This window comes from Sanguibacter gelidistatuariae, assembly GCF_900096585.1.
GTDB lineage: Bacteria > Actinomycetota > Actinomycetes > Actinomycetales > Cellulomonadaceae > Sanguibacter > Sanguibacter gelidistatuariae.
On the sequence record NZ_FMYH01000011.1, the window covers coordinates 1 to 90,662 of the forward strand.

83 protein-coding genes, 1 pseudogene and 1 riboswitch are annotated in these 90,662 nt (G+C 67.9%); of the genes and pseudogenes, 49 read left to right on the forward strand and 35 right to left on the reverse strand.

Annotated features, from left to right (window positions below; translation table 11 throughout):
* Window positions 1–272: transposase (locus BLQ50_RS17370; protein WP_175559183.1), on the reverse strand; the 272-nt coding region annotated here is incomplete at its 3' end.
* Window positions 273–328: 56 nt separating this feature from the next.
* Between BLQ50_RS17370 and BLQ50_RS17375 the strand changes: the two genes are divergently transcribed.
* The 12 genes from BLQ50_RS17375 (at window position 329) to BLQ50_RS18730 (ending at window position 14,059) form a co-directional block, all read left to right on the forward strand.
* On the forward strand, window positions 329–1,828 hold the full coding sequence (locus tag BLQ50_RS17375) for a Na+/H+ antiporter NhaA (RefSeq protein ID WP_281181338.1): 1,500 nt from the start codon (window positions 329–331) through the stop codon (window positions 1,826–1,828).
* A gap of 1,135 nt (window positions 1,829–2,963) precedes the next feature.
* Window positions 2,964–4,694 (forward strand): FAD-binding protein, encoded by a 1,731-nt coding sequence (locus BLQ50_RS17380; protein ID WP_093186541.1) that lies wholly within the window; start codon window positions 2,964–2,966, stop codon window positions 4,692–4,694.
* Window positions 4,695–5,037: 343 nt separating this feature from the next.
* A complete protein-coding gene (locus BLQ50_RS17390) occupies window positions 5,038–6,819 on the forward strand; it encodes a molybdopterin-dependent oxidoreductase (RefSeq protein WP_093186543.1) in 1,782 nt (593 codons plus the stop codon).
* A gap of 523 nt (window positions 6,820–7,342) precedes the next feature.
* Window positions 7,343–7,978 carry a CDP-alcohol phosphatidyltransferase family protein gene (locus BLQ50_RS17400; RefSeq protein ID WP_093186549.1) on the forward strand — a complete coding sequence of 212 codons (636 nt, stop codon included), beginning with the start codon at window positions 7,343–7,345 and terminating at the stop codon, window positions 7,976–7,978.
* Window positions 7,975–8,898, forward strand: a complete 924-nt coding sequence (locus BLQ50_RS17405; RefSeq protein WP_093186552.1) for a phosphatidate cytidylyltransferase — start codon at window positions 7,975–7,977, stop codon at window positions 8,896–8,898. The genes BLQ50_RS17400 and BLQ50_RS17405 overlap by 4 nt, the downstream gene beginning before the upstream one ends.
* On the forward strand, window positions 8,895–10,100 hold the full coding sequence (locus BLQ50_RS17410; protein ID WP_093186554.1) for a lysophospholipid acyltransferase family protein: 1,206 nt from the start codon (window positions 8,895–8,897) through the stop codon (window positions 10,098–10,100). The genes BLQ50_RS17405 and BLQ50_RS17410 overlap by 4 nt, the downstream gene beginning before the upstream one ends.
* A gap of 51 nt (window positions 10,101–10,151) precedes the next feature.
* Complete coding sequence (locus BLQ50_RS19245) at window positions 10,152–10,286, forward strand: hypothetical protein (protein WP_281181336.1); 135 nt, start codon at window positions 10,152–10,154, stop codon at window positions 10,284–10,286.
* Window positions 10,287–10,465: 179 nt separating this feature from the next.
* Window positions 10,466–11,323: a BUD32 family EKC/KEOPS complex subunit gene (locus tag BLQ50_RS17415; protein WP_245701346.1), complete on the forward strand. Its 858-nt coding sequence runs from the start codon at window positions 10,466–10,468 to the stop codon at window positions 11,321–11,323.
* A gap of 248 nt (window positions 11,324–11,571) precedes the next feature.
* Window positions 11,572–12,147: a type IV toxin-antitoxin system AbiEi family antitoxin domain-containing protein gene (locus BLQ50_RS17420; protein ID WP_093186559.1), complete on the forward strand. Its 576-nt coding sequence runs from the start codon at window positions 11,572–11,574 to the stop codon at window positions 12,145–12,147.
* Window positions 12,144–13,097, forward strand: coding sequence for a nucleotidyl transferase AbiEii/AbiGii toxin family protein (locus tag BLQ50_RS17425; protein ID WP_217629204.1), 954 nt, complete (start codon window positions 12,144–12,146; stop codon window positions 13,095–13,097). The genes BLQ50_RS17420 and BLQ50_RS17425 overlap by 4 nt, the downstream gene beginning before the upstream one ends.
* Before the next feature lie 316 nt (window positions 13,098–13,413).
* Window positions 13,414–13,782 carry a hypothetical protein gene (locus BLQ50_RS17430; RefSeq protein ID WP_245701347.1) on the forward strand — a complete coding sequence of 123 codons (369 nt, stop codon included), beginning with the start codon at window positions 13,414–13,416 and terminating at the stop codon, window positions 13,780–13,782.
* 133 nt (window positions 13,783–13,915) lie between these two features.
* Entirely contained in the window at window positions 13,916–14,059 is a 144-nt protein-coding gene (locus BLQ50_RS18730) for a hypothetical protein (RefSeq protein ID WP_175559182.1), read from the forward strand.
* Between the two features lie 468 nt (window positions 14,060–14,527).
* Here the strand turns inward: BLQ50_RS18730 and BLQ50_RS17435 are convergent, their stop codons facing one another.
* Window positions 14,528–15,541 (reverse strand): LacI family DNA-binding transcriptional regulator, encoded by a 1,014-nt coding sequence (locus tag BLQ50_RS17435; protein ID WP_093186565.1) that lies wholly within the window; start codon window positions 15,539–15,541, stop codon window positions 14,528–14,530.
* A gap of 196 nt (window positions 15,542–15,737) precedes the next feature.
* Here BLQ50_RS17435 and BLQ50_RS17440 point away from each other — a divergent pair, with 196 nt between their 5' ends.
* The 8 genes from BLQ50_RS17440 (at window position 15,738) to BLQ50_RS17475 (ending at window position 26,820) form a co-directional block, all read left to right on the forward strand.
* Window positions 15,738–18,857: a glycoside hydrolase family 2 TIM barrel-domain containing protein gene (locus tag BLQ50_RS17440; RefSeq protein ID WP_093186568.1), complete on the forward strand. Its 3,120-nt coding sequence runs from the start codon at window positions 15,738–15,740 to the stop codon at window positions 18,855–18,857.
* A gap of 2 nt (window positions 18,858–18,859) precedes the next feature.
* Window positions 18,860–19,324, forward strand: a complete 465-nt coding sequence (locus BLQ50_RS17445) for a NanQ anomerase/TabA/YiaL family protein (RefSeq protein ID WP_093186570.1) — start codon at window positions 18,860–18,862, stop codon at window positions 19,322–19,324.
* Window positions 19,325–19,378: 54 nt separating this feature from the next.
* The gene (locus BLQ50_RS17450) at window positions 19,379–20,893 is read left to right on the forward strand and encodes an amino acid permease (RefSeq protein ID WP_093186573.1); all 1,515 of its coding nucleotides are present in this window, start codon (window positions 19,379–19,381) and stop codon (window positions 20,891–20,893) included.
* Window positions 20,890–21,231: a tRNA-binding protein gene (locus BLQ50_RS17455; protein WP_093186575.1), complete on the forward strand. Its 342-nt coding sequence runs from the start codon at window positions 20,890–20,892 to the stop codon at window positions 21,229–21,231. Before BLQ50_RS17450 ends, BLQ50_RS17455 begins: the two co-directional genes overlap by 4 nt.
* Window positions 21,232–21,902: 671 nt before the next feature.
* A complete protein-coding gene (locus tag BLQ50_RS17460) occupies window positions 21,903–23,180 on the forward strand; it encodes an MFS transporter (protein ID WP_245701348.1) in 1,278 nt (425 codons plus the stop codon).
* Between the two features lie 62 nt (window positions 23,181–23,242).
* Window positions 23,243–24,397 (forward strand): LacI family DNA-binding transcriptional regulator, encoded by a 1,155-nt coding sequence (locus BLQ50_RS17465; protein ID WP_093186720.1) that lies wholly within the window; start codon window positions 23,243–23,245, stop codon window positions 24,395–24,397.
* Window positions 24,398–24,407: 10 nt separating this feature from the next.
* Window positions 24,408–25,394: a phosphotransferase family protein gene (locus tag BLQ50_RS17470; RefSeq protein ID WP_093186580.1), complete on the forward strand. Its 987-nt coding sequence runs from the start codon at window positions 24,408–24,410 to the stop codon at window positions 25,392–25,394.
* Between the two features lie 4 nt (window positions 25,395–25,398).
* Window positions 25,399–26,820: an MATE family efflux transporter gene (locus BLQ50_RS17475; RefSeq protein ID WP_093186584.1), complete on the forward strand. Its 1,422-nt coding sequence runs from the start codon at window positions 25,399–25,401 to the stop codon at window positions 26,818–26,820.
* 69 nt (window positions 26,821–26,889) lie between these two features.
* Here BLQ50_RS17475 and BLQ50_RS17480 read toward each other — a convergent pair whose 3' ends face one another.
* Window positions 26,890–27,633, reverse strand: a complete 744-nt coding sequence (locus tag BLQ50_RS17480; protein ID WP_342672074.1) for a C40 family peptidase — start codon at window positions 27,631–27,633, stop codon at window positions 26,890–26,892.
* Window positions 27,634–27,689: 56 nt separating this feature from the next.
* Window positions 27,690–27,851: riboswitch (cyclic di-AMP (ydaO/yuaA leader) on the reverse strand.
* A gap of 241 nt (window positions 27,852–28,092) precedes the next feature.
* Between BLQ50_RS17480 and BLQ50_RS17485 the strand changes: the two genes are divergently transcribed.
* Entirely contained in the window at window positions 28,093–28,815 is a 723-nt protein-coding gene (locus BLQ50_RS17485) for an MBL fold metallo-hydrolase (RefSeq protein ID WP_093186726.1), read from the forward strand.
* 207 nt (window positions 28,816–29,022) lie between these two features.
* On the forward strand, window positions 29,023–29,856 hold the full coding sequence (locus tag BLQ50_RS17490) for an LLM class F420-dependent oxidoreductase (protein ID WP_093186586.1): 834 nt from the start codon (window positions 29,023–29,025) through the stop codon (window positions 29,854–29,856).
* A 39-nt stretch (window positions 29,857–29,895) separates the two neighbouring features.
* Here BLQ50_RS17490 and BLQ50_RS19250 read toward each other — a convergent pair.
* Window positions 29,896–29,991 (reverse strand): annotated as a pseudogene (locus BLQ50_RS19250) (hexameric tyrosine-coordinated heme protein); the annotation flags it as partial.
* 356 nt (window positions 29,992–30,347) lie between these two features.
* On the opposite strand from BLQ50_RS19250, the gene BLQ50_RS17500 reads away from it, so the two are divergent.
* Window positions 30,348–32,831, forward strand: a complete 2,484-nt coding sequence (locus tag BLQ50_RS17500) for a glycoside hydrolase family 3 protein (protein WP_093186589.1) — start codon at window positions 30,348–30,350, stop codon at window positions 32,829–32,831.
* Window positions 32,832–32,926: 95 nt separating this feature from the next.
* Here the strand turns inward: BLQ50_RS17500 and BLQ50_RS17505 are convergent, their stop codons facing one another.
* From BLQ50_RS17505 to BLQ50_RS17545, 10 genes are all read right to left on the reverse strand, one after another.
* Window positions 32,927–34,549: a GMC family oxidoreductase gene (locus BLQ50_RS17505; protein WP_093186592.1), complete on the reverse strand. Its 1,623-nt coding sequence runs from the start codon at window positions 34,547–34,549 to the stop codon at window positions 32,927–32,929.
* Window positions 34,546–35,142: a gluconate 2-dehydrogenase subunit 3 family protein gene (locus tag BLQ50_RS17510; protein WP_245701349.1), complete on the reverse strand. Its 597-nt coding sequence runs from the start codon at window positions 35,140–35,142 to the stop codon at window positions 34,546–34,548. Before BLQ50_RS17510 ends, BLQ50_RS17505 begins: the two co-directional genes overlap by 4 nt.
* Window positions 35,143–35,189: 47 nt before the next feature.
* Window positions 35,190–35,669, reverse strand: a complete 480-nt coding sequence (locus BLQ50_RS17515) for a hypothetical protein (RefSeq protein WP_093186597.1) — start codon at window positions 35,667–35,669, stop codon at window positions 35,190–35,192.
* Entirely contained in the window at window positions 35,666–35,938 is a 273-nt protein-coding gene (locus tag BLQ50_RS18445; protein WP_139185869.1) for a hypothetical protein, read from the reverse strand. The genes BLQ50_RS17515 and BLQ50_RS18445 overlap by 4 nt, the downstream gene beginning before the upstream one ends.
* Window positions 35,939–35,979: 41 nt before the next feature.
* Window positions 35,980–37,002, reverse strand: coding sequence for an SDR family oxidoreductase (locus tag BLQ50_RS17520; protein WP_093186600.1), 1,023 nt, complete (start codon window positions 37,000–37,002; stop codon window positions 35,980–35,982).
* 15 nt (window positions 37,003–37,017) lie between these two features.
* Entirely contained in the window at window positions 37,018–38,745 is a 1,728-nt protein-coding gene (locus BLQ50_RS17525) for a glycoside hydrolase family 15 protein (protein WP_217629205.1), read from the reverse strand.
* 230 nt (window positions 38,746–38,975) lie between these two features.
* Window positions 38,976–39,455, reverse strand: a complete 480-nt coding sequence (locus BLQ50_RS17530) for a GtrA family protein (RefSeq protein ID WP_093186605.1) — start codon at window positions 39,453–39,455, stop codon at window positions 38,976–38,978.
* A gap of 3 nt (window positions 39,456–39,458) precedes the next feature.
* Entirely contained in the window at window positions 39,459–40,412 is a 954-nt protein-coding gene (locus BLQ50_RS17535) for a decaprenyl-phosphate phosphoribosyltransferase (RefSeq protein WP_093186608.1), read from the reverse strand.
* Window positions 40,413–40,442: 30 nt separating this feature from the next.
* A complete protein-coding gene (locus tag BLQ50_RS17540; protein WP_093186610.1) occupies window positions 40,443–41,660 on the reverse strand; it encodes a hypothetical protein in 1,218 nt (405 codons plus the stop codon).
* Window positions 41,657–42,364: an HAD-IB family hydrolase gene (locus BLQ50_RS17545; RefSeq protein ID WP_175559184.1), complete on the reverse strand. Its 708-nt coding sequence runs from the start codon at window positions 42,362–42,364 to the stop codon at window positions 41,657–41,659. Before BLQ50_RS17545 ends, BLQ50_RS17540 begins: the two co-directional genes overlap by 4 nt.
* A gap of 163 nt (window positions 42,365–42,527) precedes the next feature.
* Here BLQ50_RS17545 and BLQ50_RS17550 point away from each other — a divergent pair, with 163 nt between their 5' ends.
* Entirely contained in the window at window positions 42,528–43,202 is a 675-nt protein-coding gene (locus BLQ50_RS17550; RefSeq protein WP_093186615.1) for a response regulator transcription factor, read from the forward strand.
* A 14-nt stretch (window positions 43,203–43,216) separates the two neighbouring features.
* On the opposite strand, the gene dprE2 is transcribed toward BLQ50_RS17550, so the two are convergent.
* Together dprE2 and dprE1 are read right to left on the reverse strand one after the other, a co-directional pair.
* Window positions 43,217–43,978, reverse strand: a complete 762-nt coding sequence (dprE2, locus tag BLQ50_RS17555) for a decaprenylphospho-beta-D-erythro-pentofuranosid-2-ulose 2-reductase (RefSeq protein ID WP_093186617.1) — start codon at window positions 43,976–43,978, stop codon at window positions 43,217–43,219.
* On the reverse strand, window positions 43,975–45,333 hold the full coding sequence (gene dprE1 / locus BLQ50_RS17560; RefSeq protein WP_093186619.1) for a decaprenylphosphoryl-beta-D-ribose oxidase: 1,359 nt from the start codon (window positions 45,331–45,333) through the stop codon (window positions 43,975–43,977). The genes dprE2 and dprE1 overlap by 4 nt, the downstream gene beginning before the upstream one ends.
* A 129-nt stretch (window positions 45,334–45,462) precedes the next feature.
* Between dprE1 and BLQ50_RS17565 the strand changes: the two genes are divergently transcribed.
* The 5 genes from BLQ50_RS17565 to BLQ50_RS17585 are packed head-to-tail and all read left to right on the forward strand — an operon-like array spanning window position 45,463 to window position 50,737.
* The gene (locus BLQ50_RS17565) at window positions 45,463–46,890 is read left to right on the forward strand and encodes a sensor histidine kinase (protein ID WP_217629206.1); all 1,428 of its coding nucleotides are present in this window, start codon (window positions 45,463–45,465) and stop codon (window positions 46,888–46,890) included.
* A 37-nt stretch (window positions 46,891–46,927) separates the two neighbouring features.
* A complete protein-coding gene (locus BLQ50_RS17570; protein ID WP_175559185.1) occupies window positions 46,928–48,031 on the forward strand; it encodes a glycosyltransferase in 1,104 nt (367 codons plus the stop codon).
* 49 nt (window positions 48,032–48,080) lie between these two features.
* Window positions 48,081–49,469 carry a ferredoxin reductase family protein gene (locus tag BLQ50_RS17575; protein ID WP_093186623.1) on the forward strand — a complete coding sequence of 463 codons (1,389 nt, stop codon included), beginning with the start codon at window positions 48,081–48,083 and terminating at the stop codon, window positions 49,467–49,469.
* Window positions 49,466–49,984, forward strand: coding sequence for an FMN-binding protein (locus tag BLQ50_RS17580; RefSeq protein WP_093186626.1), 519 nt, complete (start codon window positions 49,466–49,468; stop codon window positions 49,982–49,984). Before BLQ50_RS17575 ends, BLQ50_RS17580 begins: the two co-directional genes overlap by 4 nt.
* A 24-nt stretch (window positions 49,985–50,008) precedes the next feature.
* On the forward strand, window positions 50,009–50,737 hold the full coding sequence (locus BLQ50_RS17585; RefSeq protein ID WP_093186735.1) for an FAD:protein FMN transferase: 729 nt from the start codon (window positions 50,009–50,011) through the stop codon (window positions 50,735–50,737).
* On the opposite strand, the gene BLQ50_RS17590 is transcribed toward BLQ50_RS17585, so the two are convergent.
* The 6 genes from BLQ50_RS17590 to BLQ50_RS17615 all read right to left on the reverse strand — a co-directional run bounded on the left by BLQ50_RS17590 (window position 50,694) and on the right by BLQ50_RS17615 (window position 56,293).
* Window positions 50,694–51,944 (reverse strand): sensor histidine kinase, encoded by a 1,251-nt coding sequence (locus BLQ50_RS17590; protein ID WP_093186628.1) that lies wholly within the window; start codon window positions 51,942–51,944, stop codon window positions 50,694–50,696. The two genes, BLQ50_RS17585 and BLQ50_RS17590, sit on opposite strands and share 44 nt — an antisense overlap.
* On the reverse strand, window positions 51,941–52,618 hold the full coding sequence (locus BLQ50_RS17595) for a response regulator transcription factor (protein ID WP_093186631.1): 678 nt from the start codon (window positions 52,616–52,618) through the stop codon (window positions 51,941–51,943). Before BLQ50_RS17595 ends, BLQ50_RS17590 begins: the two co-directional genes overlap by 4 nt.
* A 100-nt stretch (window positions 52,619–52,718) precedes the next feature.
* Window positions 52,719–53,456, reverse strand: coding sequence for a DUF4386 domain-containing protein (locus BLQ50_RS17600; RefSeq protein ID WP_245701350.1), 738 nt, complete (start codon window positions 53,454–53,456; stop codon window positions 52,719–52,721).
* Window positions 53,453–54,334: an SDR family oxidoreductase gene (locus BLQ50_RS17605; RefSeq protein WP_245701351.1), complete on the reverse strand. Its 882-nt coding sequence runs from the start codon at window positions 54,332–54,334 to the stop codon at window positions 53,453–53,455. Before BLQ50_RS17605 ends, BLQ50_RS17600 begins: the two co-directional genes overlap by 4 nt.
* Window position 54,335: 1 nt before the next feature.
* A complete protein-coding gene (locus BLQ50_RS17610; protein ID WP_093186636.1) occupies window positions 54,336–55,196 on the reverse strand; it encodes a DUF4389 domain-containing protein in 861 nt (286 codons plus the stop codon).
* A gap of 65 nt (window positions 55,197–55,261) precedes the next feature.
* Complete coding sequence (locus BLQ50_RS17615; RefSeq protein WP_245701352.1) at window positions 55,262–56,293, reverse strand: NAD(P)-dependent alcohol dehydrogenase; 1,032 nt, start codon at window positions 56,291–56,293, stop codon at window positions 55,262–55,264.
* 151 nt (window positions 56,294–56,444) lie between these two features.
* Between BLQ50_RS17615 and BLQ50_RS17620 the strand changes: the two genes are divergently transcribed.
* Window positions 56,445–57,077 (forward strand): TetR/AcrR family transcriptional regulator C-terminal domain-containing protein, encoded by a 633-nt coding sequence (locus BLQ50_RS17620; RefSeq protein ID WP_245701353.1) that lies wholly within the window; start codon window positions 56,445–56,447, stop codon window positions 57,075–57,077.
* On the opposite strand, the gene BLQ50_RS17625 is transcribed toward BLQ50_RS17620, so the two are convergent.
* From BLQ50_RS17625 to BLQ50_RS17645, 5 genes are all read right to left on the reverse strand, one after another.
* Window positions 57,078–57,905, reverse strand: coding sequence for an endo alpha-1,4 polygalactosaminidase (locus BLQ50_RS17625; RefSeq protein WP_093186642.1), 828 nt, complete (start codon window positions 57,903–57,905; stop codon window positions 57,078–57,080). It abuts the gene before it with no gap.
* 357 nt (window positions 57,906–58,262) lie between these two features.
* Window positions 58,263–59,333, reverse strand: coding sequence for a phosphotriesterase family protein (locus tag BLQ50_RS17630; RefSeq protein WP_093186644.1), 1,071 nt, complete (start codon window positions 59,331–59,333; stop codon window positions 58,263–58,265).
* Window positions 59,330–60,307: a DMT family transporter gene (locus BLQ50_RS17635; protein ID WP_093186647.1), complete on the reverse strand. Its 978-nt coding sequence runs from the start codon at window positions 60,305–60,307 to the stop codon at window positions 59,330–59,332. The genes BLQ50_RS17630 and BLQ50_RS17635 overlap by 4 nt, the downstream gene beginning before the upstream one ends.
* A 153-nt stretch (window positions 60,308–60,460) precedes the next feature.
* Window positions 60,461–61,396: a ribokinase gene (locus tag BLQ50_RS17640; RefSeq protein ID WP_093186649.1), complete on the reverse strand. Its 936-nt coding sequence runs from the start codon at window positions 61,394–61,396 to the stop codon at window positions 60,461–60,463.
* The gene (locus tag BLQ50_RS17645) at window positions 61,393–62,139 is read right to left on the reverse strand and encodes a glutamine amidotransferase (RefSeq protein WP_093186652.1); all 747 of its coding nucleotides are present in this window, start codon (window positions 62,137–62,139) and stop codon (window positions 61,393–61,395) included. Before BLQ50_RS17645 ends, BLQ50_RS17640 begins: the two co-directional genes overlap by 4 nt.
* A 101-nt stretch (window positions 62,140–62,240) precedes the next feature.
* Between BLQ50_RS17645 and BLQ50_RS17650 the strand changes: the two genes are divergently transcribed.
* Window positions 62,241–63,386, forward strand: a complete 1,146-nt coding sequence (locus BLQ50_RS17650; RefSeq protein ID WP_281181337.1) for a LacI family DNA-binding transcriptional regulator — start codon at window positions 62,241–62,243, stop codon at window positions 63,384–63,386.
* Window positions 63,387–63,449: 63 nt separating this feature from the next.
* Here the strand turns inward: BLQ50_RS17650 and BLQ50_RS17655 are convergent, their stop codons facing one another.
* Window positions 63,450–63,650, reverse strand: a complete 201-nt coding sequence (locus BLQ50_RS17655; protein WP_093186658.1) for a hypothetical protein — start codon at window positions 63,648–63,650, stop codon at window positions 63,450–63,452.
* A 242-nt stretch (window positions 63,651–63,892) separates the two neighbouring features.
* Here BLQ50_RS17655 and BLQ50_RS17660 point away from each other — a divergent pair, with 242 nt between their 5' ends.
* The 4 genes from BLQ50_RS17660 to BLQ50_RS17675 all read left to right on the forward strand — a co-directional run bounded on the left by BLQ50_RS17660 (window position 63,893) and on the right by BLQ50_RS17675 (window position 68,653).
* Window positions 63,893–65,791, forward strand: coding sequence for a DUF4037 domain-containing protein (locus BLQ50_RS17660; RefSeq protein ID WP_093186661.1), 1,899 nt, complete (start codon window positions 63,893–63,895; stop codon window positions 65,789–65,791).
* A 40-nt stretch (window positions 65,792–65,831) separates the two neighbouring features.
* Window positions 65,832–66,464, forward strand: coding sequence for a DUF4125 family protein (locus BLQ50_RS17665; RefSeq protein ID WP_093186664.1), 633 nt, complete (start codon window positions 65,832–65,834; stop codon window positions 66,462–66,464).
* A gap of 190 nt (window positions 66,465–66,654) precedes the next feature.
* Window positions 66,655–67,884 (forward strand): alpha/beta hydrolase family protein, encoded by a 1,230-nt coding sequence (locus BLQ50_RS17670; RefSeq protein ID WP_093186667.1) that lies wholly within the window; start codon window positions 66,655–66,657, stop codon window positions 67,882–67,884.
* Window positions 67,885–68,050: 166 nt separating this feature from the next.
* Window positions 68,051–68,653 carry a dihydrofolate reductase family protein gene (locus BLQ50_RS17675; protein WP_093186743.1) on the forward strand — a complete coding sequence of 201 codons (603 nt, stop codon included), beginning with the start codon at window positions 68,051–68,053 and terminating at the stop codon, window positions 68,651–68,653.
* On the opposite strand, the gene BLQ50_RS17680 is transcribed toward BLQ50_RS17675, so the two are convergent.
* Together BLQ50_RS17680 and BLQ50_RS17685 are read right to left on the reverse strand one after the other, a co-directional pair.
* Window positions 68,625–68,990: a thioredoxin family protein gene (locus BLQ50_RS17680; protein ID WP_093186670.1), complete on the reverse strand. Its 366-nt coding sequence runs from the start codon at window positions 68,988–68,990 to the stop codon at window positions 68,625–68,627. The genes BLQ50_RS17675 and BLQ50_RS17680 overlap by 29 nt on opposite strands.
* Window positions 68,991–69,033: 43 nt before the next feature.
* Window positions 69,034–69,945, reverse strand: a complete 912-nt coding sequence (locus BLQ50_RS17685) for a LysR substrate-binding domain-containing protein (RefSeq protein ID WP_093186673.1) — start codon at window positions 69,943–69,945, stop codon at window positions 69,034–69,036.
* Window positions 69,946–70,021: 76 nt separating this feature from the next.
* Between BLQ50_RS17685 and BLQ50_RS18735 the strand changes: the two genes are divergently transcribed.
* The 5 genes from BLQ50_RS18735 (at window position 70,022) to BLQ50_RS17705 (ending at window position 75,285) form a co-directional block, all read left to right on the forward strand.
* Complete coding sequence (locus BLQ50_RS18735; RefSeq protein ID WP_175559186.1) at window positions 70,022–70,198, forward strand: hypothetical protein; 177 nt, start codon at window positions 70,022–70,024, stop codon at window positions 70,196–70,198.
* Between the two features lie 315 nt (window positions 70,199–70,513).
* A complete protein-coding gene (gene gntP, locus BLQ50_RS17690; RefSeq protein ID WP_093186676.1) occupies window positions 70,514–71,857 on the forward strand; it encodes a gluconate permease GntP in 1,344 nt (447 codons plus the stop codon).
* Window positions 71,858–71,892: 35 nt separating this feature from the next.
* Complete coding sequence (locus BLQ50_RS17695; RefSeq protein ID WP_093186679.1) at window positions 71,893–73,359, forward strand: mannitol dehydrogenase family protein; 1,467 nt, start codon at window positions 71,893–71,895, stop codon at window positions 73,357–73,359.
* 133 nt (window positions 73,360–73,492) lie between these two features.
* Window positions 73,493–74,731, forward strand: coding sequence for a D-mannonate dehydratase ManD (manD, locus tag BLQ50_RS17700; protein WP_093186681.1), 1,239 nt, complete (start codon window positions 73,493–73,495; stop codon window positions 74,729–74,731).
* 35 nt (window positions 74,732–74,766) lie between these two features.
* Entirely contained in the window at window positions 74,767–75,285 is a 519-nt protein-coding gene (locus tag BLQ50_RS17705; protein WP_093186684.1) for a gluconokinase, read from the forward strand.
* On the opposite strand, the gene BLQ50_RS17710 is transcribed toward BLQ50_RS17705, so the two are convergent.
* Window positions 75,245–76,225 carry a helix-turn-helix domain-containing protein gene (locus BLQ50_RS17710; protein ID WP_093186687.1) on the reverse strand — a complete coding sequence of 327 codons (981 nt, stop codon included), beginning with the start codon at window positions 76,223–76,225 and terminating at the stop codon, window positions 75,245–75,247. The genes BLQ50_RS17705 and BLQ50_RS17710 overlap by 41 nt on opposite strands.
* 155 nt (window positions 76,226–76,380) lie before the next feature.
* Between BLQ50_RS17710 and BLQ50_RS17715 the strand changes: the two genes are divergently transcribed.
* Window positions 76,381–77,322 (forward strand): MBL fold metallo-hydrolase, encoded by a 942-nt coding sequence (locus BLQ50_RS17715; protein WP_093186690.1) that lies wholly within the window; start codon window positions 76,381–76,383, stop codon window positions 77,320–77,322.
* Here the strand turns inward: BLQ50_RS17715 and BLQ50_RS17720 are convergent.
* Both BLQ50_RS17720 and BLQ50_RS17725 read right to left on the reverse strand, forming a co-directional pair.
* Window positions 77,319–79,151: a threonine/serine exporter family protein gene (locus tag BLQ50_RS17720; protein WP_139185870.1), complete on the reverse strand. Its 1,833-nt coding sequence runs from the start codon at window positions 79,149–79,151 to the stop codon at window positions 77,319–77,321. The two genes, BLQ50_RS17715 and BLQ50_RS17720, sit on opposite strands and share 4 nt — an antisense overlap.
* A gap of 66 nt (window positions 79,152–79,217) precedes the next feature.
* Window positions 79,218–80,897 carry an MFS transporter gene (locus tag BLQ50_RS17725; RefSeq protein WP_093186696.1) on the reverse strand — a complete coding sequence of 560 codons (1,680 nt, stop codon included), beginning with the start codon at window positions 80,895–80,897 and terminating at the stop codon, window positions 79,218–79,220.
* 172 nt (window positions 80,898–81,069) lie between these two features.
* On the opposite strand from BLQ50_RS17725, the gene BLQ50_RS17730 reads away from it, so the two are divergent.
* Window positions 81,070–82,020: a pseudouridine synthase gene (locus BLQ50_RS17730; RefSeq protein WP_093186699.1), complete on the forward strand. Its 951-nt coding sequence runs from the start codon at window positions 81,070–81,072 to the stop codon at window positions 82,018–82,020.
* Between the two features lie 132 nt (window positions 82,021–82,152).
* Complete coding sequence (gene trpS / locus BLQ50_RS17735) at window positions 82,153–83,193, forward strand: tryptophan--tRNA ligase (RefSeq protein WP_425424114.1); 1,041 nt, start codon at window positions 82,153–82,155, stop codon at window positions 83,191–83,193.
* Window positions 83,194–83,206: 13 nt separating this feature from the next.
* Here trpS and BLQ50_RS17740 read toward each other — a convergent pair whose 3' ends face one another.
* Both BLQ50_RS17740 and BLQ50_RS17745 read right to left on the reverse strand, forming a co-directional pair.
* Window positions 83,207–85,132, reverse strand: a complete 1,926-nt coding sequence (locus tag BLQ50_RS17740) for a DEAD/DEAH box helicase (protein WP_093186704.1) — start codon at window positions 85,130–85,132, stop codon at window positions 83,207–83,209.
* Window positions 85,133–85,297: 165 nt separating this feature from the next.
* On the reverse strand, window positions 85,298–86,548 hold the full coding sequence (locus BLQ50_RS17745) for an MFS transporter (RefSeq protein ID WP_093186706.1): 1,251 nt from the start codon (window positions 86,546–86,548) through the stop codon (window positions 85,298–85,300).
* Window positions 86,549–86,669: 121 nt separating this feature from the next.
* Here BLQ50_RS17745 and BLQ50_RS17750 point away from each other — a divergent pair, with 121 nt between their 5' ends.
* From BLQ50_RS17750 to BLQ50_RS17775, 6 genes are all read left to right on the forward strand, one after another.
* Complete coding sequence (locus BLQ50_RS17750; protein WP_093186709.1) at window positions 86,670–87,014, forward strand: ArsR/SmtB family transcription factor; 345 nt, start codon at window positions 86,670–86,672, stop codon at window positions 87,012–87,014.
* A gap of 4 nt (window positions 87,015–87,018) precedes the next feature.
* Complete coding sequence (locus tag BLQ50_RS17755; RefSeq protein ID WP_093186712.1) at window positions 87,019–87,513, forward strand: SRPBCC family protein; 495 nt, start codon at window positions 87,019–87,021, stop codon at window positions 87,511–87,513.
* Between the two features lie 55 nt (window positions 87,514–87,568).
* Window positions 87,569–87,862: a DUF4287 domain-containing protein gene (locus BLQ50_RS17760; protein ID WP_093186715.1), complete on the forward strand. Its 294-nt coding sequence runs from the start codon at window positions 87,569–87,571 to the stop codon at window positions 87,860–87,862.
* 57 nt (window positions 87,863–87,919) lie between these two features.
* A complete protein-coding gene (gene ligD / locus BLQ50_RS17765; protein WP_093186717.1) occupies window positions 87,920–88,951 on the forward strand; it encodes a non-homologous end-joining DNA ligase in 1,032 nt (343 codons plus the stop codon).
* Between the two features lie 360 nt (window positions 88,952–89,311).
* Entirely contained in the window at window positions 89,312–89,614 is a 303-nt protein-coding gene (locus BLQ50_RS17770; protein WP_093186746.1) for a hypothetical protein, read from the forward strand.
* 440 nt (window positions 89,615–90,054) lie between these two features.
* Window positions 90,055–90,662 (forward strand): DUF222 domain-containing protein (locus BLQ50_RS17775; protein ID WP_139185871.1); only part of this gene is annotated, 608 nt, incomplete at its 3' end.

The following is a 90,662-nucleotide window of genomic DNA, read 5'->3' on the forward strand; positions in this document are numbered from 1 at the left end:
GTCGCAGCCTTCAAGATCGCCACGTCCTCACGCAGGCGCCGGTTCTCGGCCTTGAGGCGCTTGATCTCCTCCAGCTCATCGCTGGTCACCCCGGGACGCCCGCCGGCATCGACGTCCGCCTGGGCGACCCACCGGCGCACCGACTCCCGGCTCACCCCCAGCTGCTTGGCCACCGCGAACGAGGCCGCGGTCAAGTTCTGGTACTCCCCGCGATGCTCGGTGACCAACCTCACGGCACGGGCCTTCAGTTCTTCGTCGATCTTCTTGGGCATGGTGCTCATTCTCCTGGACTCAAACAGGAGCGGCATCAAACCTGGGGCGCTTCAGGATTGCCCCAGGAGGCGAGACCGCGCGTGGTTGGGGCATCGTGATCGGCACCGACACGGCATTCCTGTTGGGCGTCCTGGCGTTGGTCGGGCCCGCCGTCTCGACGCAACTGCGGGTCTTCCTCCTGAGCCTGACGGTCGTTGATGACATCGTGGCTGTAACGGTCATCGGCGTCGTGTACTCCGACTCCATCGATATCTCCGCGCTGATAGTTGCGGCGGTCGGGATCGCGGTGCTGGTGGTCTTGGGGCGGGCTGGCGTATGGCGGACGTGGCCGTATGTGCTCGTCACGATCATGGTGTGGGTGGCGACGGTCGCCTCCGGCATGCACGCCTCGATCGCTGGGATGATAGCCGGCCTGCTCATCCCTGCCTTCGCTCCCCGCCGGGAGGCGGTGGAGGGGGCAGCCACCCTGTTCCGGGCGTTTCGGCAGTCGCCGATGGCTGAGGTGGGACGGTCCGCGAAAGACGCGCTCGTCCGTGCGGTATCCGTGAATGAGCGGATACAGCTGGTGCTGCACCCCTGGGTCAGCTACGTGATCGTGCCGGTTTTTGCGCTGGCCAACGCGGGGGTCGACCTTCGCGGTGGAGTTCTCGCTGAAGCATTGGTTTCACCGATGACGTGGGCCGTGGTTGTGGGACTGGTGGGTGGCAAGTTCCTGGGCATCGGCCTTTTTTCCCTTGGCGGAGCCAAACTCGGCCTAGGCCGGCTTCCGCAGGGCGTCGGTCCGGGTCAGGTGTTGGCCGGCGGCGCCTTGTCCGGGATCGGGTTTACTGTGGCGCTGCTCATCATCGGTCTCGCCTTCGATTCGCCGGAACTCCAGGATCAGGCGACCGTCGGCGTCCTGCTGGCCCTCGTCATGGCTACCGCACTGGGTTGGTTGGTGTTCCGGTTGGCTGCGATCCTGCATGGTGAGACCTCGGCTGGACTGCCGAGGACCCTCGCCCGCCCCGTGGATCCGGATCGGGATCACCTGCGCGGCCCTGCCTCGGCGCCGTTGACGCTGGTGGAATTCGCGGACTTCGAGTGTCCCTTCTGTGCGCGCGCCACCGGGGTGACCAAGGAGGTGCGGGAGCACTTCGGTGAGGATTTGCGGTACGTCTTCCGTCACCTGCCGCTGCCCGATGTGCACCCGCATGCGGAGCTGGCCGCCGCGGGCGCGGAGGCCGCCGCCGCGCAGGGGCGGTTCTGGGAGATGCATGACCTGCTCTTCGCCCGTCAGGACCAGCTTGAGCTCGAGGACTTGGCTGGGTACGCCGGACGCCTGGGTCTCGACGTCGAAGAGTTCCTCCGCGACGTCGACGAACAGCGCCACGCCGCACGCATCAGGGAAGACGTGGCTGACGCCGAGGCCAGTGGTGCCCGCGGCACCCCGACCTTCTTTGTGGGCACGCAGCGCCACATCGGCGCCTACGATGCTCAGAGTCTTATCGCTGAGCTTGAGGCCGCCCGGCGCGGCGAGGCAGACCCACGGCGTGGAGGCAGAACGCCTCTACCTTGAGCGATGACTCCACCACAAGGTCGCATCGTCAAAGAAGGCGACACCAGAGCGGAGTGGGCGTCGAGATCTCTTCGAGTCAGACCCACCACGGTCACGATCTCGGCGGCCGCCGCGACGACCGCAAGGCGCCTCAAGCTCAATACGGGGATCTCGTAGTTCGCCAGTACCGGGCCGTTCGTGGACCCTCGACGATGTCGAGCAGATCCTCTGCGCACTCCACCGTTCCGGGTACATCACCAACGGACCAGCCGGCTGGCAGACGACCTACGGCGGGCGGCTGTAGCAACTGCGCTGGCCAGAGGATCGGCGAGTTTGATACCGAGCCACATCCTGAAGGTGGGACGTGACCGCGCCGACCTTGATAAGGGGCAAGCAGGTCGCCGGACGTCTCGCTGGCAGCTTCCCGGCGGCCCGGGCCCTACGCGTCAGGGTGGGGTGGCAAGAGACGTTGTTCCCCTGGCAGTGACCGGGGGGAAGCCGGCCCCCGAGCGGGACCTTGAGTACGCAGATGATGGAATCATTCGTGCCAAGGAGATGGATGACCGAACGAGCCTCACCTGAGGTGATGAACGGTCCAGAGCATGGTGCGGCGCGCGGGCGGCTCAGCGAGGAACCTCTCCGGTATCGCAAACCTCGCGTGAGGAGTGCAATGAAGTCAGCGGTCAAGGCCAGGGGTACCGCTTGGACAACGTCGATCCGGATGGGAGCGCGAGGTCGCCCATGAGACACGGACAGAGGTACGCAAGGTTCAAGGTCGTCGCGCTCGCGGCGACCTTGGCGTCGCTGCGAGCCGCGTGCGGGGGAGGAGCGGCATCGCCCACACCGACTGTGGGCACGACGACGTCGAGCTCACCTTCCGCACGACGACGTCGACGTCGGAACCAGCCACCCCACCTCTGGCGACACCGATCCACCGGTTGAGCCGACCCCGAGCGTTGACCCGGCGACCGTGCAGGCCACCGCGTCCAATCGTGCTGTAACCGCTCCCCAACCCTCGGATCTGCCACGAGGCACTTCTTCGACATCGGTGGCCCATTCATAAGGACGTTCCGTTCCGACCGTGAACCGATAGGCGCATCGCTGTCTAGCATTTGCTCCAGGACTGAAATGTCAGAAACGAATTGAAGGACAGGAAATGACCGAACGCATTATCTCTACTTCCGTTCTCGTCATTGGCACAGGCGGTGCGGGGCTGCGCGCGGCCATTGAACTCCGCCAGCAAGGGGTTGACGTGCTCGCGGTGGGCAAACGCCGCAAGCACGACGCCCACACCACTCTCGCCGCTGGCGGTATCAACGCCGCCCTCGGCACGATGGACCCGGAGGACTCCTGGCAGCAGCATGCCGCCGACACCATCAAGGAGTCGTACAATCTCGCAGACCCACGAATCGTCGAGATCATGGCGAAGAACGCACCGGAAGGCATCCGCGAGCTCGAAGCGTGGGGCATGCCATTCGCCCGTGAAGCGGACGGACGCATCTCCCAACGCTTCTTCGGCGCCCACAAGTATCGCCGAACCTGCTTCGTTGGCGACTACACGGGACTGGAGATACAACGCACACTGCTGCGACGGGCCGAGACGCTCGACGTTCCCATAATCGACACCGTCTACATCTCCCGCCTCCTGGTCGCAGACAACCATATTTTCGGCGCCTACGGGTTCGACATCGTCGACGGGTCGAGAGTCGTCATCCACGCCGATGCAGTCATCCTGGCCACCGGCGGCCACACCAGAATCTGGCGGCAGACAACATCCCGCCGGGACGAGAACACCGGAGATACCTTCCGTCTGGCCGCCCTTGCCGGAGCGCGGCTCAGGGATGTCGAACTGGTGCAGTTCCATCCGTCGGGAATCATGGAACCGGCGGACGCTGCCGGCCTGCTCATCTCCGAGGCGGCGCGCGGCGAAGGGGGCATTCTCCGTAACGCCTTGGGTGAGCGGTTCATGTCCCGCTACGATCCGGAACGGATGGAGCTTTCCACCCGCGACAGGGTCGCGCTGGCGATTTCGACCGAAATCAGCGAGGGCCGCGGCACACCGAGGGGCGGGGTGCTGCTGGATCTGACCCATCTCGACCGGGACGTCATCCTGACCCGGCTACCGCGCGTGTACCGCAACATGCTCGACCTCCAGATGCTCGACATCACGAAGGATCCGATCGAGATCGCACCGACGGCCCATTACTCGATGGGCGGCGTCTGGGTCCGGCCCGAAGACCACGGCACAGACGTGGCCGGGCTCTACGCGATCGGCGAGGCGAGTTCAGGAACCCACGGCGCCAACCGGCTCGGCGGCAATTCCCTCGCGGAACTGCTCGTTTATGGTCGCATCGTGGGACACGCTGCGGCGTCGTACTCCCGCGGCCTGGAAGCCCAGACCCGCAGTACCGAAGCCGTCGGCGAGGCGAAGGGAGAAATCGACACGCTTTTGGCCAGCCGCGGTTTCGACAACGTCCGCAGCATGCAGCGCGCCATCCGCGACCTCATGAGCGAACACGCCGGGGTCATCAGAAACGAGGAAGGGCTACAGAACGGCCTCGCCAAGCTCGACGCCGTCGAGGCACGGTTACCCGACCTCGCCGTGCACCCGGATATCGCCGGTTTCGACGACCTCGCCCACGCACTCGACCTGAAAGGCTCCCTGATAGCCGCCCGGGCGACCCTCGAATCCGCGCTGGCACGCCGGGAGACCCGCGGCGCCCACAACCGCTCCGACTACCTCAAGCTTGACCCGGCGCTGAAAGTGAACATGGTGTGGTCGCTGACCGACGGGCTCACCCAGGAGCCCGTGGCGGAGACGCCACCGGAGATCGAGCAACTGATGGTATCGACCGAGGAAAGCGTCGTGGGCAAGTTGGTTGAATAGCCGCCAACGCCCTCACGTGATGGCCTCGCTCCGCAACACGGCCCTCAGCATCCCGCATCTGGCCGGCTGGACCAGCATCGCCGCCGACCTACGCCACCACGCTCGCTACCCCGATAGAGCCATCAATTGCGTCTCGAACTGCTAAAACACGACCTTTCCGGGGACTCTGGGGTGAAGGTAGCGTCAGACATGTCGAGGTCTTCCAGATGGGCTGTGTAGGAACTCTCATCATCGGGAGACTTCGACCCCTATCCAGCGAACGACGCGCCGCCGCCTGCTCCACCCTCATGTGTGAAGTGCCGCTTTCCTCGCCCCGATTGATGCCGGGCGCTAGGCTTTGGGCATGGACTCTTCATCGAAGGACCATCATGTGCCGGCGCCGGACGTTGGGCCAGACGGAGCGAAGTTGAGTTTCCGGTCGGAACTCGACAGCACGCACTACACCGTCGTCGATGAGCATTGGGCCGGGGGAGTTCCCGCCCAATACGGTGTCGCACCACGCGTGCGGATCGGCCGGAGCAAGTGGTTCAACCTGCTGTGGCTGATTCCGATCGGCCTGCTCCTCCTGATCATCGGCATTGCCGTCGCCAAGGGAATCCGCGAGCTCCCAGCTGTCGCAGACTTCATACACCAGTATCCCGGCGAATCCGAACTGCCGGACAACGCACCGGTCGGCTTCCCCGCTTGGGTCGGCTGGCAGCACTTCCTCAACCTGTTCCTGATGATCTTCATCATCCGGTCCGGCGTCACGATCATCGCTGACCATCCCAGGTTCTACTGGACCAGGCACTCCACCCCAGGAAAAGACTGGTTCCGTATGCAGAAGCCGGTGCCGTCTGACCCGCTGTACACGGCGAAGCAGGACTCGATCACCCTGCCGGACGGTGTTGGGCTGCCTGGCCGCCGGCACTCCATCGGCCTCGCCCGATGGTGGCATCTCGGTGTCGATACACTCTGGCTGCTCAACGGGATCATCTTCTACATCCTGATTTTCACGACCGGCCAGTGGATGCGTCTGGTCCCGATGAGCTGGGACGTGATTCCGAACTCCATTTCGGTTGCGATCCAGTACCTCTCTTTGGACTGGCCGGTGGAGAACGGATGGGTCAACTACAACAGCTTGCAAGTCATCGCCTACTTCATCACCGTGTTCATCGCAGCGCCGGCGGCTCTGATAACCGGGCTGGGGATGTCCCCGGCACTGTCTACCCGGTTCCGCCGGATCAGTTCGGTGTTCAGCATCCAGCTCGCCCGGTCACTGCACTTCCTCGTGCTGTGCTGGTTCGTCATGTTCATCGTCATCCACGTGACCCTGGTGCTGACGACCGGAGCCCTTCGCAATCTGAACCACATGTATGCGGCGCGGGACGACGACTCGTGGGTGGGCTTCTCGATCTTCGCCGCCTCCATGGTCGTCGTCATCGTCGGCTGGGTAGCGGCCACCCCGTTCACGTACCGGCATCCGCGGGTAGTGCAGAAGGTCGGCTACGCGCTGATCGGCCCGGCGCAGCGACTGTTCGAACACCTCGACTCAAAGCCGGGCCAGTACTCCGAGAAGGATATCTCCCCCTACTTCTGGCACAACGGCAAGTACCCCGAAACTGAGGAGTACAAGCAACTCGAGGCAGGTAGCTTCGCCGACTACAAGCTCCGCATCAACGGCCTCGTCGAAAACCCGGTTGAACTGAGCCTGGAACAGTTGCGGGCGCTGCCGAATCATGAGCAGATCACCCAGCATTTCTGCATTCAGGGCTGGTCTGGTATCGCCAAATGGGGCGGAGTATCGATGCAATCGATCCTCGATGTCGTCAAACCCAGGCCGGAGGCCAAATGGGTGATCTTCTATTCATACGCCGTCGGGCCGGATGGCGGAATCTACTATGACGCGCAGCCGATTGAGCAAATGAGCTACGAGCTCACGATGCTCGCCTATGACATGAACGACGACACGCTGTCGTTCGGTCACGGCGCCCCGCTCCGCCTGCGCAACGAAGTCCAGCTCGGCTTCAAACTCGTCAAGTGGATCAAGGGAATCGAATTCGTCGAGCACTTCTCGGACGTTGGCGGGGGCCTGGGCGGGTATAACAATGACCATGAGTTCTTCGGCTATCGACAGTCCATCTAAGGCGTGGACGGTCCTGGACGCCAGGCGCCGACCACTATGCGACCTGGAGATCTCGGTCACGGGCCGGTGTAGTTTCCGATGCCTGTACTGCGCGCCCAAAGAACCGGCCAGCAGCAGGGGAATGACTCACCGTGTCAACACTGGTGTCGGTCGAGTCAAGAAGCAACCGGCCCGCGATCTGACGCAGGGTCCGTGACCGGCTCATCCGCCAGAACGCGGGCCTGCAGGACCTCGTCGCCGGCGATCTTGCCCACCTGCGGTCGGCTCCCGATCCGCCGCCGTCATCATCCTGCGTCTCACACACGTACCCCTCGCTGACCAGCACTGTTGCTACGAGGCTATGACACCAGGGTGGCCGTTTTCCGTTTTGGTCTTCGTATGGACCTACAAATGGGGTCACCGGCGACAATATGGGTCCGCCGTCGGCGGGTCGTGAGCGTCCGACGCCTCCCTATGAGGCAGACCGGCACGATTCTGTGGATCGTGGCGATGCGCCGGCCGTCGTTCCGGGTAGATTGCGCGAATGCGCGGTCTCTATGCACTCAAGCCCTGGTACACCCGCCGGTTGACCTCCATCATTCGCGTCGCGGTCGCACGGGGGCTCTCACCCGACGTGTTCACCGCGGTCGGTGCGGTCAGCGCGCTCGGCGCGGGCGTGGCCATCGCCTACGGCAACTGGATCCTCGCCCTCGTCCTGCTCGCCGGACGACTGGCCGGGGCCAACCTCGACGGCGCCGTCGCCCGTGCCCGGGGTGTGAGCCGGCCGTGGGGGTTTGTCCTCAACGAGCTCGGTGACCGGGCCGGCGATCTCGCCATGTTCGCCGGGCTGGTCGTGCTCGCGGAACGGACTTTGGATCTCGGTTGGGGAACCGGCTGGGCGACCGGGTGGGTGCTGATCGCCGCCGTGTGCGCCACCCTGCCGACCTTCACTTCCCTGTCCGGAGCCGGCGCCGGTGCACCACGGCTCAACGGCGGACCGTTCGGCAAGACCGAACGTTGCGCCGTCGTCGTCGTCGCGACCGCGGTGCCCGCCTGGATACCCGCGGTCAGCGCCTTGATCGTCGTCGGGTCGGTGGTGACCATGCTCGTGCGACTGCGCACGATCCACCGCCTGCTCGACGCCCCCGCCCCCGTCGCCCATCCCGCCGGGGACCGGTGAACTTCCTCGGGATCGACGCCGACCCTCTCGCCGACTGGTTCGGGCTGGACCGGTCCGGTTTCGTCATCAACATCCCCGTGGGGCCGTGGCACCTCGTGCTCGAGGGGCGGGCAGTCTTCTTCCTGCTCGTCTCGGTCGCCCTCATCGTCGTCGCCGCGGTCCCCGTCTTCCTCTCGGGGAAGCCCGAGCTCCGACGCCGCTGGACCACCTGGGCATGCATCCTGCCGATCATCGGCGTGCCCATCTGGCTCGGCCCCGGACCCACCGCCGCGCTCGTCGCCCTGATCGGACTCCAAGCGGTCCGGGAGTTCGCCAAGCTCGCCGCGCTCCCCAGGCCCGAGACGTGGATCCTGTTCGCGCTCGCCGTTGGATACCCGGTGGCCGCCTGGCTCGACCCGGGGCTGCTCGCCCTGGTCCCGCTGATCGCCCTGCTCTGCGCGGCACCGGCGCTCCTGAGCGCGGACTCCACGGACGGGGTCCGGCGCGGTGCGATCACGGCCTTCGGTTCCATCTGGATCTGCTGGTCGCTGTCCAACCTCGTCCTGGTGTGGGAGGACGCCTACCTCATCTGCTTCGCGGCGGCCGCCACCGACGTCGCCGCGTGGTGCGGGGGCAACGGGCTGCGCCGATTCGGCTGGGCCAGGCGACCGCTGTCCCCGCTGAGCCCGAGCAAGACCGTCGGCGGCGTCGTCGGCGCCCTCCTCGGAGCTGTAATTGTCCTTGTCCTGCTCGGCTCCCTGTCGGTCGGGCTCATCGTTGCTGTTGTTGTCGGAAGCGTAGGAGGTGACCTGTTGGAATCCATGGTCAAACGTCAAGCAGGCGTCAAGGACGCCGGGAGCTGGCTCCCCGGATTCGGTGGCATCCTCGACCGCGTCGACTCCCTGCTGCTCGTCCTGCCCCTCGCGGCGGTGCTCGCATGAGCGCGCGCCGCCGGGTGGGCATCCCGCGGGGACCGAATGTCGCCGGTGCGCTGCGCCGGGGAATGTGGCGTCAGCTGTTCACCGCGGTGGGCGGGTACCGGGTCCGGGGGAGCGCCCCGTACGAGGCCATGGTGATCGTCGCCAACCACTCCTCCCACGCGGACACCCCGGCCCTCATCGCCGCGTTCCCGTCACCGTACAAACCCGTTGTCGTCGCCGCCGACGACTACTGGTACTCCGACGTCTGGCACCGGGCGCTGCTGCGGATCGCGATCGGCGCGGTCCCGGTCAGCCGGTCCGGTGGTGCCTACGACGGCCTGGTCGACGGCGCACAACAAGTTCTCGGCACCGGGTCGAGCCTGCTCATCTTCCCCGAAGGTACCCGCAGCCTGGACGGTGAGCTCGGTGACTTCCACACCGGGGCGCTGCGGATCGCCAAGGAGTTCGACGTGCCGCTGCTCCCCGTCGCGCTCGTCGGCACGCAGGCTCTACTGCCCAAGAATGGGAAGTTCACAGCGGGCCCGATCGAGGTCCGGCTCGGCGAGCCGATCCAACCGGAAGACCTCACGGACGGTGACATGAGCCCCGTGATCGACCAGATCACCGACCTGCTCGCCCGCGGGGAGGCCAGCGCCGCCGACGACGCCGCGTGGATCGCCCTGCACCGCCTCATGGACTCCAAGGCCGGGATGGCCGCCGCAGCCGCATGGGGATTTGCCGAAGCGATCAGCTGGCCAGTGACCGCGGAGATGTTCCTTGCCGTGTTCGGCGCCGCACACCCACGTAAGGTGCTCCCCGCAGCGGGATGGCTCGCCGTCGGGTCGGTCGCCGGGGTCATCTTCACCGCTGTCTGCGCCCGCCACGACCGCACTCCGCCCGCGCCTCTGACGACGGCGGCGATGCGCACCACGGTGGCCGACCACATGACGGTCGGTGCCGCCGGGATCTGGCGGCAGGCGCTCAACGGCATCCCTGTCAAGCTCTACGCCGCAGAGGCGGGACGCCGGCATATCCCGATTGCCCCGCTCGCCGCGCACGCCATCGGTGCCCGGGGTGCCCGGGCGCTGGCCCTGGGGGCGGTCGTTGCCGTGGTCTCGCACAAGGCGCAGCCGTTGCTCAGGCGCGCCTACCGCTCCTACCTCGCCACCGCCGGTGTCGGGTACACGGCAGGGCTGTCGCTCGTCATTCGCCGATGGAGGTGACAGGCAGGCCCGGAAAGGTCGGTTGGTAGGACTGTGAACTGCAGGTTTGTGGTGGGTGACCGCACTGTCAATGCGCCCCAGGTCATGGTCATGCTCCGCAACACGGCCATCAGCATCCTGCGCCTGGCCGGCTGGACCAACATCACACCCACCCTGACCTGCTCACACAACGTTTCCGTGCCCTGATCCCCAGGGGCGGGCAGAATGGCGTGATGCTCAGCACCCGACGTGTCCGTCACGACCTCGTGTCAGCTTCGCTCGCCGCCTGCGACGACGACGAGCTGGAGGCATTCCTCCATGCTGGGCCTACCAGCGCTGTGGGCGTGGGCGGTGGCTCCTCAGTTCTTGACGTCGACGGCATCGCGGTGTTCGCCAAGCAGATTCCGATCACCGATCGGGAACTGGCGCACCCGCACAGCACAGCGAACATGTTCGGCCTGCCGGTCTCCTGCCAGTACGGCATGCACCGCCTTGCTGGCCCGGGCTTCGGCGCGTGGCGAGAGTTGGCCGCGAACATCACCGTCAGCGATGGAGTCATCGGCGGTGAGTCCGAGTCCTTCGCCCTGCTGCATCACTGGCGGGTGCTACCGGGCCGCGCACCCGTCGCGGCCGAACACCGGGACATCGAGGCGGTCGTAGAGCAGTTCGGAGGCGACCCGGCGGTGCGGACCCGCTTCGAGGAACTGGCCGGCGCACGTTCCAGCCTTGTGCTCTTTCTTGAGCACATACCCGACCCACTGGTCGACAGGTTGGACGACCCGATGGGCAGCGCCGAGACGTTCGAGCAGCAGCTCTTCGAAGCCGTGGCGTTCCTGCGTCGCCGAGAGGTGCTGCACATGGACGGACACTTCGGCAACATGCGGGCCGACGGTGACCAGATCTACCTCGTCGACTTCGGGCTGGCCACATCGCCTCGGTTCGACCTGTCTGACGCCGAGCGGGACTTCGTCGCGCACCACGTCAACCACGATGCCGACTATGCGGCGATGCGACTGGTCAACTGGCTGGTCACCACGGCGTGTGAGGTGCCGCTGCTAGCCAGCGATGGTCTTGCTGCACGCAATGCCTACGTGCGCCGGTGCGCGCGGGGTGACATCCCGCAGGACGTGCCAGCGGCAGTGGCGGGCGTCCTTGCCCGGCGCGCTCCCGCTGCAGCCCGGATGAACGACTTCTGCTGGCGCCTGTTCGACGGCGACCTACACGCAACGTATCCCGGGCTGTAGCCGGGCTGCGGCCACGATAGGGCGACAGGAGCAGCGAGTTGATCTCGAAGGTGCGGCGAGGTGGGGCCCAGGGCTGACGCTGGATCGGCGGCGCCGACGGAACGATCTCGATTGGCAGTCAGGGTGGCACCAGCCTCGCCGCAGTCAACCAGGAACCTGCCGGGGGAGGGGGACGTCACCGAGCGGCCTGGTCTTCCCTAGCGCATACACGTATGCTGAATGTGTAGTCGTTTAGAAGGGGGGAAGTGATGGTGACTCGTCTCGCACCGGTGTTTACCCTTGATGATGCCCGAGCGGCTGGTCTGCGCAAGGATCAGGTCTACGGGATGCTCGCAGACGGTGAGATTGAACGCGCAGGACGTGGTGTGTACCTGCGCCCCGACGCGATCGACCCGGCGTTCGTCTCGCTCGCTGCTGCGACGGCGGTGCGTGGTGAGGCGACGATGTGTTTGACGAGCGCGCTGGTGCACCATGACCTGAGCGACGCGATCGTGTTCGGCGCCGATATCGCGCTCCCGCGTGGCACGCGTCACCCGGCGGGGTTCGCGCACGTGGCCTGGCACAGCTTCGCACCTGCGACGTTCCTGGTCGGGCGAGAGTCCCTCGAGCTCGCCGGCGGTGTGGTGGTCGCGGTGTACTCGGCTGAGCGCACCATCGTGGACTGCTTTCGTCTCATGCACCGCGAGGGCAGCGATGTCGCCTATGAGGCGTTGCGTCATTGGATACGTCGCCGGGGGAGCTCGCCGTCGACCCTGCTGAAGGTGGCTGCGTCCTTTCCCAAGGCCCAGCCGCTTCTGCGTCAGGCGCTGGAGGTTCTGCTATGACGCCGCCAGTGTCGACGCGGGACACTCCTGCCGGGCGGGCTTACAACGATCTGCGTAGTCTCGCCCGCCGGGAGGGGCGCGACCAGGGTGAGTACATCACCTTGTATGTGCTCGAAGGATTCCTGATCCGCCTCGCCACCTCCGAGCACGCTGAGGATTTTGTGCTCAAAGGTGGTGTGCTCATGGCAGCGTTTGCCGCGAGGCGGCCGACTCGTGACATCGACCTCGCGGCGACCGGCATCGCCAACGACGTTGGTGAGGTCGAGCAGTTTGTCCGCAGGATTGTCGACCGCGATGTGGGCGATGGGCTGGTGCTCGATTCTGCCTCTGTGGCCGGTGAGCCCATCCGCGACACGGCGGACTACGCCGGTGTCCGCGTCAAGGTCACCGCCCGGCTTGGGACAGGCCTGGTGGCGTTGCACGTTGATGTGAACTTCGGCGACCCGATCTGGCCGGCGCCCACCGAAGCGATCCTGCCGTTGCTGCTGGGAGCGACGCTCGCCCTTCGCGGGTACCCCGACCACATGGTGCTTGCCGAGAAGATCGTCACCGCCATTGATCGCGGGGAACAGAACACCCGCTGGCGCGACTTCGTCGACATCGCCGCGATTGCCGCCACCCGTCGAATTCGATACGCGGATCTGCGCCCCGCGATTGACGCGGTCGCCAGTACCGCGAGGTTGAGATTGAGCAGCTCGGCCCGTTTCTGGCCGCGATGCCGGACCTTGCCCAGCGCAATGGGTCGCCTGGCGGCGAAAGCAACGCCTGGAGGCGACGACGCTGGAACGCTTCGGCGATCTTCTGAGCGCATGCCTCACGTTCGCCGGGCCGGTCCTCGATGGCAGTGCCGAAGGACTCACCTGGGACGTAACGAGCCAGGCGTGGAGCGACGATCGCGGTCGCATCGCTTGACGCCGCCGTCATGCTGCCGTGAGCTCAGGGAGCGCTGACGAGGCAGGCGCGCCGTCGTGGACGGCGCCGAATTCATACCAGAAGGTATGCCAGCGGTTGGGACATCGATCGTGGTCTTCGTTGACGAGTGGGCGGCGCCGGTGGCATGCGCAGATCAACGCTGGCGCTCGGGGTCATAGCGCACCGGCACCATGGCCCTCAGCCCGACCAGCGCTCGGCGACGTCCGCCCTCGCAGTGGTAGCAGAAGTGGTAATAGGGGTGTGATCTACAGTGGAACTGCGGGGCTTGCGGTCATGCACCCTGGGACGCGCAGGTCGACCTTGACCTGCTGGTGAGGGAGAAGACCTATGTCGATGGACGCGGCAATCGAAGCCCACGCGCGCACGACGCGCCTGGATGATCACGAGGTCGCACGCAGACTGGTCAACCACCTGGGCGCTACGGCTGTCGCGGTCCTGGCGGGTTCGAAGGACGCCAAGGCGCCGTACCGGTGGATGAAGGCCACCACCCCGACGGCGTCGGCCTCTGAACGGTTGCGCGCGGCGCATCGGGTGTGGCAGATGCTGGCGGACGGCGAGAACGAACGCACCGCCCGAGCGTGGTTCGTCGGCAGCAACCCAGTCCTCGGCGAACAGTCCCCGCTGCTCGTCTTGCGAGAAGGACGATGCGACGAGGTGCTCAAGGCAGCGACCGCGTTCCTCGACGGAACCTGGAGCGCCTGACCCTTGCACGATTGCCCACCACACGCGTGATTGCTCAGATCACGGTGGACGGGTGGAAGCATTCCTCCCAGGGGTAGCGTTGAGCGGCAAGAAGCCCGAGATCGGATAGGTGGCGAGAGTCGTGGAGCGGCGCGTGGTGAACAAGGAGGCCGTGAAGCTGTCCGCCATCCGGTCGACCAAGACGTCGGCGCAACTCGAAGGTCGTATCGTGCCTGTTGGCTTCGTGCGCTCGGAGCGGGTTGAGCGATTCTTGGCCGGGCGTCGCCAGCGGGGCTGATGACGCCGGTGCCAGGCCGTGGCTCGGCGGCTACTTGGACGCTGTGCTCTCATATCCGCGAAGTTGCCGACCGCCCTGCCCGACGGTGCCGGCGGAGAGCGTCTGGAACGTGCCGGTGGTGTTGTCGGCGTGCATGAGGAGCAGGTCGGTGGCCCCGCGAACGGAATGCGGCGATCGAGGCGCGGGCCTGGGGGAGGGTGTCGAAGGGCGCGACGGCGAGGGAGGTGGTGGCGCGGGTGAGGTGGACGGCGGCGGTGTTCATGAGGTCGCCGACGGTGGGGTGGCTGTTCATCGCGTCGAACCGCGTCCCAGGTAGTGCCCCGGGCCCAAGCCCGGCGCAGTGTTGAGCGCTGGGCGATCTGCAGCCCGCGGGCGGTGGCAGCGGTGGCGATCATGTGGCAGAGGAGCGCTCGGCTGATTCCAAGGTGGCGCGCGGCTTCCGGGACAACACCGTGGGGAAGGCCTCGATCAGGTGCTCTCCCGCTTGATGACCTCCGGCGTCAGCAGCACCGTCCGGGGCGGCCCGCCCGCGACCATCTCGGCGGCGAGCGAGACGGCGATCTCCCCCTGCTGCCTGAAGTGCTGGTGGACCGTGGTGAGCTGGGGGGTCGACCGGGCCGCGACCGGGTGGTCGTCGAATCCGATCACGAGGACATCCTCGGGCACACGCACCTTGTGCTCACGCAGCGCCTGCAGCACACCCACGGCGATGCGGTCGTTGCCGCAGGCCACGGCGTCGAAACTAACACCGGATGTGGCGAGTTCGACGCCTGCGCTGTACCCGGCGGGCGTGTCCCAGTCGACGAAGGAGACGTGGGGAAGGAGGCGGTCGGCGAGCACCCGGCGGAGCCCTTCGACGCGGTCCGGGGTCGCGGGGTTGTCGGCGGGGCCCATGATCGCGGCGATGCGGGTAGCACCGCGCGCCAGCAGGTGCTCGGCTGCCAGGCTCGACCCAAGGACGTCGTCGGAGTACACCGAGGAGAAGATGCCTTCGTAGCGGCGCCCGTCGAGCTGGCCGCAGAGCACGACGGGGATGTGAGCGGCCTGGAGCTCATCGAGCATCCCGTCGTCGACGTAGGGGGAGATGTGGATGACGGCGTCGATCGTTCCCCGCTTGAACATCCGCAGTCCCTTAGCGCGCTCTTGGCTCGTCGCCATCGTAAACAGGACGGGCGCCACGGAGGTGGCGGCGAGCCCGTCGGTGATGCCCTTGAGCACGGAGGCGTAGGTGGGGTCGGTGAGGAGCTCGTCGATCGGTTCGGTGAGGACGACGGCGTAGGCCTCGGCGGTCCCGGTCGCGAGCTGGCGAGCTGAGGCTGAGGCGGTGAAGCCGGTCTCGGCGATGGCGCGGCGCACGGCCTGTTCTCGCTCGGCGGTGACGGTGGTGGCTCCATTGAGGACGCGGGAGACCGTCATGTGCGAGACGCCCGCGTGAGCGGCCACATCCCGGATCGTCACCTTCTTGGGGCGGGCGACCGCCATGGCGTCACTCCTTGGTCGTCACCCGGTCGGGTGCGGGGCATCTGTGCGGACGGTGTGAGTCTAATCGGTTGGTGGCTTCGCCTGCGCCCTTGCACGGCAGCGAAGTTACCGGTAACGTGCCTTTGAAGTTACCGGTAACGCAGAATTCTGTCAGCCGGGTCTGCTACTGCTCGACAACGACGACGAGGTGACGAGAGTGTCTACGCTCCGGTGGGAAGACCCCGCCAACACGGGTGCCAATCGGCTTCCTGGCCATGCCTATTTCTTCGGCTACGACACTCCGGAGGCCGCGGCCACCGGGCAGCGTGGCCTCTCCCAGGGATTCACCTCCCTGTCCGGGGAGTGCCGCTTCCGGTACAGCGACCACCCGGCCCGCGTGACGGCGTCGGACCTCGCCGAGCGGGCGGTGACGCACGAGGGAACCCTCGCGCAGGGCTGGGCCACGGTGAGCGTCCCGCACCTGTGGCAGCTCGACGGCTATGGCGACCTCCAGTACACCGACGAGGGATATCCCTTCCCGATCGACGTCCCGCACGTTCCGTCGGACAACCCCACCGGGGTGTACCAGTTCGACGTCGAGCTCGCTCCGAACGTCGTCGGCACCGAACGCATCCTGCGCTTGGACGGCGTCGAGGCCTACGTCGAGGTGCATGTCAACGGCGTGGAGGTCGGCTGGTCGAAGGGCTCCCGGCTCGCCGCCGAGTTCAATATCACCGCAGCCGCCCGCGACGGCCACAACCTCGTCACGCTCAAGGTGCTCCAGTTCGCCGACTCCACGTACATCGAGGACCAGGACATGTGGTGGGCCTCGGGCGTGTTCCGCGACCTCTACGTCTACGAGCGTCCCGCGGTGCACCTCGCCGACTACGTCATCCGCACCGCCCTGACCCAGGACGACGCCGCGCACCTCACGGTCGGCCTCACGGTGACCGATGCCGCCTCCGAGGCCGGGCAGCCGCGCATCGGATGGCGTGTTCGCAGCCTGGACGGCGCACAGACGCTCGCCTCCGGGGAGACCGGCGCACCCCAGGGCGAGGCCGACATCGACGTGGTGATCCCGGGGGTGTCCTGGTGGAATCCCGAGGTGCCCACGCTGTACCGCCTCGACCTCGAGGTGCACGACGGCGCCGGACGTCCCACCCAGCACGTCAGCGCACGCTTCGGCTTCCGGGACCTGACCATCCGCGACGGCCTCATGTGGCTCAACGGCTCCTATTTCGCCATGCACGGGGTCAACCGGCACGACCACGACGACCGGTTCGGCCGCGCCGTCGGCATGGACCGGGTCCGGCGCGACCTGGAGCTGATGAAGCGCCACAACATCAACGCTGTCCGCACCGCCCACTACGCCAACGACCCCCGGTTCTATGAGATGTGTGACGAGATCGGCCTCCTCGTGGTCGCCGAGACGGACCTCGAGTCCCACGGCTTCGCCAACGTCGGGGAGATCGGCCGGATCACCGACGACCCGGCGTGGCGCACCACCTACGTCGACCGCATCGAACGGCACGTGCTCGCTCAGCGCAACCACCCGAGCATCGTCATGTGGTCGCTGGGCAACGAGTCGGGTGACGGCTGCAACATCACCGCGATGTACGAGCGCTGCAAGGAGCTCGACCCCACCCGGCCTGTGCACTACGAGGAAGACCGCGACGTCCGCGACGTCGACGTCATCTCGACCATGTACTCCCGCGTCTCCCAGATGAACGACTTCGGCGAGCACCCCCACCCCAAACCGCGTATCCTCTGCGAGTACGGGCACTCCATGGGCAACGGCCCCGGCGGGCTCTCGGAGTACCAGCAGGTCTTCGACCGCTGGGACTCCATCCAGGGCCACTTCGTCTGGGAGTGGTGCGACCACGGCCTGCGTGAGGTCACCGACGACGGGCGGGTCTACCACCGCTATGGCGGCGACTACGGGGACTACCCGAACAACGCGAACTTCTGCATCGATGGCATGGTCTTCCCCGGTCAGCAGGCAAGCCCGGGCCTGACCGAGTACGCCCAGGTCATCAGCCCCGTGAAGATCGAGGCGGACGAGGGCGGGCTGCTGGTGCGCAACGGCTTCTACTTCACCACCCTCGCCGACATCGACCTTGTGGTCACCGACCTGGTCGACGGCGTGGTGACGAGGTCGCTGACCGTCCCCGCTGGTCCGGTCCCGCCCCGCGAGCACGCCGTCGTCGAGGTGCCTGCGGCGGCTGCTGCCCCGGGCCATGAGGTCTTGCGGACCGTGGTCGTCCTGCGCCGCAGTGCCACCACATGGTCGGCTCCGCACTCGCAGATCGGCGTCTACCAGTTCGCTGCAGGTCCCGCCACAGACGCCTCGGCCGGGTCCTCGGTCGCGCCGGTGGCGCTGCTCCCGCGGCGCCCGCTCACCGTGATCGAGGCCGACCACACACTCACGGTCTCGGCGGCCTCCTCGACGTGGACCTTCGACACACTCACCGGACGGATGCTCACGTGGCGCGGAGCGGGACGGGACCTCGTCGTGCGTTCGCCCAAGGTCCAGATGTGGAAGCCGCTCATCGACAACCACCAGCAGGAGTACGACGCGCTGTGGCACCCGCGTCACCTGCAGGTCATGCAGGAGTCCACCCGTAGCGTCCGCGTCGAGCGGGCCGAAGGCACCGTGACAGTCGTGGTCGAGACCACGCTGGCTCCTCCGGTGCTCGACTTCGGGATGCGGGTCACCTACCGCTGGGAGCTCTTCGACGACGGTGCAGCGCGGCTGTCCCTGTCAGGGGCACCTTACGGCGACTACCGCGACATCGTGCCCAAGATCGGCGTCGATCTCGGCATGGCTGTGGACTGCGACCAGGTCGAGTTCTACGGGCGAGGTCCGGGGGAGAACTACTCCGACTCCCAGACCTCGCAGGTTGTGGGCCGGTATGCCACGACGGTCGCGGAGATGGTCACGCCCTACGTCGTTCCTCAGGACTACGGCAACCACCAAGACGTTCGATGGGCCATGCACAAGGACCGGCATGGGCGCGGCCTGGTGTTCGCTGCGCAGGAGTCGCTGCTCAACTGGTCGGCCTGGCCGTACACGAGCGAGCAGATCGATGCCGCGCGCCACGTCACCGACCTTGTCGCGGACCCGGCAGCGCTCACCGTGAACATCGACCACGCCCTGCTCGGGCTCGGGTCGAACTCGTGGGGCTCCGAGGTGCTCGACTCCTACCGGGTGCGGTTCGAGGAGTTCAGCTACTCCTTCATCATGGCACCGCTCAACGCCGGCGACATGGACCCGAACGTCGTCGTGCGCGCTGCGCGCGGCGCGCATCCCCACCCCGACACCCCGACGGAGGCCTGATCATGCCCCTCTTCGCATCCAAGGAAGAGTTCGTCGCAGCCCACGCCGGGACGACCAAGTGGGACCGGATGACAGCGGCTATCGAGAATGCGGCGTCGATCCAGGATGGTGTGGCGCACTCGATCGGTGACTCGCTCACCTACTGGCGCACCTCGGCAGCCTCCCTGGCCGCGGAGACCTTCGTGGGCCACCGTCGGTACCAGACGGCGTTCTACGTGCTCGACGGCGCAGCGCAGGTCGAACTTGCACCGGCGGCCTCGCTCGTGCCCGCCGGTGCCTACGGCGACCTGTCCGACCGGGAGACCTTCACCCGCCCGGGCTCAAGGGGCGACCCGTCCTTGACTCTCTCACAAGGCCAGATCCTCGCGGTGCCGATCGACGGCGCGTGGCGGATCGCCGCCCAGCCAGCTGCACAGCTTCTCTTGGTCCGCCTCACCGTTGAGGGTGCGACCTTCCACAACAAGTAGCGGCGGACCTCCTGCAGTCCCGCCCCCATACGACTTCTTCAGAGAGACACGACCATGACCGAACGAAAGAATATCGGTGGCTTCATCCTGTTCACGATGGTCATCGCGGCAGTTTTTAACTTCCGCAATGTCATCAACAACTACGTGGCGATCGGAACGCTGGCAGCGCCGGCCTTCTTCATCGCGACGATCATCTACTTCATCCCCTTCACCCTGATCATCGCTGAGTTCGTCAGTCTCAACCGGAACTCCGAGTCCGGGGTATACCAGTGGGTGAGGTCGTCGCTGGGTGGACGGTGGGCCTTCTTCACGGCCTTCTGCTACTGGTTCGTCAACCTCTTCTACTTCATCTCCCTGCTGCCGCTCATCATCGTCTACGCGACGTACATGATCGCCGGCAAGGGTGTGCACGTCGAGACGTGGGCGATCGCCGTCATCTCGATCGTCATCTTCTTCATCGCCACGTGGATCTCGACCCACGGCGCGGCCTGGATCGGGAAGGTCACGTCCTTCGGGGCGACGCTCATGCTTGCCATGGCGCTGGTGTTCATCGTGGCGGCCGTCCTCGCTCTGTTCGGCGGGATCACTGCGGCCAACGACCTCTCCATCGCCGGGATGAAGCTCGACCCGAGCTCGGGTCTGACCACCTGGGCGTTCCTGGGGACCCTCTCCTGGATCATCCAAGGGGTCGGTGGCGCCGAGTCGATCGGTGTCTACCTCAACGACCTGCGCGGGGGAGCCAAGGCCTTCGTCCGCACGATCGTGATCGCGGGGATCACCATCGGGCTCATCTACACGATCGGCACGTGGCTCATGGCCGTGTTCGTCGACAAGAATGACGTCAACTACGAGAACGGCGTCTTTGTCACCATGGCTGCGGCCGCCGAGCACTTCGGCATCTCGGGGTCCTTCACGATCCGGATCGTGGGAGTGATCATGCTCGCCGCGACCCTGGGTGGCCTGATGATCTGGACCTCTGCACCGGTGAAGATCTTCTTCTCGGAGATCCCCAAGGGAGTCTTCGGCGAGAAGCTCGTCGCACTCAACGAGCAGGGAGTGCCGGTGCGCGGTGCCTGGCTGCAGTTTGCCATCGTCGTGCCACTCCTGGTCATCCCGACCCTGGGCGCTGGGTCCTCGGTGGATGCGCTCCTGAAGATCGTCATCAACATGACCGCAGCCACCGCGCTGCTGCCACCGGCGCTCATCCTCATTGCGTACTGGAAGCTGCGCAAGACCTACGATGCGGCCGGTCGCAGCTTCGTCATGGGTGGTCGCCGCCTCGGTCTGACGATCGCGTCGTTCCTTGTCATTCTGTTCGCGATCTGCTTCGTCGCCGCGACCTTCCCCGAGGACCAGGCCCTGTGGCTCACCCTCGTCTACAACGTCGGTGGCGTGGTCGTCTTCCTCGGAGCAGGCATGGTCTGGTACCAGCGGTATATCCGCCGCCTGCGTGCCCAGGACCCCGAGGCCGCCGAGCGTGAGCTGCGCCCGAGCGCCTTCGAGCAGTCCGCAGCAAACGCCGCGCAGGACGCAGCGGTTGGGCAGGGCGACACGGTGGTCAGCGCATGACCGGCGACCTCATCGACTTCGCTCACTTCAAGAAGCTCGAGCTCGTGGTCGGCCGGGTCGTCGAGGTGGTCGTGCACCCGAAGGCTGACCGGCTGTACATCGTCCAGATCGATGTGGGACGCGACTCACCGGTGCAGAGCGTCACCAGCCTGGTCCCGTACTACACGGTGGAAGAACTGACCGGACGCAGCGTCGTGGTCCTGCTCAACCTGGAGCCGGTGCGCATGCGCGGGGAGGTGTCGGAGGCGATGTTGCTGTGCGCTGAGACCCCGGACGAGTCCGAGAGCGTGCTCCTGACCCCGGCGCGAGACATGCCCCCGGGCACCCCCGTCGTCTGACCCCAGCAGGGGCGGCCAGAAGAAGTTCGCGGTGAGAAACAGCAGGCTGGCACGGGGTGCTGGCCTGCTGTTTCTGTCGTCCAGCGGACAGAGCGCAGATCCGGTGACCAAAGCCCCACAGCTCTGGCGCACCTGCATTAGCAGACGCTGGAGTGCGGGCATGTAGCGGCTGGCGTACGCCTCGAACAGCGTTCCGCCCGAGTTCGTCGACGGTTTTTCGCGCCATCGGTAGCTTCCGTCGGTACCGCGGCGGTGAGCTCGGCCGAAGAACCGATGAAGGCACGCCACCGCTTCGTGGGCCCCGGTGATTGCTGGCCAGTCGGTGGGCGTGCATCGCGCTGTCTGCGTCGAGCTGGGCGGCTCGGACGTGCAGGCATCCTCGTGTCCTGAGCCGGGGTACTAGCCAAGGCTCAATGGCCCCGACGACCAAGTGATCCCTGCCACGGTGGTGCTCCGCGCCCCGCGCCAGAGACCGATGGCTGGTAGGTTGACTGACAGCAGGCACGCCGATCACGGTCTGCCATAAGACTCGTCAACGTGTATCTACCGGCTGTCGGCCTCCTGCCGACGGGACGACGGCGGCACCAGAGCTATCGCAGCCCCGGCTGCGGTCGTCCGCAGAGGCTATGAACAACACCCACGAATCACAGTCCGGAGCAGAGCCTTCCGAGGTGTCGCCCACCTCGCTCATCCATTACACAGGAACGTTCTACTTCCCGATTGCGTTCGTTGCACGGTTGCCGTTCGCGATGATGGTCGTCGGTGTCCTCACTGCGGTCGTGTCGGCCCGCGGTTCCTTGTCGTTCGCTGGTCTGTCCTCAGCGATGGTGGGTCTCGGGACCGCCGTCGTCGGGCCATTGCTCGGTGCCTCAGCCGACAGGTTCGGCCAGCGTGTGGTTCTGCTCCTGGCGGGTGTGACCAACGGTCTCCTGCTCGTAGGTTTCGCCTGGGCGGTGAACTCCACGATGTCGAACGCGGCCATTCTGGCCATCGCCTTCGTCATCGGAACGACGGCGCCGCAGGTCGGCCCGATGTCGCGGACGCGCCTTGTTCGCATCATCTCCGAGCGGCTCGCGCCGGCGCGCAAGGTTCGTAGCTTCAACTCGACGATGGCGTACGAGTCCGCCGCCGACGAGACGGTGTTTATCGTCGGGCCATTCCTCGTGGGGTTGCTTGCCTCGATGGTTGCGCCATGGCTGCCGCTCGTGGCCGCCGGCGTCCTCACCATCATGTTCGTCACGGCATTCGCTCTGCACCCCACGAGCACGATGCAGAGCAGGGAAGACGACGGCAAGGCTGAGGTCGCGCCCCTGCGCAGCTTGGCGCATCCCGGACTCGTCTCCGTGGTTGTCGGGATCCTCGGTGTCGGGCTCTTCTTCGGCGCGACGCTCACGTCGCTCACTGCTTTCATGAACGACCAGGGAACTCCCGAGCGTGCCGGTCTGGTCTACGGCGTCATGGGCGTGGGCTCCGCAGGTCTCGCCCTCGCTGTCGCCCTGTTCCCCACGAGGTTCACGTTGCGTGCGCGCTGGCTCGTCTTCTCCTCGCTCATTCTCGCCGGCACAATGACGCTGCCGTTCGCTGGGTCGGTCACCCACCTTGTGATGGCACTCGCCATCATCGGCGTCGGCGTGGGGCCCACCCTCGTGACGCAATACAGCATCGGGTCCGCGCTCAGCCCGGCCGGACGCTCGACGACAGTCATGACGATCCTTGGCTCCGCCGTGATCGTCGGACAGTCGCTCGGATCGGCCATCACGGGTGCCATCGGTGAGCGATTCGGCAGCACTGCCGCCCTGGCGCTCCCCTCTGGTGCAGCCTCGCTCGTCGTTCTCGCCGGAGTTTCGTACTGGTTCTTTGCCGACCGTGGTGTGCACGGTGGCGACGAGCGCGGCCTGCCCACCTCAACGCCCACCGATTCTGCCCTCGAGATGTCGGGCGCTCGCTGACTGTCACACTCATGTGGATGCGCTTCCATGATGAAGTGATCCACGACAAGGGAGTGGAAGCCATGAGAGAACGCCTACCGACGATCAGCGGTGTCGCGAGTCGTGCGGGAGTCTCGTCGGCGACCGTGTCGCGGGTCATCAACCGGAGCGGCTTCGTCTCCGCGGCCGCACGCGTGGCGGTTCTTGAGGCGATCGACGACCTGGGATACGTACCGTCGGCCGCCGCACGGGGCCTGGCCTCGCGTCAGGCGGGCATGATCGGCATCTGTCTCCCGGACGTGGGACCGGGTGCCGACCTGGTCGAACGGGAGGTGTCGGACGGCGCGGTGCTGGTGCAGGTCGATCCGGAGCCGGATGGCGCGATCGCGTGGGGCGGGATCTACTTCGGCGAAGTCCTTCGCGGGGCAGAGTACGCGGCGTGGGAGGCCGGGTTGGCGATCACGGTTGCGATGACCCGCGAGCCGGACCTCGAGGCGCGGGTGCTGAACATGGCTGGGCGCGTCGACGGCCTCGTTGTTGTCGGTGAGACGTTGTCTGATGACCTGCTCGACCACGTGGCGCGACGAGTCCCGATCGTCGTGCTCGCCGGACCGAGGGCGGCCGACCGGCACGATCAGGTGATGGTGGGCAATGCCGACGGCATGGAACGGCTGGTCGACCACCTGATCGACGACCATGGGATCGAGACTCTCGCCTACGTCGCCGGGCGCTCTGGAGCGCCGGACGACGACGAGCGCTTCCGCGGGTTCTGCGCCGCGCTGTCTCGGCACGGAATCGAGGTGCCCCAGAGCCCTCGGCACCGAGGCGACTTCTCCCGGCACCGGGCGCGCGAGATCGGACGGAGCCTAGTCGAGGCAGCGCGCCAAGGGGAGGCCCTGCCACGGGCGCTGGTGTGCTGCAACGACGAGACCGCCCTGGGGCTGCTCGACGTGCTCGTGGCCCACGGGATCCGTGTACCAGAGGACATTGTGCTCACCGGCTTCGACGGGATCGACGCAGCCCGAACGTCCGCACCACCCATCACCACAGTCGAGCAGCCCATGGCTGAGCTCGGCCGGCTGGCCGTTGAGCGGCTGACCGCACGCATCGCGTCACCGCGACGTCGCCCGACCGTGACGCAGGTGCCTGTGACGGTCATGCTCCGCGGGAGCTGCGGTCCACATGCCCTCACGCCATTGCCCCCGGGCGGCGCCGTCGTGCGCCCGCACCACGAGTGAAAGAGAAGTCATGGAGAGCCTTACCAAGAATCGTCAGTCGTTGGACACGCTGCGGGCGATGATCGAGCGTGCCTACGGGGTGGACCAGGTGCCCGAGGGCGACACCTTCGCCTCGGAGCTGTCATACGGCCTCTTCAACGCCGTCTACCGGATCTGCTTGCGCGACGGCGCAGAGGTGGTGCTGAAGATCGCGCCTCCGGCGGGTGTGCCCGTGCTGACGCGCGAGCATCAGATGATGCGCAACGAGATCGCGGCGATGGCCCTGATCGAGCGCGAGTCGACCGTCCCGATCCCGCGGGTGGACTTCGTCGACCTCTCCGCGGAGCTGTGCGACGCGGACTTCTTCTTCATGGAGTATGTCGATGCACTCTGCTTCGGCATCGAGGCCGAAGCCGGTGACCTGCCTGACGACGTGGTGGTCGCAGGACATGAGCACCTGGGGGCGCTCAACAAGGACCTGAACCAGATCGTCGGTCCGCACTTCGGCCCTCTTGCGGGCCCGGGCTTCGCGACCTGGCGAGAGGCGGCCACCGCGATGTTTGGCGACGTGCTGGCGGACGGCAAGAATGCCGACGTCGACCTTGGCTGGGACTATGACGTCGTCGAGGGTCTGTTCGCCGCCCACGCCGCCGTCCTCGACCTCGTCCTCGTCCCTCGCCTCGTCGAGGTTGACCTGTGGGCGAAGAACTCGATGATGCGAGAGGGACGCATCGTCGCGATCATCGACCACGAACGGGCGATGTTCGGTGACCCGCTGATGGAGGCCGGGCTGACCGGGCTTGACCTCCCTTCGTTCCCAGACCCCGCGCCGTTCGCGCGAGGGTTCGGCCTCACCGACCTCACACCCGCCGAGCGGACCCGGCGCCACCTGTACACGCTGTGGCTCGCCGTGACGATGCTCGTGGAGACTACATACCGCGGGCAGGGCCCAGAGCAGTACAGGTGGGCCTGCGAGCAGCTCGACATCGCGATGGCGCTGCTCGGTCGGTCGAGGTAGCTCTATGACGACGCCCCAGGCCGGGCCGTCGCACGCGGACTTCCTCGGCACCCGCCCGGTCGGGCGGCTGCTCTGGAACACCTCCTCCCAGACCACGCTCTCGGTCGGTGTCTACGGCATCTACGCCCTGACCAATGCCTGGTTCGTCGCGCGGGGGGTCGGACCGACCGCGATGGCTGCCGTCAATCTCGTCGCCCCGATCCTGCTCGGTCTGGGTGCGGTCTCGACGACCGTCGGCGTCGGTGGGGCATCGCTCGTCTCACGCAGCCTCGGCGCGGGCGACCCCGCTCGCGCTGCCCGCGCGGCCGGCAACTCATTCCTCGTGTTCTGGGTCGCGGCGGTCGTGACGACGGTCGCCGGGCTGCTGCTGCTCGACCCGTTGCTGACCCTGCTGGGCACTACGGAGGCGACCCGTGAGTACGCCCACGACTACGCGGTCATCATCCTGGCCGGCGCGATCGTCTCGACCGGGTTCTCGAGTCTGGTCCGCGCCGAAGGCAGGATGCTCTTCTCCACGATGCTCTGGCTCGTCCCGATCATCGTGCAGATGACCCTCGACCCCGTGCTCATCTTCGGATTCGGTCTCGGTGTCAAGGGAGCGGCTCTCGGAACCGTCGGAGGGCAGACCGTCTCCGCTCTCATGAGCATCTGGTTCTTCTTCGTCCAACGCCGCCGGCCGTATCGCATCCGATGGGCGGACCTGCGACCGCACCGGTCCACCTTGGTCGCCATCCTCGCTGTCGGGTCCCCCTCGTTCCTCGCAGGCATCGGTACGACTGTGCTCGCCGTGCTTGTCAACGTCACGCTCTCTCGCACGGGCGGAGCGACCGCCCTGGCCGCGTTCGCGATCTGCGCGCGTCTGCAGACGTTCGTCACGATGCCTCAGTCCGGGATCAGCCAGGGACTGCAGCCGATCGTGGGCTACAACGCGGGCGCAGGACTCCTCGGACGTGTCGACCGTGCTCGCACCCTGAGCCTGCGCGCCACGGTCCTGTACAGCGTCGCCGCCGCCGTCATCGTCGCGGTCCTCGCCGACCCACTGGTGTCGTTGTTCGTGACGGACCCTCAGACCATCGACGCCGGCTCGCAGGCCCTGCGCATCATCGCCATCGGGGTGGCTGCCGCCGGTATCGCACCGCTGATCTCGGCCTACTTCCAGTCGCTCGGACATGCCCGTCCGTCGTACCTCATCTCGATCGGCACGCTCGTCGCCCTCAAGATCCCACTCGTTCTTTTCCTCGGCACGACCGGCCCGACGGGGATCTGGATCGCCCTCGCCGCCGGCGAGGTCACCTCAGCGGCGTGCGCGCTCGGCATCCTCCACGTCGTACGACGTCGAACGACCGGGATCACCGGGAAGTCCGAGCCGTGGACTGTCACTCGTGACGAAGACGCTCCCACGGCCGATAGAGAGTGGTCGCTGTGAGTTCTCTGTCGACTGGAACAGTGCTTGGAGTCGCCGGCGGCCGCCGGCGAGGCGCCTGCGCGCTCTTTCCTAGGTCATTCGCACGAAGGTCGGGTTGGACTGCCAGATCTCGCGGAACTGGATGGTCGTCCCGGGCAGGGATGAGTCGATCATCGTGTTGCCGCCGGCGTAGATCCCGATGTGGCCGGGGGAGAAGATGAGGTCTCCGGGCTGCGCCTGGTCTCGCGAAACTACCGTGCCCGCTGCTCGCTGCTCCCCTGAGGTGCGAGGGATGGCGATACCGACCTGGGCATAGACGTAGGAGGTGAAGCCGGAGCAGTCGAATCCGCTGGGGGTGGACCCTCCCCAGACATAGGGGACCCCGATGTAGCGGCTGGCCGCTTCGATGATCGCACTTCCTGATGCCGAGGCGGGAAGGGACACCTCTGCTGAGGCATCTGTTGGCGAGATCGCGGTCGAGCTCGATCCAGACGGGGTCGCGGTGCGTTCGGCCGCACGTGAGGTGGCGGGTGAGGCCCGGGCAGGCTCGGGCACCGGCTCGGGTGCGGGTGTGACTGAGACGGCGGTGAGTTCGACGGTCCACGATGCGTCTGGGGCCACGGTGACGGCGGGTGCGAGATCCAGTGCCTCCCGTGCTTGGGCAGTCAACGCGTCGACGTCCGCGGTATTGACGGCCGAGTCGGTGACGGGTGCTGCTGAGGCGGGTGCTCCGCCTAGCAGCGAGACGAATAGTCCCGAGGATGCCGCAGCAATCACCGTTCGGCGACGTACGGCGGCCACGTTCTCGGAGGTGCTGAGAACTAGCGCTGTCAAGGGCGTGATGGGGCGCCGGGCTGCACGATGGCGGGCAGGGGTTACCTGAGTCTTCAAGTTTCTCTCCATGACGCCTGCGAGGTTAGCTGTCGGGTTCGGATAGGAGAACACCCGGTCGATGGCCGATAGGCCATGCGACTTCACCCCAAGGACGCTGAGTTCAGCGTCCACTTCTGGGTCCCCCGTCCCTGCCAACGAGTTCTCGGAAACCTCAAGCGGTGGCAGGGCTAGACGTGCCGCTCAAGCGCTCCACGAGCTTCTTGCCTCTGTGGAGCCTCTCGAACGTACAGCACATGCTGCGGTATGTCACGAAGAGGTAACGAGCCGCTACCTGTCGATGGCCCTCGGGCTATGCAGCAGCCCGGTGGATGAGAACGTCGACGACATGCTGGTGGTCGCCGCCCGGCACCGGAAGGTCAGTGTCTGCGTAGAACTGAGCGGCTAAGTATGGTGGCCATCATGGAACTCAACGCCTCTGTCCGCCGCATTGGCAACGACATCGTCGCCGCCTACCTCGTCGTCACTCCCGAGGGAGTGACCGTCATCGACGCAGGGCTTGCCGGCCATTGGCACGAGCTGCTCGCCGAACTCACGTCGATGGGGCGCACGCTCGACGACGTCAAAGGCGTGGTCCTGACACACGGCGATTCTGACCACGTCGGATTCGCCGAACGGCTGCGGCGTGACCACGGGGTTCCCGTCTACGTGCACGCAAGCGATGCCGGCCGGGCGAAGGGCGGTCCGAAGCCTGCGAACACAAAGCAGTCGATGAGACTGGGTCCATTGCTGGGTTTCATGGCATACGCGCTCCGCAAGGGCGGGATGCGCACGGCTTGGCTCACCGAGGTCGTCGAAGTGCACGACGGCGAGACGCTCGACCTTCCAGGCGCCCCCCAGATCATCGGGCTGCCTGGGCATTCCGAGGGCAGCATCGCGGTCTACGTCCCCGTTGCCGACGCCGTGTTCGTGGGCGACGGCCTCACGACTCGCCACGTGCTCACCGGCAAGAAGGGACCCCAGCCCGCGCCGTTCACCGACGAACCGGATCGGGCGATCACGTCACTGCGAGGCATCGTGGGCACAGGTGCGAAGTGGGTGCTGCCGGGCCATGGCGCTCCGTGGAGCTCCGGCGTCGAGGCGGCGGTCGTCGCCGTCGAGACCGCGGCGCGCGCGGCAAAGTAGCGATTGCCGGCCGCCCGATGGCTACGTCGGTGAGCCCCGTCGTCGTATCTGAGACTGATGCGGTGGGGCCTCCGAGAGCGCGACCAACAGATGGCTTAGGCTTCGAGGCCGGGACGCGCACGAGACCGTTTTCATGAGACTGTCTCCGCGTGCCCTGCCCTGCCCTGCGCCCGTCCCGGCGAGGACCATCTTTGATCGGAGTCAACAATGGCCAGTCCCGCCAGCGTGCCGCGTCCCGTGCGCATCGGGGTGCAGATCGCACCTCAACATGCCCCCTACGAGAAGATCCGCGACACGGCCGCGGCTCTGGAAGCCCTCGGCGTCGACATCCTCTTCAACTGGGACCACTTCTACCCGCTCTCCGGAGAGCCGGATGGACTGCACTTCGAGTCTTGGACCATGCTCGCAGCGCTCGCTGAGCAGACGAGCAGCGTCGAACTCGGAGCGCTCGTCAACTGCAACAGCTACCGCAACGCCAACCTGCAGGCCGACATGGCTCGCACGATCGACCACATCAGCGCCAAGGGCGGCACGGGCCGATTCATCTTCGGAATCGGCTCCGGCTGGTTCGAGCGCGACTACGACGAGTATGGCTACGAGTTCGGAACCGCGGGAGGGCGCCTCGACGCGCTCGCAGCGAGCATGCCTGTGATCGAAGACCGGTGGAGCCGGCTCAACCCGCCTCCCACCCGCAAGATCCCCGTCCTCATCGGTGGGGGCGGAGAGAAGAAGACGCTGCGGATCGTGGCGAAGCACGCCGACATCTGGCACAGCTTCAGCGACGCGGCGACCCTCGAGCGCAAGCTCGGCATCCTGGCTGAACACGGACGGGCCGTAGGGCGAGACGTGGCAGAGATCGAGATCTCGACCGAGATCGGCAAGAGTTCGCCGGCCGACGTCGAATTGCTCCACGACCTCGGCGCGACGATGTTCACGATCGGGATCTCGGGTCCCGACTATGACATCTCGGGCGTCGAAGACTGGCTCTCGTGGCGTGACGAGAAGAATGCGCACCTCAGTGGGGTGACCGAGACCTCCTGAGTCCGGGCTTAGCAGCGACGACGCCCACCCCGGCTAAATTCAGGTGCGCCAGTAGTTGTTGGCTGCGGCGATGGTATGGAACTCGATTGCGATCACCTGGCTGACGGCGATGAGGCTGTCGGGGCTTGTTGAGTAGTTCGGCCGGCCGCCTTTGAGGGCTCATCAGCGTTGCGGTGGGAGGAGGGGAACGGGCTGCTGGAGCATCTTGGGGAAGAAGCGGGGCACCGCACGGCCGCGGGCAAGGTCGACCTCCCACGTGCACGCGCACATGCAGCGCGCAAAGAAGTGTCACGCCGCGGCTGGCCGCTGGCTCGTGCATGGCAGCGTGGGTCGTCGCGCGCCTCCCCATGGGCGACTTGGCACCCACGTGTACGAACGTCACCCAGTCTGTTCGGTATCGTTCGGTCGACACCAAACGCGCGGCAGACGCGCCCATGCCCCCACCATGTGCACCGCCCCAGCACGACCCGAAGACTTTGGAGAACCACCTGATGAACTCGGACAGCACGACCCCGTCGCTCTCAGCAGGCGAGCAGGAGCTGGCGCAGGCGTCCACCGGCCTGGTCGACACCGACACCTTCGTCGACCCTGAGCTCGCCGCGCTATGCCGGGAGTCCGCTGCCGACGGGGCGGTCCTGCTCCGCAATGACGAGACCCTCCCGCTGCGGGAGAGCGCGCGTGTCGCGCTCTTCGGGCGGGTCCAGATCGACTACTTCGCGGTCGGCTACGGCTCGGGTGGAGACGTCAACGCCCCATACTCCTGGAACCTTCTCGACGCGCTGCGCGACGGCGGCCGGGTCACCGTCGACGCCGAGCTCGCCGCGACCTACACCCGCTGGTGCGAGGAGAACCCGCCCGACGAGGGCACCTGGGCCAACTGGCCGCGCTACTTCGAGGAGATGCCCCTTGAGCGCGAGGCCGTCCGGGCCACCGCCGCGCGCACGGACGTCGCCGTCGTCGTCATCGGACGCGCAGCGGGGGAGGCGCGGGAGAACACCCTCGACAAGGGCAGCTACTACCTCACCGACGACGAGCGCGCGCTCCTCGACTCGGTCACCGCAGAGTTTGTGCACACGGTCGTCGTGCTCGACTGCGGGAATGTCATCGACCTCGCCTGGCTGGAGGAGTACGGCGACAAGATCTCGTCGGTCCTCTACGCCTGGCAGGGCGGCATGGAGGGCGCGCGGGCCATCGCCGACGTCCTCACCGGGGTCCGGGTGCCCGGCGGGCGGCTGACCGACACCATCGCCCGCCACTACGCCGACTACCCGAGCGCGCCGAACTTCGGCGGGCTCGAGCACAACGTCTACGCCGAGGACATCTACGTCGGCTACCGGTACTTCGAGACCTTCGCCCCCGACGCCGTGCTCTTCCCCTTCGGGTTCGGCCTCGGGTACTCCACGCTCGACGTCGCGGCCACGGCCGATGTCGGCGACGAGGACGTCACGGTCACCGCGCGCGTGAGCAACGCCGGGACGGAGCACCCGGGGGCCGAGGTCGTCCAGGTGTACGTCCGGGCGCCCGACGGCCAGCTCGGCAAGCCGGCTCGGTCGCTAGCCACTGTCGCGAAGTCGCGCCAGCTCGCCCCGGGGGAGAGCGAGACGCTGCACCTGACCTTCCCGATCGCGTCGTTGGCCTCCTACGACGACTCCGGGGTGACCGGTCACCGGTCCGCGTACGTCCTCGAAGCGGGGGAGTACACGGTCTTCGTCGGCACCGACGTGCGCTCGGCGACGGAGGTCGCATCCTTCGCGCTCGGTGAGCTGCGCGTCGTCGAGCAGCTGAGCGAGGCGTGCGCGCCCGCCATCGAGAACGCCTTCCAGCGGATGACGCTCGACCGCGACGACGCCGGTCGCGCCGTCGTCGGCTGGGAGGACGTCCCCACGCGCCAGGCCTCACGGCGCGAGCGGATCCAGGGACGCCAGGTCCCGGCGCTCGAGCCGACCGGCGACCAGGACATCATGCTCGGCGACGTCGCGGAGGGCGCAGCGACGCTCGACGCGTTCATCGCCCAGCTCTCCCACGAGGACCTCGAGGCGCTCACCCGGGGCGACCTCGTCATGGACAGCCCGCTCGGGGCGCCCGGCAACGCCGGCGTGTTCGGCGGCATCACCGCCTCATTGCGCGCCAAGGGCGTGCCTCCCATCACGACGACGGACGGCCCCTCCGGCATCCGGCTGTCCGCCTACGCTTCGCTCCTGCCGTGCGGGGCGGCCCTCGCCTCGACGTGGAACGCCCCGCTCGTGCGTCGTCTCGCGGCCCGCCACGGTGCGGAGATGGTCCGCAAGGGCACCCACGTGCTGCTCAGCCCGGGGATGAACATTCACCGTGATCCCCTGTGCGGGCGCAACTTCGAGTACTTCTCCGAGGACCCGTTGGTCACCGGCCTGATCGCGGCCGCAGTCGTGGCTGGCGTCCAGGAGGCGGGCGTGGCGGCCTGCCCCAAGCACTTCGCGTGCAACAACCAGGAGACCAACCGGAACCTCAACGACTCGAGGGTCTCCGAGAGGGCTCTGCGGGAGATCTACCTGCGCGGCTTCCAGATCTGCCTCACCCAGGCGCGCCCGCACACGCTCATGACGTCGTACAACAAGATCAATGGCGTCTGGTCGCACTACAACGACGAGCTGTGCACGAGGATCCTGCGCGAGGAGTGGGACTTCGAGGGAACGGTCATCACCGACTGGTGGATGCAGCGCGCGGTCGACCCGGACTTCCCCGCCGTGTCCGACGACGCCTACCGCGTCCGCGCGCAGGTCGACGTCTTCATGCCCGGCGGCTGGTTGGACCACGCCAGCGGCACCTTTGACGCGACTGCGGCGTCGTCCCTGCTCGATTCACTCGCCCGCCCGGACGGGATCACCCTCGGTGAGGTCCAGCGCACCGCTCGCACGGTTCTGGAGCTTGTCCTGGCGCTGCCCACGCTGGGCGAGGAGATCGCCACGAGGTCGCGGGAGGTGCGTAGCCGTACCTGAGGTGCGGGACAAGCCTGCCGGGACTCCGCGCCCCCTCGATCGGGCCACTGCCGGAAACGGCGGTGGCCCGGGGTGTTGCCTGACGAGGCCCTGGGTCACCCCCTGTTGACAAGGCGGTCGGCGGCGCGGGCCGCGACGGCCATGATGGTCAGGGCGGGATTGGCGCTGCCCTGGGTGGGCAGCACACTGCCGTCTGTGATGAGCAGATTGGAGACGGAGAAGCTGCGGCAGTCCGCGTCGACAACGCCGTGCTGTTCGTCCTCGGCCATGCGTGCTCCGCCGACCAGGTGGGCGTAGCGATCGATGGTGATGACTTCGTCGGCGCCGGCCGCGGTGAGGATGAGTTCCATCTTCTCCTGCGCAGCTCGCATGAGGGCGCGGTCGTTCTCGCACTGGGAATAGCTGAAGCGGGCCACGGGCAGTCCATGCCGGTCCTTCTCGTCCGCCAAGGTGACCCGGTTCTCGGCCTGCGGGAGGAACTCGCACAAGGCACCGAGACACGCCCAGTGGACGTAGTCGCTCATGTAGCTGCGCAGTGCAGTGCCCCAGTGCCCCTGGGCCATGACGTGTTCGGCCCAGGTGATGGGAAGCGGCGACACCGTCTGGATCGAGAAGCCACGCTTGTACGGCTTCGTCGGGTCGGTTTCGTAGAATTCCTCGCTGCTGACCTCCGGCGGTGGTCCCTTCCACATCCGCACCTCGGCATCGAAGCGTCCGGCCGTCTGTGGTGCGCCCTGAACCATGAGATAACGGCCGACCTGGTCAAAATCGTTGCAGAGCCCGTCGGGAAACCGTGCCGAGGTGGAGTTGAGCAGCAGGCGCGGTGTTTCGATGGAGTAGCCGGCGACGGCGACCATGCGGGCGCGCTGAAAATGGGCCACGCCACGGTGAACGTAGTGCACTCCGGTGGCCTGCCCGGTCCGTTGGTCGATGTCGATCCGGGTCACCATGGAATCGGGGCGAATGTCGGCGCCGTGGGCCAAGGCATCGGGGATGTGGGTGATCAGGGGTGATGCCTTGGCGTTGACCTTGCACCCTTGGAGGCAGAAGCCGCGGTAGATGCAGTGGGGCCGGTTGCCGAATCGGCCGTTGGTGATGGCCACTGGCCCGACCTTGGCCGTGATGCCCAAGGCTAGGGCCCCACGCAGAAAGAGCTCGCCATTTCCTGACACGGGATGGGGGCGGTGAGGGTAGCCGTGCGGATCACCCCAGGGCCAGCGCTCCCCGGCGACGGGGAGTTCTTCCTCGATGTCCTGGTAGTAGTGCTTGAGGTCTTCGTAGTGGAGGGGCCAGTCCGCGCCCACGCCGTCCAAGGTCATGGTGTGGAAGTCGCTGGGATGGAGCCTGGGCACGTAGCCGGCATAGTGGACCATGGAACCTCCCACGCCACGGCCGGAATTGTTCGAACCCAGTGGTACGGGGTCGGTCCCGGCGATGACGCGGGGCTCGTTCCAGAACAGGTGGTGGGAGCCGGCCTCATCGCTGACCCAGTCGTGTTCTGGATCCCAGAAGGGGCCGGCATCCATCGCCACGGCCCGCCAGCCGGCCCGTGCTAGGCGCTGCAACAGGATGGATCCTCCTGCGCCGCAGCCGACGATGACGATGTCCACTTCGACATCGTCGGCAAAGTGGCGCATGTGGTCACGTAGGCCGTGGTTGATGCCCGGACCGCTCGGGAGCAACCATGCCGATTCGTTGCGCGAGCGCACTGTACTCATCGGTGCCCCTCCTTCCCTCGCGTCGGGTCATCGGTGGGGTGGGCGTCACGGACTTCGAAGGGCTCGACGGAGTTCAGGCCCATGTTCTTGTAGCCGCGCGGATAGGCCGGCCCGGCAAAACCGATTTCATCCCAGGCCCAGGGATGGGAGTAGAACGCTGAGCAGGCGTAACGGGTCCACAGGCTCCAGACCTGGGTGGCTGGCATCCCGCGCCATGGCGTTGGTCCGAGGTTCTGGATGCTCTGCAAGAGCCGTGCCTGCTGCGGCCAGGTTGCTTCGGCCAGGAGGCAGCCGCATCTCATTCGGGCATCCTCATCCAAGCCAGCGAGCGTGCGGCGCCACGCTTCAGGGTCGATGGGCATGCCCTCGTAGTGCCAGCCGTCGGTATCTTGTCGTGCCAGCCGGGCGTCCACCAGAGCAACCACCGGGACACGGGGTTCTTCGTGCTGATCCAACAGCTGATTGAAAAGCGCATCCGCCGTGGCCTCCTCGGCAGGGGTAAAGAAGCGCACATCCCCCGGCGGTCCCAGGCGGGCCATGACGACGGCCGAGGTCGTGGTGTCCCAGTGCCTGACTTGGCCGGTGGCGCTCATGCCGGGAAACCGGCCGCCGCCGTCGCTGGCAGGCAGAGGGAGCGCACTCATCGTTCCCGCCGCAGCACGGCCGCTAGCAATCCCATGCCGCCGACCAGGGTCACCAGCAGTGGGGCGAGCAGAGGGGGGCCCATTTCCATGTTGTAGCGCAGGTTTGAGAAGCCACCAGGTTTCTGAGCGATTCCACGGGCGTGCAGATAGGTTCCCTGAAGTCCGTTGGCGACAATGACGGCCGAGGCGAGGGGCAATGCGGTTTTCGCCATCCGCTTGCTGCAGACCCCAGCCACACCCGCCGCGGCTCCGACCGGTCCCAAGATGACCGGCAGCCACATCCATCTGTTGCCGAAGCTGGCCTTGTCATGTTCAAAGAATATTTCGGCCGCTGTCACCAACGCCCCAGCGGCCGTGAGTGCCGCGAGGGAGCGTTCAAAGCGACCCGTCTCAACGTTGCGCACCATCCGGTCAATCACATGGACAAGTTCGTCCGGCTCGAACTCCTGCGCTCTGACGTGTGATAGCTGAGTCATCGGGCTTCCAGTGCGGCGAAAGTTGAGGCCAGGAAAGCGTCGATTCCGGCCGGCTTGCGCCAACGCCGATCCCCGGAGGCCAGGGCGACCATGGTTCCGGCATGGGTGAGGTCGACGATCGCACCGCAACGACGCAGAGTCCTCCCTGCCCGTGCCAACAGCAGGGCCTGCAGGAGGTTCCTGGCACCGAGAACTCGTATGAGCAGGACTGCACCCGGAGTCGGCAGGGTGCCGGTGGCGACCCGGTAGAGAAACTGGGGTCGGATCATTTGACACAACCCGAACAGGCACCGGATGGCCTCGAGTGGTCTCATCGTTGCCCCCAGCGTCCAAGGAGGACCCCGGCCCCAGCCGCGAGTCCCAAGAGACCCGAGGCGGTTCCCACCGCAAGGAGCCCGTGATGGTGCGATGCCCACAGCTGGGTGCTACGTGACGTGGAGCGGTTATCAAATGCGCCGTGGGTTCCAAAATCAACTGCAGCATCTGCTGGTTTCCATAAGTTGGTCGGTTGGTCCGCCGGGCGCTGTTCGCTTGTCTGCTGTGAGGCGAAACCTGTGCGGGCCAGGTATGCATCCAAGAGCCCAGGGAATACTGCGTTGGCCAACAAGGTTGCGGCGGTGCTGCCGCCCACCCAATATTCACGCCGTTGCGGGTGATCGGCGGCATAGACGACGGCGCGGGCCGCCACTTCGGGTTGATAGATGGGGGGTACCGGTTGGGCCTTTTTGGGGAGCCGGGAGAGGGTCCAGGAGAACTGGGGTGTGTTCACCGCAGGCATCTGCACCATCGTGGTGCGGATACCGCTGTGCTCGTGGAGCAGTTCACACCGCAAAGACTCATTGAATCCTTGGATGGCATGCTTGGCACCGCAGTAGGCGCTCTGCAGCGGTATGCCGCGGTAGGCGAGGGCCGAGCCGACCTGGACGATCGTGCCCCGGTTGCGGGTGCGCATCCGCTTCAGGGCGGCCATCGTGCCGTAGACGTACCCAAGATAGGAGACGCCGGTGACCCGCGCGAACTCCTCGGGTGTGATCTGCGTGAAGGGGGCGAAGACGGAGGCGAAGGCTACATTGACCCACACGTCGATGGGGCCCACGGTCCTCTCTACGTGATCCGCTGCTGCATCCACCTCCGCGGAGTCCGACATGTCCACCGGCACCGTCAACGCCGTGCCTCCGGCCGCCTCCACCTCCGCTGCGGCACCGTCGAGTCCTGCCTGGCCCCGCGCCAACAGGACAACCGTGGCACCGCGACGGCCAAAGGCGATGGCCGTGGCTCGGCCGATCCCACCGCTGGCCCCGGTCACGACAACGACCTGGTGAACTGTCTTCATCGGTCCTCCTTGGGTCTAGGCCCGGTCGTCCGGAGCCGGCGGCGTGGCGAGCCGGCCAGCGGTCTCGAGCATCGCGGCATGGACGAATGCCTGCGGAAAATTGCCGCGGAGCTGGCGCTGTTCGACGTCGTATTCTTCGGTGAACAGTCCCGTGGTGGAGCACGCGGCCCGATTGCGTTCGAACCAGTGCATCGCCTCAGTCTCATCGCCTTGTTGGTGGACGGCCATGGCCATGTTGAAGCCGCACAGAAGGAACGCCCCCTCCGTCTGCGCCAAGGGCCGTGCGTCCTGGCTGAACCGGTATACATACCCCTCGCGGCCCAGGTCGGCCCGGACCGCAGCCACTGTTGCCAGGCTGCGCGGGTCGTGTATCGGTATCGCGCCTCGCAGGGTGGGCAGGAGCAGTGCCGCGTCCACCCGGTCATCACTGGGGCTGCGTTGCCAGCGGCCACTGGGGTGCAGGCAGCTTCGGGCCGTATCGGCGACGATGTTGTCTGCCAGCGACGTCCATTGCGCGCCTTGGGCGGCGGGGGCGTGCGCGGCGACTGCGCGCAGGCCCGCCGCACAGATCAGCCGCGAATGCGCCCAGGTGTCGTTGTTGAGCTCCCAGATGCCGGCATCCGGTTCCTGCCAGCGATCGATGATGGCCTGGACCGCAGCCTCTGCCGCCCGCCAGTTCTGCAGGTCCAACCGGTCGTGACTGGCAGCAGCGGCGAAGAGCAGCAATGTCTCGCCGAAAGTGTCCAGCTGGAATTGGTTGTTGACCCAGTTTCCTGTTCTCGCGGAACCACCCGGATATCCGACCAGATTGAGATCAGCTTCGTCCGGAACCCGCCCCCCGGTGACCGAATAGGCTGGTTTCAGGCTCGGCCCGTCGTCGAGGAGTCGGCTGGTGATGAACCGCACGGCATCATCGAGCAGGGGGTAGGGCCCGCATGCGGCGATGGCTTGACCGGCGTAGCACTGGTCGCGGATCCAGGCGTAGCGGTAGTCGTAATTGCGTTGCTCTTGGGCGCGCTCGGGCAGACCCAACGTCGCCGCCGCCACCATGGCGCCGCTGGTGCCGGTCATGCCGCGCAATACGGCATAGGACTGGCGGGCGTCGTCGGGGGCCGTAGTGTCCAACAGCTGAGGGACGGAGTCTTTCCAGCTGCGCTCGGTTCCGGACCACGCTGCGTCCACGGCCACCGGAGCCGAGGCGAGCGGTTGGTCGGCCAGTTCCAGGACGAGGTCATGATCTGTGCCGGCCGGCAGGTCGAGATGCAGGTGCAGGGCGCCACCGTGGACCGTGGCCTCCGAGGCCCCGGCCAGACGTAGATACAGGTTTCCGCTGCGGCCCGTCCAGACCCCGTCCTCACACTTCAGCCGTGTCATCCCGTGCCTGCCGAACCCCGCGCCCACCTCAAGGACCACGTTCATCGTGGCCAGACCGGACACCGCACGCAGCCGACGCAACAGCACCGCCCGATGCTCATCTGCCGGCTGTGCGAGTGCCTCCCGGCATTCGACAATCCCATCTGTGGTGACCCAGCGGCTCGTCCAGATCAGCGTCCCGTCCTCGTAGCTGCCGCCCCAGACGTACCGAGAGCCGACGGGGGTCACCGCGAACCTGCCGCCGCCACCAATCAGGGAGGAAAAGACCGCCTCGCTGTCCCAGCGAGGTACACACATCCAAGCCACATCCCCATGGGGCCCGATCAGTGCGGCACGTTCCCCGTCGGCAATCATGGCGTACTCGCGCAATACGTGAGGGGAGTGGAGTGCTTGCGCAGCAGCCGACATAACTTGACACTAGGCGCGATTATTGACGTCGGCCAGTGCGTCCCTGCTCAGGTCGAGCCGTTGGTCGGGCCATGCACCGCCAACGGCTCACACCAGGGAGAGAACGTCATCGACAGCTCACGATCCGGGGAGCCAGGTCCAGAGCACAGGCGCGTAGGGGTCGTCGAATTCCGTCGAGGATCTCCGCCATGTCACCGTTCGATGGGTCGACCTGGGCGGTCCCGCTTGTCGACCGCCAGCGGCGAGAAGACGAACCGCCGGAACGCCCAGTACCGCAAGACGGTCGCGGCGCCCATGCCGAGCACGTTCGCCGAGAGGTTGTCCGCGAGCGGCGAGGTCAGGCCCAGCAGGTGGTGAGTTGCCCACAGGCAGAGCACCTGGACCGCAGCCGCCGCGATGCTGATAGCGACGAACGTCACGACGGCTCGTCTCGTGCCGGTCCGCGGCCCGGCCGGCCAGGTGTAGTAGCGGCTCCCGACGTACGCGACGGTGATCCCGACGACGGAAGACAGCGCCTTGGCAGCGAGGGGGTCGATGCGCAGCACGAGCAGAGAGACATTGAAGACGACGACGTCGGCCGCGTAGGCGGCGAGACCGGTGATGGCGAATCGCACCAGCTCGCTCGGACGTCCTGACCATGACGATGTCGCAGCCTGGGTGTGCGTCGTCATGGTCTATGCCAGGTAGAGAGCGCAGCCGACCAGCGCGGCCCAGACCGCACCGGCCACGAGCAGGAACCGGTCGGAGGTGAGCAGCCGCTCGGGGGCCTCGCCGTCGCCGAGGGCCACGAGCAGGCTGTAGCGCAGCAGGATCGCCAGGAACGGCACGACGGACAGTGCCAGGGCGGGCATGGCGACGTCGGATCCGACGTACTGGAATGCCCAGGTCGCGTAGGCCAGGACGGTGCCGGTCAACGACAGGGTGAGGACCTGCTGCAGCCACGACTGGGGGTACCCGTCAAGGACGGCTCGCGTCGTGGTGGTGCCGGTGGGGTGCATCTGTTCGGCGACGCGTTTGGCGGTGACCAGGAACAGCGACCCGAACAGCGCCACGAGCAGGAACCAGCTGGACAGGACGACCCCGGTCGCGACAGCTCCCGCTATCGCCCTCAGGACGAAGCCCGAGGCGACGGCCATGATGTCGATCACCGGCTGACGCTTGAGCCAGGCGCTGTAGCTGAGGGTCAAGGCCAGGTACGTTGCCACGACGGCCACGAAGGTCAGACCGAGAGGGAGGGCCGCGACCAGGGCGAAAACGGACAGGCCCAGGCCGACGGCATAGGCGGTGGCAGGTGCGATGCGGCCGGAGGCCACGGGCCGTAGTGCCTTTGTCGGGTGGCGCCGGTCGGAGGCGACGTCCTTGGCGTCGTTGACGAAGTAGATGCCTGCCGACGCCACGGTCAGGACGATTGCCGCCAACACCGCCGCCGCAGCAGTAGCCGGGACCACTAGCACGCCGGCCGCTCCTGGGGCCGCGAACACGAGCACGTTCTTCAGCCACTGGCGCGGCCGTGCGGTCTCGACCAGCGCGGACAGGGTGGGATGGACCACGGGTTTGGGCGAGCCGGTCGAGGCGCCCGAGATCAGAGGGCGAGGCGTCGTCGCCGGTGCGGAACTGGTGTGAGTCATGTCGGCTCCTGGGGGTGTTGGGCGGTGCCGTCAGCGCAGGGTGAGGTAGAAGAAGTCGCGCTGGTCGGGCGCGAGGTACCGGTCGGCCGGTCGCTGCATGCTGGGCAGCAGCTTGACCGGAGTCATCGTGGTGGCGCTCGCGGACGGCGTCCACGTCGCGAAGGACTGCAGGTTGGAGTGGATGTCTAGCTCCATGCCGCGCACGATCCCGGCGTCGACCATCGCGGTGGCGAGGGTCTGCAGGTTCATCGCCGTGCCGGCGATGTAGACCAGATCGCCCGAGGCGGTGACACCCAGGCCCGACCTCGCGGTGTACTGGAGCTGGTTCTTGGAGTTACCCCACCGCCCGTTGCCGTTGGCTGTCAGCCCATCGACGGGTGCGCCGGCGTCCACGACCAGCTGAAGGTTCTGCCGCACGGCACGGACATGGGAGCTCATGGTGAAGTCGCGTCCCCACTGTCCGACGCTGATGTGGCCCTGGTCGTCGATCACGGCGGACGCTTCACCGTCGACCAGCCGTGCTCCGGTGCGACCGTCGAGATAGAAGCCACCTCTGATGTCCTTCACCTTCCAGCCGGAGTTGAACGTGGCCACCAGCGCGGGCACGTCGGCCGGGGCAACCTGTGCGTTGCCCGGCCACGAGTGGCCGTCGGGTTGCAGGGTCCCGGCGACCAGGTGCGCTGTGGTGTCGCTGCTGCGCATCCAGGCCGCCGCAGCGACGACGCTCGCATGCGCGGGATCGGGCTGGAAGATGGTGGTGTAGACGGCCGGGGACCCTGCCGCGTCCACCCGGCCCGATACCCAGGTCCCTTCGCCCGCGAGAGCGGTCGCGCCAGGCAGCGCGCGGATGGCGGCAGGTCCGCCGCCGGCGGCGCTCGGGTGCGAAGCCACCACAGACAGCCTGGATCCCTGTGCCCAGGCGGGTAGGGCCGCGGCGCTGGGGGAAGCGTTGGTGGGGGCGTGCCGGGTGTAGTACCAGTTCTCGATGGAGTTCACGACCGAGTTGCCGCCGTGGTCGCGCACCCACTCGACCGATCGTTCTTGCCAGGTCGCGCTGCCTGGGTAGGTGAGCGCGCGGGCGTAGGAGGTGCCCACGGCGAGGAACACCAGCACCAGGATCGCCACGACCACGCGCGTCCACCGTCGCCGCCTCGGCGACCGGGTCTTGCGACGGGGTGGCGGTGGTGTGAGCGGGCTGTTCGGGTCGTCGGGGAGCGGTGCGGGGAGCACGGTGCTGGGGCTCGTCATGGCTCAACTCCTGAGGTGGCGACCTGGACGGCGCGCATCGCCGCGAAGGCGTGAGGTGGTGTGGTCAGGCGTCGGTAGGCGCGGATGCGGACCGGGACGTCCGCCAGGGCCAGGGCCAGGGTCGCCAGGTCGCTGCGGCTGTCGCCGTACGCCCACACCGACGCGGGCCGCACGTCGGCGATGAGGTCGTTGACCCGCCGGGCCTTTTCCGGGCCGCGGCAGTTGAGCGTGGACCGCGCCCCGGTCAGGTGGCCAGCCGTGCACTCCAGCTCGGTCGCCACGACGTGATCCGCGCCAAGCAGGGCTCCCAGCGGCCGCACGTACACCCCGGGGGAGGCGGACGCCAGCGCGAGCACATCACCGCAGCGCTGATGCCACGCCCAGCGCGACAGCGAGTCTGGTCGGCAGCCGGTCTCGAGCACGGACTGCGCGTACCGGAGGGCGAGCGCCTCGAGCTCCACCTCGGACCAGCCCGCCAGGGCGCCCCGCAGGAGCGCGTCCTTGAACTCGGCCCGGCCGCCACCACGGCGCACGACGGCGAGCGCAGCGCCCCGAAGGATCAGGGCTAGGGCACGTGGACCGAGGACAGCCCGCAGAAACGGCAGCAACGTGTCCGAGGTGGTCAGCGTGCGGTCGACGTCCCAGACCGCCAGGCGCGACGACCGCGTGGGCTGACCCGTCGGCGCGTGCGGCGCGGCGGTCATCGCCGGACCCCAGAGTGAGGTGCTGGAAGGGTGGGCTGGGTGCCCAACCGAGTGTCGTGTTCGCATAGGGACACCATGGTCGTCGGATGCGAAGAGGACGCTGAGAGACCGTGGGTGGCAGGATCAGCGGGTAGCGAGACAACCCGACGGAGGGACGTCGACGATGAAGGTGCTGGTGGTCGAGGACGAGGTGCGCCTGGCCGAGACGGTTCAGCGCGCGCTCGCTGCGGAGGGCATGAGCGTGGACATCGTCCACAACGGCGTCGACGGTCTGTGGGCCGCGTCCGAGAACCCCTACGACGTGATCGTGCTCGATATCATGCTGCCCCAGCTGTCCGGGTACCGGGTCGTCGAAGAGCTACGCCGGCGCGGGGTGTGGACCCCCGTCCTGATGCTCACGGCAAAGGACGGGGAGTACGACCAGGCCGACGCGTTCGACCTCGGCGCGGACGACTACCTGACAAAACCCTTCTCCTTCATCGTCCTCGTCGCCCGGCTCCGGGCACTGGCGCGCCGCGGGGCACCGGAGCGCCCCGTCGTGTTCGTGGCCGGGGACCTCACCCTCGACCCGGCCCGGCATCGCGTCGCCCGGGGCGAGGTCGAGATCTCGGTGACGCCTCGCGAGTTCGGGCTGCTCGAGTTCTTGATGCGACACCGAGGCGACGTGGTCAGCAAGACCGAGATCCTGGCGGGCGTCTGGGACTCCGCATACGAGGGTGACCCCAACGTCGTCGAGGTGTACGTCGGCTACCTGCGCCGCAAGATCGACCTCCCGTTCGGACGGCAGGCGATCGAGACGGTCCGCGGCACCGGCTACCGGCTCGCTGCCGACGGGTGAACAGAGACGGGTGATCAGATCGGAAGTCGCCTGAACACCGGACCCGGCAGGTGCCGTAGCCCGCTCATGACCCACCGCAACGCGGAGGGCGCCCACACCGTTCGTCGTCCTGCCCGCAGGCCCGCCACGATGATGTCCGCGACCTGTTCAGGTACCTGGGAGAGCGGCGCGGCGTCGAGCCCGGCGGTCATCTTCGTCCGGACGAATCCCGGGCGGACGACGAGGACCTGGACGCCGTCGCTGGCAAGAGCGTCGCCCAGGCCGGTGTAGAACGCGTCCATACCGGCCTTGGTGGACCCGTAGAGGAAGTTGGACCGTCTGGGGAGCTCCGCGGCGACGGACGACATCGCGACGATGGCGCCGTGGCCCTGCGCTCGCAGGCGTTGGCCGACCAGCACACCACAGCCGACCGCCGCCGTGTAGTTGACCTGGGCCAGCTCGAGGGCAGCGTCGATGTCCTGCCACGCGTGCTCCTGGTCTCCGAGCAGTCCGAACGCCACGATGACGACGTCGACGTCCGGTCCGGCGTCGAAGACGGACGCGATGGCGCGCTCGTACGACGTCCGGTCGGTGGCCTCGAAGTCCACCTCGGTGACGAGGAGACCAACGGTGACCAGGGAGGCGACCGCGGCGGTCCGGCGGTCGCCGGGGCGGGCGGCGAGCGTGATGCGCACGCCGGGTCGATCGCGGGTGAGCGCGGTGACCGTCGCCAGCGCGATGTCGGAGGTGCCGCCGAGGACAAGCACCCTTTGCACGTTGCCGAGCGAGTCCTTCATAGCTCTAGCCTCCTGGCGAGATCCGAGGTGAACACCCGGTCCGGGTTGGTGTTCCTGACGATGGCGCGCCACTCGTCGAGGCGCGGGTACATCTGGGCGATCGCGTCGGCCGGCAGCCGGGAGTCCTTGGCGAGGTAGTGTCGCCCGCCGGCGGCCATCACCTCCTCGTCCAGGCGGTTCAACAGGCGGTTCAGGATCGGTGCGCCGACTGGTATGTCGAGGGCGAGGGTCCAGCCCGGGACGGGAAACGACAGATGGCCTCTGCCTGCTGGACCGAAGCGCTTGAGCACGGCCAGGAACGAGGCCTGACCGGCGTGGCTGAGCATCTCGAGGCAGCGGCGAAGAGTCTCCTCGGCGCCGAAGGGCACGACGAACTGGTACTGGAGGAAGCCGCGGGGGCCGTAGATGCGGTTCCACCGGGCGACGCCGTCCAACGGGTGGAAGAACGCGGCTATCGACTGGATCTCACCGCGTCGCTCTCGCGGTGCCTTGTGGTACCAGGCCTCGTTGAACACAGCCACCGTCGCGCGGTTCAGCAGTCCGCTCGGGAAGACGGGGGGCGCGGTCGCGAGCTGTCTTGGCCGAAAGTCGAGGGCATGGTCGCGCAGCTGCGCGGGCAGCTGCTCCAATGGTGCCGATGAGCCCCGGGTCAGGACGGACCGACCCAAGGACAACCCGTGGGCGAGACAGTCGATCCAGGCGACGGAGTACGTGTAGCGGTCGTCGGTCGCCGCCATCCGCTCGAGCAGGTCGTCGACATTCGTGCACCTCTCGGTGTCGACGACGCAGTAGGCCGACTCGACCCGTTTCATCCGCAGGGTCGCGCGCACGATGAGGCCGGTCAGGCCCATGCCCCCCACGGTGGCCCAGAACACGGGGGACTCCGGGGTGAGGTGATGGATGGTGCCGTCGGCGACGAGCAGGTCGAGGGAGAGGATATGGCGTCCGAGGCTGCCGTCGACGTGATGGTTCTTGCCATGGATGTCTGCGGCGATCGCGCCCCCGACCGTCACCTGTCGCGTTCCGGGAGTCACCGGCACGAAGAGTCCCAAGGGCAGAAGGAGCCGCATCAGCTGGTCGAGACTTGCACCCGCCTCGACCTCGACGAGCGCGGTCTGGGTGTCGACCGACAGGACCCGGTTCCGGGTGGTCATGTCGACGACGACGCCGCCGCTGTTCTGGGCCGCGTCACCATAGCTGCGCCCAAGGCCGCGAGCGATCACCCCACGGGGGCCCGCGGTGGCCAGGAGCCCGGAGAGTTCGGCGTCGGTTCCGGCCGGGAGCACCGTCGCGGCGCTCGGGCTGGTCGCGCCCCACCCCGTGAGGAGGCGCTTTGACGCGTGTCCTGTGTGCATCACACCAGTCTCTGCTCCTGCGCCTGAGAGGGGCCTGAGCGACCGACGGCCCGGTGGGTGTGCTCCTGGTCACCATGAGATGCTCGGCCTGAGCTGGCCAGGTTCGCAGGCGAGAGAAGCGAGGCACAGGTGAGGTGGCCGACGTCGCTGCACGGGTTGCGCGGGGTGCGTGTCCGGACCGCGCTGGCCGCGGTCCTGGTCGTTGCGGTCGCGCTGGCCGTGGCTGCTGTAGCCCTTGTCGTCCTGCAGCGTCGTGAGCTGGTGCGTGAGCTGACGACCGTCGCCAAGGACCAGGGTGCCCAGGTGGCTGCACAGATCATCGACGGCGACGTCGACTCGGTCGACATCGCGGCGGTGACCGCGGGCGCGGGTGAGCGCGCGCTGGTCCAGGTTGTGACGCCGGGAGGACTCGTGACGGCGGCGACCTCGACCGTCGCGGGCGAGCAGCCGGCATCCACGGCGACTCCCGGCCCGGGTGAGGTCGTCGTCGAGACCCTGGACAGCTTGCCGAGTGGCGAGGACGAGCCGTTCGTCGTGGTCATCACTGGGGTCCAGACTCCGCAGGGGGTCGCCCGGGTGATCACGGCGCAGAACCTGGAGACGGTCGATCGCAGCATCGGGGTGGTCGTGACCCTGCTCGGCATCGGCTATCCGCTGATGCTCCTGGTCGTGGGCGGAACGTCGTACTGGATGGCCGGGCGCGCGCTCGCGCCGGTCGAAGCGATCCGGCAGCGGGTCAGCGAGGTCTCGGCGGTGGACCTGGGGGCACGAGTGCCGGTGCCGTCGTCCGGTGACGAGATCGCCCGTCTGGCGGAGACGATGAACCTCATGCTCGCGAGGCTGCAGCGCGCAGCGGATTCGCAACGCCAGTTCGTCGCCGATGCCTCCCACGAGCTGCGCAGCCCGCTGGCGACGATCCGCGCGACCGCTGAGCTCGCGGGTGCACACCCCGACGTCCTCACGTGGCAGGAAGGCGCCCAGACAGTCCTGATCGAGACCGACCGGGTCGAGCGGCTGGTGGCTGATCTGCTCTTGCTGGCCCGCTCCGATGAGCACGGATTGGTCATGAGGTCCGACGACGTGGACCTGGACGATGTTGTCACCACCGAGGCCGCCCGCCTCCGACCGCTCGGCCAGCACCGCATCGTCCTCGACATCCGGTCGGTGCGCGTGCACGGGGACGTCCAGAACCTGGTCAGGGCGGTGCGCAACCTCACGGACAACGCGACCCGGTACGCATGCTCGACAGTGACGCTGCGTCTTCATGTCGTGAACGCGATGGCTCAGCTCGAGGTGATCGACGACGGGCCAGGGATCCCCGCAGCGGAGCGGGAGCGGGTGTTCGAGCGCTTCGTGCGCCTGGACGTGAGCCGGGAACGGACCAGCGGTGGGTCGGGTCTCGGTCTGGCGATCGCCCGCGAGGTCGCGCGCGCCCACGGAGGTGACCTGCAGATCGTGGATCCGGAACCACGGGGTGCCGGCGCGCACATGGTGCTCACCCTTCCGCTGCCTTCGCCCGAGGACACCGCGACGGAGCCAGACCGAGCATCTTCCTGATCCCTCCGTCAGACTTCATATGGGGAGAGGACCTGAGATGTCACGGATACTGTTCGTCACCTGGGACGGCGGGGGCAATGTCACCCCTGCCGTCGAGATCGGCAGGGAGTTGCAACGCCGGGGAGACGACATCCGTTTCCTCGGCCAGCACCAGCAGCGGGAGAGCCTCGAGCTGGCCGGGTTCGGGTTCGCCGCCTACCGCACCCCCGGCCCCTGGACCGCGACGGGCAGACGGGGCTCCATCGCCACCAAGGTCGGGTTCCTTCGCCTGCTCGTCGGTCGCAGTCTTGGTCGAGACCTTGTTGCAGAGGTCGGGCGACATCCGGCTGACCTCGTCGTGATCGACTGCCTGCTCTATGGGGCCCTCGACGCGGCATCCCGCGGCGGAATCCGTCACGTGGTGTTCGTGCACTCTCTCTTCGCAGCTGTGGCGGAGAAGATGGCGGGTGGCGCACCCGGTGCGGTTGCCCAGATCGTCGGCCTCAACCCCTGGAAGCTGTGGTCGAAGGCCGTCGCGGTCGTGGCGGTCACGCTCGAAGAGCTTGATCGTCCGACCGAGAAACCGTTGGCCATCAGCTACACGGGACCGGTCCTGCCGACCATCGAGGGAGAGCCGGGAAACCGGCGGACGTCGTCCGCGACGATCCTGGTCAGCCTCAGCACGACCTACATCGCGGGGCAGACCGCGGTGATGCAGAACATCCTGGACGCCGTGGCGGATCTCCCCGTCCGCGTCCTCCTGACGACCGGTCCCGCCGTCGACCCGGACGACCTGCATCCACCCGCCAACGCCGAGGTACGACGGTTCGTACCTCACGCCCAGGTCATGCCCGGGGTCTCCCTCGTCGTCGGGCACGGTGGTCACTCGACAACGATGCTCGCCCTGGCCCACGACCTTCCGCTCGTCGTCCTGCCCATGAATCCCGCCTTCGATCAGCCGCTCATCGGGCAGCGAATCCACGACCTGGGTGCCGGAGCCACGCTCCCGTCGTCGTCCACACCGGCCCAGGTCCGGGCCGTGATCGATGACGTGCTCGCAGACGAGTCGTGTCGACATGAGGCAGCGCGTCTTGGCGCGGCCATCCGCGCGGCACGTGGTCGTGAGACCGCGGCTGACCTGCTCCAGTCGTTGATCACCTAGCCTCGGGCGTTCCGAGAATCCTCTGAGAATCGCACGGCACGCTGGGCACATGAGCACCCTCACGGAACGCAGAACTCGCCAGACCGCCAGGGGCACAGTCACGGCAACCACCGCTCATGGACGGTGGCCCCAGGCCCGGCTGGCGGTGCACGCAGTCGTACTGGGCGGCGCGGCAGCCGTGCTCGTGTTCTGGTGGGCGGGGACCCCCGCATCTGCTGGGTCGACTCCAGGAGGCGCGCTGACGAGTGCGGGTGAGCTGGCCGGTCTGCTCGCCGCCTATCTGGTCTGCCTCCAGCTTCTGCTCATCGGACGGGTGCCGTTCTTCGAGCGCGCGGTCGGGATGGATCGCCTCGTCGGGTGGCACCGGTCGCTCGGTACGACCGTCGTGCTCCTGGTGCTCACCCACGTGGGACTCATGATCGTCGGGGGCGGGCTTCTTGATCACGAGGCGTTGTGGCCGGAGGCCCTCTCGCTCATCGCGAGACAACCGAAGCTGCTCAGCGCCGTCGTGGGGACGGGGATCTTCCTGGTGGTGGGGCTCTCGAGTGCGCGACTGGCCCGCAGGGTCCTGTCGTACGAGGTCTGGTTCGTGATCCATCTGTCGGTGTATGTCGCCATCTTCCTCACCTTCGGGCACCAGATCGCGGCCGGAACGCACTTCGTCGACGCTCCGGTCGCTCGGGCGGTCTGGATCGGCCTCTACGTCGCCACGGCGTCGGCCCTGCTCACATGGCGCGTGCTCATCCCGCTCGTCGCCGGCCGGCAGATGATGCTGCGGGTCGAGCAGGTCGTCCCGGAGGGAGCCGGGATGGTGAGCGTGTGGTTGCGCGGCTCAGGGCTAGAACGCCTCGAGGCTCGGGGAGGGCAGTTTGTCCTCGTGCGCTTCCTCACGATGGGGCACCTGTGGACTGCGCATCCCTACTCCCTCTCGATGATCCCGACCTCGGACCGGCTGCGGGTGACCGTCGCCGCGCTCGGCGACCACTCGGCCGCGACGGCCCGGTTGCGTCCAGGCACGAGGGTCCTCGTCGAAGGTCCGTTCGGCCGGTTCACGGCCGAGCAGGCGTGGTCTGCGCGCACCCTTCTCGTCGCGGGAGGCGCCGGCATCGGACCGATCCGGTCGCTCGCTGAGGACCTGGTCCGGCGTGGTCACGACGTCGTCGTCGTGCATCGGGCCCACACGTCAGAGGGCCTGGCGCTGAGCCGAGAGCTCTCCGGCTCGCTGTCCCTGCGGTACGTCGCACTACCGGGGCGTCGGGCCGACCTCGGGTACGACCCGCTCGACCCCCACAATCTCCTGCGACTCGTCCCTGACATCGCTGACCGTGACGTCTTCGTCTGCGGCCCCGAAGGGCTGATCTCGACCGTCGTCCGCTCGGTGCGCGCCCTCGGCGTTCCCCGCAGCGCCATCCATCACGAGGAGCTGAGCCTGTCATGACCACACCACGGTGGCGCGGAACTCTCATCTACACCGGGACGCTCGCGACGATCGGCACGGTCGCGTTCACCCGATTCGGCCCGCTGGCCGGGACGGATCAGGTGGCGCCTGTCACGGCGGCGCCGGTCGCATCCTCCTCAAGTCCGGTGTCCCCGTCGACCGGGAGTGCAGCATCGTCGGCGAACGCGACCCCGAGCCCGTCGGACACCGCGACGCCAGCGCCCGGGTCGACGACGTCGAGCACCGTGACCGTCGCGGGATCGGTGTCCCAGACGCGCTACGGTCCCGTGCAGGTGTCGGTGACGTTCACCGGGTCCACGATCGTCGACGTCCGGACACTCCAGTCACCGAGCGCGGAGCGTGAGAGCGTCCAGATCGCGGCGCGGTCGACCCCGACTCTGGCGAAGGAGGTGCTCGCGGCCCAGTCCGCGACGATCGACACCGTCTCCGGAGCGACCTACACCTCTGAGGGCTACCGCGAGTCCGTGCAGTCGGCGATCGACCAGGTGGGCTGACCCGTGCGCCGGACGGAGCACATCATGGGCATCCCTATCTCGATCGACATTCGTGACGCGCCCGACGAGCGCACGGCGGGCGAGGCGATGAGCGCCGCTTTCGAAGTCCTGCGGTCCGCCGACGAACGCTTCAGCCCGTTCCGGAGCAACAGCGAGCTGCGCCGTTACGAGCGCGGCGAGACGACCGCGTCTGCCGATCTTGTGGAGGTCTTCGAGATCGCGCGTTGGGCGGGCATCGCCAGCTCGGGTGCCTTCAGCATCCACGCCCCCGACGGATCGCTCGACACCAACGGTGTTGTCAAGGGGTGGGCAGCGCAGCGTGCGGCCGAGGAGCTTCTCGCGCGTGGGGTCAGGAACTTCTGTCTGAACGCTGGAGGCGATGTTGTCACCCACGGGGAGCCCGAGCCGGGGCGGCCCTGGCGCACCGGTGTCCGTGACCCGGGCGATCCGCGGCGGGTCGTCGCCGTCGTCGAGCAGCATGACGGGGCGGTCGCGACGTCGGGGACCTACGAGCGAGGTGCCCACGTGTGGGACGGTCGCACCGGGGGACCGGCGCGCACCCTCGTCGCCGCGACCGTGGTCGCCGACAGCCTCACGACCGCGGACGTCCTCGCGACGTGCGTCCTCGTGCTCGGCCCGGAGGGAGTCGCCTGGGCGATCGGCCAGGGCGCGCGTGATGCCTTCGCGGTCCTGCCCGGCGGGGGAGTGGTCACCGCCGGGGCGCAGGTCCAGCTGCCCGCAGGCGTAGCGTGAGGGCCGCACCCTCCCGACCGTCTGGGCGCGGGCCGGCGACGACGGACCCGCCGTGCTGGGCCGCGACCTCGGCGACGAGCGCCAGGCCCAGTCCGTAGTGGCGGCGGTCGCCCTCAGGAGGTGCTCCCGTACGCCGGGAGGCGAACCGCTCGAAGAGGTCGGCAGCCTCACCTGCGATTCCCGGGCCGTCGTCCTCGACCCGCACGACGACGGCATCACCGTCGCGGGCGACGACGACCCCCACGTGGCCCGTGGCGTGGTCGAGGGCGTTGTCGACCAGGGCGGTCACCGCTCGCCGCACCGACACAGCCGAGACGGTTGCGACGACCGACGACGGGCCGGACCTGGCGAGCTCGACGTGGCGTCCCTGGGCCGTGGCGCGCGCCGCGTCGACCGTCGCGTCGGCGATCACGGCGATGTCGACCTCGGTCAGGTCGACCGAGCGTGCGTCGGCCGCGAGGAGCATGTCCTCCAGGATGGACGTCAACGCCCGGGTGTCCTCCAGCAGGCCGTCCACGTCCTCGGGCAGTCGTGAGCCGCTCGACAGCCCGTGCTCGGCGCGGACATGCCGCTTGAGCAGCTGCGCCCTCGTCGAGAGCAGGGTGAGCGGGGTCCGCAGCTCGTGGCTCGCGTCGGCGACGAACCGGCGCTGCAGGGCAAGAGCCTCGACCGTGGGGCGAACGGCACGTCGCCCGAGCCAGGTACCTCCCAGTCCTGCCAGGATGACTCCGACCCCGCCGGCGACGACGAGCGCAGTCACGAGTCGTTCCATCTCCTCCCGTGCCTCCTGCGGGTCGAGGACCACTTGGACCGTCCGGCCGCGGGACTGCGCGGTGAAGGCCGTGAGCGTCCCGGCAGAGACCTCGATCCGGGTCCGGCGGTCCTGACCTGATCGTGCAACCTCGTCCATGATGGCGAGGTCGGGGAGACCAATCGGCATGGTGTCCGAGACCTCGAGCCCACGGGGCCCCTTGATCGCCACCCACATGCCGGTCGGGGCGTCGTGGACGTCGTCGATCGATCGGGCCGCGGCCTCGATGCGGCGCTCGCCGTCCTCGGTCTGCCCCCGCTTCACGACTCCCACCACAACCGCCCCGACCAGGGTCAGGCAGACGAGGACGAGCGCGGCGGTCTGCAGTCCCAGGCGTCGGGCCGTCTGTCGGAGCCGCCCCTGCTCGGCCGAGGTCAGGGGAGTGGGGCGGCTCATCCCCGCCCCAGGCGGTAGCCCAGACCGCGGACGGTCGTCACGACCTCCCGGCCCAGCTTGCGCCGGAGGTAGTAGACGTACGTGTCGACCGCGCCCTCGTCCTCGGTGCCCTCGAAGACTCGGTTGAGGATCTCACCGCGGGAGAACACCTGGCGAGGGCGGCGAGCCAGGAGGTCGAGGAGGGAACACTCCCGCTCCGAGAGACCCACGACCGTCCCGTCCGCGGCGGTGACTCGGCGGGTGCCCGCATCGAGCTCGAGGGCACCGAAGCGGACGGTTCCCGTGTCCGGGAGCGAGCCGCCACCTCCCCGGCGGCGCAGCGCACGGAGCCGGGCGGTGAACTCGTCGAGGTCGAAGGGCTTGGACATGTAGTCCTCCGCGCCGGCGTCGAGCCCGGCCACCCGGTCGGCAGGGTTGCCCAGCGCGGACAGGACGAGCGCTGGGGTGAGCACGCCGCGCCCTCGCAGCCGGCCGAGCAGGTCGAGACCCTCGATCGCCGGGAGCCCACGATCGAGGACAAGGACGTCGTACGCCCTGGTCAGCCCCAGGTGGAGGCCGCGTTGGCCGTCCCCCGCGACGTCGACGGCGTATCCCTCGTCAGTGAGGAGCTCCTCGAGCATCGCGGAGAGCTGGCTATCGTCCTCGACCAGCAGAACCCGTGCGGACTGTGTCATCGTCGTCGCCTCCTGGGACATGGTAGGACCGCGGCCATCGCCTGCGTGTACGCGGCCTGGCTCGACCAGGGCACAAGGACACCCGACCGAAAGCCCCACATCACCGTGGGCGGGAGGTGCTGGTCGTTCCTATCGAGGCTGTGATCGGGGACGGCTTGAAGCCTTTGACCGTCAGCCAGATGCCGAGCGAGAACTCCCAGAGCGCGATGGGGATGACGGCGAGCCCCGGGACGGTGGACACCGGTTCCCAGGCGCCGAACAGGATGCCGATGTCGGAGGCGACGAGCAGGGGCGCCCCGATGAAGCCGATGATGGGAAGAATCCGCGGTACCAGACGCGACTGGTACAGCAGGGAGCCGAGCAGCAGCGCGTTGACAGCCGGCATGAAGCTCTGCCCGAGGAGGGTCGTCCACTCGCGCTGAGCGACGAGCGCCTGGCCGGTGACCAGGGCGCCCGCTCCGGCTCCGTCCTGACGAAGGGTGACGATCGACAGAAGCGCCACCACGCCGGCGAATATCGTCGCGGCCTCGAGAACTCGTGCGCCGACGAAGCCCAGCGCGACTCCTTGGTTCTGTCTCTTGACCACGGGGTAGAGCACGACGGCGGTGCCGATGCCGGCGAGGGCCACGATGATCTCCAGCATGGCGCCGACCATCACGGCAGTGTCTGGGCCCGGGCCGGTGATGAAGTTCGGGTCGGTTCGGATCGCGCTGTAGAGCCCGAGGGTCGGGATCGAGACAAAGGTGATCAGGTAGAGCACGCCGGCGACGAGCGCGGTCTTCCTCAGCGGGTCCATCGGGACTTGGGTCGTTGCTGTCGTGCGGTCGGGGGTGGTCATGGTGTTCTCCTTGTCTCAGCTAGGCCGGTGAGGGTGGTGCTCACCTGCCAGAGTCGTGCCGCGACGGTCTCGTCGTAGCTCTGCGTGGACGATTTCTGTGGCTTGCTGTTGGAGAAGTAGACGCCCGTGACCTGCGCGAGATCCGACGCGGAAGCCACACGGATCGACGTTGCCGCCCCGCGTGCGGGGCTCCTCATGAACGGTCGGAAGAATGGGACGAGCCGTCGTTGCACCGTGCTCGGGTCACCCGCCCCGAACGATGTGTTCACCATGCCGGGGTGTACCGCGTTCGCTGTGACGGAGGTACCCCGGAGTCTCCGGGCGAGCTCGTAGGTGAAGAGGACGTTGGCAAGCTTGGACTGGTTGTAGGCCCGTGAGCCGGAGTAGGACTGCTCACCTTGAAGGTCGTCGAAGTCGATCCGTCCCATGGTCTGGGCGTTGGAAGCGACGGTGACAACACGAGCCGGGGCGCTCTCCTCGAGTCGCTCGAGCAGGAGGGAAGTGAGCAGGAACGGTGCTAGGTGGTTGAGTGCGAAGGTGCGCTCGAGCCCATCAGCGGTGACGTGCCGCGTGTCCCAGTAGCCGCCGACGTTGTTGATCAGCACGTCGATCTTGGACAGTCTCTCAAGTACCTCGTCAGCCAGCTGCCGCACCTCCGACTGCGAGGACAGGTCCGCGACGAACACGTCGACCTGGCCACCTCCGGCTGCGCGAACCTCACGAGCCGCGGCCTCGACGCGCTCGGGGTGCCGGCCGGTGATGGCGAGACGCGCCCCCATCGTGGCCAGGCCTACGGCGGTCGCCCGACCGATGCCTGCGCTGCCACCGGTGACCAACACCGTCCTGCCGGTCATCGGTCCGCCCGGGCCTCGTTCCATCTCAACCGGCTCCCATGCTCGACGGGTTGGACGGTGGATCCAGCGCTCCCTGGTCGAGCCGGAATGGCGGATACCTGTCGCTCATCAGGGCCACGTAGGTCATGGTGCGGAAGGACCACCGGTGGATGCCCATGAGCAGGTTGAACAGTCCGAGCCGGTACACGCCGGTGAACAGAAGGATGATGGCGGCAATCAGAACCAAGAGCCCCAGCAACGAGAAGCCCTTGCTCGACGTCGACGGCCACGCGCCCCCGGTGAAGGCGGCAACGATCAACAGCTGCGGCAAAGCGAGCAGCCAGGACTTGAACAGAACCTTCCAGTGGGAGAGATTGAGCGGGTACACGACGTCGAACTCTGCCGGGTAGTCGCAGCGCGCCAGCGTGAACGGGGGATAGCGGTCAGTACCCAGAACTCCATAGGAATAGAAGGCAACACGCCAGTGCCAACGCAAGACGCCGACCGTGAACTGGAACAGCGACGCTGGATAGCGGCCGGTGAACAGGATGGCGATTCCTGCAGCGACGGTCACCACCATAAATGCGAAGCCGAGCATCCCGAGCACGACGTAGTGCGGGAGGGCGAGAAGCCACTTGAAAATCCAGAGCCAGCGTGACAGCACAGGATCGAGGTGGCCCGTGAGATGCGCGGGTTCTGACGCTTCCGTCCCGTCGGCGTCGATCTCGTGCGGCGCTCCGGGTGCGATCGCCCGCCCCAGGCGGGCGGCGCCGAGCAGGATCAAGAACACGCCGAGGGCGATCCCGGCCAGTCCCCACGGGACTGCCCAGGACCGGGCCAATGCTGAGATCCCGGCCAGACCGAGCACCACCCCGGCCACGAGCATGGTCATCGACAGCGCCGGCATCTTGCCCTGCTGAATCGTGATTGTGGATATTGCGCACGTCTTTCATCGGTGATGATCGAGTGGTCTCAGATGGCGATGGCGACCTTTCCGCGTGCGTGTCCGGCTTCGAGGTAGCGCATCGCGTCCGGCATCTGTTCGAGCCGGAATGTCCGGTCGATCGTGGGCGAGACGGCGCCGGTCTCGATGAGATCGGTGAGCCTCTCGAGGTCGCTGGTGTTCTGCGTCGCGATGAACGTGGCAAGCCGTTGGTGGACCAGCGGCGATAGCGCGACGGCGCGGAGCTGTCGGCTCATGCCGATCCAGCTGCCACCCTGTTCGCCGCCGACGATGACGAGCGTCCCGCGGTGGGTGAGCGCTCTGCGGAGCCGCGTGAGGCTCGCATCGCCCCCGATGTCGAGGATCAGGTCGTAACAGTGGGCGCTCTGGGCGAAGTCGGTGGTCGTGTAGTCGACGACGTGATCGGCGCCGAGGGAGCGCACCAGGTCGAGCTTCGCGGTGCTGCACACGCCGGTGACCTCGGCTCCGAATGCTTTGGCGAGCTGCACGGAGAAGGTGCCGACACCGCCGGATGCGCCGACGATCAAGACCTTCTGTCCGGGCGCGACCCGGCCGACGTCGCGCAGGCCCTGCAGGGCGGTGAGTGCCGACACCGGGACGGATGCGGCCTGCTCGAAGGTGACGTTCGCCGGCTTGCGCGCGAGCTTGTCCTCGCGGGCGGGCGCGTACTCGGCGAAGGATCCCTGACCGATCCCGAATACCTCGTCACCGATGGAGAACCGGGTGGCCGCCGAACCTACCCCGACCACCGTGCCGGCCAGGTCTTGGCCGATCACCGGTTCTTTGGGGCCGCGGAACCCCAGGGCGAGTCGCATCACGTACGGCCTACCGGTCATGAGATGCCACGTGCCGCGACTCAGGCCTGCGGCATGCACCTGGACGAGCACCTCGTTGTCGGCGATCTCTGGTCGGGGAACCTGCTCAAGGTGCAAGGCGCCCGCTGAGCCGTACCGATGCTGGACGATCGCCCGCATGGTGACCTCCGACGCCGAACCTTTCAGGTGGTCATCCTGCGCGTCGTGCTGTCCTACCGATGCCATGACCGCATCCCTTCGGCCGATGGGTCCGGCCATCGTCGTACTTAGTACGAACTCTACCGTACATAGTACGAAGGTGAGATATGCTCCGGGCAAGATGTCAGACCCCGATCGCGTGAGTCCCGAACTGCGCACGCCACTGAGCCGAGAGCGCGTGCTGCGCGGAGCCATCAGCATCGCAGGCGAGTCGGGGATCGGATCTCTGACCATCCGCTCGCTCGCGCACGCGCTGGGGGTCAAGCCGATGTCGCTGTACCACTACGTCGCGAACAAGGACGAAATCCTCGACGGCATCGTCGATCTCGTCTTCAGCCAGATCGAGCTGCCGTCATTGGCGGGCGCCTGGCGGCCGGAGCTGCATCAGTGGGCGCACTCCGCCCGTCGAGTGCTGACTCGCAACTCGTGGGCGATCGCGCTCCTGGAGTCGCGAACCACCCCCGGTCCCGCAACGCTGCGACATCACGACAGGATCATCGGCGTCCTGCGCAGAGGAGGCTTCTCGGTACCCATGACCGCCCACGCGTATGCACTCCTCGACAGCTACGTCTACGGATTCGCGCTTCAGGAGGCGGCTCTGCCGCCAGTCGGGTCGGGGATGGCCGCTGGACCCGGGGAACCGATCGTGCAGTCATTCTCCGACGGTTCTTATCCCTACCTTGTCGAGCTGGCCGTCGAGCACGTCTTCCAGCCCGGCCACGACTTTGGCGATGAGTTCGCATTCGGACTCGACCTGATCCTGGACGGCCTCGCGACGTCGATCTCAGGCAGCGGCGACACTCGTATCTGACTAGCAGGACTCCAAGACATATCCCGGGTCGTCGGGCGTCGAGAGCGCGCGGTCGCGGCCCACGACGGAGCTGCCGGTCGCGCACGCTGCGGCGAGGCGGCCTGCGAACCCGGGCTCGTCGTCGTACTCGATCTCCAGGACGTGCGGGCCGTAGGCGGCGGCGTAGTCCCCGCACTCGTCGTAGACCGCGCAGTCCTCCGCGACCACGAAGTCGAAGCCGAGCGCCGGGCCCCGTGTGTCCAGCTCGACCGTGTTCTTCTGCCCGATCGCCAGGCCGCGGGCGTGCGCACGCTCGATCAGCAGGGTCGCGAGCGCAAGGTTGTCCTCGAGCGTGAGGGCACCGTCCGAGCGGGAGAAGGAGTCCAGGTTGTCGGGTTCGACGGCGTCGAAGCCCGCCTTCGCGCACGCGTCGACCTGGGCTCCGACGACCTCCGCGATCTCGCGGCGCTGCGCGTCGGTCGAGGTGTCCAGGAGCAGCTCGTCGGGCCAGCCAGGGTCGGCGACGGGCTCGCCGCCGGCGTCACGCAGCACGACATCGGGATGGTCGCGGAGCCACGCTGCGCTCTCGCCGGGCTGAGTCTGGAAGCCGTTGACGTAGCAGACGTCATATCCGGCGCCGGCGGGGGAGTCCGACACGTCGCGCACGACGATCTGGACGCCGTCGGGCGGTGGATAGGCCCCGCCCAGCTGGTAGTCGAGCCCGGCACCGGCAGGCGGTGGCGTGGGACGTTCTTCCTGCCCGACGCCGCACCCCGCGATCAGGACGACGGCGAGCGCGGACGCGGCGAGCGCTGCCGTGGGGCAGCGCGTGAGGGACAGCAGGGGCATGGGTTCATGTTCGCACCCGCTGCGGCAGACGGCGGCTACGTTGCACTCTAGGATCGCAGTCCGAGCAGGAATAGAGAATCACCGAAGTCTGCTGGAGCCTAGTCTCAACGAAAGGCGGTGGCGACGTCGAGCCCCGCGTGCCACGGACGGAGAACCAAGTTGTCAGGTCCGCGACCTGACCTAGGTCCTCAGATGGCTGCGGAGCTTGGGGTCGCAGACGTAGACGTAGGTCCCACGGACGGTCTGACCCATACGATCTTGACCAGCGGTCTCTGTCCCAGCGCGCGGCCGCACAGCGCAAACCCCGCCCCTCACAAGATGACGTGATGGACGGGGGTTGCGCGACGGGAGTCGAACCTAGGCGGTGAGCATCCGGGCGGGGTTGTCTCGTATGAGCGCGTCGAGTACGCCGCGCTCGATACCACGCTTGGCCAGCATCTCGGTGAACACGGTGGGCACGTACGCGAAGCCGTTGCCGCCGTTGTGCACCCACATCTGTTTGAGGAACACGTCGTGGCTGAGCAAGATCTGACCGGCGAACCCGGCCGTGATGAGACCGTGCACGGCCCTTGAGGTGACGTGCGGGTCAGGGGAGGCGCCTTCCTTGGGGAAGGTGACGTCCATGCCCACCATGTCGAACTCGATCCACACGCCGCGATCGGCGACGGAGCGCTGGTAGTCGGAGTCCTCGGCAGAAGGGTCCATGTGCGCCAGGACGACCTTCTCGGGGCGCACACCCATCTCGCCGACCACCACATCGAGAATCTCGTGCGCCCGACGTTGCCAACCCGGCAGGTGGATCAGCAGCGGGACGTGCGGATGGTCCAGCTGGGCGAGCGCCGACGCCCTCAGTGACGCATGCTCACCGGCGGTGAAGTCCGGGGAGACCCCGATCTCACCGATGACGCCGGGACGAATGCCCGTCTGACCCACTCCGTAGGTGAGCTCCGCACTGATCGCCGCCGCCTGAACGTCGATGGCGCGGGCCGCGATGGCGTCGCCCTCGAACTTCTCCAGATACGCACCGCACCCCATGACGATGTTCAAACCGGTGCCCCGGGCCACCTCGAGCAGGCGTTGGGGGTTGCGCCCGATGACCGGGCTCGGTGTCGCGTCGACGACAGTGCGCCCACCCAGAGCCGCGAAGCTCGTGATCTCAGCGGAGACTTCGGCAACCGACTTGCCCGCCATGTTGTCGACGCAGCAGTACGGGTCTTGACGCAGCGCCCAGGCGATTGCCGCCGAGACCGGTTCGTGAACTACGGCGCGGGAAAAGGCGTAGCTCGGCTCGTCGACCACCCCGGAGAGGTCGTTGAACAGATGCTCGTGCGGCAGGATCAGTCCGAGGTCAGCCGCCGCGACCGGCCCGGTGACGGTCTGGACGACCCCGATGGGTGTCACCCGTGCTGCCTGCGCCGGCTGGCTCATCGGGGACCGACCTCCCCTGCTTCACCGCCGCCGACAGCCGCGGCTGTGGTCAGCGAGTCGTTCTTCTTGGACGGGATCATTCCGATAGCTGCTGCGACGAGAGCAACGATCGTTCCGATGATCGTTGCGGCGTGGATGGCGTGCCCCAAGGACGGGATCGCTGCGTCAAGGATGACCGAGCCCACCAGCTGGCCGGCGACGGAAGCAAGACCCAGAAGTAGGAGTCCCAGTCGGCGCACGAGAATCGCCATGAGGGCGATAGACAGCAGACCGAGGGGGCCACCGAGGTACATCCACCATTCGCTGGGCAGCGTGAGGCTGACACCCGTGGTGACTGCACGGATGCCATAGGCCAGGAGCAGGGCGGCAAAACCGACGAGGAAGTTCCAACCGATCGAGACGAGCATCGATCCGCTCACGTCGGCCACCGCAGCGTTGCCTGCCGGCTGCCACCCGGCGAGCAGACCACCGACGAACGGCATGATCGCGAGAATGATGGTGCTGGGGACGGAGAAGTTCGGGGAGATGACGATCACCGTCGCCATGATGGTCATGACCGCGCCGATCAGTCGGGGCGTCGTCAGCGGCTGCTTCCCAGATGCAGTCACTCCGAGACGGTCACAGACCAGACCGGAGATGACCAGACCGGACATGAGCGAGATCTGGAAGGTCGCTACTCCGAGGACACCGACGGTGACGCCTTCGGAAAGAACGATGACCGCGCCGCACAGGCCGGCGAGGTAGTTCCACCACGGGATGGTGCGGGCCCTGATCTGCCCGGGTACGGCCAACGCCTGACGGCGCGTGGTCTGGCGCGAGAAGACCACGATGAACATGAAGACCAGACCGACCCCGAAGGAGATCAGCGCGGCGGCGTGGCCGTCACCGATCGTCTGGCCGAGCTTTCCGTTCACCGCGGCTTGCATGGGGCCAAGCGCTCCGGCGAGGACGGTCGCGATGACCAAGAGGAACATCGCTGTGTCCTTCACCTTCTTGAGCGGGGTAGGGCTGGCGGTCCGCTGGGCAGCGGCCGTCGGACTGGTGAGCGAACCCTGAGGGGTTGGCGTGGTGTGCGTCATTGCGGAACCGAAGCCTTTCGTGCGTACCGACACTATGCCGGTGCGTTGCTACAACAAAGTGGGGTTGGGAATGTCGGTGGGGTACGGGAGCGATTCGATGGCCCCGTGCTTGGTCGTAGTCACGGCGGCGACTCGCGCGGCCCAGCGGGCTGCGCCCACCAGGTCTTCACCGCGCAGCAGACCATCGGCGAGGGCAGCGCAAAAGCTGTCTCCGGCGGCCGTCGTGTCGATCGCGTTGACCGGTATGGCGGGTACATGCACCGCGTCCCTGCCGCCATTGGGGATGACGACGCTGCCGTCTTCGCCCAAGGTGACAACCACAGACCCTGGAAACTCCAGGCTCTTAGCCAGTGCGACCACGCCTTCGAGGGTGCGTGGAACGGTGTTCGCGTTGGCGAGGGTCGCGAGCTCGAACCGGTTGGGGACCAAGATGTTGAACCCGTCGCGAATCTCCCGCGGTACTGCCACCGCGGGTGCGGGGTTGAGGATCTTGACGCCTTGGGCGAGGTCCACCACTGCGGCCAGAGCGCCGAGGGGCGTCTCGCACTGGCAGAGCACGATGCGTGCGTACCTGACGGTGTCTGCGTGCTCGCGCACGTAGGCCTCGTCGACACGTGCGTTGGCGCCAGCTTCGATGACGATCGTCGATTCTGGCTGTTCCCAGAGGATGACGGCAGTTCCGGTGGGAACGTCGGTCAGCTGTGCGACGGCCCTGGTAGTGAGACCTTCGGCGCCCAGCCGGTCAGCGATCTCGCGGCCCGCGTCGTCGTCGCCGACAGCGCCGACCATGGCGACGCGGCGGCCGAGCCGCGCTGCGGCGACGGCCTGGTTGCCGCCCTTTCCGCCGGGGGAGCGCTTGAGACCGGTGGCGCTGATGGTCTCCCCGGAGTGCGGGATGCGGTCCACGGTGAGCCGGATGTCCATGTTCAGACTTCCGACGACGACGATCTCGGGTGCCAGGTCGCGCCCGCCGGGGTCGCTCATCTGCCTGCGAGCCAGGTGATGGCTTGGCCGAAGAGCTTGCCGTAGCCGTCCCAGTCCATGAACTCGCGGGGAGCCCAGTGCGGGGAGATGTCGGAGGCGAAGGCGAGCGTGCGGCCCTTGCCTTCGTCGCGGACGGCGACGAGGGGGCGACCTTCGATGGTGGCCAGCACGGTGGCGTCCGCCTTGGCGGTGAGCTTCTGGTAGCCGAGCAGGATGGGCCACTCGGCGTCGAGCCCCGCGGTGACCGGGTGTGCGACGTCGGTGAGGTGGCCGCCAATGCCTTCGGGGGTCTCTTCCCGGTCGTCGTAGGGGAGGATCTCGACGGGGAGGACTGCCTCGACGGCGGTGCCGTGGTAGTTGGCCTTGGCCTGGAATCCTTGGAAGCTGAGGTACCCGCCGGCCATCATGAGTCCGCCGCCCTGGCGCACCCATTCGGCGAGGAGCTTGAGGCGGTTGGGGGAGGGGCGCCCTTGGGAGAAGACGACGGGCGGCAGCAGGAGCGTGTTCGCGCCGACGTCGGAGAGGATCACCACGTCATAGGCGTTGAGCTCGTCGAGGGTGTTGGGGAAGTCGGTCGAGACGAGGTGCGACGGCATGTGTGTGACGTCGTGGCCTTCGGCGGCGAGCGCGGTCAGGAGCCCTTCGCACCCGATCTCGAGCTGGGCGTGGGGAAAGGCGTCGTAGCCCTTGTAGTCGGTCGCGGCGTTGATCCAAGACTCTCCAGCTAGGAGCACTGTGCTCATGCTGACCTCCTCATTGAGTTCACGGCAACTGTGGCAGCTGATGGGCGGCCGGCACGTCGTTGCGCAATGTTGTGTTGATATTGCGCAACACGCTAGTTGCGGTGGAGAATGTTGTCAACTGCCCGCCCTGCGCAGGCCGCAGCAGCATCCATCTCAGATTCCCGATAGGCTCCGCGAGTGAGCGCAAGGAGAACCCCGTGACACTGAAAGACGTTGCGCAACAGGCCGGAGTCTCGACCTCCACCGCCTCGCGCTACCTGCGGGGTCAGCTCAACGTCCAACCTGAGACAGCCGCTCGCATCGACGACGCGGTCGCCGCGATCGGCTACAAGGTTGCCAGCCCCTCCCACGGTGCCACCCCGGGGATGAGCACCGTGGCCATGGTCCTCCCCGACCTCACCAATCCCTTCTTCGCGGCCCTCGCCGAAGAGTGCACGGACCTCGCAGCCGCGCGCGGTATCGTCATCCTCATCGCGATCAGCGGCACGCACGGGGAACGCGAATCGAGCCTCAGCCAGCTCTTCGCCAGCAACGACACCATCGACGCGATCATCTACGTCGGCATGAATCGGTCCAACGACCGCCTCGCGAAAGCGGTCGCAGACGGACTCCCCGTCGTCGTGATCGACGAAGAGATCGACCTCGAACTCGCCGTCGACACCATCACCGTCGACAACTACGGCGGCGCCTACCAGGCGACGAGCTACCTGATCCAGCTGGGCCACACCCGCATCGCGCACGTCGCCGGACCACAGGGACTCTCGACCACACAGGAACGCCTGCGTGGGTACCTCGACGCGCTGACCGACGCAGGCCTGCACGCTGACCCTGACCTCGTTCGGCACGGCCCCTACACCGAACAGTTCGGCGCAAGCACCTTCCCGTACCTGACCCGCCCGGGCAACGCACCCAGCGCGGCCTTCGTCGGTAGCGACATCGTAGCCGTGGGCATGCTCGGGGCTGCGGAGCTGCACGGCATCAGCATCCCGGAGGACCTCTCCGTCGTCGGCTGCGACGGCATCCGCGTCGGGCAGTGGCTGCGGCCCAAGCTCACCACCCTCGAGCAACCAATCCACGGGCTGGCACAAGCGGCGCTCGATACCGTCTCGCGTCGTATCACCGAACGAAGGTCTTCACCCGCGGTGTCCACGATCGACCACGCGAAGACGGTGCTTCCATTGCACCTCGTTATCCGTGGCTCCGCCGCCACCGTGCCCGGGACGGGAGACGTCCTCGATCAGAGGTGAAGCAGGCGGCCCGGCGAGACTGCCCACCACGACCTGGATCAACCAGCCTGCCGAAGATACCTGTCAGCGGTCGCACTCGCACAGCAGGTTGTACTCGACGACCTGCTCGCCCGGCTGTGCCCAAGCCTCGGCCTCGGCGGACGAGGCGAACGTGCGTCCGGCGAGTCGGCCGTTCTGCATCAGGACGCTGACCGAGATCTGCTCGCGCGGGTCGTCGGGGTCGATCGCACGCCCAGGGGCGACCGGTGCTGGCGCGGTGCTCATGTGTAGTCCCTCCGCCGTGATGGTGACGCAGTCGGACCTTCAGTATCGTCCTTCGCGGAGGCGGATGCCATAGCCGCCTGATCGGCGAAGGCCTGAATCCTCTGAACGTCAGCCGGATGCCGAGTGAGGGCTCTCGGGCGCGATCGGATGATTCGGTGACCAAAGCCCCACGAAGCACGGGAGATCGCATGGCAACGTGGTCTGGTGCACACCGACCTGTCAGCGGATGCGGGGGCTTGACGATGGCTCTTCCGTCCGGCACGTCGATCTATGACCTCGACGCCTTCCTCCGCGGTCTCGATGCCATCTTCGACGCGCACCAGGGTGCCACTCACGCCGACCCCTACCTGCTCTCCTCGCTCGTCGAGGCCGAACGCCTCCACGACGAGGGCGCGCAGCTCTCGATCCTCAACGAGCTCATGGGCTTCTACCGCTCCCAGAGCCGGCACGACGACGCCACCGCGACCGGCAGCAGGGCGCTCACCCTGGCGGACCAGATGGGCATCAAGGGCACGGACGCCCACGCGACCACCCTGATCAACGCGGCGACGGCCCTGCGCGCAGCCAGCAGGTACGACGACGCGCTCGACCTCTACCGGCAAGCCCTCGCCACCAGCGAGGCCGCCATGTCACCGACCGATCGGCGCCTGGCAGCCCTGCACAACAACCTCTCGATCCTCTTCAGCGAGATGGGCGACCAGCCGCAGGCCGCGGCGGAGCTGGCGGCCGCACTGGCGATCCTCGAGGCGTCCTCCGGCGATCCCACGCGCGACGTGGAGATCGCGACGACCTGCACCAACCTCGCCCTCGTCTGCTTCTCCCTCGGGCGCGACGCCGACGCCGCAGAACATGTCGAGAGGTCGTTGGCGATCTATCAACAAGGAGGCCACGAGAATGACGCGCACTACGCCTCCGCCCTCGCCGGTCACGCGGAGGCATGCTTCCGGATGGGGCGCACCGGGGACGCGGTCGTCATGTACCGGGCGGCGTTGGGCATCATCGCCGAGTGCTACGGGACCGATAACGACTACTACGCGGTCACCGCGGCCAACCTCGCTGAGGCGGAGGACGCCGCGCAGTCGACGCCGGACACGCCACCGCGCGCCGTCGGTCGGACTCGCGTCCCACGGGACTCCGACGACGCCGCACGTCCCGCGGGGCCGCCGATCAAGGGGCTCACCCTGGCTCGCGAGTACTGGGAGACCCACGGCCGTCCGATGCTGGAGAAGTACCCGCACCACCGAGGCCGCATCGCCGTCGGGCTGGTCGGTCATGGGTCGGAGTGCTACGGCTTCGACGACGAAGCCTCGCGCGACCACGACTTCGGTCCGGGCTTCTGCCTGTGGTTGACTCCCGGCGACCACGCCGAGATCGGGGCCGAGCTCCAGGCGGACTACGACGCCTTGCCTCGGGAGTTCCGGGGTGTCCGGGCGCGCGTCGAGACAACCCGCGCGCGCGGGGCCGGGCGCCGGGTCGGTGTGTTCGAGATCGGCGACTTCTATGAACAGATCACGGGCTATCGGGAGGCACCGGCTGCGGACCGGGTGCACGAGTGGCTGTTGCTCGAGGAGGCGACGCTCGCGGCCGCCACGAACGGCATGGTCTTCGTCGACCCCTTCGGTGCTTTCGGGGCGGTACGTGGCGGCTTCCTGCGGATGCCGCGCGACGTCGTGCTGGCGCTCGTCTCGCGTCGCCTGGGCATGATCGCCCAGGCCGGGCAGTACAACGTCCCACGCATGCTCGCGCGTGGCGACGGGGAGGCGGTGTGGCTGGCCGTCTCGGAGTTCACCCGCGCCGTCGCCTCGGTGGTCTTCCTGCTCAACGGTCCGGCGTCGGCCGGGTATCTCCCGTACTACAAGTGGCAGTTCGCCGCCCTGCGCAAGCTCAGCGGGCGCATGGCCTCGCGGCTCCCGGGCGTGAGTGGTGACCTGTCTGAGGTGCTGTGCCTGGCGTCGGCGGCCTGCTTCGGCCGCGCCGCGCCCGCGCGGGCGCGGCTGGAGGAACTCATCGAGCAGATCTGCCGGCAGATCGTCGTGGAGCTTCAGGCTCGCGGGCTCAGCCAGAGCGACGAGACGTTTCTGGAGCGGCAGCGGCCCTTCGTCGAGGCGCACATCGACGACGAGTGGCTGAAGAGCTTGTGAGACCACAGCGAGAGAAATCAAGGGGACGGACGTGAACGCGATGTCGACGCAGCGGGAGAACCGGCTGGTGGTGGCCCGGGAGATCGTCGCCCGCGAGTGGGCTCAGTTCCAACGCGTGAACAACGAGGGTGGGCGCGCCGACTGCCAGGGGGACTGGCCGACCTTCCATCAGATGCGGATCAGCCAGTTCCTCACCTGGCCGCTGCCGCTGCTGGACAGCTACGCGGGGGACCTCGAGGGGGCCGACGCCACCGGCCGGAACCTGCTGACCGAGAAGTACGCCCGCATGATGGCGTCGACCGAGCCGGTCCGCTACGCCCGGGAGATCGCCCCACGACTGCCGGTCCTCGACGTGGCCAGGGTGGCGCGGCAGGAGGCGATCATCACCGTCCAGGTCGGCTGGGCACTGGCCTTCCGGGAGCGCTACCCACGGCTGGGTCAGGCCATGCGGGTGTTGAGGACCCCCGAGGACACGCTCACGGACACCTCCTTCGAGACATACCTGCGCGGTGAGCTGGGCACGTATTCTCACCGGACGCTCGGGTTGTACGAGGAGCTGGTCGAGGTGACGTCGTCCGCTGGGGAGAACCTCACCGGGCAGACCATCACCTGGACGGTGGTGCTCGGCGGTTTCGCCGACCTGGATGAGGCCGAGGCCGCTCAGGACGGCTGAGCGCCGTCCACGGCGAGGCCGAGGCGTCGTCGACGTGCTCAGGGAGCCTTCGTCATCCCAGTGGCGAGTGCCGGACATGGGCCTACGGTGGAATCAGGTCGGGAAGGGGCGAGCACGAGACGCTCGCGGTTGCCGCCCGCATGGGTGATCTGGTAGGGCGCGATGCACACCGTCAGCGAAGGAGATCCACATGTTCAGCCATAGCCCGTTCACGGCCGGTTTCTCCGGCAACCACGACTTCGACTACGAGATCCGGGTCGTGCTGGGGCACGCCATCAGCGGGGCCAGCGACGTCGGCGAAGTGCTCGCCGCGGTCGCCGACGTCAAGGACAAGGACCACGAGGCATGGTTCAGTGCCTGGTCGACGCTGGGCGACCGGGTCGCCCAGCAGGCCGACGACGCAGCCGCGGGTGGACACGCGGTGAGCGCTGCGGCGGCGTTCCTGCGCGCGTCGACCTACTACGCAGTTGCGGTCAACGCCCTGTCCGCGCTCGAGTCCGACGACCAGCTCGCGGCGACCTTCCGCAAGCACCGTGCAGCGTGGGACCGATGGGTCGACGCCGTCGACCTCGACGTCGAGCGCGTCGCCATCCCCTACGAGGACACGACCCTGCCGGGGTACTTCTTCCGCGCTCCGGTCGCCGGCATGCAGGGCTCCGGTCCAGGGCCTGTGCTCGTCGCCGTCAACGGCTCCGACGGGTCGCTGCCGTCGCTGTGGAGCGCGTGCGTGGGTGGCGCGCTGCTGCGGGGCTATCACGCGCTCGTGTTCGACGGACCCGGGCAGCAGTCGATGCTCTTTGACCACGACGTGCCATTCCGGCCAGATTTCGAGGCCGTCCTTACCCCCGTGCTCGACTGGCTCGTCGATCGCTCCGACGTCGACAACGACCGGATGGCCGTCTACGGCATCAGCCAGGCCGGCTACTGGGTGACGCGTGCGCTGGCGTTCGAGCACCGGCCCGTCGCCGCGGTCGTCGACCCCGGTGTGGTAGATGTCGCCGCGTCCTGGACCAGGGAGATCCCGCACAGCCTGCTCAAGCTGCTCGACAAGGGCGACGACCACGCCTTCGACCGCGACATGGAGCTCGGCATGCGCCTGTCGAAGTCCACCGCGCGCACCTGGCGGTTCCGCGCCCGCCCCTACGGCGCCGACGGCTACGCGGCCACGGTCCGCGAGGTGCACAAGTACGACGCGACCGACGTCGCCGGTCGCATCACCACACCGCTGCTCATCACGGCCCCCGAGGACGAGCAGTTCTGGCCCGGTCAGTCCGAGCAGCTCGCCCAGCTCACCCCCGACGTCTCCACTCTCGTGCGGTTCACCGCTGCCGAAGGCGCGGACCGGCACTGCCAACCCCTCGCCCGCGGGCTCACCGAGCAGCGCATGTTCGACTGGCTCGACCAGCGCATCACCCGCTGAGCGGTCGGCGTCACCTCGATGGGCGGGTGATGCAGACGGCGAGGCGGCGGGGCGCTACTCCGATCGCCGCGCACAGGTGTGCGTGTCACCGTGGGGGTGTGGGGCCCATGTGTGGCGGTTCAGCCCAGTCCCGCGCTCCCGCTGACAGAGAATGAAGGGATCAATGATGGCGACGATCGTCTCCACCTTGTTCATGTCGCTCGACGGTGTGGTCGAGATCGACCCGACCTGGCACTTCCCGTACTTCGACGAGCACATGGGTGCGGCGGTCGACGAGGACTACGCGGGGGTCGACGCCTTGCTCCTGGGGCGGGTCACCTACGACAGCTTCGCTGGCGCGTGGCCGGGACGAGAGGACGCCGGGGAGGAAGACGCCGAGTTCGCGCAGCGGCTCGGCGACCTGCGCAAGGTCGTCGCAACGCGAGGGAAGGCGGACCTTGGTTGGCGCAATGTCGAGAAGCTCGAGGGGGACCTGGTCGAGGCGGTGACCGCGATCAAGGAGACCCCGGGGATCGGGAAGGTTCTCGTCGCCGGTTCGATCTCGGTGGTTCGCCAGCTGCTCGCAGCTGGTCTGCTCGACGAGTTGAGCCTGCTTGTGCACCCGGTCGCCGCGCGCTCGGGCGAGCGGCTCTTCGACGAGGGCATGCCGATGTATCCGCTGCACCTGCTGCGCTCGGAGGTCTTCCCCACGGGTGTGGTCCACCTGGTCTACGCGCCCGCAGCGCGGCCCGGAGCGAGGGCTACGAACCCGCCGGGAACTGGGGACTGATCGGGTCCGAAGGTGGAGCTGTGGTGGTCGTCGCGATGATGATCGACTCCAGCTCCCTCAGCCGCGGTACGCCGGCCCGCGAGTAGACGATCTCGCCGTCACGCAGGACGACGAGCGTCGGCAGCGACATGACGCCGAACCGTCGCGCGAGGCTCTGCTCGCGGTCCGTGTCCACGGTGCCGAAGACCAACCCGGAGTGGGCGTCTGACGCCGCGGCGAAGATCGGTGAGAACTGGTGGCAGGGGCGGCACCATGCCGCCCAGAAGTCCAGGAGCACGACGCCGCCGCGCGCGATCGCCTCACCAAGAATCTCAGGGGTCATCTCGATGGTCGGCACACGGTGAATCTACTCGCCTTGGGCGGCCCGTCGACCGACCCGCCTAGTTGATCGCCGGCAGGTGCCCGCTCCGGGCGCGGTGCACAACGTGCTCGCGGAAGAGGTCGGCCGAGGGGAGCAGCCGGCGGTCGGTGGACCAGGCCATGCCGATCTCGCGTGTCGCGTCGGCGTCCGTGATGCGCAGGTAGCGGATCGCGCCGTTCGCCGAGCCGAGCGTGGCGTCGCCGGAGGCAGGGACGATCGCGACCCCGAGCCCCGCGGCGACGAACCCGCGCAACGTCTGGACGTCGTCGCCCACGAAGCTCACCTGGGGCTCGAATCCGGCGGCCCGGCAGAGGGCGTCGCTCATCCGACGCAGGAGCAGGGTGGGTTGGAGCACAAGGAAGCGTTCCGTGGACGCGTCGGCGAGCCGGACCTGCGGGTTCGCGGCGAGCGGATGGTTGCTGGGGACGGCCAGCCGCAGCGGTTCGTCGAGGAGGAGAGTGCGCTGCAAGGCCGAGCTGGACGGTTGGACCGTCGAGATGACGAGGTCCGCCTGCTGGCTGTCCAGGACGGAGTCGACGAGCTCGTCGTGCACCTGGGTGAGGCGGAAATCGACCTCGGGGTGGTCGCGGCGGAAGCTGCTCACGAGGTCGGGCACGAGCCACGAGCCGAGGGACGTCTGGAAGGCGAGTGCGACCGTCCCGGTCTCTGGCCCGAGCAGGTGGTCGACGGCGGCCAGGCCGTCGTCGAGCTGGTGCAGGAGTGCGTCGACGTGCCGCTTGAACGCGGCGCCGGCCTGGGTCATGCGCAGCGTGCGCCCGGACCGCCGCAGCAAGGGTGTGCCGACGTCGCGCTCCAGGCGGGCGAGCGCCCGCGACACGCCAGGCTGGCTCACGTTCTCGAGCTCACTCACCATCGTGACCGTGGCGCCGTCTGCGACCTGTTGGAACCACCGCAGCGCATCTGTGTCCATATCTATGACGATAGTGCATGGATCAATGTCAGTACTGTCATTGGACACATGGATATAAGGGCGGCAAGGTTAAGACATGATCACAACAGACGCGAATGTGAACCCCGCCCCCCACGCCTCGAATCCCTCCCACGGCCAGTCCACCCGCATCGGCACCTGGTTCCGCGCCCGCGTCGAGGCCTACGTCGCCAGCAACGAAGAGGCGTTCCGCACTGCCGAGCCCAACGCGTCGATGGATCTCTCCGTCCGCTAGCGAGTCCCGCGGCCCCCTCCGGGGCGCCGCCTTGTGCAGGCCATCACCGTGTCTCGGTGGTGGCCTTTCGCAGTTCCCGAGCAGTTCCCGAGCAGTTCCTGGGTAGTCCGCATGGAAGCCGAAGCTGTCGTCGCGCCGCGCTGACCGGCACGGATGCCATCTCCGTGCTGCCAGGCAATTGGCAACCGGTTGACAAAACGTAGCCTGCGGTGTTGCCATTGGGGGGTGCCGCTGACGTCACGGCGAGAACTCGGCCCCGGTCTCTTCTCGCTGCCCCGACGTTCGCGCATCCGATCTCGCGAAAAGGAACTGACAATGGAGTGGCTCCATATTCTCTGGGTGGTGATGGGCATCGGGCTCATGCTCCTGCTCAACATCAAGTGGAAGATCAACCCGATGATCGCGCTGCTCCTCGCGGCTCTGTTCATCGGCTTCCTCGAGGGGTACGCACCCCTCGACCTCGTCCAAACCATCCAGAACGGGTTCGGATCGACGCTCGGTTCGCTCGCCATCATCGTGGTGTTCGGTGCGGTCATCGGAAAACTGATGGTCGACTCCGGTGCTGCTCACCGCATCGCCGGGACGCTCATCAAGCGCTTCGGCATCCAGCACGTCAAGTGGGCCATGGTCATCGTCGGGCTCGTCTTCGGCCTGGCGATGTTCTACGAGGTCGCCTTCATCATCATGGCACCGCTGATCATCGCGATCGCCGTCGAGGCGAAGGTCCCCTTCCTCAAGATCGCGATCCCCGCGGTCGCGGCGGCCACGACCGCGCACTCGCTCTTCCCACCCCAGCCCGGTCCGGTGGCCCTCATCGACATCTACGGCGCTGACACCGGCAAGGTCTACATCTACGCGATCATCATCGCGATCCCTACCGTGCTCATCACGGGCTTCCTGCTGCCGCGCTTCCTGGGTAACCTCGACCGTCCCATCCCGAGGCTGCTGCGCCCCGAGATCGAGCCGACCGAAGAGACGATGCCCTCCTTCGGCGTGTCGCTGCTCGTACCGCTCATCCCGGCGATCCTCATGATCAGCGCGACCGTCGCGAACATCTGGCTCGTCGAGGACTCGACCACTTACCAGTGGGTCAACTTCTTCGGTTCGTCCACCATCTCGGTGTCGGTCGCGCTCGCGGCCGCCATCTTCTTCTTCGGGATCCGGACCAAGCTTGGTATCCAGTGGTCCATGAAGACCTTCGAGAGCGCCGTCAAGGGCATCGCGATGGTGGTCCTCATCATCGGTGCCGGCGGCGCGCTCAAGCAGGTCATCATCGACACGGGGATCGGCGACTACATCGGGACCCTCATGTCGGCGTCGTCCATCTCGCCGTACATCCTCGCCTGGCTCATCACCGTCCTCATCCGGCTGGCGACCGGCCAGGGCGTCGTCTCTGCGATGACGGCCGCAGGCATCATCGGCGCCGCGCTCATGGACCCCACGACGGGCATGCTCGTGGGCGTCGACCCGGCGCTGCTCGTCCTCGCCACCGCGGCCGGGTCCAACACGCTGACCCACGTCAACGACGCGTCGTTCTGGCTCTTCAAGGGCTACTTCGACCTGTCCATCAAGGACACGCTCAAGACCTGGGGCCTGCTCGAGCTGTGCAACTCCCTCGTCGGTCTGGGCATGGTCATGCTCATCAGCGTGTTCGTCTGACCATGACGCCGGTCACCTCGAGAGAAAGGCTCATCATGAGTTCAGCTCTAGCCGTCCCGCTCGACCGCGCGACCTTCGCGGCGCGCACCGGGAAGCCGTCCGCCCCCGCCCCCGTGCGCATCGTGCACCTCGGGCTGGGGGCCTTCCACCGAGCCCACCAGGCATGGTTCACAGATCGCGTGGATGTCGCGCACGAGTGGGGCATCGCGGCATTCACCGGCCGGAGCCCGAAGGCCGCCGAGGAGATCGCCCAGCAGGACGGGCTCTACAGCGTCCTCGAGCGCGCGGCCACCTCGGAGCAGGTGTCGGTCGTGACGAGCATCGTCGAGGCGTGGGACGGCGCTCGTCTCGACCGGCTCGTGCCGCTGCTCGCGGCGAGCACGACGGCGATCGTCACGCTCACGATCACCGAGGCCGGGTACCGGCTCACCTCCGACGGTGCCCCCGACCGTGACGACCACGTCATGGTGGAGGACATGGATCGGCTCCGGTCTGCGCTCACGGGACCGGGGCTCGTCGCACCGGACTTCGCCGGGACGGCCGCGGGCACCCAGGCGCCCGTCAGCACGCTCGGCCGCCTCGTGCTCGGGCTCGAGGCCCGACGCCGCGCGGACGGCGGCGCGATCTCGATCGTGCCGTGCGACAACATGCCGGGCAACGGCGAGCACGTCCGGGCTGGGATCCTTGCAATCGCGCAGCACGCCCGCCCTGAGACTGCCCGGTGGATCGAGGCCAACGTCTCGTTCGTCTCCACCTCGGTCGACCGCATCACCCCGGCGACCACGTCGCAGGACGTCGCTCTGGTCGCCGAGCTCAGCGGATGGATCGACAACGCGCCCGTGGTCTGCGAACCCTTCGCCGACTGGGTGCTCAGCGGGGACTTCCCGGCTGGCCGACCCAGCTGGGAGGATGCCGGAGCGAAGTTTGTGCGTGATATCGATCCGTTCGAACGCCGCAAGCTGTGGTTGCTCAACGGCGCTCACAGCCTCCTGGCATACGCCGGACCGCTGCGTGGGCACGCCACGGTGGCGCAGGCCGTCGTCGACCCGGTGTGCCGCGCGCAGGTAGAGGCGCTCTGGGACGAGGCTGTTCGCCACCTTCCAGCCGAAGGGCTCGACCTGCAGGCCTACCGCCGGGCGCTCCTCGAGCGCTTCGAGAACGGGCGCATCGAGCACCGCCTCGCCCAGATCGCCAAGGAGGGCGTGACCAAGATGCGCGTGCGTGTCGCGGCCGTCGCGGTGCGCGAGCGTGCGGCTGGGCAGGATGCGGCCGCGTGCGCCTGGGCGATCGGTGCGTGGGTGGCGTCGCTGCTCGCGGCGCAGGACGCGGCAGGTACGGGGGAGCCGGCCACGCTGCCCGACGACGCAGCCGTCGCCGCGGTCCGTGCAGCGCTCGCGGGCGAAAACCCGGTCACGCGTCTCGTGGCACTGCTCGACGCTGGTCTTGCGGCGGACGAAGCGTTCGTGGCTCGGGTCAGCGACGCGGCGTCGTCCATGGGCTGAGGCGTGGCAACCGCTCGCCAGATCGCGCTCCAACTGGAGGTCGAGCTGCGGGCTACCAGTTCGACCCGAGCGACGTCGCCGCCCGGTCACCACCGAGAAAACACCACCACCGAGAAGCATGAGGAGAATTCACATGATCATCGACAAGGCTGAGGTCATCGTCACCAGCCCCGACCGAAATTTTGTGACGTTGAAGCTGACGACGGATGACGGCTTGACCGGGCTTGGGGATGCCACCCTGAACGGGCGTGAGCTGGCCGTCGTGGCGTATCTGACCGAGCACGTGGTCCCGCTGCTGCTGGGCCGCGATGCGCACCGGATCGAGGACACCTGGCAGTTCCTCTACCGCAGCGCCTACTGGCGCCGGGGCCCGGTGACGATGGCTGCGATCTCTGCGGTCGACGTCGCGCTCTGGGACATCAAGGCCAAGGCCGCGGGGATGCCGCTCTACCAGCTGCTCGGCGGTGCCTCGCGTACGGGCCTCATGGCCTACGGGCACGCCTCGGGCAAGACCCTCGACGAGCTCTTCGACAGCGTCCGCGCCCATCAGGCGCAGGGCTACCAGGCGATCCGGATCCAGTCAGGCGTCCCCGGACTGCGGGCCATCTACGGCATCGCCTCGAACGATGGCCTGCCCGGCAACGAGGGCGTGCGCTACGACCACGAGCCGGCTCAGCGGGGTGCGTTGCCGGCTGAGGAGGACTGGGACACCCGCGCCTACCTGCGTCACATCCCCACGGTCTTCGAGGCCGTGCGCAACGAGTTTGGCCCCGAGGTCCCGCTGCTGCACGACGGCCACCACCGGATGACCCCGATCCAGGCGGCCAAGCTCGGCAAGTCCCTCGAGCCCTACGACCTCTTCTGGCTGGAGGACTGCACGCCCGCCGAGAACCAGGAGGCCCTGCGCCTGGTCCGTCAGCACACCACGACGCCGCTGGCGATCGGGGAGATCTTCAACACGGTCTATGACTATCAGCAGATCATCCGGGAGCAGCTCATCGACTACGTGCGGTCGGCTGTGACGCACACGGGTGGGATCACTCACCTGAAGAAGATCCTTGACTATGCCGGTCAGTACCAGATCAAGTCGGGCATGCACGGACCCACTGACATCTCACCGGTCGGCATGGCTGCTGCGATGCACCTCGGGCTTGCCATCCACAACTTCGGGATCCAGGAGTACATGCAGCACGGGGAGCGGACCAACCAGGTGTTTGAGCAGTCTTACCGGTGGGAGGGTGGCATGCTGCACCCCGGCGACAAGCCTGGACTCGGCGTCGAGCTGGACGTGGATGAGGCGGGTAAGTACCCCTACGCGACGGCGTACCTGCCCTACAACCGGCTCGCTGACGGCACCATGCACGACTGGTGAACGCGCGACCAGTGAACGCACGAAGGGTGGACGCGATGGAGCAGGTGCCGAGCGGGGTGGTGCCGCGGGTCGTGGTCATGGGGGTATCTGGTTCGGGGAAGTCGACGATCGGGGCGCTCATCGCCCGTGAGCTGGGTGTCCCCTTCGTCGACGCGGACTCTCTGCACCCGGCAGCCAACATCGAGAAGATGGCTGCCGGGACGGCGCTGACCGACGCGGACCGGTGGCCATGGCTGGCGGTGGTCGGTCGTGTGCTGGCCGATGCTGAGACCGGGGTGGTCGTGGCGTGCTCGGCGTTGCGGCGTGTGTACCGCCATGCGATCCTTGCCCAAGCGCCCCGGACGCTGTTCATCCAGCTCGACGGGACCAAGGACGTCCTTGCTTCCCGGTTGGAGGGACGCAGCGACCACTTCATGCCGCCTGCGCTGCTCGACTCCCAGCTCGCCACGCTCGAGCCGCTCGGTGCGGACGAGCCCGGGGCGGTCATCGACATCGACGCGGACGTCCCGACGATCATCGCCCGGGCGGTCGCGAAGATCTCGCGCCCCACTTGATGTCGGGTCCGGTGGTCCCGTCCGCACCGGTGCGCGACTGGCGGACCCCTCGGGGATCCAGGCCTGTCCGTGGCGGCGTCGTCGACCCGACGACCTGCGCCAAGAGCGTCAACGCCTCCGCCGACGCGGACCCGACCGGCGCCGTGTGCGTGACGAGGCTCTGGTCGGGATGGTCGACCGAGCGGAGCGTCTGCTGGTTGACCGACACCCTCCCGACGAGCGGATGGGCAAGCTCATACACGGCCGTCGCGCACGGCTGGACCCGGTGATCGGCCCACAGGGACGCGAACTCGGGACTGGCTACGGTCAGCGAGCCGATCAGCAGCGCGAGCGCGGGGTCCTCGGGGTGCTTGCCCGCGGTGAGCCGGAGGTTGCCGACCACGGCCCGGCTCTTCGCCCGCCAGTCGGTGTACAGGGTGCGGGTCTCGGCGTCCTGAAACACGAGCGAGGCCATGTTGGGGCGCTGGGCGGAGGACCGGCACGAGTCCGGGTCCAGGTGCGAGGCGAGCAGGGCGTGCCCGAGCGGGTTCCAGGCCAGGACATCGGCGCGCCGCCCCAGGACGAGGGAGGGGACGTCACCGAGGGAAGCGAGCAGCTCGAGCAGCGCCGGGTCCGCCCGCTCGACGGGCGGCTTCTTCGGCAGGACCCGGCGTGTGCCCGACGCCGCAAGGTCACCCAGGTGCGTGCGCTCGGCGTCGGACAGGCGCAGCGCCGCGGCGATGGCGTCCAGGACCTGCGGCGAGGCGTTGCGGGACTGCCCCTGCTCGAGGCGCGTGTAGTAGGAGGAGCTGACCCCGGCGAGCATCGCGAGCTCCTCCCGGCGCAGCCCGGGGACCCGGCGGTGGTCGCCGTAGAGCGTGAGGCCGGCCTCCTCAGGCGTGATCCGCGCGCGGCTGGCCTGCAGGAAGTCGCCGAGCGCGCCGTTCGCAGATGAGGTCATGCACCCGAGTCTTGCACTCCGCGACGGGCCGTGGGTATCCCTGCCGGGGATAGGCACAACAGGGGCTTCCTCGTCGTGGCGCGGTGATCGATGCTGATCTCCGGAGCGGCACGGACCGCCTCGAGAGACCCCTTCCAGCGAGAGCAGACGACACCATGCCCACCATCACCCGCCCCACGGCCCCCGTCCTCAACTTCGGTGGTGTGACGGTCACCCGCGCCGTCGAGAGCATCGCCAGCATCGGTATGACGCCGGACCAGTTCTTCCCCGGCACGGACGCGTCCGTCTGGGAAGAAGACGCCGGATCGCTCCGGCCTCACTTCCTCGAGTCCGACGGCGCGACCGCCATGGAGAGTACCTCGCGCGTCGCGATGCAGACCTGGATCCTGCGCAGCGGCGGCCGGACGATCCTCGTCGACGCGGCCATCGGCAACGACAAGGACCGTCCGGATGTTCCGAGCTGGTCGCACCTGCAGACGGACTTCCTCGCGCGCCTCGCCGCGGCCGGCGTCGCGCCGGAGGACGTCGACGTCGTCGTCAACACCCACCTGCACGCCGACCACGTCGGCTGGAACACCCGCCTGGTCGACGGCGCGTGGGTGCCGACGTTCCCGAACGCCCAGTACCTGCTCCCCGCCGAGGACCTGGAGTTCTGGGACCCTGCGAACGGCCACGCCACGATCATGGGACCGGGTGCGCACACCGTGTGGGCCGACAGCATCGCCCCGGTCCTGGCCGCGGGGCAGGTGGTGGCGTGGAGCGGCAGCCACCGCATCGACGATGCACTGACCCTAGAGGCCGCACCGGGGCACACCCCCGGGGCCTCGATCGTGCGCCTGGTCTCCGGCGACGACGAGGTCCTCTTCGTCGGCGACACGTTGCACAGCCCGGCCCAGGTACGTGACGCCGGCACGTCGAGCTGCTTCGACGAGGATCACACCCAGGCGAACGCCACCCGTGACCGGATCTTCTCCGAGGCCGCCGACAAAGGCCTGCTGTTGTTCCCCGCGCACTTCGGCGGGCACGGCGGCTTCAAGGTCGAGCGGTCGGGAGGCTCATTCGCCGTCGTGGAGTGGGCACCGCTCGACGCGATCTAGAGCACGTCACCCCTCGGGGACCGTGAGGAGCTGCTGAGCGCAGACCCGGCGAGGATGCCCAAGGCGATCGCGACCATCGTGGACAAGGTCGTCACGACCGTGGACATGCCGTCGCCGTCACCTCCCAGGAGCGCTGTCACGCCGACGAGCCCGAGCGCCCCGGGCACGAGCAGCCAGAAGGCAGGGAGGAAGCTCACCGCCGCGGCGGGTCCCGAGGGGTGGCGAGAGACGAGGACGGCGACGGGGGTCATCACGAACGCCCCGATGAGCGCGGAGAGCACACCGCCGAAGAAGATGTCGCCGATGACCTGGGCACCGTACGCGACGTAGAGGACGAGGAGGATCCACGGGATCGAGTCGCGCCGTCCGCCCTGGTGGACGACGACGCCGACACCGAAGGCGGCGACTGCGATCCACGGTCCGGCCGGGCCGATGGGGTGGTGGGCCTCGGAGAGCACGATCTGCGGCACACCCACGAGCGCAGCCCCGGCCACGATGCCGACCGAGAGCAGGGTGAGCTGCATGAAGCCGGCCATGAGCCGCCCGGCGCCCGACATCATCTGCCCGGCCGAGAGCTCGATGATCCCCGTCGTCAGCAAGGCCCCCGGAAGGAGGATGACGAGCGGCGCGATGAGGGAGGGCAGCACGCCCGGATCCCATCCCGCACGCGCCAGGAGGAAGACGGCGGTCGAGACCCCGAACGCCAGCGCGACAGTGACCAGGGGCTCCCGCTGCCGGGAGACCTCCGCGCTCAGGAGGCGGGCCGTACCCACGAACCCACCGAGCACGCCCGCGACGGCGATGCCGACCAGCGATGCGCCCAGGATCACGGCGATCCCGGCGCAGAGCAGCGCGTAGGCAGCGATGCGCACCAACCGGGAGAAGGGCGGCGGCGCCGTCCGGATCTCACCGACACGCTGGAGGATCTGGGCTGGATCGACCTCGCCGGCGCGTGCGGCGCGCACGAGGTGGTCGAGGGCATCAACCTGGTGGAGGAGGAGCTTGTGGCGTCCGCTCGAGATCGCGCCGGTGTGCAGCTCGCCGCCGCCTCGCGTGGAGACGAAGAGCGCGGTGGGCAGCACCACGACCTCCGTCGCCGGGTAGGCGTTCGCCCGGGCGATGTCCTCGAGCGCGGCCTCGATCGTGATCACGGAGTACGTGGCGTCGAGCATCGCCTCCCCGACCGCCTCGATCGCGGTGAAGGTCACTGCCGCAGACGGCGCGTGCGGCGCATCCGGAGGCCAGCCGTACGCGGCGTCGGGAACCTGCTCCGGTGAGGCGTGGAGGGCCCGACGCCGCAGTGCCACCAGGAGCAGGCCGCTCATGGCCAGGACGGCGATCGCGATGATCCACGAGGCTGCCGACCGGGACGTGTCGGATGCCGCGGGTGGGATCGGATCGAGGACCGGGGCCTCGGGCGCGGCCGGATCCTCGGTCTCCTCCGGTGTGGCGTCGTCTGACCCAGGTGTGGGGTCGACCGGCTCCTCACTGACGGGGGACTTCGGGGTCTGGTCCGGTGCACCCGGTTCCGCGGACTCCCCGGGGGCCCCAGGCCCGCCGGAATCCAGATCGCCAGGTGCCTCGGTCGAGTCCGGCACCGGGGGAGTCGTCGGGTCGACCGGCTCACCCGGGACGGCTTCGCCAAGCCCGCTGCCGTCCGGCTCGGACGTGGGAGTGGGTGTGATCGGGACGTCCACGACCGCCGAGCGAGGTAGTGCGGACGACGCCTCCGCGAGCGGTCCGCACACGACCAGCCCCGCCGCGGCGACCGCGAGCACCCAGGTGCCGGCCCTGCGCCGTCGGGCATGCGCGCGCCGGGCGGCCGGCACGGGTGCGACGCCGATGTCAGACGCCGCGACGCAGGCTGCCGGCGCCCTGCGCCAGCGGGCCGCAGGTCACGCGCGGGTCTCCGCCAGCTCCGGATCGGCGATGTCGTTGATCTCGTCGTCGTCGGGCTCGAGCTTGGCGGGCAGGTCGCCCTCGCGGAACTCCGGCATCCGTGTCGCGGGCACGATCGCCAGGAGCGAGATGGCCGCCAGGGCGAGCAGAGAGATCTGCAGGGCGCGCAGGCGCGCGTCGGCGTTGATCTCGACCGCGGTGACGACCTCGGGCTGGGTCGCACCGGTGCCCTCGAGAACGACCGTGAGCTGCTCGTTCGTGAGGAAGTTCGCGTCGTCGAAGTTGATCTCGTTGATGAGCTCGCTCGAGATCTCGGGGTGCTCGGCTGCGCTCGTGGCGAGCGTCGATGCCAGGAGCCCGACCGCGAAGGCGCTGGCCACAGCGATGCCGACCGACCCTGCGAGGTTGTGCACGAGCCCCCGCCACGCGCCGACGTCACCGGCCAGCTCCTTGGGAGCCGCCGACAGCAGGGTGTTGAAGACCAGAGCCACGATGGACCCCTGGCCCAGGCCCAGCAGGACGAGCCCGATCACGACGAAGGCCTGGCCCCACTCCCCGCGCACGGTGAACGCGAGGATCGTGAGCGCGGTGGCCACGACGACGAAGCCTGCGGTCGCCAGGACCCTGGGGCTGAAGCGCCCGTAGAGGTAGGCGACGAAGGTCGATGCCAGGAAGATCGACAGCGTGTAGGGAATGATCGCGAACGAGGTCTCGATGCTCGTGCGGCCCTGCACGACCTGGATGTACAGCGGGATGAGGAAGTTCGCGGCGGTGCCCACGAAGAGCATCGAGGCCATGCACGCGATCACGGCGCGCTCGGTCGAGGAAGCGATCACGCGCAGGTCGAAGATGCGCGGCTTGCCCTCGCGCCCGCGCTTGCGCAGCCACATGAAGAACACCTGCCCGACGATGATGCCCGCGATGATCAGCAGCGGCGCGGGGGAGATCCCCAGCATGTCGAAGGGCGCCTGCGGCGTGGCCAGCCACACACCCCAGCCGGCGAGTCCGCTGAACCCGAAGCTGAGCAGGATGACGGCCGCCGCCGCGATGAAGGCGCCGGCCCAGTCGATCGTCAGCCCGGGTTGGGCGGGCACCTTCTTGAGCGTGAAGCTCAGCGCGAAGTTGATGCACGCGAGCACGACCACGAGGACGAAGGACCAGCGCCAGCCGATCGTCGTGGCGAAGGATCCGGCGATCAGGAGGGCGAGCACCCCGGCCGCCGGGATGGCCGCAGCGAGCAGGCCGATGGACTTGGCCTGCTGACGGCCCTGGTAGTTCGTCGCGATGAAGACGGTGAGGGCGGGGGCGATGAGGGCGATCACGGCCCCGGAGGACGCCTGCGCGATGAAGAGCATCGTGGGGCTCTGGCTCAGCGCGACGCCAAGCATCGCGACACCGTGCACGACGACCGCGATCTGGAAGACGAAGCGCGTCCCGTAGCGAGCGCCGACCTTCGCGCCGAGCAGGATGAATGCGGCCATCGCGAAGGTTCCGGCCGTGATGGCCGTCCCGACCGATGTCGCCGCGGTGTTCAGGTCTGCGGTGATCCCCGCCATCGAGACGGTCAGCGCGTTCACGGCGAAGGACGCCTGAATCTGCGTGAGGACCACGACGATGAGGGGAACCCAGGAGGCTGTCGCCTGTTGGGCGGAGACTTTCGTCGGTGCGGCGTTCATGAGCAGGTCCTCTCCGGGCCGTAGCCGGGTGCTCTTTCAGGATGTGGGTACCACTTGTCACGGCACCCAGTAGCAGTGGGGCGACGCGTTGACCAGCGATGACTGGTCACAATACATGGTTTGTCTGATCTGGTCAGTGGGGCTCTGACACCTGGCCCAGTAAGATCGGCGGGTGCCTCCCCGTTCCCCCTTGCCCCGGCGTCACGGGCTCGATGCCGCATGGATGCGCACCCCGGATGCCGACCCCTTGCGGACGACCCCCTGGCCGACCATGGGGGACTGGCTCGAGGACCGCCTGTCCGAGCGGGTGGATGTCGCCGGTTTCCTGGCGGCGGGACGGTTCGTCGACGAGACGGGCGCAGCGGTAGCCGCTGCCGCCGCCTACCGGCCGTGCGCCTTCGTGTGGTTCCACCGCGACCTTGTTGACGAAGCCGTTGTCCCCGGCGAGATCCACATCGTCCACCAGGACGAGCGGATCGTCGTGGTCGACAAACCTGCCTTCCTCTCGACCATCCCACGGGGCCGACACGTGGTGCAGTCCGTCGTGGTGCGTCTGCGTGAGCAGCTCGCGCTGCCCGAGCTCTCTCCGCTGCACCGCCTGGACAGAGTCACGTCGGGGTTGCTCGTCCTGGCCACGCAGCGTCGCTGGCGTGGCGCGTACCAGTCGTTGTTCCAGCGTCGTGAGGTGGATAAGGCCTATCGCGCTCTCGCCCCGCTGCGTCCCGACCTCGATCTTCCCGTCACCGTGCGCAATCATCTGCTCACGCGTCGCGGCCAGTGGCAGGCGGAGGTGCTGCATGGCGCAGCGCCGAACGCCGAGTCGTTGATCGAGGTGGAGACCGTCCTGGGGGACATGGCGGTCTACCGGCTCTCTCCCCGGACCGGACGCACCCACCAGCTGCGGATGCACATGCTCGGGCTGGGGATACCCATCAGCGGGGACCCGCTCTACCCGGTCGTCCGGGACGTCGCGTTGGACGACTTCTCCACGCCCCTGCAGCTCCTGGCGAGCGACATGTCCTTCAAGGACCCGATCGACGGTGCCCAGCACCGCTTCGAGAGCGTGCGCAGGCTCCCGCTTCGCAGCGAGGTCATGCCCGACGACGCTAGACTCAACACATGAATTTCAACCGTCTCGGCTGGTGGCTGCGCTAGCAGCCGTTCGAGACATCCGTCCGTGGGCTGCATGGCAGCCAGCGGACCGTCGGTCCAACGAGTCCATGCAGCCCTCTCACGTCAGAGGAAGAAGAGCATGGTGGATACCTTCACAGCAACGCGCGCCCGTTCAGCACGCATCGGCGACGAGGTCGCCAAGCACCCGGAGCAGTTTCGAGTCCTGACCGGCGAGCGGCCGACCGGCCCGCTGCACCTCGGTCACTACTTCGGCACCCTCGTCGAGCGTGTGCGCCTGCAGAACCTCGGCGTCGAGACCTTCCTGATCCTGGCTGACTACCAGGTCATCACCGATCGCGACACGATGGCGAACGTGCGCCAGAACGTGCACGGGGCGATCCTGGACTACCTCGCCGCCGGCATCGATCCCACGCGGACGACCATCTTCGTCCATTCCGTCGTCCCGGCCCTGAACCAGCTGCTGCTGCCGTTCCTGAGCCTGGTGACCGAGGCCGAACTGCACCGCAACCCGACCGTGAAGGCGGAGCTCGCGGCCTCCGGACGGGCACTGTCCGGGCTCCTGCTGACCTACCCGGTGCACCAGGCGGCCGACATCCTGTTCTGCAAGGGGAACCTCGTCCCCGTGGGCAAGGACAACGTCCCGCACGTCGAGCAGGCTCGCGTGATCGCCCGGCGGTTCAACGAACGCTACGGTCCGGTATTCCCCGAGCCGGAGGCGTTGGTGACGTCCACCCCGGAGCTTGCTGGCCTGGACGGACGCAAGATGTCCAAGTCCTACGGCAACACGATCTCCCTGGGCATGACCGAGGACGAGACCGCCTCGGCTATTCGGAAGGCCCGCACGGATGGCGACCGGCGGATCACCTTCGACCCGGAGAACCGACCCGGCGTCGCCGGCCTGCTGACCACGGCCGCGCTCTGCCTGGACTCCGATCCGCTCACCCTGGCCGACCAGATCGGGGACGGCGGAGCGGGAAGGCTCAAGCAGGTCACGACTGACGCCGTGAACTCGTACCTCGCCCCGCACCGCCGGCGACGGGTCGAGCTTGCGGCCAACCTCGACCACGTCCGCGACATCCTCCGCCAGGGCAACGCCCGGGCCAATCAGATCGCGGAGACGACGCTGGGGGAGGTCCGCGTGGCGATGGGCACCGTGTACTGAGGAGCCCGCCGGTTCAGAGCTGGGCAGCCGTCCAGCCGGGTTCGAGCTCGAGCCGGTGCGTGGCGACTTCGCCGACCAGGTCGAAGAAGCCTTCATGAACACCTTCGTCGGAGGGGTCTTCGACGGTTCCGGCGGCGTAGAGGATGAGGAAGTCGACCGGCCGCCCGTCGGCCTTGCGCCGGATGACCCGCCCGAGCCGCTGGACCATCTGCCGACGGGACCTGCTCGCCGTCATGACGATCCCCAGATCCACAGACGGTAGGTCGATGCCCTCGTCGAGCAGCTTGGGGGCGGCCAGCGCCTGCAGGTCGCCGGAGGTCAGGCCGCGCAGGGCCGCGCCGCGCTCTGCGGCGGACATGCCGCTGTGCAGGGCGGATGCGGCCACGCCCCATTCTCGAAGCCGGATCGTCGCCTCTTCCGCGACCTCTTTCGACTGCGTGAACAGGACGGCGCCCTGGCTGGCGGCCACGACCTCGGAGAGCTCCTCGATCGCGTCGAGCTTTCCCGACAGCAGCGCCAGCATCCGGCGTCGGTCACGCATCGAGCCCGTCGCGGTGCGGGCGGCGTGGCCGACGCGACCGGGTGCGCCGCAGAGGCGACCGATCTGCTGGAGCAGCCCGCCGCCTCCGCCCCCCAGGGCGCCCTGGCTGCGCAGGGCTCGGATCGCGGTCGAGATCTTCTGGCTCAGGTCGTCGTACTCGGCCTGCTCTTCGTCGTTCATCGTGACGGGTGCCATGACCAGGCGGAAGGGTGCGACGACTTTCTCGCGGATGGCCCGGTCGAACCCGACGACGAGACGGGTACCGCCGAAATACGGGTTGAGCACCGCCTCGATGGCGTCGTCCGTCCGCTCGAGCGTCGCGGTGAGGCCCAACCGTCGTTCGTACCCGACGCGAAGCGCGACCTGGAAGCCCTCGGCGCCGTACCGGTGGACCTCGTCGGCCACGATGAGCGACGCGCGCGGAATGGCGCTCAGATCTGTCTTCGTCGCCGAGTTCACCACGGCGATGGTCACATCCGCGGACTCCGGGTTCCCGGAGGACCGGCCACCGAGCCACGCCACCCTCAGGTCAGGCAAGAAGCTCGCGAACCGAGCCGTCCACTGGTCCTGCAGGTCGACCGACGGGACGAGGACGGTGGACCGCTCGCCTCGAGCTGCCGCGTGCGCGACGGCCTCGAGCCCGACGTGGGTCTTGCCCGTTCCGGTGACCGCCTCGATGATCCCGTGGCATCCGCTGGCGTACCAGGCCGCGATCGCCTCGTGCTGCCAGGACATGAGATCGAGGACGTGGACGGGAGCCTGCTGCGCGGCTCGGGCGACTGCGGGGGCGCGGACGGGCGTGGCGGAGGGCTCCGGTTCGAGGAGGTGCGCGTAGGTGTCGCGATCCTGAACCTCCCTGCGTGATCGGGGCGACCGCGCCGGCTGGGGTGACGGCGCGCTTGAGTCGGTTGGCCCAGAGGCGACCTGCCACCGCGGGACCGTCGAGTCGTCCTTGGTGAAGACGCTGCGTTCGCCGTAGAGGACCTGGTTGACCTCCGAGCGGCCGGTCGGCTGTCCGTCTCGGGTGAGCTGGAAGGCGATCTCCCGGACCGTGGAGTGCGGGGTGCTGGTCAGAGCGCGGATGATCGCACCGCGCAGGGTGCCGTCGTCGACGTGCGCGAGAGCCGCCGCAGCCGTCAGCGTGCCGAGGTAGACGTCGTGCCCGTCGATCTGAGTGGTGGCATTCCCCTCGCCGTCGACCCACACGCGCCCGCCGCCCGGGCGAATGGCCAGGAATGCGATGACCAGGGGGAGTGCCGCGTCGACCCCGACGATCTCGGTGAGGGGCACGTCGTCGGAGAGGCGGGTCAGCGTCTGGGGCGACGTGCTCAGCCGCCACCGGTCCTCGCCGCGCTCGCCGGTCCATCGGTCTCCGGGAGCGATCATGGGCGCGTGCATGGGTGTGACCTCTGTCTGGCTTTGACTGTCTGGCTGTGACGGGATGTGGCTTCGGGTGGGCGGCGCTGGCACCCCGGTTCGCCATGTGAAGTGTAGGCGACCAGGTCATCGCGGTGTCTGGTTCCTACGGCGTGCTGCGCCTGCTCGACCTGTTCGCCCAGGGCATCAAGCGGCGCTGATCTGGCGCCCGCGGCGCTGGCTCGCCTCCCACTCGCGGAAGTGCGGCAGGGCGAGCACACAGACCGCCGCGGCGACGAGGAACAGGCCGCCCGCGACGAGGAAGGGCGTCCGGAACCCGAGCAGCCCCGCGAGCGTCCCGCCCAGCAGAGCTCCTACGGCCAGGCCCAACAGGCTCAGGAGTCGGTTCACCGAGCTGACCCTGCCGATCAGCGCACTCGGGATGGCCCGCTGGCGCACCGATGCGGCGAGGACGTTCCAGACGACCGCATGGCAGATGTACGCCGCCAGGGCGATGGCCACGACGACGACGTTGCTCGACGCCGCGATGACGACGAACGACGCCGCGCCCAGCCCGAGCGCCCCGACGATCGACCAGCCGTAGCCGACCCGTCTGCTCAGCCGGCCGGCCAGCCAGCTGCCTGCGAGGCCGCCGAGGGCCGAGAACGACAGGAGCAGGCCGTAGCCGGTCGCGGACAGGCCGAGGATGTCGTGGGCGTAGAGCACGAGGTAGGAGAACGGGATCATGTAGCCGATGCTCGCGAGCGCTGCGACGACGACCAGGGTGCGCACGACGGGGTGACGGACGGTCCAGGCGGCGCCCTCCTTGATGTCGGCAAGGACGGTCGGCGCGGGCGCCTGCGCGGACGCTGCCGGATCGGGGACCGGCTGCGTATAGGTACCGCGGAGGGCGAAGAAGCTCACGCCGGCGACGAGGAACGCCACGGCATTGAGCCCGGTCGCGGCACAGGCGGCGACCCCGAAGAGGAGCCCACCGAGCGGCGGCCCGACGAACTCGTCGATGACGACCTGCGTCCCCGCGATCTGCGAGTTCGCGCGATCAAGATCCTTCGCCGCGACGGCCTGCGGCAGGACGGCGAAGGCGGAGGTGTCAGACACGGTCTCGATGACGCCGATCGCGGCGTAGACCAGATAGAGGACGGCGAGCGGGGCGGCGCCGGCCGCCACGAGGACCGTGAGGATCGCGAACATCGCCGCCCGCGAGAAGTTGGCCAGGTACAGCAGGCGCCGGCGGTCGCTCCGGTCGACGAGCACCCCGACGCCGAGGACGGTGAGGATGCGGGGGACCGTGTAGGCGATCGTCAGGCCGGCGACGGCGAGCGGGTCTCGCGTGATGGCCGCGGCCAGCAGCGGCATCGTGACGAACGTGACGCCGTCGGCGAGGTTCGACGCGGCGTTGCCGAGCCAGATGCGGCGGAACTCGGGGCCTAGCTTCACGCGCGGTCGCGGTGGGACGCACGGCCGCCGCGGGAGGCGCGGGACGGCGTCGGGCACGTGTTCAGGGAATTGCTCCAGTTCTCTTGCGGCGGCGTGCACGCGAGGGGTAATCTACAACCAAATGGTTGTAGATACTCTGAGCGATGCCGAGGTCGACCGCATCTTCCACGCACTGGCCGACGCTACCCGACGTGACATCGTCACCCGGGTCATCCACCGCGAGCAGTCCGTCTCGATGCTCGCTCAGCACTACGCGATGAGTTTCGCGGCGGTCCAGAAGCACGTGGTGGTCCTTGAACGGGCGGCGCTCGTGACCAAGGAACGCCGGGGGAGGGAGCAGATCGTGCACGGGGACCGCGCGACGCTGCGCAAGGCTGCCCGCCTGCTCGACGCCTACGAAGAGATCTGGCGCCTGCGAGCACAGAGCATCGATGAGATTCTGGCTGAAGATATACGAGAGGAATGACGTCATGGCCGTCGTCAGCACCCGCAAGGACACCAGTGCCCTGACCTTGACCTTTGTCGCAGAGTTTGAGGCGAGCATCGAGCGTGTGTGGCAGGTCTGGCAGGATCCACGCCAGCTCGAGCGCTGGTGGGGACCGCCCACCTGGCCGGCCACCTTCGACTCCCACGACTTCGTCGTCGGCGGTCAGTCCCGCTACTACATGACCGGACCGGAGGGCGAGAAGGCTCTCGGCTGGTGGACGATCACCGCGATCGACGCGCCGCACCGGCTCGAGTTCGACGACGGTTTCTCCGGAGCCGACGGCGAGCCCGACCCTGCCATGAAACCGATCGCGTGCGTCGTGACGTTTGAGACGGTCGACGGGAAGACCCGGATGACCACGGTGACCCGCTTCGTCAGCGTCGAGCACCTCGAGCAGGTCACCGCGATGGGCATGGAAGAAGGAATGCGCGGGGCGATGGGGCAGATCGACGCGCTCCTGGCCGCCGCATCCCACTGACGGTCTGGTCCCGCTGACTGTCTAGCCAGTCCCGCCCCCTGACGAAGGAGAATGCATGTCGTTCCAGGCCTACCTCGACGCGATCGAGGTCAAGACCGGTCGCACCCCACGCGAGCTGGTCTCCATCGCGGAGCAGAAGGGCTTCGCCGACCCGGCCGTCAAGGCGGGCGTGATCCTCGAGTGGCTCAAGGACGACTACGGGCTCGGCCGTGGTCACGGGATGGCGCTTGTCCACGTGATCAAGAACGGGCCGACCATCTCCGCCAAGCACGTGGGTACGAGCGGACCGCACAGCGACGAGTCCAACACGCTGTGGCTCGACGGGAAGGCCACGAAGCCGTCTGCCTGAGGTTTGCCTGGGGTCCTCCCGGGATGCCGTGTCGGTGCGGGTAGGTACGTTGGACCTATGGCCAGCGAAGCGGTGGTGCTGACGGTCCCTGGACCGCACGGCGAGCGTGAGATCCGGGTGTCGAGCCCGGGCCGCGTGCTCTGGCCCGCGCTCGGGATCACCAAGGGGGACCTCGCCCGGTACCTGGTCGACGTCGGTGGGCCGTTCGTCGCCGCCAACGGGGACCGGCCCGTCTCACTGCAGCGATTCTCGACGGACGTGGACGGGGAGCAGTTCTTCTCCAAGAACCCTCCGCGCGGCGTGCCGGCCTTCGTCCGGTCCGTGACCGTCGTGTACCCCAGCGGTCGGTCCCATCCCCAGCTGGTCATCGACGAGCCCGCCGCCGCGGTCTGGGCGGCTCAGATGAACACGATCGTCTTCCACCCGTGGGCCTCGCGTGCGCAGGATCCCGACAACCCCGATCAGCTCCGGATCGACCTCGACCCCCAGCCCGGCACGGACTTTGGTGACGCGATCGGCGTTGCGCAGGAGCTGCGGGCGGTGCTCGCCTCCGCCGGGTTGACGGCCTTTGTGAAGACGTCCGGGAACCGGGGACTGCACATCTTTGCGCCGATCTCGCCGGTTCACGAGTTCCTCGACGTGCGCCACGCGGTGATCGGAGCGGCCCGTGAGCTCGAACGGCGTCTTCCGGACCGCGTGACGACCGCATGGTGGAAGGAGGAGCGCGGGCGCAAGATCTTCGTCGACTACAACCAGGCCAACCGGGACCGCACCATGGCCGGGGCCTACAGCCCGCGGGCGCTGCCGCACGCCCCGGTGTCGTGCCCGCTGGGGTGGGACGAGCTCGAGGGCGCCTCGCCGGAGTCGTTCACGGTGCTCTCCGTGCCGGAGCGACTGGCAACCGTGGGGGACCCATGGGCGACCATGCACGACGACCCGGGATCGATCGACGTGCTGCTCGGGTGGTGGGAACGGGATGTAGCAGCCGGGCTGGGTGAGCTGCCATTCCCGCCCGACTTCCCGAAGATGCCTGGGGAACCGCCGCGGGTGCAGCCGAGCAGAGCAAAGAAGGGGGACGGTGGGAGGTGAGAGGTCCGACGACGTATGTGCTGCGTCCCTATGGGAGTTCCTCGAGCCCGGTGTGTTGTTGACGTGGGACTCCACTACTGGGCGGACGTGTCGCCAGCGAACTGGCTCGTTGCCTCGCCGACTCCGTGGGAGCGGCTGGTCACTCTGGGGCCGGACGGATTTCAGTCGCGGGCTCGACTTCGATTTGTCCCCGATCCCATCAGGCCTGGGCAGGCCGAGTCGGACGTCAACGTCGGTGATGGCCACCCGTCTGACCTCTTGCAAGCAAGGCGAGCGCTCCACCGGCTCTGGAGGTTCACCGCCACTCCTCAGGATTGCTACTTCTGTCTGTGGGACGGCTACTCGGGACTCTCGCCTGAGATGAGCGCCGGCCCGTTGGTCGCACTTCCCCCTGGGCAGGAGTATCCCTACCGGCAGTACGCCCTGTTCCGTGGACGACTGACCGATATCGACGAGTGGGAGACGTTTCTCGGGGCCGACGGGGGAGATTTTCCACCCGCACTTGTCTGGCCGGCGGACCGGAGCTGGTGCTTCGCCCGTGATGTCGACCCGCACTGGGCGGGGATCGTCGGCAGTCAGGCCGCCGTGGATGCGCTCGTGGCTGACACCTACCTGGATGTCGTCGTCGTTCGACCGGGCGATGCTGTTCCGACGTACTACTAGCGCGGGTGGAACGCCGGCTATGGCCGAGCTCGGCGGGTGTTTGATTGTTCAAGGTGATGCACGAAGTTGAACCGCCAAAACTCTTGCGTCGAAGACGTCTGTTCGATAGACTTATCAGGAGAAACAGGGATAGTTCCGGCTAGGATCGGAGGTGTGTTGTGAAGGCGTTAGGTCTCTTTCAGCACCTCCCCGTGCCCGTCTCGCGGCGCCCCAGGCGGGCCCGTGACGGCGGGGCCGAACCGGTCGCTCAAGCCCCCTCAGCAGTCGAGGACAACCTTGAGGCCGCGTTCGAGGCGCTGATCCGCTCGGGCTGGCCGAGCGTGTCGGATGAGCGTGCGTCGGAAGAGGCGGTCTCGGAGGGGCTCGCATCGAGTAAGGGCAAGCGTTCCTCTCGTGAGGAGGTCTGCGCGTGCGCGGTCCCCGCAGACGGCGGTCTGTGCATGGGGCCTGCGGATTCCGCGGGCGGTCCCTCCTCGTTGTTCTCAGCGGCTTCCTCGGCTTCCTCGCAGGACCCGGCCGCCGCTGCAGAGTTCGACGCTCCCACCCTCACCGCAGCCACCCTTGCTGACCTGGGCGTGCCGGAGGGTCTGTTGGCGCAGTTGGACCAGTTGGAGGCGGTGACCGAGAGGATCACGTCCGCGGACCTGTCGGGACTGCCGGGGTCTCTTGCGGCGGAGGTGTCGCAGCGGGTGCGTCGGGCGACCGACCAGTTGGCGGCGCAACGCTTGGTGTTGATCGGTCAGATCGAGGCTGAAGGTTCGTGGCGTGCTGACACGATGCATTCCTTCTCGTCGTGGTTGGCCTCGCAGGAACGCCTGTCGAAGGCGTTGGCGCAGCGGACGGTCGGGGCGGCGCGGGCGTTGCGTGAGCACCTGCCCGCGACCGCTGCTGCGGCGTGTGCTGGGGAGATCACCGCCGAGCACGTGTCGATCATGGTGAAGGCCACGGGCACGGAGACGTTGCGCGAGAAGTTGGCTGGGCCGGTGGCCAGTGATACTGCGGCGGGGCCGGTGTGCACGGGCGAGCAGATGCTCCTGGGGAACGCCGG

Coding starts and splice junctions, on each gene's coding strand:
- BLQ50_RS17685 (WP_093186673.1), bottom strand. CDS start 69,945: ATGGACACAGATGCGCTGCGGTGGTTCCAACAGGTCGCAGACGGCGCC.
- dprE1 (WP_093186619.1), bottom strand. CDS start 45,333: ATGCACACAGGACACGCGTCAAAGCGCCTCCTCACGGGGTGGGGCGCG.
- BLQ50_RS17705 (WP_093186684.1), top strand. CDS start 74,767: ATGGAGCAGGTGCCGAGCGGGGTGGTGCCGCGGGTCGTGGTCATGGGG.
- BLQ50_RS17625 (WP_093186642.1), bottom strand. CDS start 57,905: ATGCCCCTGCTGTCCCTCACGCGCTGCCCCACGGCAGCGCTCGCCGCG.
- BLQ50_RS17725 (WP_093186696.1), bottom strand. CDS start 80,897: ATGAACGCCGCACCGACGAAAGTCTCCGCCCAACAGGCGACAGCCTCC.
- BLQ50_RS17390 (WP_093186543.1), top strand. CDS start 5,038: ATGGACTCTTCATCGAAGGACCATCATGTGCCGGCGCCGGACGTTGGG.
- BLQ50_RS17550 (WP_093186615.1), top strand. CDS start 42,528: ATGAAGGTGCTGGTGGTCGAGGACGAGGTGCGCCTGGCCGAGACGGTT.
- BLQ50_RS17380 (WP_093186541.1), top strand. CDS start 2,964: ATGACCGAACGCATTATCTCTACTTCCGTTCTCGTCATTGGCACAGGC.
- BLQ50_RS17420 (WP_093186559.1), top strand. CDS start 11,572: ATGGTGACTCGTCTCGCACCGGTGTTTACCCTTGATGATGCCCGAGCG.
- BLQ50_RS17655 (WP_093186658.1), bottom strand. CDS start 63,650: ATGAGCACCGCGCCAGCACCGGTCGCCCCTGGGCGTGCGATCGACCCC.
- BLQ50_RS17535 (WP_093186608.1), bottom strand. CDS start 40,412: ATGACTCACACCAGTTCCGCACCGGCGACGACGCCTCGCCCTCTGATC.
- BLQ50_RS17665 (WP_093186664.1), top strand. CDS start 65,832: ATGTCGACGCAGCGGGAGAACCGGCTGGTGGTGGCCCGGGAGATCGTC.
- BLQ50_RS17430 (WP_245701347.1), top strand. CDS start 13,414: ATGGACGCGGCAATCGAAGCCCACGCGCGCACGACGCGCCTGGATGAT.
- BLQ50_RS17710 (WP_093186687.1), bottom strand. CDS start 76,225: ATGACCTCATCTGCGAACGGCGCGCTCGGCGACTTCCTGCAGGCCAGC.
- ligD (WP_093186717.1), top strand. CDS start 87,920: ATGGCCAGCGAAGCGGTGGTGCTGACGGTCCCTGGACCGCACGGCGAG.
- BLQ50_RS17715 (WP_093186690.1), top strand. CDS start 76,381: ATGCCCACCATCACCCGCCCCACGGCCCCCGTCCTCAACTTCGGTGGT.
- BLQ50_RS18445 (WP_139185869.1), bottom strand. CDS start 35,938: ATGATCCGACCCCAGTTTCTCTACCGGGTCGCCACCGGCACCCTGCCG.
- gntP (WP_093186676.1), top strand. CDS start 70,514: ATGGAGTGGCTCCATATTCTCTGGGTGGTGATGGGCATCGGGCTCATG.
- BLQ50_RS17465 (WP_093186720.1), top strand. CDS start 23,243: ATGAGAGAACGCCTACCGACGATCAGCGGTGTCGCGAGTCGTGCGGGA.
- BLQ50_RS17760 (WP_093186715.1), top strand. CDS start 87,569: ATGTCGTTCCAGGCCTACCTCGACGCGATCGAGGTCAAGACCGGTCGC.
- BLQ50_RS17500 (WP_093186589.1), top strand. CDS start 30,348: ATGAACTCGGACAGCACGACCCCGTCGCTCTCAGCAGGCGAGCAGGAG.
- BLQ50_RS17670 (WP_093186667.1), top strand. CDS start 66,655: ATGTTCAGCCATAGCCCGTTCACGGCCGGTTTCTCCGGCAACCACGAC.
- BLQ50_RS18735 (WP_175559186.1), top strand. CDS start 70,022: ATGATCACAACAGACGCGAATGTGAACCCCGCCCCCCACGCCTCGAAT.
- BLQ50_RS17400 (WP_093186549.1), top strand. CDS start 7,343: ATGCGCGGTCTCTATGCACTCAAGCCCTGGTACACCCGCCGGTTGACC.
- BLQ50_RS17490 (WP_093186586.1), top strand. CDS start 29,023: ATGGCCAGTCCCGCCAGCGTGCCGCGTCCCGTGCGCATCGGGGTGCAG.
- BLQ50_RS17635 (WP_093186647.1), bottom strand. CDS start 60,307: ATGTTCCTCTTGGTCATCGCGACCGTCCTCGCCGGAGCGCTTGGCCCC.
- BLQ50_RS17615 (WP_245701352.1), bottom strand. CDS start 56,293: ATGGCATCGGTAGGACAGCACGACGCGCAGGATGACCACCTGAAAGGT.
- BLQ50_RS17475 (WP_093186584.1), top strand. CDS start 25,399: ATGACGACGCCCCAGGCCGGGCCGTCGCACGCGGACTTCCTCGGCACC.
- BLQ50_RS17740 (WP_093186704.1), bottom strand. CDS start 85,132: ATGCACGCGCCCATGATCGCTCCCGGAGACCGATGGACCGGCGAGCGC.
- BLQ50_RS17505 (WP_093186592.1), bottom strand. CDS start 34,549: ATGAGTACAGTGCGCTCGCGCAACGAATCGGCATGGTTGCTCCCGAGC.
- BLQ50_RS17470 (WP_093186580.1), top strand. CDS start 24,408: ATGGAGAGCCTTACCAAGAATCGTCAGTCGTTGGACACGCTGCGGGCG.
- BLQ50_RS17530 (WP_093186605.1), bottom strand. CDS start 39,455: ATGACGACGCACACCCAGGCTGCGACATCGTCATGGTCAGGACGTCCG.
- BLQ50_RS17580 (WP_093186626.1), top strand. CDS start 49,466: ATGACCACACCACGGTGGCGCGGAACTCTCATCTACACCGGGACGCTC.
- BLQ50_RS17445 (WP_093186570.1), top strand. CDS start 18,860: ATGCCCCTCTTCGCATCCAAGGAAGAGTTCGTCGCAGCCCACGCCGGG.
- BLQ50_RS17630 (WP_093186644.1), bottom strand. CDS start 59,333: ATGAGCCAGCCGGCGCAGGCAGCACGGGTGACACCCATCGGGGTCGTC.
- BLQ50_RS17575 (WP_093186623.1), top strand. CDS start 48,081: ATGAGCACCCTCACGGAACGCAGAACTCGCCAGACCGCCAGGGGCACA.
- BLQ50_RS17450 (WP_093186573.1), top strand. CDS start 19,379: ATGACCGAACGAAAGAATATCGGTGGCTTCATCCTGTTCACGATGGTC.
- BLQ50_RS17510 (WP_245701349.1), bottom strand. CDS start 35,142: ATGAGCGCCACCGGCCAAGTCAGGCACTGGGACACCACGACCTCGGCC.
- BLQ50_RS17590 (WP_093186628.1), bottom strand. CDS start 51,944: ATGAGCCGCCCCACTCCCCTGACCTCGGCCGAGCAGGGGCGGCTCCGA.
- manD (WP_093186681.1), top strand. CDS start 73,493: ATGATCATCGACAAGGCTGAGGTCATCGTCACCAGCCCCGACCGAAAT.
- BLQ50_RS17600 (WP_245701350.1), bottom strand. CDS start 53,456: ATGACCACCCCCGACCGCACGACAGCAACGACCCAAGTCCCGATGGAC.
- BLQ50_RS17605 (WP_245701351.1), bottom strand. CDS start 54,334: ATGGAACGAGGCCCGGGCGGACCGATGACCGGCAGGACGGTGTTGGTC.
- BLQ50_RS17435 (WP_093186565.1), bottom strand. CDS start 15,541: ATGGCGGTCGCCCGCCCCAAGAAGGTGACGATCCGGGATGTGGCCGCT.
- BLQ50_RS17410 (WP_093186554.1), top strand. CDS start 8,895: ATGAGCGCGCGCCGCCGGGTGGGCATCCCGCGGGGACCGAATGTCGCC.
- BLQ50_RS17755 (WP_093186712.1), top strand. CDS start 87,019: ATGGCCGTCGTCAGCACCCGCAAGGACACCAGTGCCCTGACCTTGACC.
- dprE2 (WP_093186617.1), bottom strand. CDS start 43,978: ATGAAGGACTCGCTCGGCAACGTGCAAAGGGTGCTTGTCCTCGGCGGC.
- BLQ50_RS17425 (WP_217629204.1), top strand. CDS start 12,144: ATGACGCCGCCAGTGTCGACGCGGGACACTCCTGCCGGGCGGGCTTAC.
- BLQ50_RS17610 (WP_093186636.1), bottom strand. CDS start 55,196: ATGCCGGCGCTGTCGATGACCATGCTCGTGGCCGGGGTGGTGCTCGGT.
- BLQ50_RS17585 (WP_093186735.1), top strand. CDS start 50,009: ATGGGCATCCCTATCTCGATCGACATTCGTGACGCGCCCGACGAGCGC.
- BLQ50_RS17645 (WP_093186652.1), bottom strand. CDS start 62,139: ATGAGCACAGTGCTCCTAGCTGGAGAGTCTTGGATCAACGCCGCGACC.
- BLQ50_RS17570 (WP_175559185.1), top strand. CDS start 46,928: ATGTCACGGATACTGTTCGTCACCTGGGACGGCGGGGGCAATGTCACC.
- BLQ50_RS17520 (WP_093186600.1), bottom strand. CDS start 37,002: ATGAAGACAGTTCACCAGGTCGTTGTCGTGACCGGGGCCAGCGGTGGG.
- BLQ50_RS17675 (WP_093186743.1), top strand. CDS start 68,051: ATGGCGACGATCGTCTCCACCTTGTTCATGTCGCTCGACGGTGTGGTC.
- BLQ50_RS17545 (WP_175559184.1), bottom strand. CDS start 42,364: ATGACCGCCGCGCCGCACGCGCCGACGGGTCAGCCCACGCGGTCGTCG.
- BLQ50_RS17695 (WP_093186679.1), top strand. CDS start 71,893: ATGAGTTCAGCTCTAGCCGTCCCGCTCGACCGCGCGACCTTCGCGGCG.
- BLQ50_RS17485 (WP_093186726.1), top strand. CDS start 28,093: ATGGAACTCAACGCCTCTGTCCGCCGCATTGGCAACGACATCGTCGCC.
- BLQ50_RS17640 (WP_093186649.1), bottom strand. CDS start 61,396: ATGAGCGACCCCGGCGGGCGCGACCTGGCACCCGAGATCGTCGTCGTC.
- BLQ50_RS17750 (WP_093186709.1), top strand. CDS start 86,670: ATGGTTGTAGATACTCTGAGCGATGCCGAGGTCGACCGCATCTTCCAC.
- BLQ50_RS17595 (WP_093186631.1), bottom strand. CDS start 52,618: ATGACACAGTCCGCACGGGTTCTGCTGGTCGAGGACGATAGCCAGCTC.
- BLQ50_RS17515 (WP_093186597.1), bottom strand. CDS start 35,669: ATGACTCAGCTATCACACGTCAGAGCGCAGGAGTTCGAGCCGGACGAA.
- BLQ50_RS17660 (WP_093186661.1), top strand. CDS start 63,893: ATGGCTCTTCCGTCCGGCACGTCGATCTATGACCTCGACGCCTTCCTC.
- BLQ50_RS17455 (WP_093186575.1), top strand. CDS start 20,890: ATGACCGGCGACCTCATCGACTTCGCTCACTTCAAGAAGCTCGAGCTC.
- BLQ50_RS17540 (WP_093186610.1), bottom strand. CDS start 41,660: ATGACGAGCCCCAGCACCGTGCTCCCCGCACCGCTCCCCGACGACCCG.
- BLQ50_RS17770 (WP_093186746.1), top strand. CDS start 89,312: ATGAGCGCCGGCCCGTTGGTCGCACTTCCCCCTGGGCAGGAGTATCCC.